Genomic DNA, 114844 nt, shown 5'->3' with positions numbered 1-114844 from the left:
TCAGACCGCGCCTTGCCCCTCGGCCAGGAAGAACCAGGTTTCCAGCACGGAGTCCGGGTTCAGCGAAACGCTTTCGATGCCCTGCTCCATCAGCCACTTGGCCAGGTCCGGGTGGTCCGAAGGGCCCTGGCCGCAGATGCCGATGTATTTGCCGGCCTTGTTGCAGGCGGCGATGGCGTTGGCCAGCAGCTTCTTGACCGCCGGGTTCCGCTCGTCGAACAGGTGCGCGATGATCCCCGAGTCGCGGTCCAGGCCCAGGGTCAGCTGGGTCAGGTCATTGGAGCCGATGGAGAAGCCGTCGAAGAACTCGAGGAATTCTTCGGCCAGGATGGCGTTGGACGGCAGTTCGCACATCATGATCACGCGCAGGCCGTTTTCGCCACGGGCCAGGCCGTTTTCCGCCAGCAGGTCGACGACCTGGCTCGCTTCGCCCAGGGTACGCACGAACGGCACCATGATCTCCACGTTGGTCAGGCCCATGTCGTTGCGCACACGCTTGAGGGCGCGGCACTCGAGCTCGAAGCAATCACGGAACGACTCGCTGATGTAACGCGAGGCGCCGCGGAAGCCCAGCATCGGGTTCTCTTCTTCCGGTTCGTAGAGTTTGCCGCCGATCAGGTTGGCGTATTCGTTGGACTTGAAGTCCGACAGACGCACGATGACCTTTTTCGGCCAGAAGGCCGCTGCCAGGGTGCTGATGCCCTCCACCAGCTTCTCGACATAGAAGCCGACCGGATCGTCGTAGCCGGCGATGCGCTTGTCGACGCTGTCCTTGATCTCGGATGGCAGGCCGTCGTAGTTCAGCAGTGCCTTGGGGTGCACGCCGATCATGCGGTTGATGATGAACTCCAGGCGGGCCAGGCCCACGCCGGCGTTGGGCAACTGCGCGAAGTCGAAGGCGCGGTCCGGGTTGCCGACGTTCATCATGATCTTGAACGGCAGCTCCGGCATGGCGTCCACGGAGTTCTTCTTGATGTCGAAGCCCAGCTCGCCTTCGAAGATGTAGCCGGTATCGCCTTCGGCGCAGGAAACGGTCACACCCTGCCCGTCCTTGAGCAGCTCGGTGGCGTTGCCGCAACCCACCACGGCCGGGATGCCCAGTTCACGGGCGATGATCGCCGCGTGGCAGGTACGGCCGCCGCGGTTGGTGACGATGGCGCTGGCGCGCTTCATCACCGGCTCCCAGTCCGGGTCGGTCATGTCGGAAACCAGCACGTCGCCGGCCTGGACCTTGTCCATCTCCGAGACGTCCTTGATGATCCGTACCTTGCCGGCGCCGATGCGCTGGCCGATGGCGCGACCTTCCACCAGCACGGTGCCGGTTTCCTTGAGCAGGTAGCGCTCCATGACGTTGGCCTGGGTACGGCTCTTCACGGTTTCCGGGCGGGCCTGGACGATGTACAGCTTGCCGTCGTCACCGTCCTTGGCCCATTCGATGTCCATCGGGCACTTGTAGTGTTGCTCGATGATCATCGCCTGCTTGGCCAGTTCGCTGACTTCGGCGTCGGTCAGGCAGAAACGGGCGCGGTCGGCCTTGTCCACATCGACGGTCTTCACCGAGCGACCGGCCTTGGCTTCGTCGCCGTAGATCATCTTGATGGCCTTGCTGCCCAGGTTGCGGCGCAGGATCGCCGGGCGACCGGCCTGCAAGGTGCTCTTGTGGACGTAGAACTCGTCCGGGTTCACCGCGCCCTGGACGACGGTTTCACCCAGGCCATAGGCGCCGGTGATGAATACCACGTCACGGAAGCCCGATTCGGTGTCCAGGGTGAACATCACACCGGCGGTGCCGGTTTCGGAACGGACCATGCGCTGCACACCCGCCGACAGGGCCACCAGCTTGTGATCGAAGCCCTGGTGCACGCGGTAGGAAATGGCACGGTCGTTGAAAAGGGAGGCGAAGACTTCCTTGGCCGCGCGAATGACGTTCTCCACGCCGCGGATGTTCAGGAAGGTCTCCTGTTGGCCGGCGAAGGACGCGTCCGGCAGGTCTTCGGCGGTAGCCGAGGAACGCACGGCGACAGCGATGTCGGGGTTGCCCTCGGACAGCTTGGCGAAGGCGGTGCGGATCTCGGTGTTCAGTTGCTCGGGGAACTCGGCTTCCATGATCCACTGGCGGATCTGGGCACCGGTCTTGGCCAGGGCATTGACGTCATCGACGTCCAGGGCATCGAGCGCGTCGTGGATCTGCTTGTTCAGGCCGCTCAGTTCCAGGAAATCACGATAAGCCTGAGCCGTCGTGGCAAAGCCACCTGGCACCGAAACGCCGGCGCCGGCGAGGTTGCTGATCATCTCGCCCAGGGATGCGTTCTTGCCCCCCACATGCTCCACATCATGGACGCCGAGCTTATCGAGGGAAACTACGTACTCTACCAAGGTGATCTCTCCACTAACTGTGTTGGAAAAGCTCAAGGCACCGGTGGCTCCGGGGGAGCGAGTGCCGGCGATATGGCCTGGACCTGGAAAATAAGTGAGAATGCGGGCCACTGGCGGCCGGCAAATCGCGCCTATCATATCCAAGAATCGTCATCAGCTTAAGGCCCAGGGCACAAATGAAACGATCTGCTTTCTTTATTTCCGATGGCACCGGCATCACGGCCGAGACCCTGGGCCAAAGCCTGTTGGCGCAGTTCGAAAACATTACCTTCACCAAGCTGACACGTCCGTACATCGATAGCGTCGACAAGGCGCGGGCCATGGTACAGCAAATCAATAAAGCCGCCGAAACCGACGGTTTCCGCCCGATCATCTTCGACACCATCGTCAATCAGGACATCCGTGAGATTCTCGCAACGTCCAATGGTTTCATGATCGACATTTTTTCCACCTTCCTGGCGCCTCTGGAACAGGAACTGAGCGAGCATTCCTCCTATTCGGTCGGCAAGTCCCACTCCATTGGCCATAACTCCAACTACATGGAGCGGATCGAGGCGGTCAACTTCGCCCTGGACAACGATGACGGTGCCCGCACGCATTATTACGACAAGGCCGATCTGATCCTAGTGGGTGTGTCGCGGTGTGGTAAGACGCCGACGTGCCTGTACATGGCGATGCAGTTCGGCATCCGCGCGGCCAACTATCCGCTGACCGAGGAAGACATGGAGCGCCTGCAGCTGCCCAGCGCCCTGCGCGCCCACCAGCACAAGCTGTTCGGGTTGACCATCGACCCGGATCGCCTCACCGCGATCCGCAACGAGCGCAAGCCCAACAGCCGCTATTCGAGCTATGCCCAGTGCGAATTCGAGGTGCGCGAGGTGGAAAACCTGTTCCGCCGGGAGAACATTCCCCATATCAACTCCACGCATTTTTCAGTGGAAGAGATTTCGGCGAAGATCCTGGTGGAGAAAGGGGTGGAGCGGCGGTTCAAGTGAACCCGCAACAACACAAAACCCCGTGGGAGCGAGCAAGCTCGCTCCCACGGGGTTTGTAGTACTGCAGGCTACTGCGCCAGACGCTTGACCAACGCCTGCCCCACCGTCAGCGCCGAGGCCGGATTCTGGCCGGTGATCAATTCCCGATCCTCCACCACGTGGGCAGTCCACGGTGTGGTGTTGCTGCTGTACTGCCCGCCAGCCTGCTGCAACGCGGTCTGCGGGTAGAATTTCATGCTCCCACCGTCCAGCAGCCCCTTGGCCAACTCTTCTTCCTGATTGCTGATTACCGTCATCCTGTACCCGGCATAGATCCAGTCGGCCTTGGCCGATACCTGGCCTTTAGTCAACTGGCCAACAAAGCCCTTGGCATCAGGCAGGGTCGACAGCAACGCGATCGGCCCGTGGCAGACCAGCGCAGTGGTCTTGCCCTTGCCATGGAAATGGGTCAACACCCGCCCCAGTGAGGCACTGGTGAGCAGATCCTGCATCGGCGCATGACCGCCGGGGATATACAGCGCATCGAACCGGTCCAGGCCCATCTGCTCGACACGAGCCAGGCTGACCACTGGCGATTGCGCGACCGAGGTGATCTTCAGTTGCGCCAGCAGTGCCTCGTAGTGCTTGAGTTCCGCCGCGTCATTGTTGAAGTACATCTTGTCTACCGAAGAGCGATCCAGGGTGGGGGCCTTGCCTTGCGGCGTGGCGAATGTCACCTGGTGGCCCGCGTCCAGCAACAGCTTGACCGGCTGCAGCAGTTCGTTGAGATAGAACCCGGTGGAGAAGACCTTGCCGTCACGCAGGTCCAGGTGATCGGCATCCGACAGGACCACCAGCACGTTATCCGCCTGGGCGGCGATACTGGTGACCGCCAGTGCGGCGGACAAGGCCAGGGTAGTGAGCTTTTTCATGATGACTCCGCAAGATTGGGTTGGGATGCGCTCACTGTATTGATGCCGCTATCGGCGATAAACTCGCCACACAGAACATCACCTGGCCCCTGGAGGCAACAATGCCCCGTCGATTCGATTATCTGGCTGATGTCGAAGCCTTCGTCACGGTCGTGGAGAAAGGTACGCTCAGTGCCGCAGCGGTGGCGCTGGGCACCACGCCTTCGGTTCTCAGCCGCGCCATCTCGCGGCTCGAAACCCGGCTCGGGGTGCAATTGCTGCGGCGCACTACCCGGCGGTTGAACCTGACCGACGCAGGCCTCCTGTACCTGGAACAGTCACGCTCGGCCTTTGCCATGATCGACGACGCCGAGCGGCGGATCCAGGGCCAGGACGGGCCCCTCACCGGCCGGGTGCGTCTGAGCGTGCCCACCACTTACGGCCATTACCGCCTGCCGCAATTGCTGGCGCGCTTCGCCGAGGCTTGCCCGCAGGTTCGGATCGAGCTGAGCATCACCAATCGCAACGTCGACCTGGTCGCCGAAGGCTACGACCTGGCGATCCGTCTGGGCCAGTTGCCGGACAGCGGACTGGTCGGGCGTAAGCTCGAGGATGCCCGCCTTTGCCTGGTGGCCGCGCCACAGTACCTGGAACGCGCCGGAACGCCCCGCCACATCGACGAGTTGACGGCCCACGCCTGCCTGCCCTTCGTGATGCCCAGCAGCGGGCGTATCGCGCCGTGGCTGTTTCGGGAAAACGGCGAAGATCGGGAATGGGTGCCGACGGGCAAGGTGCAGGTGTCTGACGACGTACTGGGTATCGTGTCCCTGGCCCAGGCAGGGATGGGCATCTGCCAGACCTATGACTTCATCGTCCGTGAGCGAGTAGAGCGTGGGGAGCTGCGGGTACTGCTGGATGACTTTGGCGGACGCAGTCGACCGTTTTCAGTCATCTACCCGCCCCATCGACAATTGCCGGCAGCGGCGCGGGCGTTGATTGATTTTCTGATCGAGCAATAGCTGGCAACGCCGGCCGACCTCCGTGGGAGCGAGCTTGCTCGCGATTGAGGAGTGCCAGCCGGCATTAATGTCGCCGATCCACCGCTATCGCGAGCAAGCTCGCTCCCACGGTGGCTGATGTGACTGCAAGGTTTGTATGGTCCCGCAGCCTTCCTGTGGAACCCTTTCTTGCTGCCACAGGCTCTACGTTCAGTGGGCCGCAGCCGCCTGCTCGTCCATTTTCTTGCGCAGGCTCAGCGGGCGCATATCGGTCCAGACTTCTTCGATGTAGGCCAGGCACTCCTTCTTGAAACCGCTTTTGCCAACGGTACGCCAGCCCTCTGGAACGGCCTTGTAGTCCGGCCAGATCGAATATTGCTCTTCGTGGTTGACCACGACCTGAAAGAGGATGTCCTCGCGGTCGAATACTGAAGTCATGTGTGTTTCTCCATCGTTGCTCGAGGTTCGCTGCAGCACATGCGCAGCCGGGGTATATAAGGAACGTCCGGGATCTGGGGAAAATTAGGTATCCGCCACGGCAGCCTTCAAGGCCCGTCCGAAGATTTCGGCGACCCGGTCGACTTCCGCCGCCGAGATGATCAGTGGCGGCAGGAAACGCACCACCGCACCCTGGCGCCCACCCAGCTCCAGGATCAGCCCGCGCTTGAGGCATTCACGTTGCAGCCCGGGAGCCAGGCGGGCATGGGCCGGCGGATGTCCCAAGGCATCCGGGGCGCCAGCCGGGTCCACCAGTTCGACGCCGAGCATCAGCCCACGGCCGCGTATGTCGCCCATCTGCGGAAAATCCCGTTGCAGGCTGTGCAGGTGATCGCTCAGGCGCCGGCCCATGGCGGCGGCATGAGCCGGCAGGTCGTGTTCCACCAGATAGCGCATCACCGCCGAACCGGCCGCCATGGCCATCTGATTGCCGCGAAACGTCCCGGCATGGGCGCCCGGCAGCCAGGTGTCGAGCCAGTCGCGATAAACCAGCACCGCCAGCGGCAGGCTGCCACCGATGGCCTTGGACAGTACCACCGCGTCCGGAATGATTCCGGCATGCTCGAAGGCGAACATCTTGCCGGTACGACCGAAACCGCTCTGGATTTCATCGACGATCAGGGCCACGCCGGCCTGCTCGGTGATCCGCCGCAGGCCGCGCAACCAGTCGACATCGGCCGGTATCACCCCGCCCTCGCCCTGCACCACCTCGACAATCACCGCCGCCGGCAACTGCACACCGGCCTCCGGATCGTTCAGCAGATTCTCCAGGTAGTGCAGATTGGCCTTCACCCCCTCGGCGCCGCCCAACCCGAACGGGCAGCGGTAGTCGTAGGGGTATGGCATGAACTGCACGCCGTTGGCGAGCAAGGCCCCCAGGGGTTTCTTCGGCCCCAGGCTGCCCATCAGGCTCAGCGCCCCCTGGCTCATGCCGTGATAACCACCCTGGAACGACAGGACCGTGCTGCGTCCGGTGGCGGTGCGCACCAGCTTGAGCGCTGCTTCCACCGCGTCGGTGCCGGTGGGTCCGCAGAACTGGATCTTCGCTTCGGCGGCAAACGCCGTTGGCAACAGGCCGAACAGGTCCTGGACGAAGCGGTCCTTGACCGGGGTGGTCAGGTCCAGGGTATGCAGGGGCAACTCGTCGGCCAGCACTTGCTGGATCGCCGCGATCACCACCGGATGGTTATGCCCCAGTGCCAGGGTGCCGGCACCGGCCAGGCAGTCGATGAAGGTCCGGCCCTCGACGTCCTCGACGTACAGCCCCCTGGCACGCTTGAGGGCCAGGGGTATCCGTCGCGGATAACTGCGGGCGTTGGATTCCTGCCGGCTCTGGCGGGCCAGCAGCGGCGATTCGTTGAACTGATAGAGCATCTCGGCCGGCACGGGGCTGACCCGCGCCGGTTCTGCTTCGATAAGGCTGTTGGCGACTGACATTTCTCGACCCCGCAATACACTCAAGTAGTGACCCAAACGGCATACCGCACAGATGCGCATCCGGTCGGGCGCATAGGCAGGTTTTCCTGTCATGGGAAACGCATCAGCACGGTGCGGATTTACCCTTCAGGCAAAGTTGATTGCACCGCCCCCGTCAGTGGCTTGTGCATGGCAATGGCCGCGATTCCGCCGATGGCAAAGGCCTCGGCACTCTGCTCGAAGCCCAGGTGCCGATAGAATCCCTGACTGGTGCGCGTGCTGTTGAGCCGCACCCGGGCGACACCGAGGTCCCCCAGCCACGCCTCGATGTCCCGCACCAGCGCCCGGCCGGCGCCGCGGCGAAACCATTCCGGTTGCACATAGCAGAATGCGATCCGGCCATTGACCGAAGCCATCGCGGTTCCTACCGGACGCCCCTGCAACCGCGCCAGGGTCAGGCGCAACCGCGGATCGGCCAGCCAGGGCTGTATGCGCGCGAGGGTGCTGTTGCGGGTCCAGGCCGCCACGAGGCGCGGGTCGTTACGGTGTTCGGCGGCACAACCGATGCGGATGCAGCGCTCGGCGATCCGGCTGATGATGCCGGCATCGCTGGGCGTGGCTGTGCTGATTTCGATGGGAGCTTGCATAGGCGCGGTCTTCCTCAGTCCTTGAGTCGAGCTGAAAAAAACATAGCCCCGCATGACCCGGGGGCGCCAATGGCAGGTCGTTACCGCAGATGTACGCTCGATGTTCGTAGGGACACAATCGATCCGCTCAACCGGGCAATGCCTGCACCGGCATCGTCAATTCAACCCGCAGCCCATCCGGACGACTGTCGAAATGCAGGCCACAGCCACAACGCTGGACAATGGCCTGGACGATCGCCAGGCCCAGTCCGCAGCCGGTGCTCTGGCCGCTGCGCCAGAAGCGCTGGGTCAGGTGCTGGAGATCGTCGGCGGCAATGCCGGGGCCGTGATCGCGGACCTTGAAGCGTACCCGCTGGCCGATCATTTCCAGGCTCAGTTCCACGTCGGTATCGTCCGGGGTGTGGCGCAGGGCGTTATCCAGCAGGTTGCGCAACGCGGCGATGGACAGTACCGCCGGCATCTGCACCGGCGCATCGGACAGGCCCGGGGCTACGTGCAAGCGAATTCGCCGGGAAGCGCCACCGCCCGCGTCCTGGATCGCCAGTCGCGCGACCTGCTCGGCGCTGCACTGCACGCCATCGTCGAACGACAGGCTGCCTTCGACTCGGGCCAGCAGCAGCAATTGTTCGAGCGTGCGGTGCAGGCGGTCGGCGCCCTCCTCGGCCCGGGCCAGGGATTGATCGCGGGCAGCGCCGTCGGTCATGCGCGCCACTTGCAGGTGCGTCTTGATGGCCGTCAACGGGCTGCGCAGTTCATGGGCGGCGTCGCCGGTCAGCCGGCGTTCCCGCTCGATGGTCTTGCCGATGCGCTGGAACAGCTGGTTCTGGGTTTCCAGCAACGGTCGCAGCTCGCTGGGCAGCGGATGAATCTGCAAGGGTTCCAGGGAGTCGGCACTGCGCCGCATCAACGCATCGCGCATGCGATTGAGCGGTGCAAGGCCCTGGCCGATCCCCAGCCACAGCAGACACAGGCACCCCAGCAGCGCCACGCCTACCGGCACCGAGGCGGCCAGCAGCACAGACATGTTCAAGGCTTCGCGCTCGATCTGGCGGTCGGCGGTGGTGATACGCACATCGCCTCGGGCCAGGGTGAAGCTGCGCCACGGCGCACCGTCGATCATCTGGTCGTGGAACCCCATTCTCTCGGCTTCCAGGGCCTGTTCCGGGGTGCTGTGGCTACGGGCCAGGATCTCACCGCGCAGGGAGCTGACCTGGCAGGCCATGCCCCCCGGGATGTTCAACTGTTCCGCGCTGAAATGTGTGCCCTCGCCCTTGCTAGGCATGGGCGGCAGCTGCTCCAGCAGCCCGGCCACCATCCGCGCCGACGCCACCAGGCGCTGGTCAAGGGAAAACATCATCTGGTTGCGCAGGTCGCTGAGCATCCATGCAGCAGCCAGGGCCCAGATCAGGATGAACGCGGCGCCAAGGGTCAGGCTCAGGCGCAATCGCAGGCTCATCATTTGGAAGTCTTCCCGTCGCCGGCCGGCCCCAGCCGATACCCCAGGCCACGTACCGTCTCGACAATCCCGTTGCCCAGCTTGCGCCGCAGGTGATGGATATGCACGTTCAGGGCATTGCTTTCCAGTTCGTCGCTGAAGCCGTAGACGCTGTCCTTGAGCTGTTCGGCGGACAGCACCCGGCCGCGGTTATGCAGCAAGGCCTGCAACAGCGACTGCTCCCGGCGGGACAGGTCTACCGGCTGGCCCGCCAGCATCGTTTCGCGGCTACTGGGGTCGTAGGTCAGGCTGCCATGCTCGATCAGGTTGACGCTGCGCCCCGCCACCCGCCGCAACAGCGTGTGCAGGCGAGCGGCCAGTTCCCGCAGGTCGAAAGGCTTGAGCAGATAGTCGTCGGCGCCGGCCTGCAGCCCGTCGACCCGATCGGTCACCGAATCGCGCGCCGTGAGGATCAGCACCGGAATCTCCAGGCCTTGCTGGCGCAATTGCCGCAGCAGCTTGAGACCGTCTTCGTCGGGCAACCCCAGGTCCAGCACCATGACGTCGAATTCGGCCACCGCGAGGATCGCCCGCGCCGCCGATGCCGTTGCCACGTGTTCGACGACCAGGCCCTGGGCCGTCAGGCCGGCGACGATGCCACTGGCGATCAACTCATCGTCTTCGCAGACCAGTACGTGCATGGTAAGCCTCGTGGAAAAAGGTACATTAGGCCGCCGGCCGATTAAGCCGACATTATGCGACGAGTACCGCCCCATGGGCGATCATTGCTGTTGACCCGTCGTCGCCGGGTTAATCGACGGTTAATCGCCGGTCGCCATTGTGCCCTCACTCGCTTCGTTCTAAGGCTTCTCTACATGCGTCGATTGTTTTTGCTGTGGCTGCTCCTGATCTCGGGCCTGGCCCAGGCCGCCAATCCCTTCGAGACAAAACCCGACTTCCTGCCGGTGGAAAAGGCCTTCGTGTTTACCGCCGAGCGCCTCGATTCCGGTGAGACCCAGCTGTTCTGGCAGATCGCCGACGGGTATTACCTGTATCAGCAACGGCTCAGGTTCGACGGCCTGGCCGAGGCGCAGAAACCGACGTTGCCCGAAGGCGAGGCCCACAGCGATGAGTTCTTCGGCGATCAACAGGTCTATCGCCAGGCGCTGGAACTGAAGATCCCGGCGGGCGCCACCGGCAAGATCAAGGTGGGTTTCCAGGGCTGCGCCGACGCAGGCCTGTGCTACCCACCCCAGACCCAGGTAGTCGACCTGGGCGGCGACGCTCCCGCGGCGGCCAATGGCGAAGCGGCGGACCAGGCCCTGGCCAGTGGCCTGCAGCAGCGGGCCCTGGGCTGGAGCCTGCTGGTGTTCTTCGGCCTGGGGCTACTGCTGGCATTCACGCCGTGCTCCCTGCCGATGCTGCCGATCCTTGCCGGGCTGGTGGTGGGCAGCGGCGCGGGTCCCCGGCGGGGCCTGGCCCTGGCCGGCAGTTATGTGATCAGCATGGCCCTGGTGTATGCCGCCATGGGCGTGCTCGCCGCGCTGCTGGGAGCCAATCTGCAGGCGCTGTTGCAGCAACCGTGGCTGCTGGGCGCCTTTGCGACGGTGTTCGTGCTGCTGGCTTTGCCGATGTTCGGTTTCTTCGAACTGCAATTGCCGGCCGCCCTGCGGGACCGACTGGAAAATGCCGGCCGCCAGCGGCGTGGCGGCAGCCTGCTGGGCGCCGGCGTCCTCGGCGCACTGTCCGGCCTGTTGGTAGGTCCTTGCATGACCGCGCCACTGGCCGGCGCACTGCTGTATATAGCCCAGAGCGGCAATGCACTGCACGGCGGGCTGATCCTGTTCGCCATGGGCATCGGCATGGGCCTGCCGCTGTTGCTGCTGGTGACCGTGGGCAATCGCTTCCTGCCCAAGCCCGGGGCCTGGATGAACGTGCTCAAGGGCGTGTTCGGCTTCCTGTTCCTGGGCACTGCGCTGCTGATGATTCGTCCGGTCATCGATGATTCGCTGTGGATCGGATTGTGGGGCGTGCTGTTGCTGATCGCCGCCTACAGCGCCTGGCGCCAGACCGAAGGTTTCGGTCGTACCGCCTACGTGTGCGGTAGCGCGTCGCTGTTGCTGGGGCTCTGGGGCAGCCTGCTGGTCATCGGTGCGGCAGGCGGCAGCGACGATTTCTTCCAGCCCTTGAAAGTCTACAGCGGCGGCCAGGGCGGCGCGGTGGTCGATGCCCGGGATGCCTTCGTCACGGTCAGCGAACCCGCGGCCCTGCAGCGGGAGCTCGACGCCGCCCAGGCCCAGGGCCAGTGGGTGCTGCTCGACTACTACGCGGACTGGTGCGTGTCCTGCAAGATCATGGAAAAACAGGTGTTCGGCCGTCCCGAAGTGCTGGACGCCCTCAAAGGCGTACGCCTGCTGCGCCTTGACGTGACTGCCGATACGCAGGCCAGCCGTGAGCTGCTGGGGCGCTATCAAGTGCCAGGGCCACCGAGCCTGCTGTGGATCGGTAGCGATGGCCAGGAGCGTCGCAACCAGCGGATCACCGGGGAAATCGATGCCAAGGGTTTCCTGGCACGCTGGAACGCCACCCGGGATGCTCGCTGATGCTGACGTTAACCCTGGGGACCTTCGCCATTGCCCTGAATCACCTGCTGTTGATCAGCGCCCTGGCATTGGCGACATTCGTTGGCTGGCGAGTGGCCCGGCGCGGTGGCGAGAACCCCGAATCGGTGCTGTTCGTGCTGTTCCTGCTCGGGCTCCTGGCGGCGCGGGTCGGCTTTGTCGTGGCTTATTGGGGCCATTACCGGGACGACCTGTGGCAGATCGTCGACCTGCGCGATGGCGGTTTCCTGGCCTGGCCCGGCATCGTCGCGCTGCTGATCGGCACAACGCTGTGGGCCCTACGTCGTCCGCCCCTGCGCCGGCCACTGGGCTTTGGCGTCGGCAGCGGCCTGTTGTTCTGGCTGGTGGCCACGATGTCCCTGACCCTCTATGAGCAGGGTACCCGCCTGCCGGACATCAGCCTGCGAAACGCCGAAGGCGAGACGGTAAAGCTCACCGATTACCAGGGCGGCCCCTTGGTCATCAACCTCTGGGCCACCTGGTGCCCGCCCTGCCGGCGTGAGATGCCGGTACTGGAAGAGGCGCAACAGCAGCGTCCCGACCTGACGTTCCTGTTCGTCAATCAGGCCGAAAGCATGCAAAGCGTCAGCACCTTCCTCGAAACCCAGGGCCTGAGCCTGGACAACGTTCTGTTCGATGGCAGTGGCCGACTCGGCCAGGCCGTCGGCTCCATGGCCCTGCCGACAACCTTGTTCTATGGCGCCGACGGCCGCCTGCTGGACAGCCACCTCGGTGAACTCTCGGAAGCGAGCCTGGCCCGCGCCCTGGAAAACTTCGAAACGCCGGGCTCGACCGCGGCGCCCCACCCCGTCACAAGGAAATCGCCATGCCCCGCCTCCGCCCTCTGCTGACACTGGCCTTCGCCACAGCGCTGTCCCAAGCCCCCCTGCTCCAGGCCGAGGAGTTGCCGGCAGCCATCAAGAAGATCGAAGCCAAGGGCGCGAAAATCGTCGGCACGTTCCAGGCACCGGACGGACTTCGCGGTTACGCCGCGCAATACCAGAACCGTGGCATGGCGCTTTACCTGACGCCCGACGGCCAGCATGTACTGCTGGGCAACCTGTACGACGCCGACGGCAAGGACCTGAGCGCCGAGCCGCTGCAGAAGCTGGTCTATGCCCCGATGGCCAAGCAGATCTGGAGCAAGATGCAAGCGAGCCACTGGATCGCCGACGGCAAACCGGATGCACCACGCACCGTCTACCTGTTCAGTGATCCCAACTGCCCGTACTGCAACATGTTCTGGGAACAGGCACGGCCATGGGTCAACGCCGGCAAGGTGCAGCTGCGCCACATCATGGTGGGCATCATCCGTGAGGACAGCCCGGCAAAATCCGCCGCGTTGCTGGCCGCCAAGGATCCTGAAAAAGCCCTGGAGAACCATGAGAAGGCCGGCAAGGGCAGCCCCCTCAAACCGCTCAAGGACATACCGCCGGCCATCCAGGCCAAGCTGGATGCCAACTTGCAGCTCATGGACGAACTGGAACTGTCCGCCACCCCGGCGATTTTCTATCTGGATGAAAAAGGCGACCTGCAGCAACAGCAAGGCGCGCCATCACCGGACAAGCTGGTGAAGATACTCGGGCCGAAGTAACTGGCGGCCACCGAAACCGCGCAGGAGCGGCAAGCCCGCTCCCACAGGTTTTTATCGTCGTCCACGACATCGGTTTTCGCCCCCCTCCACGGGTCGCGATGGCGGGGTCAGCGGCGTAGAAACTCCAGCAGCGCGGCGGTCACGAACTCCGCGTTCTCCAGGTTGGAGATATGCCCCGCTTGCGGGATCAACCGACAGGGGCAACCGATCAGCCCGGCCATCTCCTGGGCCTCGGACGGCGGCCGTGGCTTGTCCTGGTCGCCACACATCACCAGGGTCCGGCCGGCGTCCAGCTCCGGCAGGCGCGACAGAATGTTGTCCCGACCGAAGATGATCCGTCCCAGCGGCACGATGCTGTCGCGCAGACGGTCGGCCGGCAAGGCGGCCAGCGTGGCGCGGAACTGCTGGTACAGCGGCGACTGCGGCTCGATGCCCGGCCGGAAGAAAATCGGCACGATGATATCCAGCAAAGGTTCGGCAATGGCCCCGTTCGCCTCGATCTTGTCGAACAACGAGAAATAATACTGGCGGGTCGGCTCCGGCTCGACGCCCACATAAGTGTCCATCAGCACCAGTGCCTGCAGCCGCTGGGGCGCCGCCAGCGCCAACCGGGTGCCCCACATGCCGCCCACCGAAAGCCCCACCAGGCTGAAGTCATCAACGTCCAGTTGGTCCATCAGCCCCAGCACCTGGCGAGCCAGGTCGTCCAGGGAGGTCATGTCCTGCGGCAGACGCCCGGATTGGCCGTGGCCCCACAGGTCCGGGGCGATCACCCGGTAATGCCGGGACAAGGCCTCGATCTGCGGCGCCCACATGCCGTGGTCCCACAAATAACTGCTGCCCAACACCACCACCGGGCCCTGGCCCTGGTCGAGGTAGTGAAGCGATTGTCCATCAAGGGTTGCAAAGGGCATCGAGGACCTCCTTGTGAATATGGAAAGTTTGAATGCGCAAAAACCTCGGCAGCCTGCCGTGGCGTGCAGCGATCCGTCAATGCAAGGGATGATCCCGTCCGTAGGGTACCTGTCAGCTATGACAGTAGTTTTGCCCGGCCACCGGCGATAGGGTGAGGACTCGATCAACCATCACCGGATGGAGAACCGCCATGACCAAAGCCGAGCTTCAGGCGTTCGCCCAGGCACAAGTGGATCTTTTGAAGCCCAAAGCCGCCGATACCCAGAAAGCTTCCGGACAGCGGGCCAAAGGAAAACTGATGTTCTACGAGGCACTGCTGGCCGTTTACGGCAACACCCAGACCCCGGAACAATTCGGTTTGCTGGATGCCGTCAACGATACCTTCCAGGAAATCGGCGCATTCGCCTCCGGCGTCACCTTCTTCAGCGAACCGGAAGAATGCTGCCGCACCCCATGACGCGCCCACAGGGATTTAAGATCGCTGGATACCTCGCGACGAGAGGCGCAGGCCCCGCTCACACAGGGGCCTGCACAGAGATCATGCCATTTACAGCCCCTCCAGCTCGGCCATCAAGTCATTCAGCCGGTCCACCTTCTCCTCGGTGATTTCGCTGGCAGCCAATCCTTCGATGTAGTCGGCCAGTTCCTGGACCGTGCTGCATTCGAACATGGCCCGCAGCGGTACGTTGCGTTGCAGGGCCTTCTGTACCCGAGAGGCGATTTGCGTCGCCAGCAACGAATGGCCGCCCAGTTCGAAGAAGTTATCCCGTACGCCCACTCGCTCGACGTTCAGCACCTGCGCCCAGATATCCGCCAGGGTCTGTTCCAGCGCGGTGCCCGGTGCCTGGTAATCCTGGCTTTGCAACTGGCCGATCTCCAGGGCCGGCAAGGCGTTGCGGTCGAGCTTGCCATTGGCGTTCAGGGGCAGCCGGTCCAGCCATAGCCAATGCAGCGGCACCATGTATTCCGGCAGCTCGGCCCGCAGGCGTTGCTTGATGCGCTCCAGGCGTTCGGTCGCCGGCAGCGTCGAATCAGAAGCGACCAGGTAGCCCACCAGATGCTTGCCGTTGATCCCCTCCTGCACGCCCACCGCGGCATCGCGCAACTCCGGCTGCTCATGCAGCCGCGCCTCGATTTCACCCAGCTCGATACGATAGCCACGAATCTTCACCTGATGATCGATGCGGCCGACGTACTCCAGCACGCCATCGCTGCGCCGCCGCGCCAGGTCGCCAGTGCGGTACAACCGCTCCCCCGGCGCGCCGAACGGATTGGGCACGAATACCGGGGCAGTACGCAGCGGATCGCCGACATAACCACGTCCCACCCCGGTGCCCGCCACGCACAGCTCACCCACGGCACCCAGCGGCACCAGCTCCAGCGCGCCGTCGAGCAGGTACAAACGGTTGTTGTCGGTGGGCGTGCCAATGGGCAGGTAAGTGCCACGGGTCGACGCCATGTCGACACGGAAGAACGCCACGTCATCGGAGCATTCCGCCGGGCCGTAGGCGTTGACCAGGCCGATGGCCGGGTATCGCAACAGCCACTGATGGGCCAGCTCCGGGGGCATCGCTTCGCCAGTGGGCAACATCCAGCGCAGTCCGTCCAGGCTGACACGATCCTGGGCAAGCATGCCCTGGATCAGGGACGGCACGCTTTCCAGCACCGTGATGCCCTGGCGCTGCACATGTTCCAGCAACCCTTGCGGATCATGGGCGATGGTATTCGGCACGATGTCGACCCTGGCCCCGAACAACGGCGCGGCGAGGAACTGCCACACCGAGATGTCGAAACTCTGGGACGCCGTCTGGGCGATCACATCGGCCTCGCCCAGCGCCAGGTACGGCACCTTGCTCAGCTGATTGTTGAGCATGCCCCGCTGCTGCACCATCACGCCCTTGGGCTGCCCGGTGGAACCGGACGTATAGATCACATACGCCAGGTTGTCCGGCCCGCTATGGACTCCGGGGTTTTCCTGCGACGCATCGCTGGCCTGGATGTCTTCCCACACCAGCAGCTTCGGCCGCGCCGAACAGGCATGCTCATCCAGCAGCGCCAGCGCCTGGGCATGGCAGGCCTGGGTGCAGACCAGCAGCGGCGTGCGGCTCAGTTCCAGGATACGCCCCAGGCGCTGGCTCGGCAGGCCCGGGTCCAGCGGCAGGTACCCGGCGCCGGCCTTGAAGCTGCCGATGATCATTGCCAGCAGGTCCAGCCCCCGTTCGGCCAGCAGCGCCACCGGCTGATCGAGGCCTACGCCGCAGGCGATCAGTGCATGGCCCAGGCGGTTGCTGTGGGCGTTCAACCCGGCGTAGGTGTATCGGTTGTCCAGGCAGCTGGCCGCGATCCGTTGCGGATGGGCCGCAACCCGGGCCTCGAACAATTCCACATAGCTCTGGGCCAAGGGATAGTCGCGCCCACTCTGGTTGCAGCCATGGACCAGGAAGTCCTGCTCCTGCGCCGCCATCAGCGGCAGCTCGGCCATGTCACCGTGCAAGCCCTCCATCAGGGCCAGCAGCAATCGCTTGAACTCACCCAGCAGCCCCTCGACGGTGGACGCTTCGAAGTAGCGTCGGTCGTAAGACAGATGCAGCCCCAGGTCGTCCCCGGGATAGCAGACCGCCGTCAACGGGAAGTTGGTGTGGGTGCGACCCGAATCCGACGTGGCGTTGAGGCTGCGGGCGCGGTCCAGCACCGAGACTTGCACCGGAGCGTTCTCGAACACGAACAGGCTGTCGAACAGCGGCTGGCCCTTGGGCAGTTCGCTGACTTCCTGGATGCTCACCAGCGGCAGGTACTCGTATTCGCGCAGTTGCATGTTGCTGTCCAGCAACTGGCCCAGCCACTGGCGCACCGTACAGCGCTGCTGGTCCTCGGGCATCCGCACCCGCAACGCGACACTGTTGATGAACAGCCCCACCGTGCGCTGCATCTGCGGCAATTCCACCGGGCGGCCGGCCACGGTGACACCGAACAGCACGTCCCGGTCGCCGCTCACTCGCCGCAGCACCAGCGCCCACGCTGCCTGGGCGAAGGTGTTGACCGTCAGTTGGTGAGCCTGGGCCAGTTCGCGCAGCCGTGCGCCGTCCTTTGCCTCGAGGCGGGTGTAGCAGTCGCCGACGATCATGCCTGCGCTGTCACCGGCGTGTTCACGCAGGAACGGGCGGTCGGCGGGGATTGGCGTGGTCCGTTCGAACCCTTCCAGGTTGTGCTTCCACCACTGGCGGGCCTCGGCCAGGCTCCGATGCTGCAGCCAGCCGATGTAGTCGCGATAGCGGGGTGGAACGGCCAGCCGGGGCTCGCGGTTTTCGCCAAGGGCGGTATAGATCTCGAAGAAATCGTCCATCAGCAACGAGCGGCACCAGGCATCGATCAGGATGTGGTGATTGCTCATCATGAACCAGTAGCGCGCCTCGCCCACGCGGATCAGTCGCAGGTGGAACGGTGCCTGGTTCAACAGATCGAAGCCGGCCTCGCGCTCGCGCTTGAGCAGCGCCTGGAGCCGGTCTTCCTGCTGGTCCCCGGGTACCTCGCGCCAGTCGAGATAATCCACTGGCGTGTTGCCGGGCTTGTGGATGATCTGCAGCATCTCCTCGCCGACGTTCCAGCAGAACGAGGCGCGCAAGGCTTCGTGACGGCTCACCACCGCCTCCCAGGCTTGGGCGAAACGATGCGGGTCCAGTTCGCTGTCGATGCGGTAGCGGTCCTGCATGTAGTACAGACCGGTGCCCGGTTCCAGCAAGGTGTGCAGCAGCATGCCTTCCTGCATCGGCGTCAGTGGATAGACATCCTCGATCTGCGCAGCCGGCACGGGCAAGTGGTCGAGCTGCTCCTGGGACAGTTTCGCCAGCGGGAAATCCGACGGCGTCGGGCCGCCCGCCTCGTCCGTCAGGCAGTGCTCGACCAGGCGCTGCAACTCATCGAGGTACGCCGCGGCCAAGGTGACGATCGTCTGCCTGTCATGGCGTTCGCCACTGTAGGTCCAGCGCAGCACCAGCTCACCACCACTGACCTGGCTGTCGACACTCAGCTCATTGGGCAGTGGCGCATCGGGGTCGTGGATCGCCCCCAGCGCTGCGTCCAGTGGCCGGAACAGGGCGTCATGCCCCAGGGTCTGGTCAAGCTGGCCCAGGTAGTTGAAGGTGATCGACGCCTGCGGCAGGTCAGCCATCGCCTGGCGAGTGGCGTCGTCGGCCAGGTAGCGCAGCACGCCATAGCCCAGCCCCTTGTGCGGTACGGCGCGCAACTGCTCCTTGATGGCCTTGATCGATGCGCCGATATCTTCGGCCGACGGGCTCAGGCGCACAGGGTAGACACTGGTGAACCAACCCACGGTGCGGGTCAGGTCCAGATCGTCGAACAGCATCTCGCGGCCGTGCCCCTCGAGCTGGACCAGGGCCGACTCATGACCGCTCCAGCGGCACAGGACCCGGGCCAGTGCCGTGAGCAACAGGTCGTTGACCTGGGTGCGGTAGGCACTCGGCGCCTGTTGCAACAGCTGCCGGGTGCGCCCGGCATCCAGGCGCACACTGACCGTCTGCCCATGACGCTCCTGGAGAGCACCGTCAGGATGCGCGCAAGGCAACGCCACAGCCGGGCCGCTCAACCGGCGTTGCCAGTCGGCCAGTTCTTCGCGCAGGGACTCGCTGCCGGCATAGGCCTGCAAGCGCGCCGCCCAATCGCGCAATGGGCTGGTCTTGGCCGGCAGCCCGATCGCTTGCCCGGCCGTGATCTGGCGGTAGACGGTTTGCAGATCGTCCATCAGTACCCGCCACGACACCGCGTCCACCACCAGGTGATGGATGACGATCAGCAGGCGCTGCCCACCGTCGGGCAACCGGGCCAGCACTGCCCTGAGCAACGGACCGCCAGACAGATCGAGGCTGCGCTGGGTCTGCTCGAACAAGGCCTGGCAATGCTCCACGGAGTCGACGGACAGCGACTGCACCAGCGCGACGTCCGACAGCGGCCGATGCTCGGCGCGCCAGTGTCCGGCGGTCTGTGCAAAGCCCAGGCGCAGGGCGTCGTGCTGCTGCAGGACAGCCTGCAGCGCCTGTTCCAGATGTCCCGGGTCCAGGGTCATGGCCGGCTCCAGCAACAACGCCTGGTTCCAGTGGTGTCGATTGGGGATCGGGCACTCGAAGAACCAGTGCTGGATCGGTGTCAGCCCCGACTCGCCGCTCAGCAAGCCCTGCTCGGCGCTCAGCTGTTCGCTGCGGGTGGCGACAGCGGCCAGGGTCTGCACGGTCTGGTGCTGGAACAGGTCGCGGGGCGTGAAGTGGATGCCCTGCTGCCGGGCCCGACTGACCACCTGGATAGACAGGATCGAATCGCCGCCCAGCTCGAAGAAATTATCGTTGAGGCCGACCTGTTCCACGTTCAGCACCTCGCACCAGATGGCCGCCAGGGTCTGCTCCAGGGCATTGCTCGGCGCCACATAATGTTGCCGGTTGAGCTCAAGATCCGGCATCGGCAAGGCGCGACGGTCGAGCTTGCCGTTGGCGGTCAGCGGCATGCTCGCCAGCAGGATCAGGTGCGTGGGCACCATGTAGTCCGGCAGCTGTGCCTTGAGATGATGCTTCAAGGCTTCGCGCAGGACGCCTTGTCGTTCGGCGTCCTGGGTGGCGACGTCGGTCACCAGGTAGCCTGCCAATTGCTTGCCGCCCGGCATATCGAGGGCCAGTACCACGGCCTCGCGCACCGCGTCGTGTTCCAACAGGCGGGTTTCGATTTCCCCCAGTTCGATACGGAAGCCACGGATCTTGACCTGATGGTCGACCCGACCCAGGTATTCCACCAGGCCATCGGCACGCTGGCGCACCAGGTCGCCGGTGCGATAGAGCCGCCCACCTTCGGTGCAGAACGGATCGGCGACGAACCGCTCGGCCGTCATGCCCGGCCGCTGGTGGTACCCCTGGGCCAGGCCCGCGCCGCCGACGTACAACTCGCCTGTCGCGCCTTGCGGCACCAGGGCCAGGTCGGCATCGAGGATATAAGCCACCCGCTCACCGACCACACTGCCGATGGGCACGCTGGTCACGCCCTCCTCCAATTGCTCGGGTGCCAGGCACGCCAATGGCATGACCACGGTTTCCGTCGGGCCATAGGCGTTGAAAAACCGTGCCGGGCTGAACGCCGCGCGGATGCGCTGCAGATGCTCCCCGGTCAGGGCCTCGCCCCCCGTGATGCACATGCGCACGGGCAGGATCTGCCCCTGGGTCGCCAGCCATTGCGCCAGTTGGCTGCCATAGCTGGGCGTGAAACCGAGGACGTTGACGCCATGCGCGCGGATCAATCCGCAGATTTCCTCGGCGTCCCATTGCCCCTGGGCCCGCAGCACCACATGGGCGCCGCTGAGCAGCGGCACCAGCAGGCGCTCGGTGGCGGCGTCAAAGTTGATGGAATAGAAATGCAGCTCGCAGTCGTCCGGGCGCATGCCGAAACGCTGGATCACCGCCTGGCAGTGCATGGCGATTTCGCCGTGGGACACCACCACCCCCTTGGGCTTGCCGGTGGAGCCCGAGGTGTAGATCAGGTAGGCCTGGTGCTGCGGCAGGTTGATCGACGGCAATGGATGATCAGGATATTGCACCAATGCCGGACCATCCTCCTCCAGGCTCCAGCGTCCGACGCCGTCTGGCAGCGCACCGAGAGACTCGAACATTGCCCGGTCGCTGAGCAACCACGCGATGCCGCTGTCTTCGATCATGTAGTGCAAGCGGTCCAGCGGGTATTCGGGGTCCAGCGGCACGTAGGCACCGCCGGCCTTGAGAATCGCCAGCAGGCCGATGACCATTTCCAGGGAACGCTCCAGGGCCAGGCCCACCCGGACCTGTGGCCCGACGCCGCGCTCGCGCAGCATCCAGGCCAGTCGATTGGCGCGGCGTTCGAGTTCACCGTAGGTCAGGGTCTGTCCGGCAAAGGTCAAGGCCGGGGCATCGGGACGGGCCTGGGCCTGCTCGCTGAACAGCGGGTGCAGGCAGTGGTCCAGGCGATGCTCGCCGGGCTCGACACCCAGGTTGTCGAGCAACTGTTGCCGCTCGCCAGCGTCCAGCAGCGGCAGCTCGCTCAAGCGTCGGCCCGGATCGCTCAGCAGCGCCTCCAGCAGGTTGCGCCAATGCCCGGCCATGCGGGCGATGCGGGGTTCATCGAACAGGTCGGTGCTGTAGGTCAGGCAGCAACCCAGGCGATGATCCAGGTCGGTGACCTCCAGGTTGAGGTCGAACTTGGTGGCCCGGGCATCGTTCACCAGGTACTGCACGGTCATGCCGGCCAATGTGCGGCTCTGCTGGAATTCCCAGCGCTGGACGTTGCACATCACCTGGAACAGCGGATTGTAGGCGGCGCTGCGCGGCGGTTGCAGGGCTTCGACCAGATGATCGAACGGCAGGTCCTGGTGGGACTGGCCTTCGATGACTGTATGGCGCACCTGCTCGAACAGCTCGCCCACCGACATCTGCCCGTCGAGCTGGCAACGCAGCACCTGGGTGTTGAGGAACGCACCGATCAGCCCTTCGCTTTCCGGTCGGATCCGGTTGGCCACCGGCGCGCCGATGCGAAGGTCGGTCTGGCCGCTGTAGCGATAGAGCAGCACGGCCAAGGCGGCGGTCATGGTCATGAACAGGGTCAAGCCGTGTTGCGCGTTGAAGGCACGCACCCTGGCGGCCAGGTCATCGCTGAGGTCGAAGCGGAACAACTCGCCGCGATGGCTTTGCACCGTTGGCCGCGGACGGTCGGACGGTAGCTCCAGCAATGGGTGTTCACGGCCCAGTTGCGCGGTCCAGTAGTCCAGTTGCCGTTGGCGCTCGCCGGACTCCAGCCACTGGCGCTGCCAGACGCTGTAGTCCAGGTATTGCACCGGCAAAGGCTCCAGCGGCGATTGGCGGTCATCGACGAAGGCTTCGTACAACGCGCTCAGCTCCCGGGCGAAGATGTCCATCGCCCAGCCTTCGGTGACGATGTGATGCAGGGTCAGCACCAGGTAATGCTCCTGCTCCGCGGTCTTGACCAGGCAGGCCCGCAGCAACGGCCCGGTTTCCAGGTCGAAAGGCTTGTGGGCCTCGCTGTCGGCCAGCGCCTGCACCCGTTGTTCACGGACATCGGCGGCCAGCGCCGAGAAATCCTTCCAGTCCATCCGCAGGCCCACGTCATCGTGCACCTGCTGCCAGGCCACGCCGTCGGCACTGGGGAACGTGGTGCGCAGGGTTTCGTGTCGCAAGACCAATGCCTGCAAGGCCGCCTCGAAGCGCCCGACATCCAGCACCCCGCGCAAACGCGCCATGCCGCCGACGTTATAGGCCGGGCTGTCCGGCTCCATCTGCCAGAGGAACCACATGCGCTGCTGGGAATAGGACAGCGGCACCGGTTGGCTGCGATCGACCTTTTCGATCGGTGGCTGCCGGTTGGTCTGGCCACTGGCCTGGATCAAGCGTACCTGTTCGGCAAACGCCCCCAGTTCACTGTTCTCGAACAAGGCTCGCAGCGGCAACTCGACGTCGCAGGCCTGGCGGGTGCGGGAAATGATCTGGGTCGCCAGCAGCGAGTGGCCGCCGAGGGCAAAGAAATCATCCCGCAGGCCAATCCGGGACAGCCCCAGCACGTCGCGCCAGATATCGGCGAGCTGGCATTCGAGGGCGCTGACCGGCTCCACGTGGTCACGCCCCTGCCACTGCGGTTCGGGCAAGGCGTGGCGGTCGAGCTTGCCGCTGGGGCTCAGCGGCATGGCATCCAGGCGCAACACCTGCGCGGGCACCATGTAGTCCGGCAATTCGGCGGCCAGGGCGGCGAGGAGCCGCTGGTCCAGGTCGTCCCCGGTAAGATCTGGCGCGGTGTAGTAGCCGATCAATTGCGGACCGGCGGCGGTGTCGCGCACCAGCACGGCCGCCTGGGCGATGCCCTCCTGGGCCAGCAGCCGCGCTTCGATTTCCTGCGGTTCGATACGGAAACCGCGCAGTTTGACCTGCTGATCGAGGCGGCCGAGGTATTCGATCACCCCACCGGCGGTCCAGCGCGCCCGGTCGCCGGTGCGATACAGGCGCGCGCCCGTGGCGGCCAGCGGATCCGGTACAAACCGCTCGGCGCTCAGGCCCGGCCGGCCGAGGTAACCCCGGGCCAGGCCCAGGCCGCCGATGCACAGTTCGCCCGACACTCCGGACGGTACCGGGTTGAGCTCACTGTCGAGCACGCGACACAGCACGTTGCCCAGCGGACGGCCGATCGGCGAGCGCTCGCCATCGGCATCGCTGCAATGCCAGTGCGTGACGTTGATGGCGGTTTCGGTCGGACCGTAGCGATTGTGCAGTTGCGCCGTCGGCAGTTGCGCCAGCACTCGGCTGCGTAATTCGGCCGGCAAGGCTTCACCCCCGGAGAACACCCGGCGCAGGCAGGTGCAACCGGCGCTCAAGGGTTCGTCGACGAACAGGCTGAGCAGCGGTGGCACGAAGTGCAGCGTGGTCACGCCAAACTGTTGGACCAACTGGGCGATGCGGTGCGGGTCGCGATGTTCGCCGGGGCCGGCCAGGACCAGCGGGCAACCTGTGATCAAGGGCCAGAAGCATTCCCACACCGACACGTCGAAGCTGATCGGCGCCTTTTGCATCAGCACATCGGTTTCGTCCAGGCCATAGGTGGCCTGCATCCATTGCAAGCGTTCGGCCAGGGCCGCGTGGGTGTTGCCGACCCCCTTGGGCTGGCCGGTGGAACCGGAGGTGTAGATCACGTAGGCCAAATGATCGCCGTGCAGATGCAGGCCTGGCGGATTGCCCGGCCATTGCTCCAGATGCAAGGCATCCAGGGCAATCACGCTGATGCCTTCGCAGACCGGCAAGCGTTCGAGCAACGCGGTCTGCGTCAGCAGCAGATCGACGCCGCTGTCCTGGAGCATATAGGCCAGGCGTTCGGCCGGGTAATCCGCATCCAGCGGTACATAGGCGCCACCGGCCTTGATGATCGCCAGCACGCCGATGAGCAACTGCGGCGAACGCTCGGCGGCGATTGCCACGCACACATCGGGGCCAACGCCTTTGTCCCGCAGGTAGTGGGCCAGGCGATTGGCCTGGGTGTGCAGTTCGGCGTAGTCCAGGCGACCGCCCTCCCACAGCAGCGCGGCGCGTTGCGGCGTACGCCGGGCCTGCTCGTTCAGCAGCTCCGGCAACCATCGTGCCGCCGGTTCGCAAGGGGCCACACTCCATTGCTGCTGTTGCGCCTGCTCATCGGCGGACAGCAAAGGCACGTCGCCGATGGCCTGCTGCGGATCGGCGCAGACTGCCCGCAGCAGGTTGCAGAAATGCCCGGCCAGGCGCGCGATGGTCGCCGCCTCGAACAGCTCGTCGGCGTAGTCGAACGACAGCGTCAACCGCCCGTTGCGGTCTTCCTCGCTGTGCAGTTGCAGATCGAACTTGGCTTCGCGGCTGTGCCATGGCAGCTCATCGGCCAGCAATCCCGGCAAGCGTCGCAAGGCGCCCAGGTCGCGTTGCTGATGGTTGAACATCACCTGGAACAGCCCTTGTTCGCGAGCCTGCGGGAAGGCTTCGAGCAGTTGTTCGTAGGGAAGGTCCTGGTACGCCTGGGCGCCCAGCGTGGCCTCCCGGGCCTGGGCCAGGAGCGCGGCGAAGGACTGGCGCGAATCGACCTGCCCGCGCAGCACCTGGGTATTGATGAAGAAGCCGATCAGGCCTTGGGTTTCCAGGCGTGGACGGTTGGCATTGGGCACGCCGATGCGCAGGTCGGACTGGCCGGTATAGCGTTGCAACAAGGCCTGGAATGCCGCCAGCAGACACATGAACGGTGTCGCGTCGTGGGCCTGGGCGAGCTGGCGCAAGGCATCGCCGAGGCTCTTGTCCAGGCGCAGGCTATGACGCGCGGCGCTGCGAAGACGCTGGGCGCTGCGAGGATGATCGGTGCTCAGCGCCAGGACGGGATGTTCGTCTCCCAGTGTCTGTTTCCAATAGGCCAGTTGCCGCTCGGCTTCTCCCTGGGCGAGCCACTGGCGCTGCCAGCGGCCGTAGTCGGCGTACTGCAACGGCAGCGGCGCCAGCGCGGCGACCTGCCCCTGGGTCGCGGCGGCATACAGCCGCGAGAATTCGTCCACCAGCACATTCATCGACCAACCGTCGGCAATGATGTGGTGCATCGTCACCAGCAACTGGTGATCGTCCTCATCCAGGCGCACCAGCGTGACCCGCAGCAGCGGCCCCTTTTCCAGGTCGAACGGCGTAGTCGCTTCGGTTTCCCGGATCTGCCGGGCGCGGGCCTGGCGCTGATCGTTGGGCAAGTCCGCCAGATCGATTGAGCGCAGGTCGAATCCCGCAGCCGGATCGATCTGCTGCATGGCCACGCCATCGCGCTCCAGGAAACGCGTGCGCAGGGATTCATGGCGTTCGATCAGTTGCTGAAAACTGGCGCGCAGTGCGTTTCCGTCCAATTCGCCACGCAGGTGCAAGCCGCCGGGAATGTTATAGGCGCAGCTTGCAGGGTCCAGTTGCCAGGTGATCCACAAGCGGTTCTGGGCCAGGGACTGCGGCAATGCCTCATGGCGCGGCAACAGGCTGATCGTGTCCTGTGACGGGTTGCCGTCCTGTTGGCTGGCGGCCACTGCGGCCGTGAAAGCGCTGAGGGTCGGGGCTTCGAACAGCAGGCGCAGCTCCAATGTCACGCCCAGGGTTTCGCGCAGCCGCGCAACCACCTGGGTGGCGATGATGGAGTTGCCCCCCAGCAGGAAGAAATGATCGTCTCCCTGCACTTCGTCAACCTGCAACAGCTCGCGCCAGAGCTGGGCAATCTGCGCCTGCAACGGCGAGGTCGACGCCTGCGCACGGACACTTGCGACCTCGGTCGACGGGAACTGCGCATAGCTGTCGAGGCTGCCGTCGGCCAGGCGAGTGCGGCACGCCGAGCGTTGCAACTTGCCGCTGGACGTCTTGGGCAAGGCACCGGGATTGAGTAGCACCACCACGCTCGGCGCTTGCTGGCAGGCGTCGGCCACCACCTGGCGAAGGGTCTTGATCAGCGCCTCGGGCGGCAGGATTTTCTGCACGCTGCGGCTGATTTCCGCCGCAATGCCGATGCCTTCCTCGGTGCCATCGTTGACTGCGAAGGCCGCCACCCGGCCTTTGCGCACCACTTCCACCTCACGCTCGATAGTCTGCTCGATGTCCTGGGGATAAAGGTTGTGCCCGCGCACGATCAGCATGTCTTTCAAGCGACCGGTGATGAACAGCTCGCCGCCATGGACGAAGCCCAGGTCGCCGGTGCGCAGCCAGGTACGACCGTCATGCTGGACGAAGGTCTTGGCCGTGGCCTCGGGATTGCGCCAGTAACCATGGGCGATGCTCGGCCCGGTGGCCCAGACTTCGCCCACCTGCTGGTCGGCCAGCGGCTGGAGCGTATTGGGTTCGACGACCAGCACCCCGTGTCCGGGCTGGCCGAAACCGCAGCTCATCACCGCGCTGCCTTGCCCCGGCTCGGCGCGGTTCTGCGCCAGCGCCGCGTCGTCTATGCGCAATGAAGCAATGCCATGGCTGCGGGGCGTGCCGGCGACGAACAGGGTGGCTTCCGCCAGGCCGTAGGACGCCATGAAGTTTTCAGAGGTGAAACCGCACGCCGCGAACTTCTCGGCGAAACGTTCCAGGGTGTCGAGGCGGATCGGCTCGGAGCCCGAATAGGCCACCCGCCAGCCGCTCAGGTCGAGGCGCTGCAAGGCCGAGTCGCTGATCCGCTCGCTGCACAACCGATAGGCGAAATCCGGGCCGCCGCTGATGGTGCCACCGTACTCGCTGATGGCTTCCAGCCAACGCAACGGCCGGGCCAGGAAATACCCCGGCGACATCAGCACGCATGGCACGCCACTGAAGACCGGTTGCAGCAGGCCGCCGATCAAGCCCATGTCGTGATACAGCGGCAGCCAGCTGACGATGACGTCGTCGGGATTCAGGTCGATGCCGAAGCCATGGCGGATCAACAGCTCGTTGGCCACCAGGTTGCCATGGCTGACCTGCACCCCCTTGGGCAATGCAGTGGAGCCGGAGGTGTATTGCAAAAAGGCAATGTCATCGTCCTGCAAGGTCGGCGCGACCCATTGTCCGGCACGTGCCGGGTCGAGGCTGTCGACGCATAGCAACGGTGGTGCGGACTCGATGGCCTGCAAGGCTTCGCGCAGATCGCTGCTGGTGAGCAAAAGGCGCGGCTCGGCGTCGGCGATGATCGACAGCAGACGTTCCTGGTGATGACGACGGGCCGACTCCGGTGGATAGGCCGGCACGGCGATCACACCGGCGTACAGGCAACCGAAAAACGCCGCGACATAATCGGGGCCGCTGGGAAACAGCAGCACCGCGCGATCGCCGACTGTCGCCTCGGCCTGCAAGGCGGCGGCAATGGTGCGGGCGCGCAGGTCCAGATCGCGATAACTCAGCACCACGCTCTGCTCCGGCGTGTCGGCAAGGAAGCGCAAGGCCACGCGATCCGGCGTCGAGGCGGCGCGGCGCTGGAGGGCATGGGCCAGGGTGCTGGGAAGTTCGAACGCGTCGGTCATGAGGTTTCCTGCCTGAAATTCGGCTTGCAAGTGATATCCAGTCTTCTTCCATCGCACGCCATCGACGGCATGCGGGACGCGGTCATAGCCGACCGCGCGAGGCAATGGAAATGCGTTGCGGCATCCGGGCTGCCGCCCGAAACCGTCACCCATGAGAACGGATCACGCCGGCAAATAATTAGTCAGCGAGCAGGCCCACCGAGCCATTGGCAAGCGATCGCCCTGCGGCAATGGGTCGCGGCGGCCCATGTTGAACAATTGCCATCAATAATTCTTCTTCTCAATTGACAATCATTATCATTCAGCCTAATTTGGCGCTCGATGCGCAGGACGCCGCCAGTTAACCGCTTGTCCTGCTAACTTTTTGCAGCAAGGTGAATTCCATGACGGAACAAGTATCCACAAGCAGGTGCGACTCACCGTTACTTCAGGCGTTCGTCGATAACCGGATGATCCTGGTCAAGATCGCGGCGCGCATCACCGGTTGCCGGTCTCGCGCCGAAGATGTGGTGCAGGATGCGTTTTTCCGGCTGCAATCGGCGCCCCAGATCACCTCTTCCTTCAAGGCTCAGCTCAGTTACCTGTTCCAGATCGTGCGCAACCTGGCGATCGATCACTACCGCAAGCAGGCGCTGGAACAGAAATACTCGGGGCCGGAAGAGGAAGGACTGAACGTGGTGATCCAGGGTGCTTCGCCGGAAACGTCTCACATCAACTTTTCCACGCTGGAGCACATTGCCGATGCGTTGACCGAGTTGCCCAGCCGCACCCGCTACGCCTTCGAAATGTATCGCCTGCATGGCGTTCCACAGAAGGACATCGCCAAGGAACTGGGGGTCTCGCCCACCCTGGTGAACTTCATGATCCGTGACGCCCTGGTGCATTGCCGCAAGGCGTCGGGCGTGCGCGCAGACACCTTCGCCCGGCGGTAACACACGCCATTTTCTCCGGCCTTGCCGCAAACAGGCTCGCTTTCACCAGGTCCACCGACCTGGTGAAAGCGAGCCTGTTCATGATGACGGCCTGATGACCGCCACCTGGTCCATGCCAAACCTCACATCAACGCGCACCGGTCGAAGAACCGCTCGCGCCCCAGGATCATCAGCGCCGCACGCTTGTGAGGGAAATCGAATTCCTTCTCGCAGTGGAAACACTGGTTGTGCAGGTATCCGATCATCCTTGCATTGTCGGCCCGGGGCTCGGCCACCACGCGCTGGGTGCGCGGGTCGTCCAGGAACAGGTAGTGCACCAGCGCCGATAGCCAGCTCGCCACCTTGTGGGGCCCCCGATGCTGCTCCTCGCCCACCAGCATGTGGATGCCACGATCGTAGTTCTCGGCGTCATAGAACGGCGCGATCCGATCCTCCTTGGCCCAATAGGCTTCGAAGTAGGCAAACGGCTGATCGTCGAAACAACCGATCAGGGTCAGGACCCGTGGGTCGCGCTGCAGCGTGTCCAGGTATTGGCGGTGCTGTTCGAGGCTGCCTTGCTCCTGCCAGAAACTCGCCACCCGGGGGCTGTTCTGCCAGCGATTGAAACGCGCCAGGTCGTGCTCGATCTCCAGGGTGCGCAAGGACACCCAGGCCCCCAGCCGCGCATCGAAACGCCGATACACTTCGCCGCGAGGCTTTATCGGCCGACGCGGATGGCGCTTGCCGTCCGTGATGATCATCTGCTGCGGATAACTGCCATTGAACGACTCGCCTAGCCAGGGTTGCGGCAGTTGCCAGAACTGCGTGCGCTCGCAGGCATATTCGTCAGCCTCCCCGGTGGCCGTCAGCAGGCCGCTGAGCAAGGCGTCGCCGGGACGCTCAGCAAGGTGCCAGACCAGGCGCTGGCACTGCGGCTCCCGGGCAAACAGCCAATAGCAGGCGGCCCAGAGGGCCGGCCCAACTGGCCGGTCGTTGATTTCCTGCAGATGCACCCGCAATTCGGGGCCACGCTCCAGGCGCAGCCGGATCAGCGGTGCGCCTTCCAGCATCAGGCTCAGATGACGTTCGGTTTCATCGGCGCCCAGACGGCGCCCTCCGGGCAAGGGCAGCATCGTCGGGTGGTTGAGGTCGGGCATGGCAGAGGCTCGCGTATTCGTCGGTAGTCAACGTGGGACGTGAGCCAGGGCGGGAAATTTAGGGCCGGTCAATGACTGTGGGTCGGCACCAGGGCAATCTGGTAAGGCGTGAAAATGGCCAGCAATTGACCGTTGTCCCGAAGCGTTTGCAATAACCGGGCGAAGGTTTCGCTGGTGATCGGCGCCTGGGGCCGGATCAACGCATAGTGGTGATAGACCTGGTCGATACGCTCGGACACCAGCAACTGGGGGCCGACCTGAGGATTGCGCAGGACATAGTCGTTGAGGTACGAACGCGTCACCAGCGCGATGTCCGCACGACCGCGCAGCACCATCAACAGGTTGCTGTCATGGGAATACGTCAGCGTGGCGTTGTATTGGCCGATGAGAAACTTGGGATCGGCGTTGAATTCGGCAAAGGCATAGTGGTAACCGCTGAACAGGGCCAGGCGCTTGCCCCTGAGGTCGGCGAAGTAGCTCTGCTGGCGATCCGGCTGGCGCTGGGCGACAAAGATCTCCGCATCCTCCAGGCCCATGTCCACCACGGTATGCGGCACGTCCTTCCATCCCCAGTCGGGGTTCTCGAAGATCGCCATATCGACCCGGCCCTGCTTGAAATCATTGAAGCGACGCGGGATCGATGTAGGCACCAGCACGAACTGGTAGTCGGTCTGGGAGCGATTCAGGGCCTCGACCAATTGCGGCAGCAGGCCGGTGTCGGCGCCATTTTCGGGGCGCACCGTATAGGGTGGGAAATGCGCGGCCCCGATACGGACCAGTTGCGCCGCCGAAGCTGGCAAGGCCAGGAAAATGGCCAGCACGGCCAGCAGAACACGCGAAGTCATCCCCATCGGCGAACACTTCAAGGTCACCCACTCCCCCATAAGTCATACATTCAAGCTAGGCGGTTTCAGCCCGATTAGCCAACCACGCGGCAACCGGAGGAAAACGGCCCGATTATTGTTTTTCTTCAAGCACCAGGATCAATGCCTGTTCGGCCAGGTCATCGAGACTCAGGCTGCCTTCGGCGCGAAACCAGGTGGTGGTCCAGGACAATGCGCCTGTGAGGAAACGCCGGGTAATGAACACGTCCCCGCGAATATACCCGGCATCCTTGGCCTGGCCCAGCACCTCCAGCCACAAGTCCTCGTAAATATCGCGCAAGGCCAGCACCTGCTCCTGCCCTTGCTCGGATAACGAGCGCCATTCGTAGACCAGCACCGCCATCGCCTCGCCCGTACCGCCCATGATCGACTGCAGTTCGCAGCGGATCAGCGCCAGTACCCGCTCACGAACATTGCCCGCCTCGGCCAGGGCCGCGCGCATCAGGGCGGTGTTGTAGCGGATGGTTTCTTCCATCACCGCCCGCAGGATCTCGTCCTTGCTCTTGAAGTGATGAAAGATGCTGCCGGACTGAATGCCCACGGCGCTCGCCAGGTCGCGCACCGTGGTGCGCTCGAAGCCTTTGTTGCGAAACAGGTGGGCGGCCGTCTGCAGCAACTTGCCGCGGGCGCTGTCCGGGTCGGTCAGTTGACCGAGCTCCACCAGCTCTTGCATGACCCTCAAGGCTTTTTGCTCGTCCACCCTTTCTCTCCTACAGTCGTTCGACGTGGCGCCGGCAATTTAAGCCCAGCGGGACAACCAAGCAAGCGCTCGGGCAGAAGAACCAGCGGTCGTTTACAAACCAAGCGCTTGCTTGGTAGTCTCGAATCCCGTTTACCGGAGGGCCCTCCATGCCAAGAGCGATCCGTATCGGTTGCGCCAGCGCCTTCTGGGGCGACACCCCTACCGCCGCGGCCCAGTTGGTGGACGGCGGGAACCTGGATTACCTGGTGTTCGATTACCTGGCCGAGATCACCCTCTCGATCATGGCCGCTGCGCGCATGAAGGATCCCCAGGCCGGTTATGCCACCGACTTTGTCGAAGTGCTGGCCCCCCTGCTCCAGCGTCTGCATGAAGGCGCCATCCGCGTCATCAGCAATGCCGGCGGGGTCAATCCCCAAGCCTGTGCCGCCGCCCTTCGAACAGCTTGCGACGAGGCCGGCGTGCCGTTGAAGATCGCCGTACTGCTGGGCGATGACCTGCAAACTCAATGCCAAGGACTTGCCCAGCAGGGCATCCGCGAGATGTCCAGCGGCGAGCCCTTGCCCTCTACGTGCCTCTCCATCAACGCCTACCTGGGCGCACCAGGCATCGTCGAAGCCCTGCGCCTGGGAGCCGATATCGTGATCACCGGTCGCGTGGTGGACAGTGCGGTGGTCAGCGCCGCCCTGGTGCACGAATTCGGCTGGGCCTGGCACGACTACGACAAACTGGCCCAGGCTGCACTGGCCGGACATCTCATCGAGTGCGGGGCCCAATGCACGGGCGGTAATTTCACGGACTGGCAAGACGTGCCGGATTACGAGCACATCGGTTTTCCCATCGTCGAAGCCAGCGCCGACGGCCAGTTCATTGTCACCAAGGTGCAAGGCACTGGCGGGCTGGTCACACCGCTGACCGTCGGCGAACAGCTGTTGTACGAAATCGGCGACCCGCAGGGGTACCTGCTACCGGACGTGATCTGCGATTTCAGCCAGGTCAGGTTGATCCAGCAAGGCAGGCATGCCGTGCGAGTCCAGGGCGCCAGGGGCCTGCCCCCCACCGATCGGTACAAAGTGTGCGCCACCTGGCCGGACGGCTTTCGCTGCACCGCCCTGTGCCTGATCGCCGGCATCGATGCGGTGGCCAAGGCCGAACGGGTCAGTCAGGCGATCATTGCCAGGACCTCGCAGATGTTCAGCGAGCGAGGCTGGGCTCCCTACAGCGAAGTGAACATCGAGCTGTTGGGCAGCGAAGCCACCTACGGTCACCACGGCCAACGCCGGGACAGCCGCGAAGTGTTGATCAAGCTGGCGGTCCGGCACCCGGACCGACAAGCGCTGGCGCTGTTTGCCCGGGAGATCGCCCCGGCCGCCACCGGCATGGCACCTGGACTGACCGGCCTGCTGGGCGGCCGACCGACGGTGCAGCCGCTGATACGTCTCTTCTCGTTCCTGATCGACAAAAGTGCCTGCCGGCTCGACATACAACTGGACGGCCAGCTCCACGCCTGCGTCCTGCCTGACGTCAAACCGCTGGACACCAGCGACCTGCCCACCGCCCCGGAACTGCCCAGGCCCCAGGGTCGGGCCGATGCCAGCGTCCCCCTGATCAAGCTGGCCGTGGCCCGCTCCGGTGACAAGGGCAATCACAGCAACATCGGTGTGATCGCCCGCGAGCCCGAGTACCTGCCGTGGATCGCCGAAGCGCTGACGCCGCAAGTGATGGTCGACTGGATGAGCCATGTACTCGATCCCGTGCGCGGACGCGTCGAGCGTTGGTACCTGCCCGGTACCCAGAGCCTGAATTTCCTGTTGGAGAACGCCCTCGGCGGCGGTGGCGTCGCCAGCCTGCGCATCGACCCCCAGGGCAAGGCATTCGCCCAGCAACTGCTGGAAATCCAGATCCCGGTGCCCCAGGACATCGCCGACCGGGTCAACTGAAGGACGCTCGTTGGAAAGGAACAGTCGCCATGCCAGTCATCGAATCGCAGCTCGATCCGCACAACGCCGACTTCGCCCGCAATCGCGCGGCGATGCTGGCCAGCGTCGGACAACTTCGGCAGATCGAACAGGCCATGCTGGAGAAGGCCGCCCAGGCCCAGGCGAAATTCGACATGCGGGGTCAACTGCTGCCACGCCAGCGCCTGAACCTGCTGCTGGACCCCGGCGCGCCGTTCCTCGAACTGGCGAGCCTGGCCGGCTACAAGCTCCATGACGACAAGGACGGCAGCGAGGCCGGCGGTGGCCTGATCGCTGGCATCGGCCATGTCAGTGGCGCGCGGGTGCTGGTGGTGGCCAACAACAGTGCGATCAGGGGCGGAACCATTTCCCCCAGCGGCCTTGACAAGACCCTGCGCCTGCAACAGATCGCCATGGAAAACAGGCTGCCGGTGATCACCCTCGCCGAAAGCGGCGGGGCCAACCTCAATTACGCCGCGCAGATTTTCGTCGAAGGCGCGCGCAGCTTCGCCAACCAGGCCCGGATGTCGGCCATGGGGCTGCCACAGATTACCGTGGTGCACGGCTCGGCCACCGCTGGCGGCGCTTATCAGCCGGGGCTGTCGGACTATGTGGTGGTGGTACGTGACAAGGCCCGGCTGTTCCTTGCCGGCCCGCCACTGCTCAAGGCCGCTACCGGCGAAATGGCCACCGAGGAGGAACTGGGTGGCGCGCAGATGCACGCGCAAGTAGCGGGCACCGCCGAATACCTGGCCGAGAACGACGCCGACGGTATCCGCCTGGCCCGGGAAATCGTCAGCCTGCTGCCCTGGAACGCACGACGACCGCCACGCCCCGATCACACCTGGCCGGAACCGCTCTACCCCATCGACGAATTGTACGGACTGGTGCCCGACGATCCCAAAAAGCCCTATGACGTGCGGGAAATCATCGCCCGCATCGCCGACGGCTCCAGCTTCCTCGACTTCAAGAACGAATTCGACCCACTGACGGTGTGCGGCCACCTTCGGATTCACGGCCATGCCTGCGGCCTGATCGGCAACAACGGTCCGATCACACCGAAGGGCGCGAGCAAGGCGGCGCAGTTCATCCAGCTTTGCGACCAGAGCCGCACACCGCTGTTGTTCCTGCACAACACCACCGGGTTCATGGTGGGCACCGAAGCCGAACAGCAAGGTGTGATCAAGCACGGCGCCAAGATGATCCAGGCGGTGGCCAACGCCCGGGTGGCGAAGCTGACAATCGTGGTGGGCGGTTCCTACGGTGCCGGCCATTACGCCATGTGCGGTCGCGGACTGGATCCGCGTTTCATCTTCGCCTGGCCCAACAGCCACACTGCGGTGATGGGAGGCGCCCAGGCCGGCAAGGTCCTGCGCCTGGTCACCGAGGCCACGCAGGCCAGGAACGGCGTCACTGCCGATCCACAGATGCTCGACCAGCTGGAACGCAGCACCGCGCAGAAACTCGACAGCCAGTCCACCGCCCTCTACGGCAGCGCCAACCTGTGGGACGACGGCCTCATCGACCCACGGGATACCCGCACCCTGCTGGGCTACCTGCTGGACATCTGCCATGAAGCCGAAGGCCGGTCGCTGCAACCCAACAGTTTCGGAGTGGCCCGCTTCTGATCCGGCGAGTGCCTCGATCGCCGTTCAAAGGAGAACACTGAAAATGATCTTCACCCAGGAACACGAAGCACTGCGGCGCACTGTTCGCCAGTTTGTCGACCACGACATCAACCCTTACGTCGACGAATGGGAAAAGGCCGGGCGGTTTCCCATCCACGAAGTCTTTCGCAAGGCGGGCGAGCTGGGGTTGCTGGGAATCTCCAAGCCAGAACGTTTCGGCGGCATGGGCCTGGACTACAGCTATTCGATCGTCGCGGCCGAGGAATTCGGCACCATCCACTGTGGCGGCGTGCCCATGTCCATCGGCGTCCAGACCGACATGTGCACTCCGGCCCTGGCGCGTTTCGGTTCCGACGCACTGCGCGAAGAATTCCTGCGCCCGGCCATCCGCGGCGAACAGGTGGGCTGCATCGGCGTCTCGGAAACCGCTGCCGGCTCCGACGTGGCCGGCCTCAAGACCACGGCGCGCAAGGACGGCGACGACTACGTCATCAACGGCAGCAAGATGTGGATCACCAATTCACCGAGCGCCGATTTCATCTGCCTTCTGGCCAACACTTCGGACGACAAGCCGCACCTCAACAAATCCCTGATCGTGGTACCGATGCACACGCCCGGCATCAGCCTCGGCGCGCACCTGGACAAGCTCGGCATGCGCAGCTCGGAAACCGCCCAGGTGTTCTTCGATGATGTGCGGGTGCCGCAACGCAATCGCATCGGCCAGGAGGGCGCCGGGTTCATGATGCAGATGCTGCAGTTCCAGGAAGAACGGCTGTTCGGCGCGGCGAACATGATCAAGGGGCTGGAGCGCTGCGTCGACAGCACCATCGAATATTGCCGTGAACGCAAGACCTTCGGTACAGCGCTGATCGACAATCAGGTGATCCACTTTCGCCTGGCGGAACTGGCCAGCGAGATCGAATGCCTGCGAGCGCTGGTCTATCAGGCCACCGAGCAGTACATCAACGGCCAGGATGTCACGCGCCTGGCGTCCATGGCCAAGCTCAAGGCCGGGCGCCTGAGCCGTGAGGTCACCGACAGTTGCCTGCAATACTGGGGCGGCATGGGGTTCATGTGGGACAACCCGGTGTCGCGGGCCTACCGCGATGTACGGCTGGTGTCCATCGGCGCCGGTGCGGACGAGATCATGCTGGGGATCATCTGCAAGCTCATGGGCACGTTGCCGGGAAAGAAAAAATGAGCAGCTACCCGCCCGCCATGTCCGCCTTCAGCAAGATCCTCGTCGCCAACCGCGGTGAAATCGCCTGCCGGATCCAGCGCACCGCGCAGGCCCTGGGCTACCGCACGGTCGCTGTGTTCAGCGAGGCCGATGCCGACGCGTTGCATGTCCGCATGGCCGATGAAGCCGTTTCGATCGGACCGGCGGCGGTGCAACAGTCCTACCTCAACCCATCGGCCATTCTCGAGGCGGCCCGCAGAAGCGGCGCCGATGCGATTCACCCCGGCTACGGTTTCCTCTCCGAGAACGCCGACTTCGCCCGGGCCTGCGAAAAAGCCGGGCTCGTTTTCATCGGACCCAGCCCCGACGCCATCGAACTGATGGGCAGCAAACGGCGTTCGAAGATCGCCATGCTTGCCGCGGGTGTGCCCTGTATAGCCGGCTACCAGGACGCGGCCCAGGACGACGACACTCTTTGCCGCGAAGCCGAACGCATCGGTTTCCCGCTGATGATCAAGGCCAGCGCAGGCGGTGGCGGCCGGGGCATGCGCCTGGTCCAGCGGGCCGACGACCTGCTGGAGCAACTGCACGGTGCACGCTCCGAGGCACTGCATGGCTTTGGCAGTGACGAGTTGATCCTGGAACAGGCGCTGATCGATCCACGGCATGTCGAGGTGCAGATTTTTGGCGATCGCCATGGTCACTTGATCCACCTCGGCGAACGGGACTGCTCGATCCAGCGCCGTCACCAGAAGATCATCGAGGAGGCACCCTGCCCGGTCATGACCGCCGCGCTGCGCCACGCCATGGGCGAGGCAGCGCTCAAGGCCGGTCGCGCGGTGAACTACGTCGGTGCCGGCACGGTGGAGTTCCTGTTGGCCGCCGATGACCGGTTCTACTTCCTGGAAATGAATACCCGGCTGCAGGTGGAGCACCCGGTGACCGAACAGATCACTGGCCAGGACCTGGTGGCCTGGCAGCTGGACATCGCCGCTGGCCTGCCCTTGCCCCTGCGCCAGGATCAGTTGCAGCTCAGCGGCCATGCCATGGAAGTGCGGCTGTATGCCGAAGATCCAGGCGAGCATTTCCTGCCCCAGACCGGACGCCTGACCGGCTGGGAACCGCCGACCCGGGGCGAGGTACGCATCGACCACGGTTTGCTGGAAGGCCAGGCCATCACACCGTTCTATGATCCGATGCTGGGCAAGCTCATCAGCCACGGCGCCACTCGCGAAGAGGCCCGGCGCAAGCTGTTGCGCGCCGTGGAGGATTGCGTGTTGCTGGGGGTTCGGAGCAATCAGCGAATGCTGGCGGGTCTGCTGGCGCATCCGCAATTCATCGCGGGCGATTTCGGCACCGACTTCATCGCCCGGCATTTCGCCGACCACATTGCCCTCCAGCCTCATATCCCCTCGACTGAACAGCTGGCCATCGCCACCGCCCTGTTCTACTGGGCGGCAGGCGCACCCCACTCCGGCCTGGCGGGCTGGCACAACAACACAGGCGCGGCGCTGCACTACCGGATCGGTGCGGCCGAACGCGACTGGACACTGAGCCTGAACGCCGAAGCGGACGGCACGCTGCGGGTTCTAACCGCCGGCCAGGTGTTCGAACTGATACGGCTCGATACCGACCAGCGCGGCACAAGCCTGGTCATCAATGGCATCCGGCAACGCTACACCTGGCGCCTCCACGGCACCGACCTCTGGCTGTTCGCCCGCCCCGGCAGCCTGCACCTGCAGGACCGGACCCACGCTGCTGTCATACCAGACTGCGTGGTGGGTGATGGCATGCTCAGGGCGCCAATGGATGGGGCTATCGTGCAATTGCGGGTCAGGGAAGGCAGCGTGGTTTGCCAGGGGCAACTGCTGGTAGTGCTCGAGGCGATGAAAATGGAACACTCGCTCAAGGCCGACAGGGACGGCGTGGTGCGGGCGTTGCAGATCAGGCAAGGCGACCAGGTGAGGAACCGGCAGGTTTTGTTGCAGGTGACCACAGACGACCCGGCTCTGTACGAAAAGTCTTGAGACGAAGGTCAGGCAAGGCGAAAACAGCCGATCAAGCGGAATGTACTTGAGTACACGAGCATTGCGAGGCATTTTTCAACGCAGCATGAACGAGTATCAAGGCTTTTCGTACAGAGCCTAGGCGGATGCGCCGGGTTTGACTACGCTCAACCCCATCTGCATGCCGCTACCCGGGAACCCGCGATGCCTAACTGGCTGGTGATTGATCTGGAGGCCACCACCGATGAAGGAGGCTGGCCGGTAACCGAAATGGAAATTATCGAAATCGGCGCCACGCTGGTGAATCGTGACGCTCACGAGGTGGATCATTTCCAGCGTTTCGTCCGCCCCTTGAGACGCCCCCTGCTCACATCGTTCTGCCGCGAGCTGACGCACATCACCCAGGCCAATATCGACAGCGCGGCCACCTTGTCCGAAGTCTGGCCGGCATTCGAACGCTGGCTGACGCCCTACCAGGCGAACCTGGGCGGCTGGGTCAGCTGGGGCGATTACGACCGCAAGCAGTTGCTTCAGGAGTGGCAGCATCAACGGCTGCAAAGCTTTCTCAGCCAGGTGCCCCACATGAACCTCAAGCAGCGCTTCGCCAAGGCCCGACGGCTGGAGCGGCCACTGGGGCTCAATGGAGCCCTGCAACTGGCCGGCCTGCAGTTCAACGGTCAACAGCACCGGGCCCTGGAGGATGCGCGCAACACCGCGCGATTGCTGCCCCTGGTGCTGGCCGACTGAGCAACCCGCCCCCGTTTCGCAGATGACGTGTGTCGAAGCCTTGTGCATACTGGCCGGCCTTTTTCAGCCCTTTTACGAGGAATCGCCCATGTTCAAAGTCAACGAGTACTTCGACGGCACCGTCAAGTCCATCGCCTTCGGCACTGCCGAAGGTCCTGCGACCATCGGCGTCATGGCACCGGGCGAATACGAGTTCGGAACGGCCCAGCGGGAGATCATGCACGTGGTCTCCGGCGCCCTGACCGTGAAACTGCCCGACAGCGCCGAATGGGAAACCTTCGCTGCCGGCAGCCAGTTCAATGTCCCGGCCAACAGCAAGTTCCAGCTCAAGGTGGCCGTCGACACTGCCTACCTGTGCGAATACCGCGGCTGAACCTGCTGCATCAAAAAAAATGCCCGTGTCCAGCGACACGGGCATTTTTCATTGCGGACGCGGTGTTTATTCGAGCACCTCGACCGGCATGCCGACTTCGAGCCGACCGTTGCCGTCGTTGACCAGGTTCTGGCCGAACATCGCCCCGTCCGGCGTCGATCGATACTGCTGCAACGTGGCGAAAGGCTCGCGGTTCGGATCGCGTTCACCGGTTTGCGGGTCGACCGTGGTCATGATGCAGCGCGAGCACGGCTTGACCACCCGAAATTCCACATCGCCGATACGAATACGTTTCCAGCCATCCTCGGCGAACGCGTCGCTGCCCTCGATCACCAGATTGGGCCGGAAACGCAGCATCTCCAGGGAGCGACCGACCCGATTCGACAGATCCTGCAGGGAGGCCTGGCCGATCAGCAGCAATGGAAAACCGTCCGCGAAGGCGACCTTATCGTCGTCCTTGCCGTAACCGGCCGCCGTGGTACGCGCCAGCTCCACCGGTACATGCACAAGCCGGGTGGCATTGCCAATGAACTCGCTGACCCAGTTGCCCGCCTCATCGCCAGCATCCGGTACACGCAGGGTGTCACGCCAGATAGTCACTCCCCGGCGTTGCTCTTCGGCGGTCGAAGGCAGCGGCACCTCGATACTGCCATGGCCCGGCGCACTGAGCGTCAGGCCTCCGGCATCGTTCCACAATGCCGAGAGCTGGCTCATCTTTGCCACGGCCCGCTGAGTCAGGAATCGCCCGCTGGCCTCATCCACCAGCATCCAGCGCCGGTCACCGTCCAACCCCAGTTTGTCCAGGCCAATCCCTGGCAGGGACTGGCCTTTGCCGGACTTCAACGGATAACGGTACAGCGCGCTCAGCCGCAACATGGTCAGCTCCCTGATGGCGAAAAAATGCCACCTTATACGAGCCGGCCATCGATGCAAACCATGATCGGCCTCAGCCAAGCATCAGTCGCTGGCGCACCACATCGACCAGTTTGTCGGGCTGGAATTTGGAGAGGAAATTGTCGCAGCCGACCTTCTTCACCATCGAGTCGTTGAAGCTGCCGGACAGCGAGGTATGCAGGACCACGTAGAGCCCACGCAAGCGCGGGTCGTTACGGATCTCGGTGGTCAGGCGATAGCCGTCCATTTCCGGCATTTCCGCGTCGGTGAAGATCATCAGCAATTTGTCGGTCATCACCTCACCGGTATCGGCCCAGGCCTTGAGCATGTTGAGGGCTTTCAGGCCGTCGCTGGCGATGTGCATCTTCACCCCCAACTGACCCAGGGTGTCGCGCAGTTGCGAGAGCGCGACATTGGAGTCGTCCACCAGCAATACTTCGCGTCCGCGAGCCTTCTCCAGCACCGGGTCTTCGAGCTTGTCCCGGGAGACCTTGGCGTTGTAGGGCACGATTTCGGCGAGGACTTTCTCCACGTCGATGATTTCCACCAACTGGTCGTCCACCTTGCTGATCGCGGTCAGGTAGTGTTCCCGGCCGGCGCTGGTCGGCGGCGGCAGGATCGCTTCCCAGTTCATGTTGACGATGCGGTCCACGCCACCCACCAGGAACGCCTGGACCGACCGGTTGTACTCGGTGACGATGATGGTGCTGTTGGCTCCCGGCACCAGTGGACGCATGCCGATGGCCTGGGACAGGTCGATCACCGGCAGCGTCTGGCCCCGCAGGTTGACCACGCCGCACACGAATGGGTGGCGTTGCGGCATCAAGGTCAGCTTGGGCAGTTGCAGAACTTCCTGGACCTTGAACACGTTGATGGCGAACAATTGCCGCCCCGCCAGGCGAAACATGAGAATTTCCAGGCGATTCTCACCCACCAGCTGGGTTCGTTGGTCTACTGTGTCGAGAATGCCGGCCATTGATGACTCCTGGGATTGTTCGGATGAATCCAATAAAGCAACTATCGGCCGTGGACGCCGGATCTTGACCCCCTGATGAAATACACTTGCGGGGCATTGATATCACATTAACATCATGCTTTACTGGCTTCACCCTTCAGATCCGACCACTTTCCCCGCTGCGCGACCATGTTTTGCGCACAAGGTTCCCCTGCCTAAGGGATTCCCCTAGCAACAATCAGGTCCAACCTGATATTCCCAATATCCAATAGCCATTAATGTGACGCCATTCTCATTGCTGAACGGAGTCAGGCCTTTGTGCGCGACAGCAGGACATCGGACTTCCAGCCTTTCGGCCGATCCCACCCGAGCAACTTTCCGTCTGCCTGTCCCTGGCACGCGGCAAGGGTGTGCCGACGCACTTTCGTTCGTAGCCGGCCGTGAGGCCCAACCGTTTGCCACTCGCGATTTTCTTTCGTCTGACATGATGTTGTGGAGATAAGCATGCCGAACGATCGTAAGAACTGGTCTCAGCGCCTACCCGAATTCCTGACCGAGGCCGAGACACTGCTGGCCAAGTCGGAGGAATGCCTGAGCCATCTGCAGCTGATCAACAATGACAAGGATGCAATCGATTGCATGCTCAGTACCTTGTTGAAGCTGGCAAACAAGGCCGATGCCCTGGCACTGGAAGCCGTATCGGAATTCTCCCTGCATATCCATGGCCTGCTCAGCCATGCGCAGAACAACATGGATCTGCACGACCAGGCCCTTGAGGCCTTGAAGGATTGCTTCACCCTGATGGCCTGGCAGCTGGAACTGGTCGATCCCACCACCGGCCAGCTCAGCCTGGACAACAGCGAACAGACCTCATTGATCGAGGCATTCGCCTTCCAGGTGGGCCAAAGCCCTTGCGACGCACTCCACGCAGCACACCGGCTGGCCCTGGTGCCCTTCTCCCAGAAGCAGGCCTGACACCTCACGGCCGACCTCCGATGCACGGCGCTTCAGGGCACCATGCCAGGCGCGACCAACGCTGGATGAAGTGGTACTATGTCTCGCGTCAGTCGCTTCGAAAGCAGGGTGTGGAAAGCCTGCCACCGAAGCCACCCTCGACCTGAAACGTTTACCCGACCCGGCCTGTCAGATGCGCTGACCGGCCAGCCCGCAGCGAACCTTCATTGGCTCCATCCGCTATGTACGCCAGCCTCAAGTCATCCCTCACCTGGCCACCCTCCCGAGAAAACGCCCGCCGGTTCACCCTGTTCCTGTGCATTTGCTCGACCCTCGGCAGCGTGCTGGTGTACCTGTCCGGCCAGGTCGTGCCGGTGAGCCTGCTGGTGTTGGACATCGCAGCCTTGACCTGCGTCTGGATCCACTATCGGCTGTCGCGAAAGTCCATCAAGTTCCAGCCACAGGAACTGGCCGACCGGTTGCTCGAAGTCCAGGAAAACGAACGTCACCGACTCAGCCGTGAGCTGCACGACGATATCGGCCAGTTGCTGACCGCGGCCAAATTGCAAAGCGAATGGCTCAAGCGCCGGCTCCCCGAGGACTTGCAGGGCCAATGTTCGGTCCTCTGCGAAACGCTGGACGAAACCCTGCACAAGGTCCGCGATGTGTCGGCAATCCTCAACCCGCGCCAATTGACCAGCCTTGGACTCGAAGCCAGCCTGCGCGCGCACCTGCTCAAGACACTGGCCAATACCCCGGTGAAATGGAGCCTCGATTGCCAGCAGCGCATGGCGGGGATTCCCGAGGAGATGACTGTCGCTGCCTTCCGGATCACCCAGGAAGCCGTCACCAATATTTTGCGCCACGCCCAGGCCCAGAACCTGCTGGTGCGCCTGCAACGCCTGCCTGAAGGGCTGTTCCTGCTGATCAGCGACGACGGCCAGGGGTTCGTCCCGGCAGACCACCCCGCCCGTGAAGGGCAACGGGGCATGGCCGGCATGGCGGAACGGGTCGAACAACTGGGCGGCACCCTCAAGGTCATCAGTGAAGCCGGCAAGGGCACGCATATCGAAGCTCGTTTTCCCTGGGCCCCTCGTACCCTGGCGCGGGCCAGTAAGAATAAGGTTCTCCATTGACTTGTAATTTGCTTCTCGTAGATGACCATTCGCTGATCCGCGCCGGCGTGCGCGCTCTGGTCACGGATCTGCCCGGTTATGCCGTCATCGGCGAAGCCAGTGATGGCACGCAGTTGCTGGAACTCGTGGAACGGCTGGTCCCCGATATCGTGCTGCTGGACATCACCATGAAAAACACCAGCGGCCTGGATGCCTTGCAGCAGCTCAAGCAGGTGCGCCCCCACAGCAAGGTGCTGATCCTGTCGATGCACACCGATCCGGCGCTGATCATGCAGGCCCTTGAGTCCGGCGCACACGGCTACCTGCTCAAGGACACCACGGCCACCGAGCTGGAGCACGCCCTGGACGCGCTGCGCAACAACGAACGCTACCTGAGCCCGGCCATCGCCCACACGGTGATCAACCAGGCGCTGACGCGCGTCCAGAAGCATCAGCCCGATCCCGTCCAGACCCACAACCTGACGGCACGCCAGCTGGAGATTTTGCGGCTGATCGTGCGCGGCAAGTCGACCCGGGAAATCGCCAACGGCCTGAGCCTGAGCATCAAGACCGTGGAGACTCACCGGGCGCAGATCATGAAGCGCCTGCAGATCCATGACGTGGCCGGACTGGTGCTTTTCGCGGTACGCGAGCAGATCATCAGCCTGGACGATTGAGTACCGCGGAAGCCGTCAGCAAAGGCGAGTCGAGCGGCAGGTGTACGCGTATCGCCTTCTCGCGCACCGTGAACCTCAGGTTGTCGACCTGCAGCGGCTCGCCGTCGAGATTGATGTCCAGGCCCTGGGCCACCTTGATCTCCACCCAGGGCAGGCGTGCGCGCACGAACATGTTGTCGATGCCCAGGCCACCGGCCAGCAGATCCCTGAGCGTGCTGACCACTTCCTGGGGGGCCGGCAGGATGCTGATGTCCAGCAATCCATCATCCACCAGCGCCTGCGGACTCAACTGATGGCCTCCCCCGGCCTGACGGCCATTGCCGATGCCCAGCGCCAGCAGATCGCCCTGCCAACTGAAACCGGGCCCCTGCAACTCACCATAGGCCGCGCTCAGCTCACTGAACCGCGTCAGGCCGGTGAATAGATACGCGGCCCCGCCCAGCACCTTTTTCAGATCCTCGGAGGTGTTTGCCGTGACCTGGCTGCCGAAACCGCCGGTGGCCATGTTCAGAAAGATCCGTCCGCCGACTTCGCCCAGGTCGATTGCCCGGGGCTCCACCTCCAACAGTTCCAGGGCCTGGTCCGGTTCCAGCGGGACTCCCGCCGCCCGGGCAAAATCATTGGCGGTGCCCAATGGCAACAGCACGAGGCTGGCATCGCTGGATTGGAGGGCAAGCGCTTCGGCAATGTCCCGCAACGTACCGTCACCGCCACCGGCGATCAGTCGCGTGTAACCAGCCTCCAACGCCTCGTCTACACAACGCTGGGCATCGCCGGCCTCCCAGGTCAGCCGTACCGCCAGGTCCCAGCCCTGCTTGCGCTTGAGCATCACTGCCGCGCGAACCTCTTCGTTGAGCGCTTGCTTGCCATGTAGAATCAACAGCGCCTTGCCTTTGCTCATCGTCGTCTCCGTCATTGGAAGGTTCCAGGAAATGGGACCGCTCATTCGGCCGAAAAAGCCCTCCGCCTATCAATTTCGCTCAAAAGCCCGCTGTCCTCCGTGAAAAGGCTGGGGTACCCGGCTCCCGGACAGATACTTCTTCACTCGAAGAGTTTTCTTACAAGAACTGGCGAATCCACTCAATTGACCCTCCAGCTGTATTGAGACACCTTGGCATTCTGTTGTCTGGACCATCAAAAACACTCATTACACAAGGATGTGCAACCCCATGGATGGATATGTCACGGCCCGCAGGCGCCGTATCAGTGGTTCGAACCGTTGTGGCCGAAGGGACGAAACATCCCATGCATAGCCACGAGTACAAGCTGTCACCCCGGCATCTCGCGTCCATTGGAAGCGAGCGAACCGAAAATCAGAACGAATGCAAAAGTTGCAGCAATCCCGTTGGAGGAATCGATTTGGAACCGCGCGTCGTTGAACTGGAAACCCACCTCAAGTACATCCGTAGGGATATGGATGAAATCCGTACCGACGTAAAGGTCATCCGCCACCGGCTCGCCTATTCGGCCGGCGCGGCAGCGGTGATCCTCGGCCTGCTGGGCTGGCTCGCGAACAGTCGCTTCGACCAGTTGGTCATGCTGCTCTCGCGATAACGACGGGGACGCAGGCAGGCCCAGGCACCTGGCTCGGGCCGGAGCACACCCCCGCTGTCACGGCTTCAGTCCAGGACCTCGCTCAAAGGGATGAAGCCCACTTCATCACCCTCGACATGGGTCTGCCCTTCGAGCACTTCGACCAGCCCATCGGCCCAGGCCGCGCTACGCAGGACCCCGGAGCTTTGGTTCCGATAAAGGATGGCCCTGCCGCTCTCAAGGCGCCCTCGCAGATATTCCCGCCGGTTGCCGGCCTTCCCCCAGACAAAACCGGCCGGCACCTTGAACTTCAACGGCATCACCGATTGGACACCCTGGCGTCGCAGCAGGTAAGGCCGGGCCAGCAGCGCAAAAGTCACCAGTGTCGAGGCAGGGTTTCCTGGCAACCCTATCACCGGCACGCCACGGAAGTGCCCGACCGTCAGGGGTTTCCCTGGCTTGATGGCGAGTTTCCAGAGCGTCAGTTCGCCCTCCTCGCGCAATGCGGTCCCCAGGAAGTCAGCCTCACCTACCGATACGCCACCAGTGGACAGGATCAGGTCGACATCCGACAACTGGGCCAGGCGCGCACGGGTAGCGGGCAAATCGTCAGGCAGGATGCCCGCATCGACCACATGGCAGCCCAGCCGCCGCAGCCAGCCGCAGAGCACCACACGGTTACTGTTGTAGATCTGGCCAGGGCCCAGTGGCTGGCCAGGTTCGACCAGTTCGTCGCCAGTGGACAGGACGGCAACACTGACCTTGCGCACCACTTCCAGCGTCGCGCATCCCAGGGATGCCGCCAGTCCCAACTCGATCGGTCCCAGGCGAGTCCCCGCCGAAAGAATCTTTTCGCCAACGGTGGTTTCCTGCCCCTGTGGGCGGATGTTCTGGCCGCTCACCAGGGGTTCGGTGAACCGGACCCGCTGATCGTCTTCCACCACGGCGTTTTCCTGCATTTCGACGCAGTCGGCACCGGCAGGCACTGGCGCTCCCGTAAAGATCCGCGCGCAGGTTCCCGCAGCCAACGGTTGCGGGGCCTGCCCGGCAAAGATGCGCTGGCTGACCGTCAGCGGCTCGCCGTGCCAATCGGCCAGCCGCAAGGCATAGCCATCCATCGCACTGTTGGGCCATGGCGGCAAGTCCAGGGTCGACACCAGATCTTCAGCCAGCACCCGCCCTTGCGCCTCGCCCAGGGGCAGCCGTTCACGCTGGGTGATCGGAGCGGCGGCGGCCATTTCGAGCAGGCGCTCCAATGCAACCTCGACGGCCATCAAGGCGCCGGCCTTGCCCGGTTTACCCACGGGATTCACAAGGAGCTGCCTGTTTCAGGTGAGGCACGAAGTTGCAGGGGCGATGGCGCGCATCCAGTTGCTCGGCCAGGATAGCGTCCCAACCGGTACGCACTGCATTGGTGGAACCTGGCAGGCAGCACACCAGCGTGCCATTGGCCAGGCCTGCCAGTGCCCGGGACTGGATGGTGGAGGTGCCGATGTCTGCCACGGAAATCTGGCGGAACAGTTCACCGAAACCATCGACCTGCTTGTCCAGCAGGCAGGCAACCGCTTCCGGCGTGCTGTCGCGACCGGTAAAACCGGTACCGCCGGTGATCAGCACCACCTGCACCACCTCGTCGGCGATCCAGGCCGCCACTTGCGCCCGAATCTTGTACAGATCATCTTTGAGCAGAACCCGCGCAGCCAGGTTATGACCCGCCGCCATGAGCCGGTCGACAAAGACCTGGCCGGAGGTATCGGTCTCCAGGGTACGGGTATCACTGACTGTCAGCACCGCGATATTGAGCGGCACGAAAGGTACATCAGCCTTGGCTTTCATAGGCTCGTCCAGTTGTGGGAGAAACAGCCCGGTGTTATATCACAGCGCTTCATTTTTCCGCCTGTGGGGAGACACACCATGACCTCGAATATTTCCCGGCCACCGTGCTCCATCCTGCTGCTGGCCGGTGGACGCGGACAACGCATGGGCGGGCAGGACAAGGGCCTGGTGGAATGGCGGGGTGAACCGCTGATTGCCCATCTCCACCGCCAGACCCGTGCTCTGAGCGATGACCTGATCATCTCTTGCAACCGTAACCTGGAACGTTATGCGTTGTATGCCGATCAATTGGTGCACGACGATGAAGGGGATTTCCCCGGGCCGCTGGCGGGTATCCGGGCAGGCCTCAGGGCGGCGAGGCATCGGTTCTTGCTGGTGTTGCCGTGCGACGTGCCGAACATCGACTCGAACCTGCTAGAGAGCATGCTTGAAACCGCCAGCCAGCACCCCGACAGGCCGCTGATGGTGCGCCATGGCGAACACTGGGAACCGTTGTTGTGCGTCATTCCCCTGGCGCTGGCCGCCGCCTTCGAACAGGCCTGGGGCGAAGGCGAACGCAGCCCGGGCCGGATCATGCGTACCTTGCACGCGGTTGCCCTGCAATGCCCGGCCGACGATCCACGGCTGGCGAATCTGAATACGCCCGAACTGCTGAACCGACACACAGGACATTGACGCAGGGCATTCAAATTAACCGTACAGGCCCCTAGCCAGGAACTTGCGCACGTTGTATACGTCTGAAGGTCAGTAACTTGAAGAATTCCATTTCGGAGAAACACCATGACTCAACGGACCCTCGCCACTTTCATGCTCGCACTGGGCCTCGCCACTCTTGCCGGGTGCGCGTCGCCAACAGTGATCACCTTGAATGACGGTCGCGAAATCCAGGCCGTCGACACACCCAAGTACGACGAAGACACCGGTTTCTATGAGTTCGAACAACTGGACGGCAAGCAGACCCGCGTGAACAAGGACCAGGTCCGCACCGTCAAGGACCTCTAAGCCTCAGCGCCGCACCCGATACACAAAAGCCCGCAAAATTGCGGGCTTTTTCATGCCGGTCGGAAAGCCGAAGCGATTACCACTGGAGCTCGATAGCGCTCTCGAAAATACGTTCCTGAGCTGTGACCGGATCGATGAAGCTCAGCCCCTGGGCCAGCAATTTGAGCGGGTTGGCATAATCGTCCGGCGCATCGCGCAGCACATCGGGATAAAACGGATCATTGCAGATAGCAGCCCCGAGGGCATTCATATGCACCCGCAACTGATGCTTCTTGCCGGTGACCGGATACAGACCGTAGCGCCACAACTCGCCATTTTTTTCCAGTACCTCGATGGCTGTTTCGGTATTGGGTTCGCCCGGCCCTTCCTGCATCCGGAAAAACGGCTCGCCATCGACCATCCGGCTTTTGTGCACCCGAGGAAACGTCAGACCAGGCAACGCTGGGGCAATGGCCTGGTAGCGTTTTTCGATCTGCCGCGCAGGAAACAGCGATTGGTAAGCCGATCGGCTGAGGGGGTTGGCTGAAAACAGCACCAGCCCGGCGGTATGCCGGTCGATACGGTGCAGGGGCACCAGATGAGGATTGTCCAGCCGCCGGATCAGTCGTCGCAACAAGGTCTGCTCGACATATTCACCCGCGGGGGTGACTGGCAGGAAATGCGGTTTGTCGGCCACCACCAGATGCTCGTCGGCATACAGGATCGTCTCGACGACCGGGATCGGTTTCTCGTCGGGCACTTCGCGGAAATAGTGGATGCGCAATCCCTCACGGTACGGCAAGTCGACCTCGATCGCCTTGCCCTCCCCATCCAGCACACGACCTCGGGCAATCCGGTCCAGCCATTGCTCGCGACTGATGGCGCTGAAATGCTCGCACAGGCATTCCAGCACTGTCTGCCATTGGCCGGGCGGCAGATACAAGGTGCTGGCCTGGTGGTGCGCGGCGGAAAACGATGAACCAGACATTGAAAACTCTTGGGCAATGTTTACAAGCCGGCATTATCCGACAGTCGCGCAAGCCCGCCCAGCCATGATTGCCTCATACCGTGACCGGGGCGGAACCTGCCGTCGCTTCGGTGAATTCCTTCAGCCAGCGCAGCACCTCCACTGCCTCCCAGCGGCCCGGGTCGTACAAGGCGTACAACAATCCCTGGTAACCCACGACATCCAGCTGCTTGTGATAACCGGCACGCTGGAACAGTGCCTCGATCTCAGCGAAACAGGTGTTGAAATGCAGCTTGTTGAAGGGTGTCTTGCCTTCGGTAACCAACCCGTCCAGGCGCAACTCCAGGACGGCCTCGCGCACGACATCCACGGACATCCTGTTCACGCTGTTCTTCAATTGTTCGACATTGAGCAAGGTGCGGCACTCCAGATAGCTGTATGGACATACAGTAACCGAAGACATCCATTTTCGCCAACGCCAATGCTCGGACAACGCCGGCCTTAAAGCGCTCAACGCAGGAACGAGGCCACCCGGTCGGGATTATCGAAAGGCCAGTCCAGCTCCTCACCGGTATCGTTCCTGCGCAATACCGGGATGCGCAATCCATAGGTTTCCGACAGTTGCTCGTCTTCGGCGATGTCCACCAGCTCCACCAGCAACCCGTGTTCAACGAAATGCATCAATACCCCTTCGGCCACCTCACACAGGTGACAACCCAGGGTACCGAACAGCTGGCATTCAGGAAGCGCGCTTTCAGGAGGCATGGCAGGTAGACCCACAAAAGATAGACGGTCATTCTAGGCTCGCTCCGGAAAACCGTCGAGCCGGGTGCCGTATCAGGCCATATTGGCAAAACGCTGATGCAAATCACTGACCGGACTCGCTTTCCGATGCTTGCTTGTCTTCTACGCTATGTGCCACAAGCCATGAAACGGAGTTTCCCTTGTTTGCCAACCTGCTGATCATTCTCGCCTCCTCCCTGGTGGTCATTGCCCTGTTCAGGCGACTGCGGCTGCCACCGGTGCTGGGCTACCTGTGTGTCGGGCTGGCGGTCGGGCCCACTGCGCTGGGCTGGGTAAACGACAGCGAGGAACTGCCGGACCTGGCTGAACTCGGGGTGGTCTTCCTGCTGTTTTCCCTGGGACTGGAGTTCTCCTTGTCCAAGATGCTTGAGCTGCGCCGTGTCGTATTCGGCCTCGGCAGCCTGCAGGTAGTGTGCTCGGGGGCGCTCCTGGGTGGCGTACTGGTGGCGTTCGGCGCTCCGGTGCTGGCCGCGATGCTGCTGGGCGCGGGATTGGCCCTGTCATCCACCGCCATCGTCAGCAAGGAACTCACCAGCCTGGGGGAAATCTTCAGCAGCCACGGCCAGAATGCCATCGGTGTGCTGCTGTTCCAGGACATCGTCGCGGTATTGCTGCTGACCCTGGTGCCGGTGTTCGCGGGTAGCAGTACCCAGGCATGGTACTGGGCGCTGCCCCTGACGCTGGGCAAGACGCTGCTGCTGTTCGGCGGGCTGCTGCTGGCCAGTCGCCTGCTGCTGCCACGGTTGTTCCATGAAGTGGCCGCATCCCACTCCGCCGAACTGTTCGTGCTGCTGGCCCTGGTCATCGTCTTGCTGACGGCATGGCTGACCCACCTGATGGGGCTCTCGCCGGCCCTTGGCGCGTTCCTGGCGGGCATGTTGCTCGGAGAGAGCCATTACCGACACCAGATCGAGGCCGATATACGTCCGTTCCGCGACATCCTGCTGGGACTGTTTTTCGTCAGCATCGGCATGCTGATCGACCTGCGGTTGTTCGTGGATGACGGCTGGTTGATCCTTGGCCTGACCCTGGGGCTGATGCTCATCAAGAGCTGCGTGGTCGCCCTGCTGGTGAAATGGCGCGGCAGCGACGGCGAAACCGCCTGGCGCAGCGGCCTGGCCCTGGCCCAGGGTGGAGAATTCTGTTTCGCCCTGATGGCATTGATGCAGCAGAACCGCCTCATGCCGGCCGAACTCGTCAGCCTGCTGCTGGCCGCGACGTTCTGTTCGATGCTACTGACGCCCTTGTTGCTGCGCGCCGCGCCGGGCATCGCTGCCCGCCTGCACCGCAAGCCTAACGAAGCGGCCCAGCTGGACCAGATCAGCGCACTCAATGCCGGCCTGTCGGGCCATGTGATCATTTGCGGATACGGTCGCGTCGGCCAATCCATCGGGCGCTTCCTGCGTCGTGAAAACCAGGCCTTCGTTGCCTTGGACGACGATCCCGTGATCATCCAGGAAGCCACCGTTGGGGAGAAATGCGTGTACTACGGTGATTCACGTCGAGGGGACCTGCTGGCCGCCGTGGGCCTGGGCCGCGCCCGCTTGCTGGTGATCGCCGTCGACAAGACCGACATCGCCATCGACGTGCTCAAGGAGGCCCGGCGGCTCAATCCCCAGGTCCCGATCCTCGTACGCACCCGCGACGACAGCCAGCTGGCGGAGTTGCAGGCCGCCGGGGCCAGCGAGGTGGTCCCGGAACTGTTGGAGTCGAGCCTGATGCTGGCTTCCCACGCCCTGATCATGCTCGGGCTGGCGGAGCAGCAAGTCCGCCAGCATGTGGATCAGGTGCGCCATGACCGCTATCGCCTGCTGCACGGTTTTTATCCTGGCAACCAGGACAAGGAGCCTTGATGCCTCGCTCAATCCTGGCTGACGGCGCCAATCTTGTGGATGGACAAGTCCGCGCCGTAGTACTCCTCTTCCTGGGTCAGCCGAAGCCCCAGCACGGCCTTGATCAGGCCATAGACCGCGAAACCACCGGCCAGCGCAATGGCCACGCCCATCGCGGTACCGATCAGTTGGCTGACCAGGCTGACCCCACCCAGGCCGCCCAAGGCGCCCTGACCGAAAATGCCGCAGGCAATGCCCCCCCAGACGCCGCACAGGCCATGCAATGGCCAGACACCCAGCACATCGTCGATCTTCCATTTGCCCTGGGCCGCGGTGAAACACCAGACAAACAGGACTCCGGCAATGGCACCCGTGGCCAGCGCCCCAACCGGATGCATCAGGTCGGAACCTGCACATACCGCCACCAGCCCGGCCAGTGGGCCGTTATGCAGGAAGCCCGGGTCGTTGCGACCGACAACCAGTGCCGCCACGGTTCCGCCGACCATGGCCATCAACGAATTGACCGCCACCAATCCACTCACCCCAGGCAGCGTCTGGGCGCTCATGACGTTGAAACCGAACCAGCCGACAATCAGGATCCAGGAACCCAGGGCCAGAAACGGAATGCTCGATGGCGCGAACGCCACCAGTCGACCGTCCCGGTAACGGCCGTTACGCGCACCGAGCAGGAGCACGGCGGCCAGCGCCAGCCAGCCGCCCATGGCATGCACCACCACGGAGCCGGCAAAGTCGTGGAAACTGGCACCGAATCGGGCCTGCAACCAGGCTTGCAGGCCAAGATTGCCATTCCATACCAGGCCCTCGAAGAAGGGATATACGAATGCCACGATCAACACCGTGGCGCACAACTGCGGGGCGAATCGGGCGCGTTCGGCAATACCGCCGGAAATGATGGCAGGGATCGCAGCGGCGAATGTCAGCAGAAAAAAGAATTTCACCAGGCTGTAGCCATGATCGGCACTCAGCACCGCTGCAGGCTGCAGGAACGTCACGCCGTAGGAAACCCAGTAGCCCACGAAGAAATACGCCAGGGTCGAGACCGCGAAATCGCTGAGGATCTTCGACAGCGCGTTGACCTGGTTTTTCTGTCGGACGGTGCCTACTTCCAGGAACGCAAAACCGGCATGCATGGCCAGGACCATGACCGCACCGAGCAGAATGAACAGCGTGTTGGAGCTATGGACCAGACTGTCCACAGCGCTTTGCATATTTTCCATGGTATTGGCAGACCTGAAAAAGTTTTAAGAGCATCGACGCGACTGGCGCCGCCCCAGCGCACCAAGTTGAATCAATCCGACTACCGATCGAAGGCAGGCGAACCGCTTTGGTGCACCAGGAGGAGCAAGACGCAGTGATGTTTCGCGAGTTCTGATTATTTGGGTTAAGGTTCCGCCAGCCTGCGCCCGACTTCAGCGCATCGACACGCCCGACGCACCAGTACATGGCAAAACCTTGAGCCAATGCCGAGCAAAAGTTGTACCAGCCACTTTCACTGAACCTTCCGGCAAGGCTTACACTCGAACGCTTCAGACGTCATTTACGGAGATCCATCCATGGCCAGACCCCAGGCAAAGACTGCTCAAGAAATCCTGAAGGAAGACTTTCAGACGCTGGTCAGCGACACCGAACGCCTGCTGGAGCACACCGCGACGCTGGCGGGCGACCAGGCCGATGAACTGCGCAGCCAGATCCATGAGACCCTCCTGCGCGCCCGCGACACCCTCAAGCTGACCGAGGACTCCATGCGCGAACGCGGCCAGGCTGCGGTGACCGCCACGGAGGAATATGTACAAGCCAACCCTTGGCAATCGGTCGGCATCGCCGCAGGGGTGGGCTTCCTGATCGGCCTGCTGGCGACACGACGCTGATGATGGACATGAACGAACCGGGCTCGTCCGAAGCGGGCACAAAATCTTCGGCACGCCGATTGGGAGCTGCGTTTCTCGGGTTGCTGCACAGCCACGTCGAGTTGTTCGGCATGGAGCTCCAGGAACAGAAGGCCCGTACCGTCAGCCTGCTGCTGTTCGCCGGCCTGGCACTGGTGTTTGCGCTGTTGCTGTTGGTAGGCCTGTCGACACTGGTACTGATCCTGGTATGGGATACCTATCGCATGGCGGGGATTATCGGCCTGTGCCTGTTCTATCTGCTGGCGGCGCTGTTCTGCGGTCTTCGGCTCAAGGCGGCGATCTACGATGAATCCTCCCCCTTCCATGCCACCCTGGAAGAATTGTCTAATGACCGGGAGCGCCTGTTGCCATGAGCCTGCCCGATATCCCTCAAGCCCGTACACGGCAGGAAATGCGCAAGGCGCTGGTTCGCTTGCGCATGGAGATGCATCGCCAGGAAATCCGTCAGGAAACACGCCAACTGCTGCAACCGTTGCAGCGGGTGCGTGGCTTTAGCCAGAACTGGCATGAAGGCTTTGGCATAAAACACGCGCCCCTGTGGGGTATGGCGGCAGTGACCCTGCTGGGCTTCATCACCGGCAAGCGGACCCGCAGTGGACGCAGCGGTGGCCTGGCACGCCTGGTCCGACTGGCTACAACGCTGCTGCCGCTGATCAAACTGGCCAAGAGCGCACGCAAGCCTTGATGGGCTTGCGGGACGCTGCCCGAACAGGGAAGCTAGTGTCGAATACTCAACGGAGCAACCGGCCTTGGACTGGCACACCCTGCTGACTCGCGAACGCCTCGGGAAACCGCTGCACAGCCCGCAAGAGCTGGGCCGAAGCCCTTTCCATAAAGACCATGACCGCATCATCTTTTCCGGTGCCTTCCGACGCCTGGGCCGCAAGACCCAAGTGCATCCGGTGTCCAGCAACGACCACATCCATACGCGACTGACCCATTCCCTGGAAGTCAGTTGCGTCGGACGCTCACTGGGCATGCGGGTGGGAGAAACCATCCGCGGCGCCCTGCCCGACTGGTGCGAGCCAAGCGACCTGGGCATGGTGGTGCAATCGGCCTGCCTGGCCCACGACATCGGCAACCCACCCTTCGGCCATTCCGGCGAGGACGCCATCCGCTACTGGTTCCAACAGGCGGCAGGCCGTGGCTGGCTTGACGCCATGAGCGAGGCCGAACGCAACGACTTTCTCAATTTCGAAGGCAACGCCCAGGGGTTCCGGGTCCTCACGCAACTTGAATATCACCAGTTCGACGGCGGCACCCGCCTGACCTATGCCACCCTCGGCACTTACCTGAAATACCCCTGGACGGCTCGTCACGCCGACTCCCTGGGCTACAAGAAACACAAGTTCGGCTGCTACCAGAGCGAACTGCCCCTGCTTGAACAGATTGCCCACAAGCTGGGCCTGCCGCAGATCGAAGACCAGCGCTGGGCGCGGCATCCGCTGGTGTACCTGATGGAAGCCGCCGATGACATCTGCTACGCCCTGATCGACCTGGAAGATGGCGTGGAGATGGATCTACTGGCGTACTCAGAGGTGGAGTCGCTGCTCCTGGACCTGGTGGGTGACGATCTCCCGGAAACCTACCGTCAGCTCGGGCCGCTGGATTCGCGCCGACGCAAACTGGCCATCCTGCGGGGCAAGGCCATCGAGCACCTGACCAATGCCGCTGCCCGGGCATTCGTGGAACAGCAACAGGCGTTGCTGGCCGGCACGCTGTCGGGCGATCTCGTGGAACATATGCATGGTCCGGCCAAACGTTGCGTATTGAATGCCAAGGACATGGCACGCAAGAAGATCTTCCAGGACAAGCGCAAGACACTCAATGAAATCGGTGCCTACACCACCCTGGAAATCCTGCTCAACGGGTTCTGTGGCGCTGCGCTGGAACAGCATGGAGGCCGCACCCCTTCATTCAAGAATCGCCGCATCCTCGACCTGCTGGGAAACAACGCGCCCGACCCCAATGGGTCCCTGCATGCAGCATTCCTGCGGATGATCGATTTCATCGCCGGCATGACCGACAGTTACGCCAGCGAGATGGCCCAGGAGATGACGGGCCGCATCCGTCAATAGATCCTCTTGCGCGCGCCATCATCTTTCAGCCACGGCCTGTAAAGGGGCTTTTGCTGAGTTTTTTCCATAATAAACCTTGGAGCTGTTTGTCATTAAACCCATGACAAACAGCTCTGAATATGACGTCCACAAATAAAACCCACACAACTTCGCGCCTATTACCTACTAAAAACCTAATTACCTCGTAGTATCCAACCTCTTTTTTTGTAGGAAACTTCTGAAACTAAGGATGAATGCCTGTCTCCTCGTACGGCACGGCCTTTAACTGGGCTAAGGTGCGCGCTTTATTTATGCTCGCATGGGACTTTTATTCATGAACTCCGTTTTCATTGTCGACGATCATCCGGTCATCCGCCTCGCTGTTCGCATGCTACTGGAGCATGAGGGCTACAAAGTGGTAGGGGAAACCGACAATGGCGTCGATGCGATGCAAATGGTGCGCGAATGCATGCCGGACCTGGTGATCCTGGACATCAGCATTCCCAAACTTGACGGGCTGGAAATCCTCTCGCGCTTCAATGCCATGACCACGCCGCTCAAGACCCTCGTGCTCACGGCGCAGTCACCCACGCTGTTCGGTATCCGCTGCATGCAATCCGGTGCCTCCGGTTACGTCTGCAAGCAAGAGGACCTCAGTGAACTTGTCAGTGCAATCAAGGCTGTGTTGTCGGGCTACAACTATTTTCCGAGCCAGGCGCTCAACCCGGTGCGCCCCGATGATCCGCGAAGTGTGGAACTGGACCTGTTCAAGAACGTCAACGATCGAGAGTTGATGGTATTGCAACTCTTTGCCCAGGGGCGCACTAACAAGGAAATTGCCAAGGGCATGTTCCTGAGCAACAAGACTGTCAGCACTTACAAGAAACGCTTGATGCAGAAACTCAAGGTCAAGTCCCTTGTGGAACTTATAGAAATGGCGAAGCGCAACGCACTGGTGTGAGAAAACAGGATGTCCACAGGCATGAAAGGATTTCTCCTGCTATTGATCGCAGGGCTATGTGCAGGATTTCTCGCGGCAGCGACTGCCGCTCCCGAGCCATACACACTTCTGGGTCGCTCGGGCGCGCCCCCTGTCGAGGTCGGCCTGGATCAGGCCCAGCGTGCCTGGCTGCGTGAACGGCAGGAACTGAGACTGGGCACTTCCGCACCGGATTATCCGCCCTTCGATCTTTCCACCAGCGGACGCGACTATGAAGGCATGACTGCCGACTACGCCGCGATTATCGCCCAGGCGACCGGGCTGCCCGTGAAAGTCCTGCGCTTCGGCTCCCGCGGCGAGGCCATCGCTGCGCTCAAGCAAGGCCGTATCGATCTGTTGGGAAGCGCCAACGGTTTCGAAGCCCGCGATCCCGAACTCGCCCTTTCGACACCCTATGCCGTGGATCAGCCCGTCCTTGTCACCCGAACCAATGAAAGCCGCTCCCTGAGCGAGGATCTCGAGGGGCTGCGTCTCAGCATGGTCTATCACTACCTGCCCGAGCAGGACGTCGAAAGGCTGTACCCTAAGGCGCGTATCACCACCTACCCCTCCTACCAGAACGCCATAAATGCCGTCGCTTTCGGCCAGGCCGATGTCTTTCTCGGCGATACCATTTCCACCCACTACATGATCAACAAGGGCTACCTGAACAACATCCGCATGGCCAGCTTCGGCAAGCATGAGTCCCATGGCTTCGGTTTCGCGGTACGGCGCCCTGACACCCGCTTGCTGGAAATCATCAATGCCACGCTCAACCGGATCCCGATCAGCGAACAGGTGGCGATCTCCAAACGCTGGAGCGCGGGCAGCGACCTCTATCTCACCGAGCATCGAATACAACTGACCGACAGGGAGCAACGCTGGCTGGCCAGCCATCCGGTGATCCGGGTGGCCGTGAACGAAACGTTCGCCCCGTTCACCTTCTTCGATTCGGACGGCGATTTTCGCGGAATAGGCGCCGACTTGCTGGAACTGATCCGGCTGCGCACCGGCTTGCGCCTGGATATCCAACGCCATCGGGACGACAGCGAAACGATTGCAGCCATCGCGAACGATCGGGCCGATATGATTGCCGCGCTCCTGCCCAGCAGCGAACGGCAACAGCAGCTTAAATTCAGCCGCCCTTACGTCGACAGTTCCTTCGTGCTGCTGAGTCCCAAGCATTCCGCTGCGCCGACGGTGCTCGACCAGTTCGGCGAAAGAAGCCTGGCGATCGCCAAAGGCAATCCGATCATCGAGTGGCTACACCGCCAGTACCCGCGCATCAGGATCATCGAAACCACCGACTCCGCCCATGCCGTTGAAATGCTTGCCCAAGGCAAGGTCGACGGCAGCGTGCACTCCCTGGTCATGGCCAACTATTTCCTTTCGTCCCACGCGTTCCGGGACACGTTGCAGATCAGCAGCACCGTGGGCACCGAGCAGGCCATGTTCTCCCTGGCCACGGCCAGAAACGCCACCGAACTGAACGCCATCCTCGACAAGGCCCTGACCAGCATCGACCCCGACGAACTGGGGGTCATCAACAACCGGTGGCGGGGCTACGTCCCGGCATCGGAGCACACCTGGCGCACCTATAACCGCCTGTTCTTCCAGATCGTCGCGGGGGTCGGCCTGCTACTGCTGCTGTCCCTGGCCTGGAACGCCTACATGCGGCGGCAGATCCGCCAGCGCCAGCGAGCGGAACTGGCGCTCAACGACCAGCTGGAGTTCATGCGTTCGCTGGTCAACGGCACGCCACATCCCATTTACGTCAGAGACCGCGACGGCGTCCTGCAGAGCTGTAACGACAGCTATCTGGAGGCCTTCGATGCACGGCGCGAAGACGTCATTGGCAAGAACGTGATGTCCGGCTCCATGAGCAATGCCTTCGAGGCCAGGGAGTACCAGGCGGACTACCAGCGGGTCATGGAGGAAGGCACCCCATTGATCGTCGACAGGCCGCTGCACATCGGCGACAGGCAACTGACGATCTATCACTGGATCCTTCCCTACCGCAACGCCGCCGCCCAGGTACAAGGCATCATCGGCGGCTGGATCGACATCAGTGAACGACGGCAGCTTTTCGATGAACTGCGGGCCGCCAAGGAGCGGGCCGATGATGCGAACCGGGCCAAGAGCACCTTCCTGGCGACCATGAGCCACGAAATCCGCACCCCCATGAACGCGGTGATCGGCATGCTTGAACTGGCCCTCAAGCATGCCGACAAGGGCCAGGTGGACCGGGCCGCCATCGCCGTCGCCTACGAATCGGCCTCCGGCATGCTGGAACTGATCGGCGATATCCTGGACATCGCTCGCATCGAGTCGGGCCACCTGAGCCTGGCTCCCGAACGGGTCAATCTCAGGGCCTTGCTGCAATCGGTCATCCGAGTGTTCGAAGGTGTGGCCCGACAGAAGAACCTGGCGCTGACACTGCAGCTCGACCCGGCAGACGACAACCCGGACGTACTGATAGACCCCTTGCGATTCAAGCAGGTGATTTCGAACCTGATCAGCAACGCCCTCAAGTTCACCGAGCAGGGCTGGGTAAGGGTTGATGTCCAGCTGTCTCGAACCGAGCGTGACGATCTCCTGCAAATGCGCCTGGATGTCAGCGACAGCGGCATCGGCATCAGCCCCAGCGACCTGAACCGACTGTTCGAGCCTTTTGCCCAGGCCGACAATACCAGCCGCATGGCCCGCAAGGGCGCCGGGCTGGGACTGGTGATCAGTCGCAACCTGTGTCGCATGATGGGGGGCAGCCTGCATATGAACAGCCAACCGGGAGCCGGTACCCAGGTCCGAGTCTGCCTGCAATTGAGCGTACTGCCTACGGTGACGGCCTGCGCTGTGCCTGAGCCGGTGATCGAAACGGCGGCGGCCGCCCTGAATGTGCTGGTGGTGGACGACCATCCGGCCAATCGCCTGTTGATGTCACAGCAACTGGAATACCTCGGTCATCGCTACCAGGTCGCCGACGATGGCGCACAAGGGCTCACCGCCTGGCAGCATGGGGATTTCGACCTGGTCATCGTCGACTGCAACATGCCGGTCATGAGCGGCTACGAGCTGGCCCGGTCAATCCGCAGGTACGAGTCCGGACAGAACCTGCCGCCCTGTACCCTCCTGGGATTTACCGCCAATGCACAACCCGAAGAAAAACAGCGCTGCCTGGACGCCGGGATGGACGACTGCCTGTTCAAACCCATCAGCCTGAATGTCCTGAGCCAATGGATGAAAGGCGTCAGGTCCGTGAGCCGTCCACAGACCTTCACTGTACACAACCTGCGGGCACTGACCGGCGGCGATCCTTCATCCACCCGGCGGCTGTTGGCGGAGCTGCTGCGCAGCAACCGCTCGGACCGCCAGGAATTGCTCGCTGTCGCCCGGGATGGGAACCGGCAGGCGCTGACCGAAACGGCACACAAGATAAAGGGCGTAGCCCGGATCGTGCAGGCGACCGATTTGACCCAGCGATGCGAGGCATTGGAAAACGCTTGCCTTCAAGCCCAGGCACCCGAGCGGATCCAGGCATGCGCCACGGCCCTCGAACGTGCCATGGCGGAGCTGGAGCAGGTGCTGGAAAACGAGGTCGCCAAGGCAAAATAGCCCGGTATTTACTATGATGTCCGCTCAGCAGTGCGTACCCACACTCGGAGTGATTGCAATGCCCAGCGCACCGCGTCCGGAACAACGCCGGTTCCCCCTCCACGTACACATCAGTGTGATGTTCACCCTGCTCCTGCTGCTCACCGGCGTGGTGCTGGGCCTCTTCAACTACCGACAGACCACGCGGATCATCCTCTCCAGCAGCGAACAACTGTTCAACCGCATTGAACGGGACGTGCGCCTGGACCTGTACGACACCTACGAGCCGATCCGCCATGTGCTGAGCCTGCTGGCCGACTACCCGGCAACGCGGGCCTCCGGCCTGGACCAACGCCTGGCCCTGCTTACCCCTTTCAGCCAGGCACTGCGGGACAACCCCAACCTGGCATCGTTGTACCTGGGCGACCGCCAGGGCAATTTCCTGATGGTCCGGCCACTGCGCACCCAAGCACTGAAAACCGCGGTGAGCGCGCCAGACGAAGCGGCTTATCAGGTCTGGACCCTCGAACGAACAGGCCTTTCGGGCCAGGTGCGCTCCCAGTCACTGTTCTACGATCAGGCGCTGGCATTCATCAGCGCCCGGGACAATGCCGATGGCACCTTCGATCCACGCACGCGTGACTGGTTTCGCAGTGCACTGGACACTGCCGGGCAGATCACGACCGATCCCTATGTCTTCTTTTCCACCCGCAACATCGGCACGACCCTCGCCCGGCGAAGCGGCGAGGAAGCGGTCATCGGTGCCGACCTGACCCTCGCGGCCCTGTCCCAGACGCTCGCCAAGCACAAAGTGACCGCCGGCACTGAAATCGTGCTGGTCGATCCCCAGGGCAACGCGGTGGGCTATCCCGACAGCGACCGGTTGCTCGCTGATACCGGATCGGCCCAACTGATCAAGGCCCGCGACCTCAGCCCGTCCATCGCCGTCGCTCTCGACGCCAGTGGCGACGCAACGCGCCTGGAGGCAGCCGGACGCCAATGGATCGTGTCCCGCAGTCACATGCAGGAAGGCGGGCCCCGGGGCCTGGAGCTGGCGTTGCTGGTGCCCGAGGATGAACTGCTGGCCGATGCCTATCGCATGCGCTGGCAAGGCGCCCTGATTACCCTGGCCACGCTGCTGCTGTGCCTGCCCCTGGGCTGGCTGACTTCCAGGCTGCTGGTCAAGCCCCTGAGCGCGTTGGTCCGGGAAGCGGATGCGATTCGCAGCTTCGACTTCGACTACCCGGTGTCGCGCCACTCCCTCGTACTGGAAGTGGATCAATTGAGCCTCTCGATGGCCCGGATGAAAGAGACGCTGGCCAGCTTCTTTGAAATCACCGCCAGCCTGCGCGCCGAAACCCGCTTCGCCCCACTGTTGGAACGAGTGCTGTTCGAGACCGTGAAAATCGGCCAGGCCCAGGCCGGGCTGATCTACCTGCGCGAAAATGACACCGACCAGGTCAAGCCGTATGGGCTGGTCATCCATGGCACGCCACAGCCACTGGAAGCGTTCGAACTGCAAAGCCATGCCCTGGCCAGTGGCGACAGCCCGCCCTGGCTCCAGCAACTGGCGCTCTCGGACAATCTCGTCACCTCCCTGGGATACGAGCAGGCCGCCGACCTGCAGCGTGTCCTGCAGGCACTGGACGCTCCGCGCGTGCACCTGATCGGTATCCGCCTGCGCAACCGTCATCAGGAAACCGTCGGCATGCTGGTGCTGTTGATCAGCGATACCGGCACCGAAGCCGATCTGGAAAAACTGCAGCCGGACCGCATCGCTTTTTTGCAAGCCGTCTCCGGCACCGCCACCGTGAGCATCGAAAGCCAGCGCCTGCAGGCCCGGCAGAAGCAATTGCTGGACTCGTTCATCCAGCTGCTGGCCGGCGCCATCGACGCCAAGAGCCCGTACACCGGCGGTCACTGCCAGCGGGTACCGGCCCTGACCCTGCTACTCGCCCAGGCCGCCGCCGCGAGCAACGCGCCGGCCTTCGAAGCCTACCGGCCTACCGAAGACGAGTGGGAAGCGCTGCACATCGCCGCCTGGCTGCACGATTGCGGCAAGGTCACCACGCCGGAGTACGTGGTGGACAAGGCCACCAAGCTGGAGACCCTGAACGACCGGATCCACGAAATCCGCACGCGCTTCGAGGTGCTCAAGCGCGACGCCTGGGTCGACTACTGGCAGGCCATGGCAACCGGGGGCGAAGCCGCCGCCCTGGCGCGCAAGCGTGATGAGACGCTGGCCAGCCTCGATGACGACTTCGCCTTTGTCGCGCGTTGCAACCTGGGCACCGAAGCCATGGCCGACGCCGACCTGCTACGTTTGCGGGAAATTGCCCAGCGTCCCTGGACCCGGACGCTGGACGATCGCCTGGGCGTATCGTGGGAAGAGAACCGGCGCCAGGCACGGACTCCCGAGCCGACGCTCCCCGTGGTCGAAACCCTGTTGGCCGACAAGCCCGAACACCTGGTGGAGCGGCACGAGGCCGAACTGATCCCGGCGGACAACCCATGGGGCTTCCAGCTCGATGTGCCAACCTGGAAATACAACCGTGGCGAACTCTACAACCTCAGCATCCCACGGGGCACGCTGACCCGGGAGGAACGCTATGTCATCAATCACCATATGGTGCAGACGATCCTGATGCTCAGCCAGCTGCCCTTCCCCAGCCACCTGGAGAACGTTGCGGAGATCGCTGGCGGCCATCATGAAAAGATGGATGGCACCGGATACCCCAAGCGGCTCAGGCGCGCGCAGATGAGCCTGCCGGCACGCATGATGGCGATCGCGGATATCTTCGAAGCATTGACGGCGGCCGACCGGCCCTACAAGAAAGCCAAGAAACTGAGCGAGGCCCTGGGCATCATGGCGACGATGTGCCGTAACGCCCATATCGACCCGGAACTGTTCAAGCTTTTCATCGATGAACGGATCTACCTGAGCTACGCCAACCAGTTTCTCGACCCGCACCAGATCGATGACGTCGATGCGGACAGCCTCCTGGACCAGGCGGGCGTCTAGACATGGGCGCCGTCGCTACCGATCCAGGCGTGTGGTCGGGCACCGAGACTGCCCGCCACAGGTCCGCAGGCTTTGCCAGCGCCCGCGCGAAGGGCTCAGCAGTCGGTCAAGCGCAGGAAAATCTCGCTCAGGCGCTCGATACCAGCCTGGTCATGCTCGCTGAAGCGCGCCAGTTTCGGGCTGTCCAAATCGAGCACTCCGATCAGGCGTCCGTCCTTGAGCAGCGGCACCACCAGTTCGCTGTTCGACGCACTGTCACAGGCGATGTGCCCCGGGAAGGCATGCACGTCCTCGACACGCTGGGTCTGGCCGGTCGCCGCTGCCGTACCGCAGACACCCCGGCCGAAGGGAATCCGCACGCAGGCGATCTGGCCCTGGAACGGGCCCAGCACCAGTTCTTCATTGCGATTGAGATAGAACCCGGCCCAGTTCAGGTCGTCCAGCTGACTGAACAGGAATGCCGAGAACTGCGCGGCGTTGGCGATGAAATCGCGTTCATCGGCCAGCAGGGATTGCAACTGTGCCGATAACAGGTCGTAGCCGTCGAGGCCTTGGCCGGTGTTCTTCAGATCGATCATGCCTTGTGCTCCAGCAGTTTGAGGCCAACCCAATAACGGGCAAATTGATAGGCGCAACGGCCGTTGCGGTTGCCCCGCCCGGTGGCCCAGCGGACCGCTTCTATATCCAGCGCTTCATCACGCTGCCAGGCCAGCCCGGCCTTGGCCGCCAGCTCACCGATCCAGTGCTCCACCACATTGAGAAAATGCTCCTGGGTGAAGGGATAGAACGACAGCCACAGGCCGAAACGGTCCGACAGCGCGATCTTGTCCTCCACGGCTTCGCTGGGATGCAGCTCGCCATCGACCCGCTTCCAGTTCTCGTTGTCGCTTTCCTTTTCCGGCACCAGGTGACGGCGGTTGGACGTGGCATACAGCAACACGTTATCCGGCGCCTGTTCCAGGGAGCCATCCAGCACGCTCTTGAGTACCCGGTAATCACCCTCACCGGATTCGAACGACAGGTCATCGCAGAACAGCACGAAGCGCTGGGGCAGCTTGGCGACCTGCTCCACCACCCGCGGCAGGTCGGCCAGATGATCGCGTTCGATCTCGATCAGCCGCAAGCCCTCCTGGGCATGCTCGGCCAACAGGGCGCGCACCAGGGACGATTTGCCCGTACCACGCGAGCCCCAGAGCAATGCATGGTTGGCCGGCATGCCGTCGATGAACTGACGGGTGTTGCGGCCCAGTTGCCCGACCTGGCGCTCGACGCCGATCAGGTCCGACAGGCGCATGTCGAGGCTGACCTGCAACGGCAACAGATAACCGCTGCGTCCGTCGCGCTGCCAGCGGGCAGCCAGGGTTGCGGTCCAGTCGATGTCGGGCCGGGGCGCGGGCAGCAACGGCTCGATACGGGCCAGCACCGCATCGGCGCGCTCAAGAAAAGCATTCAATCGCGAGTCCACGTCTTCTCCTCGGGCAGGTTCACAGTAATGATGACGCTACGGCGACGAAACGCCGTATTCAATGGCGGGTCTATCCCACACAACATAAACCGGCCAGGCCGGTATCCAGAGATGATCAGCTATGCTTGAGCGGCGAAGGGAAACGTAAGTGGTTCACCATTCCATGGACATCAGATTCACCCAACGGCTGTCTTACAAGCAGGCCCGACTGACCGTTCTGGTGGGTTTCGTGCTGGGCACATTGCTCAGCCTGATGCAGATCGGCATCGATTATGCCAGCGAAGACGCCTCGATCAACCGCGAGATCCTGTCGCTGATGGAAATCAGCCACAACCCGGCCTCGCGCATCGCCTACAACATCGACGCCGAACTGGCCCAGGAGCTGTCCCTGGGCCTGCTGCGTTCACCGGCCATCATCGGCGCCGAACTGATCGACAACAACAATACCGTGTTGGCCAGCGTCAAACGCCCCGAACTCCAGAGCAACTACCGGTTCATCAGCGACTTCCTGTTCGGCGCCCAGCGCCAGTTCGAAGATCGGCTTTACCTGGACCATTTGCCCGGCGAATCCCTCGGAGTGCTGCGCCTGGAGGTCGATACGTACGCTTTTGGCAGCCGCTTCCTGCGCAGGGCCGAGGTCACGCTGCTCAACGGGTTCGCCCGCAGCCTGATCCTGACCGGGCTGTTGCTGGCGCTGTTCTACGTCATGCTGACCAAGCCCTTGGTACGGGTCATCCGCGAGCTGGCCGGCCGCGACCCCAGCAGCAGCGAACAGAGCCGGCTGGAATGCCCTTCCGGCCACCAGTACGACGAGATCGGCGTACTGGTCTCGGTCGCCAACCAGCAGTTCGAAAACATCTCCACCGAAATCCAGCAGCGGCGCACCGCCGAAAATCGCCTCACCGAATACCTGGCGCAACTGGAAAACATCGTCTCGGCACGCACCGCCGAACTCAAGGCCATCAATGCCCGCCTCAGCCAGTCCAACGAAGAGCTGGAAGTGGCCAGGCGTACCGCCCTGGACATGGCCGACGCCCGTTCCGCCTTCCTGGCCAACATGAGCCATGAAATCCGCACGCCCCTCAATGGCCTGCTGGGGATGATCGCCTTGTCTTTGGACGGCCCTCTCACCGCCGAGCAGCAGCAGCAATTGTCGATTGCCCATGACTCGGGCAAGGTGCTGGTCGAACTGCTCAACGATATTCTCGACCTGTCCAAGTTCGATGCCGGCCAGCTGGAGCTCGAACGTATCCCGTTCGACCTGGCTTCCCAGATCGAAGACACCGCCAACCTGCTCTCCCAGAATGCCGCCCCCAGTGTCGAACTGGCCTGCCTGATCGATCCTCGTTTCCCGGCCCAGGTGCTGGGCGATCCGACCCGCGTGCGCCAGATCGTCAGCAACCTGTTGTCCAACGCACTCAAGTTCACCCGCTTCGGCCGTGTCGATGTGCGGCTGAGCGCCTACGAAGGCGGCGTGCGCATCGAAGTTTGCGACACCGGCATCGGCATCCCCCAGGATGCCCAGGCGCGGATCTTCCAGCCGTTCACCCAGGCCGGCGCCGGGATCACCCGTCAGTTTGGCGGCACCGGGCTGGGCCTGGCCTTGACCCACAACCTCTGCGAAGCCATGCAAGGCCGCCTGACGATCAGTTCCGAAGCCGGTTTCGGCAGCCAGTTCTGCGCCGACCTGCCCTTGCCCTGCCATACGCCGGCGGCGGTGGTCGAACCGTTGCGAGGCAATGTCGTAGCCATCACCGCCGCCAGCAGCGGACTGGCCGAATTGCTGCACATGCTGCTGCCCGTCTGGGGCCTGGATTACCAGCGACGCTCCGTCGATGACTCCCTGCTGGGCCTCAAACCGGATGTGCTGATAACCGACTGCCCCGAATGCCTGTTCAACCTGCGACCGACCTTCAGCGCCCCCATCCTGCTGGTGACCGCCTACGGCAGTTTCATGCCCAGCGAAGAAGCCACTACCCTCGCCCCCCTGTTGCAGCAGGCCCGCCCGCTGGCGCGCCATGCGCTGTACCAGATCCTGCGTCGTGCCCTGCAAAGCGAGGCGGCCGCCATCGACGACAAGCAGATCGAGGCACAGCCGCCCTCCAGGCGCGCGCGGGTGTTGCTGGTGGAGGACAACCCGGTCAACCAACTGGTGGCCAAGGGCATGCTGGTGAAACTGGGGTGCGAGGTCATCGTCGCGGCCCATGGTGCCGAAGCACTGGATCAGCTCGAACAGCGGGATTTCGACCTGGTGCTGATGGATTGCAACATGCCAGTGATGGACGGTTACGAAGCCAGTCGGCAGATTCGTCGCAGCGGGCGCTGGCCGAACCTGCCGATCGTGGCATTGACCGCCAATGCCATGCCCGAGGAGCGCGAACGCTGCCGGACCGCCGGCATGACCGACTACCTGTCCAAGCCGTTTCGCCGCGAAGAACTGGCGACGGTTCTGGACCAGTGGGTGCCTACGACGTCAGCGCCCTGATCTGGCCCAGCAACTGGTCGAGCCCGGCGCGCAACGCTCCCAGGCCATCCAGGTCGATGCCACTGTCGCACAACAGGCGGGCCTTGAGCGGCGCCACTTGTTCTCGCAAGACCCGCCCGGTGTCCGTCAGGCTCAGGTGGACCTCTCGCTCGTCCCGGGCCGAACGCTGGCGCTGGACCAGGTCCAGTTGCTCCAGACGCTTGAGCAAGGGTGTCAGCGTTCCCGAGTCCAGCAGCAGCCGCTCCCCCAGTGCCTTGACCGTGGGCTGCTCGGGCGCGGTGTCCTGCCACTCCCAGAGCACCAGCATCGCCAGGTACTGCGGATAGGTCAGGCCGAGCTGATCGAGCATCGGCTTGTAGCCACGGATCACTGCCCGCGACGCAGCATACAGCTTGAAGCACAGCTGGCTGTCGAGCGTGAGCGCTTCGATGGGTTCGTCCTTCATTTGAGCAGGGCTTCGATCTCGGCGGTCAGGTCCTCGGGCTTGGTGGTCGGGGCGAAACGCTTGACCACCTGACCGTCCTTGCCGATCAGGAACTTGGTGAAGTTCCACTTGATGCCCTTGGAACCCAGCACGCCGGGGGCGCGTTGCTTGAGCTGGACGAACAGTGGATGTGCGTTGGCACCGTTGACCTCGACTTTCTTGAACAACGGGAAGCTCACGCCGAAATTCAGCTCGCAGAACTCGGAAATCGCCCCTTCGTTACCCGGCTCCTGCTTGCCGAACTGATTGCAGGGAAAGCCCAGTACCACCAGGCCGCGGTCCTTGTAGGACTGCCAAAGGGTCTCCAGGCCCTTGTACTGTGGTGTGAAACCGCACTGGCTGGCGGTGTTGACCACCAGCACGGCCTTGCCGGCGAAATCGGCGAGGGTCTTTTGCTCACCCTTGATGGTGATGCAGGGAATGCTCAGCAGGTTGTCGCTCATGGCACGGCTCCAGCGGGAAGGAAGGAGCCGAAGATAGCGAGCAATTAAATTGTGTGCAATTTAATTCGAACCAAGACAACCTTCGGCGAGGGGATTCCCCTCGCCAGGCTTTCATCACTGGCGATCAACCAGGTCCAGGCACACCGAATTGATACAGTAACGCAACCCCGTGGGCGGCGGGCCGTCAGGAAACACATGACCCAGGTGAGCATCGCATTTGGCGCAGACCACTTCGGTGCGGATCATGCCGTGGCTGACATCGCGCACTTCCACCACGGCACTGCCCTCGATCGGCGCGTAGAAGCTCGGCCAGCCACAGCCGGAATCGAACTTGGTCCGCGAATCGAACAACGGTTCGTTGCAACAGATGCAGTGGTACACACCGTCGGTCTTGGTGGTGTTGTATTTACCGGAAAACGGGCGCTCGGTGCCCTTCAACCGGCAGACGTTGTACTGCTCCGGGTCGAGCATGGCACGCCATTCTTCAAGGGTTCTTTCCAACTTTTCCATCGTCTTGCCTCGGCAATTGAAAAAGCCCGATCCGACGCTTTTCCGCGGGTCGGGCGGCACGTATGATTGCGCCTCGTCAGACGCCAGTCTGGCAGTCACTCCATGCGTATTCAAACGGATTGTGACGCCTGTGCCATGTCCGGGCACGGGTACAGACGCAGGATCACCAGAACGGTCGTCGAGACGCCCGCCTGGATCGTTCATTTTCGGGAACACATCGCCATGCAGGTTAGCAAATCGAACAAGCTCGCCAACGTCTGCTACGACATTCGCGGCCCAGTGCTCAAGCACGCCAAACGCCTGGAAGAGGAAGGCCATCGCATCCTCAAGCTGAACATCGGCAACCCGGCCCCCTTTGGTTTCGAAGCGCCCGATGAAATCCTCCAGGACGTGATCCGCAACCTGCCCACCGCCCAGGGCTACAGCGACTCCAAGGGCCTGTTCAGCGCCCGCAAGGCGGTGATGCAGTACTACCAGCAGAAGCAGGTCGAAGGCGTCGGCATCGAGGACATCTACCTGGGCAACGGCGTATCCGAGCTGATCGTGATGTCGATGCAGGCGCTGCTCAACAACGGCGACGAAGTGCTGGTGCCGGCCCCCGACTATCCCCTGTGGACAGCCGCAGTCAGCCTGTCCGGAGGCAACCCGGTACATTACCTGTGCGACGAACAGGCCAACTGGTTCCCGGACCTGGCGGACATCAAGGCCAAGATCACGCCCAACACCAAGGCACTGGTGATCATCAACCCGAACAACCCGACCGGCGCGGTGTACTCCAGGGAAGTGTTGCTGGGCATGCTGGAGCTGGCTCGCCAGCACAACCTGGTGGTGTTTTCCGACGAGATCTACGACAAGATCCTGTACGACGACGCCGTCCACATCTGCACCGCCTCCCTGGCTCCGGACCTGTTGTGCCTGACCTTCAACGGCCTGTCCAAATCCTACCGGGTGGCGGGTTTCCGCTCCGGCTGGATTGCCATCTCCGGCCCCAAGCATCATGCCCAGAGCTATATCGAAGGCATCGACATGCTGGCCAACATGCGCCTGTGTGCCAACGTCCCGAGCCAGCATGCCATCCAGACGGCGCTGGGCGGCTACCAGAGCATCAACGACCTGGTCCTGCCCCCGGGCCGGCTGCTGGAACAGCGCAACCGTACCTGGGAACTGCTCAACGACATCCCCGGCGTCAGTTGCGTCAAGCCGATGGGGGCGCTGTATGCCTTCCCACGGATCGACCCCAAGGTCTGCCCGATCCACAACGACGAGAAGTTCGTACTTGACCTGCTGCTGTCCGAAAAGCTGCTGATCGTCCAGGGCACCGCGTTCAACTGGCCATGGCCGGATCATTTCCGCGTCGTCACGCTGCCACGGGTCGACGACCTGGAACAGGCCATTGGGCGGATCGGCAACTTCCTCAAGTCCTATCGCCAATAAGCCGGACAAGCGCGCGAGGTACCTCGCCTCGCGCGCTGTCTGATTCAGCAACATATCCGTTCCACCGATTTTGACGCCCCTTCTACACTGACTGCTCGGCAACTGATGGGCAGCAGGCCTAACATTCAAGGGGCCAGAGAGGCATATTTCATTTCTCTGGTACTTTCAGAAAAGTCCTTCAATCATTTGGGAAGCCTGTAGGACACAGTTTGAAATAGTCGGTGAGTTGAATAGCCTGCGGCAGCACCTTATATACCCCGCATAACGCTACATCTTTAGCATGAGGAGTTTGCTACCACCATGATGCGCATCCTGCTGTTCTTGGCCACTAACCTGGCGGTCGTGCTGATTGCCAGCATCACCCTGAGCCTTTTCGGCTTCAACGGGTTCATGGCGGCCAATGGGGTTGATCTCAACCTCAATCAGCTGCTGATCTTCTGTGCGGTGTTCGGTTTCGCTGGCTCCCTGTTCTCGCTGTTCATCTCAAAGTGGATGGCGAAGATGAGTACCGGCACCCAGATCATCAGCCAGCCGCGCACTCGCCATGAACAATGGCTGCTGCAGACCGTCGAGCAGCTGTCCCGCGAAGCCGGCATCAAGATGCCGGAGGTCGGGATCTTCCCGGCCTACGAGGCCAACGCCTTCGCCACCGGCTGGAACAAGAACGACGCCCTGGTCGCGGTGAGCCAGGGTCTGCTCGAGCGGTTCTCGCCCGATGAAGTCAAGGCCGTGCTGGCCCACGAGATCGGCCACGTCGCCAACGGCGACATGGTGACCCTGGCGCTGATCCAGGGCGTGGTGAACACCTTCGTGATGTTCTTTGCCCGCATCATCGGCAACTTCGTCGACAAGGTGATCTTCAAGAACGAAGAAGGCCAGGGCATCGCCTACTACGTGGCGACCATCTTCGCCGAGCTGGTACTGGGCATCCTCGCCAGCGCCATCGTCATGTGGTTCTCGCGCAAGCGCGAATTCCGCGCCGACGACGCCGGCGCCCGCCTGGCCGGCACCAGTGCGATGATCGGTGCCCTGCAGCGCCTGCGTGCCGAACAGGGCCTGCCGGTGCACATGCCCGACACCCTGACTGCCTTCGGCATCAACGGCGGCATCAAGCAGGGCCTGGCTCGCCTGTTCATGAGCCACCCGCCACTGGAAGAGCGTATCGACGCACTGCGTCGTCGCGGCTAAGGTAGATCTCGATAAAAAGCCCGCGCAATGCGGGCTTTTTATTTACACGTGGGCAACCACGATGTCCCTTGGTTCAGCGTGCGGAAATCCGATAGACCCGCTCATCCAGTCGCTTTACCCCCGCCTGGAGAAACTTCCAACTTTCCCCCAACACGTCCTGCTCCTGCAGCACGTCCAGCCGCCAGGCCTTGCCCAGCCACCGCTGCACCTCTTCGTCGCCAACCGAAAACGGCGGCCCCGGCATCTCTTCCTGGTTGTAATCCAGGGTAATCAGCAATCCGGCCCCCTCCGGCAAGAGCGCCTGCAAATGGCCTGCGTAACGTTCGCGCATGGGCGCCGGCAAGGCGATCAGCGCGGCCCGGTCGTACAGCGCGGCACAATCGGCGACATCACCCGGCTTCAAGGCAAAGAAATCGCCGCAACGGATTTCCATGTCACCGGCGCGAAATACCTTGAAGTCCCCCTCCTCGCTCACGCTCGGCTCCAACTGATGCTCCTGGAAAAAATCGGTGATGGCCTTTTCCGACAACTCCACCCCCAGCACCGGATACCCTTGATGAGCAAGCCACACCAGATCCAGGGTCTTGCCGCACAACGGCACCAGCACCCGACTGCCTCGCTCCAGTCCCAACAGCGGCCAGAATCCTTGCAGATAAGGGTTCACTTGCGGCAAGTGAAAACCGATCTGATCCGTCGACCATCGCTTGTGCCAAAACTCAGGCTCCATGACTCGCTCCAAAAATTCGATCAAAACGGGTTAAAACTTATATTAGATTCCGATCATAGACCTGACGGAAGATGGCGGCATCTTAACGCTCAGGAGCCCGTTCATGCTGCCCAGCCTGTTTATTTCCCATGGCTCTCCGATGCTCGCCCTGGAGCCTGGCGACAGCGGCCCGGCACTGGCGCGCATCGCCGCGCAATTGCCCAGGCCACATGCCATCGTCATTGTTTCCGCTCATTGGGAAAGCGATGAGTTGGTGGTCAGCGCCAATCCGCAGCCTCGCACCTGGCACGATTTCGGAGGCTTTCCGCCCGCCCTGTACAACGTGCAGTATCCCGCCCGGGGCAATCCCGGCCTGGCGGCAGAAGTCGCAGAATTGCTCGACACCGCGCATCTGCCGGCGCGCCTCGACAGCCAACGCCCCTCCGATCACGGCGTCTGGGTACCGTTGTCCCTGATGTACCCCGAAGCGGACATCCCGGTGGTTCAAGTATCCCTGCCCAGCCACCAGGGGCCAGCGTTGCAGACCAGGGTGGGCCGGGCGCTCGCGCCGCTGCGCCAGCGCGACATCCTGCTGATCGGTTCCGGCAGCATTACCCATAACCTGCGGGACCTGGACTGGAGCGCCGGACCTGAAAGCATCGAGTCCTGGGCAAAGGCATTTCGTGACTGGATGGTGGAAAAACTCGAGGCCGACGACGAAGCCACCTTGCATGATTACCGCCACCAGGCACCGAACGCCGTGCGCAGCCATCCCAGCGACGAGCATCTGCTGCCGCTGTATTTTGCCCGGGGTGCCGGCGGGAAGTTCAGTGTTGCCCATCAAGGCTTCGCAATGGGGACGCTGGGGATGGACATCTATCGGTTCGGTTGACAGGCGGACCGAGCCTGCTCGCGATTGCCTTCACAACGACTGTCCTTGAGGAAACACCCAGCCACAGGCAAAAAAAATCCCCGAACCAGTCGGGGATTTTTTATGTTCGATCAGTCGACCCTGGGGCCGATCAATCTTCGCGATAGCGACGCAGCTTGAGTTGCTTGCCGGCCACGCGAGTGTCCTTCAGCTTAGTCAGCAACTTCTCCAGGCCATCTTCCGGCAGCTCTACCAGGCTGAAGCTGTCCCGCACCTGAATGCGACCGATGGCTTCACGAGCCAGGCCACCTTCATTGAGGATGGCGCCCAGCAGGTTCTTGGCGGCAATGCCGTCACGAGCACCCAGTGCGGTACGGCAACGGGCACGACCTTCGGCCAGCGGGATCGGAGCACGACGCTCACGGTCGCCACGGTCAGGGCGGTCACCGCTACGCTCAGGACGATCGCCACGAGGCGCGCTGTTCGGCACCAGTGGACGCTCTTTCTCGATCGCAGCCAGGTCCAGTGCCTGTCCATTGGTCGCCTTGCGCAGCAGGGCGGCAGCCAGGGCACGTGGGGAGCAACCGATGTCGGCGGTCAGGCGATCGAGCAGATCACCGTGGGTCGACTCAGCGTCAGCCACCAGCGGCGACAGGCTATTGGTCAGTTTCTTGATGCGGGCATCGAGAACGGCCTGGGCATCCGGCAGACGCACTTCAGCCACTTTCTGGCCGGTCACACGCTCGATCACCTGCAGCATGCGGCGCTCACGAGGCGTCACCAGCAGCAGTGCGCGACCTTCGCGGCCCGCACGACCGGTACGACCGATACGGTGAACGTAGGACTCAGGGTCGTACGGCATGTCCACGTTGAATACGTGGGTGATGCGCGGAACGTCCAGGCCACGGGCAGCAACGTCAGTCGCCACGACGATGTCCAGGCGACCATCCTTGAGGGAGTCGATGACGCGCTCACGCTGGTTCTGGGCAATGTCCCCGTTCAGCGCAGCGGCCTTGTAGCCTTTGGCTTCCAGGGCGCTGGCCAGATCCAGGGTCGCTTGCTTGGTGCGAACGAACATGATCAGGGCGTCGAAATCCTCGACTTCCAGCAGGCTCAGGACGGCAGAGGTCTTCTGGTCGGCGTGGACCAGCAGGTGGGCCTGCTCGATCGCGGTGACGGTCTGGGTCTTGCTCTGGATCTTGACGTGTTTCGGGTCCTTGAGGTGACGCTCGGCGATCGCACGGATCGACTGCGGCAAGGTGGCCGAGAACAGTACGGTCTGGCGGGTTTCCGGCATGGCCTTGAAGATCACTTCCAGGTCATCCATGAAGCCCAGCTTGAGCATTTCGTCCGCCTCGTCGAGAACCAGGTGGTTCACGGTGGCCAGGACTTTTTCGTCGCGACGCAGGTGGTCGCACAGACGGCCCGGGGTGGCGACAACGATCTGTGCGCCATTACGGATTGCTTTCAGTTGTGGGCCCATCGGCGCGCCGCCGTAGACAGCCACAACAGTCACGCCCGGCATCTGCTTGGCGTAGGTTTCGAAAGCGGTTGCAACTTGCAGCGCCAACTCACGGGTTGGGGCCAGGATCAGAGCTTGCGGCTCGCGCTTGGACGGATCAATGCGGTGCAGGATAGGCAGGGCGAACGCGGCGGTCTTGCCCGTACCGGTTTGCGCCTGGCCAATCATGTCGTGACCGGCGAGAATGATCGGGATCGACTGCTGCTGAATGGCCGAAGGCTCTTCATAGCCGGTAGCGACTACTGCAGCGACAATATTGGGATGAAGTTCAAGAGCGGCGAAGCCGCCGATTTCCTGGGTCATGGGTCTGCCTCTAAGTGCATCCGCAAAGACCCATGCTCCAAAGCTGCGCATGCCGTGTTGAGACTCAAGAGTCGCCCTGGCAGCTTTGTCGGCGGGGATTTGCGAAAACGAATGAATGAAAAAAGAACGTCGAGAGAGCATCCGTCGTGCGGACATGCAACCGAAGCTGGCTTCAGAAAATTGCGCTACCTTGACGCGACCCGGCTAAAGGCCGGCGCGCACTATACCGGAATTTGCCCAAAAAGGGAGCTTTTTTTATCGCTGCGCCGCAGTACGGGCTTGCCATACACCCAATGCGGCGAGGGGATTTATCCCGTTGGGCTGCCAGGCAGCCCCGATGTATCCGACGCATTCCCGACAGGATGAGCACTGGAGGGGCGCGCTGCGCGCACCAGCCAGATGAATCCCCTCGCCACAGGGATTCCTGGCCCTTGATCAGGTCGCGGGCCGGATCGCCTTGATCAATGACTGCAACGAATAGCCCAGTCGTGGCGCCAGCCCTTCGGCCCGGGCAATCAGGCCTTCCATATCCAGTGTCTGCTCCAGGTCCGCCGGCACGATCAGGATCACATTGCCCTCCTTCACTGGCAATTCCCAGTAGTGGCGGTGGTACAAACCGCGCAGCAACGCCGCACCCAACGGCTTGCCGTCATCGGTGGCCCATTGGTTGATCACCAGCCAGCCGCCCGGATTGAGACGCTTCTGGCAGTTTTCCAGGAACCCCCAGGCCAGATGCCCGACGCCCGGACCGACGTCGGTATAGAGGTCGACGAAAATCAGGTCCGCGGGTTCGGCGGTTTCCAGCAGCTGCAGGGCGTCGCCGACCCGGATATACAGGCGGGGATCGTCATCCAGCCCCAGGTATTCGATGGCCAGGCGCGGCACATCGGGGCGCAATTCGATAGCCTCGACATCTTCCAGCGGCAGGAACTTGAGACAGGCCTGGGTCAGCGTTCCGGCGCCCAGCCCCAGGAACAGCGCGCTTTCCGGTTGCTCATGGCACAACGCACCGATCAGCATGGCCCGGGTGTAATCGTATTCGAGCCAGCTGGGATCTGCCGTGAACACACAGCTTTGTTCGATGGCATCGCCGAATTCGAGGAACCGGTAATCGGCCACCTCGAACACGCGGATCATACCGAACTCATCGTGCACTTCGGCGAGCAGATGCTCGACACGCTCCTCTGTCATTTCAACTCCCGATAGCAACCAGGCCGCGCATGACCGGTTGGGCCGGTGCCTGGGCAAAAGCGCGATTGTCGACCAGGCGACGGCAGCAGGTCACGCACTAATTTGCTGGTAACATGGGCGTCCGAGCGTAATCCATTAGAGACCATGATGAGCCAACCCTGGAGCCCTGACAGCTGGCGCGCCTTGCCGATCCAGCAACAACCTCGTTACCCCGACGCGGCGCACCTGCTGCAGGTCGAGCAGACCCTGGCCAGCTATCCGCCGCTGGTGTTTGCCGGAGAGGCCCGGGAACTGCGCCGTCAGTTCGCCGAGGTGACCCAGGGCCGGGCCTTCCTGCTCCAGGGTGGCGATTGCGCCGAAAGCTTTGCGGAGTTCTCGGCGGCGAAGATCCGCGACACCTTCAAGGTGCTGTTGCAGATGGCCATTGTCATGACCTTCGCCGCCGGCTGCCCGGTGGTCAAGGTCGGCCGCATGGCCGGGCAATTCGCCAAGCCGCGTTCGGCCAACGATGAAACCATCGACGGCATGACCTTGCCGGCCTACCGGGGCGACATCGTCAACGGCATCGGCTTCGACCAGCAGAGCCGCGTGCCGGATCCGGATCGACTGTTGCAGGCCTACCATCAGTCCACCGCTACCTTGAACCTGCTGCGGGCGTTCGCCCAGGGCGGTTTTGCCGATCTGCACCAGGTGCATAAGTGGAACCTGGACTTCATCGCCAACTCGGCCCTGGCGGAAAAATACAGCCACCTGGCCGACCGCATCGACGAAACCCTGGCGTTCATGCGCGCCTGCGGCATGGACAGCTCGCCACAATTGCGTGAAACCAGCTTCTTCACCGCACATGAAGCACTGCTGCTGAACTATGAAGAAGCCTTCGTGCGCCGGGACAGCCTGACCAATGACTATTACGACTGCTCGGCACACATGCTCTGGATCGGTGACCGTACCCGTCAACTGGACGGAGCCCATGTCGAATTCCTGCGGGGCGTGAACAACCCGATCGGGGTCAAGGTCGGCCCGAGCATGAAGCCCGATGACCTGATCCGCCTGATCGACGTGCTCAACCCCGACAACGATCCGGGTCGCCTGAACCTGATCGCACGGATGGGCGCGAATCAGGTTGGCGATCATCTTCCACAGCTGTTGCGTGCCGTGCAGCGTGAAGGCAAGCAGGTGCTGTGGAGCTCAGACCCTATGCATGGCAATACCATCAAGGCCAGCAGCGGCTACAAGACGCGGGACTTCGCGCAGATCCTCGGGGAGGTGAAACAGTTCTTCCAGGTCCATGAGGCGGAAGGTACCTATGCGGGCGGAATCCACATCGAGATGACCGGACAGAACGTCACCGAGTGCATCGGCGGCGCCAGGCCGATCACCGAGGATGGCCTGTCGGACCGCTACCACACCCACTGCGACCCGCGGATGAATGCTGATCAGTCGCTGGAGCTGGCGTTCCTGATTGCCGAAACGTTGAAGCAGGTTCGGCGCTGAATCATTCAGCTTGTCGCGACTGAACGACATCTTCGCGGGCAAGCCCGCCCCCACGGTAGGCCGGCGATGAACATGATTCTTGTGTTCGACCCGGCCCGATGTGGAAGCAGGCTTGCCCGCGAAGGGACCGACTCAGCCAGCACCGATTCCGGCCAACGCCACCGCCAAGCGTACCCCACCCATTCGCCGGCAATTGAGCTGAACCCGTTCCAACCCCAACCAATCGGCCATGCGCCGCAGGCTCATCGCCAACGCCAGCATGCCCTCCTCGTCCAGCCCTGGCTCTTCCTCGTGCACCGCATGCACCGCCAACCGGCCCTGGGCGCGTTCCGCCCGTAGATCGATCCGGGCGGCGATACGTTCGTCGTGCAGGAACGGCAGGACGTAATAGCCGTACACGCGCTTGTGGGCCGGGGTGTAGATTTCCAGTCGATAACGAAAATCGAACAACCGCTCGGTACGACTGCGTTCCCATACCAGCGAATCGAACGGCGACAACAGGGCACTGGCCGCTACCTTGCGAACAATCTTCACATCAGGTCGGCACCAGGCGGGCTGCTTCCAGCCTTGCACCTGGCAACGCAGCAACTGCCCGCCCTCTTCCAGCTCCGCCAACCGTGCGCGGCTGTCAGCCGGGTCGAGACGGAAGTAATCTCGCAGATCCTTTTCGGTCCCCACTCCCAGCGCTTCGGCTGCGTGCAGCAATAATGCGCGCTGGGCCTGGGCCTCGTCCGGCAGCGGCTGTTGCAGGACCGAGGCCGGGAACACCCGCTCCGGCAGGTCGTAGAGCCGCTCGAAACCGCGGCGCCCCGCCACCGTGACCTCCCCGGCCGCGAACAGCCACTCAAGGGCATGCTTCTCGGCGCTCCAGTCCCACCACGGACCGGCCTTATCCTGGCGAGTGGACAAGCTGCCCGCCCCCAGGGCTCCCCGCTCCCGGACCGACGCGAGGACGCGGCGAATGACCTCCTGGCGCTCCCGGCCGAAACGCGCCAACTGTTGATAGATGCCTTCGCCGCGAGACGCGCGGATCATGCGCCAGCGCATCAGCGGGTACATCGACATGGGCAGCAGGGACGCTTCGTGCCCCCAGTACTCGAACAATGTCCGGCGTCGCCCCTGGCTCCAGGCCGCCTGATCGAGCAAATCGAGATTGTAATGGCCGAGACGGGAGAACAGCGGAAGGTAATGCGAGCGCACCAATGCGTTGACGGAATCGATCTGCAGCACGCCGAGGCGTTCGATCAGACGGTTGAGACGCGAGGACTGCACCGAAGCCGGCGCCAGCCGCCCATTGAATCCCTGGGCGGCCAACGCCAGGCGCCGGGCCTGTTTGAGGGTAAAGGATACAGTCGCGGGCATGGAGATCTCCTTGTCTGCTCGCAACCTACCTCACCGGGAATCGATTTGTGTAGGGAGGGATGGCTCATTTGTGCAATGGATCATCCCAGAATGGCCGAACCACTTCCTTTTCGACATCCGCTCGACTGACACCGATGTCCTTGAGCGCCTCGTCGCTCAATCCGGCGAGCAATTCACGCTCATGGTGCAATTCATACCAGCGGCTAAACTTGTGCAACAGATCGCTGAGGGAAAACCGATGGAATGAGTGCTTATCTATCGATACGTATCCTTTCTGACCTTTCATCGTGATGTCCTCCGTTGGGGGTGGCTCAAGTCTCGCGCCGCCGCTAAGATCAATCCAACGAATGTTTCTTATGCAATACATCTCGGAGATTGATCCATTGTCGAGTTACCCGAGCATCGATACGGAAGTGCTGCGTACCTTCGTCGCCATCGCCGACCAGGGGGGATTCACCCGCGCCGGTGAACTGGTCAACCGCACCCAGTCCGCCGTCAGCATGCAGATGAAGCGCCTGGAAGAAGATGTGCTGCAGCGGCGCCTGTTCGAGCGTGACGGGCGCCAGGTCAAGCTCACCGCCGAAGGCCAGGTGCTATTGGGGTACGCCCGCAGGATCCTCAAGCTGCACAGCGAGGTGTTCAATACCCTGCGCGAACCGCACATGGTCGGTACCGTGCGCATCGGCACACCGGACGATTACGTGATGCGATTCCTGCCGGGTATCCTGCAGCGCTTCGCCCAGTTCTATCCGCTGATCGAAATCGAAGTGCATTGCGAATCGTCCAAGCAGCTGTTGCTGCGCCAGGACCTGGACCTGTCCATCGTCACCCGTAAACCCGGGGATGAAATCGGCCAGCTATTGCGCAAGGAACGCTTCGTCTGGGCCGAAGCGGCGTGCTTCAACGCCCATGAAAAAACACCACTGCCCCTGGCGATGTTCAACAGTGACTGTTTCTGCCGACAGTGGGCCTGTAATGCGCTGGATGCCATGGGCCGCGAGTATCGCGTGGCCTACAACAGTTCCAGCCTGTCGGCGCTCATGGCCGTGGTGGGCGCGGGCCTGGCGATCACCGCGCAACTGGAAAGCCTGCTCACGCCGGACATGCGGGTACTGGGCGAGGCCGAGAACCTGCCGGAACTGCCCGAGGCCAGCATCATGCTGATCCGCAACCTGCACAATCCGTCGCCGATCACCGAATGCCTGGCCGAGCACATCGTCGAAGGCTTCAAGCTTTAAAGGCGAGCAGGACCGCGCAAACCACCAGGAAGCCGCAGAACAAGGCGCGCAACAGGCGCTCCGGCATGGCATGGGCGACTTTCACGCCCCAGCTGATGCTCAGCAAGCCGCCGGCGGCCAAGGGCACGCCGATGCTCCAGTCCACCTGGTGGTGGAACGCATAGGTAGCCAGGGTCACGCCGGTGCTGGGCAAGGCCAGCGACAGCGACAACCCCTGGGCCACCACCTGGGTGGTGCCAAACAGGCTGGTCAGGATAGGCGTCGCGACAACAGCCCCGCCGACACCGAACAGACCTCCCATGGCCCCGGACACCGCCCCCAGCACGCCGAGCCACGGCCAGCCATAGCGCATCTGTGCCGAGGCCGGCGCGCTGGTGGCGAACATACGGATCAGGTTATAGGCCGCCAATACGATCAAGAACGCCACGAAACCGATGCGCATGCTCTGGGCATCGATGCCGACGGCCCAGATCGAGCCAAGCCAGGCAAAGCAGAACCCCATGGTCGCCAACGGCAGGACATGGCGCAGCTCGATGCGATTACGCTGGTGGTAACGCCACAGGGCCAGCATCACATTGGGAACCACCATCACCAGCGCCGTCCCCTGGGCGATCTGCTGGTCCAGACCGAACCAGACCCCCAGAACCGGAATCGCGATCAATCCGCCGCCAATCCCGAACAATCCCCCCAGGGTGCCCAACGCAGCCCCGACCACCAGATACAGAAAACTCTCGATCACAGACGATTCTCCCCTCATCAAGGGCGCATATCCTACGCAGTCGACGCCTTCGGCGAAACGTGACATCGGTGCAACACGTCAGAATTGTCTGGCGCACGAAAGATTTGCCCGCTAGATTTATCCCAATCATTGATTGAAGGTTTTGCCATGAGTACTCAGCACGCCACCCCCGACCCTTGCGAAGCCCTGTTGCTCGACAACCAGGTTTGCTTTGCCCTGCACTCTACGTCGCTGATGATGACCAAGGTCTACAAGCCACTGCTGCAAGCCCTGGGCCTGACATACCCCCAATACCTGGCGATGATGGTGCTGTGGGAAACCGACGGTTTGACCGTAGGGGAGATCAGCAGTCGCCTGCTTACCGACCCGGGCTCGTTGACCCCGCTGCTCAAGCGCCTTGAGGCCGAAGGCCTGCTGAGCCGCACCCGCAGCCGAGAAGACGAACGCGTGGTGGTTGTGGAACTCACCGAGAAAGGCCGCGCCTTGCAGAAAAAAGCCCTCGATATTCCCCAATGCATCCTCGCCGCCAGCGGCCAGACCCTGGAGCAGTTGAAAAAACTGCAACAGGACCTGCAGGCACTGCGCAGCCATCTGCAAGACAGCCTCTGATTCCACCTCCTCAAAGCCTGGCGATCCCGCGATGGCGGTATGTCGTCATACCGCCAGGGACTGCCACCGCGCCATCGTGAGCAAGCGCGGCCCCACACACGCTCCCCCGCCCTCAGCCTTCGCACCCCGCATATTCCTGCCTGCGCCCCCCATTTCATCCTTACCCGACTTCCTTATGTAGGCCAGGTCTGTTCACAAAGGCCTACTCGAAGCCGGCGTATCAAATTTTTTTAACCGCTTGAAACGCTCTATATCAAGGGCTCAAGGCCTTCCGACCTAAAAAAATCCATCCGCCTCGAAAATTTAGCTTGCGCGCAATATATTTGCGCTATAAATTCTCTTCACACCTACTTAGCGCACAAACATTTAGTGCAAACATCAACCAGAAACGAGGCTCCCATCATGAAAACTCTCTACACCGCAATCGCAACTTCCACCGGCGGCCGTGATGGTCGTGCGATCTCCAGCGACAACATCCTCGACGTCAAGCTCGCCACGCCCAAGGAACTCGGCGGCGCTGGTGGCGCGGCAACCAACCCGGAACAACTGTTCGCTGCCGGTTACTCGGCCTGCTTCATCGGCGCCCTGAAATTCGTCGCCAGCCAGAGCAAGCGCAAGATCCCGGATGATGCCTCGATTACCGCCCATGTCGGCATCGGCCAGATCCCCGGTGGTTTCGGCCTCGACATCGACCTGCACATCAGCCTGCCAGGCCTGGATCAGGACGAAGCGCAAAGCCTGGTGGACGCGGCTCACCAGGTCTGCCCCTACTCCAACGCAACTCGCGGCAACGTCGATGTCCGCCTGCACGTAACCATCTGATCACCGACCCTACTGACCTCAAGGAGACGAACATGAACACATTCAGCAAAGCCCTGACCGGCACCCTTCTCGCACTCAGCGTCAGCAGCGCCTTCGCCAACGGCATTGTCGAGCACAACACCCAGGCGTTCCTCGATGCACTGAACGCCGGCACTGGCAAGCCGCTGGAACAGCTTTCCCCCAAGGATGCCCGTGCTGTACTGGTTGGCGCCCAGGCGGGGGTTAAACTGACCCTGCCCAAGGCCGATGTCAGCGAGAAAACCATCCAGGTGGATGGCCAGTCGATCAGCCTGACCATCGTTCGTCCGGCCGGGGTCAAGGGGGAATTGCCCGTGTTCATGTTCTTCCATGGCGGCGGCTGGGTGTTGGGGGATTTCCCGACCCACGAACGACTGGTTCGTGACCTGGTGGCGGGATCGGGAGCCGCGGCAGTGTTCGTCAACTACACGCCGTCCCCCGAAGCGCATTACCCGGTGGCGATCAACCAGGCCTACGCCGCCACGAAATGGGTGGCCGAGCATGGCAAGCAGATCAATGTCGACGGCAAGCGCCTGGCAGTGGTGGGTAACAGCGTTGGCGGCAACATGGCAGCCGTCGTGGCATTGATGGCCAAGGACAAGGGTACCCCGGCGATCCGGTTCCAGGCGCTGTTATGGCCGGTGACCGACGCCAGCTTCGAAACTGCGTCCTACAACCAATTCGCCGAGGGACACTTCCTCAGCAAGAACATGATGAAGTGGTTCTGGGACAACTACACCACCGATGCCGGACAGCGCAGCGAGATCTATGCTTCGCCGCTGCGGGCGACCACCGCGCAACTCAAGGGGCTGCCGCCAGCACTGGTGCAGACCGCCGAGGCCGATGTATTGCGCGACGAAGGCGAAGCCTATGCTCGCAAACTGGACGCCGCCGGTGTGCCGGTCACCGCAGTGCGCTACAACGGCATGATCCACGACTATGGCCTGCTCAACGTCGTGAGCCAGGTGCCGGCAGTGCGTTCGGCGATGTTGCAGGTGTCCGAGGAGCTCAAGCAACACCTTAAGTGAATGGGCTGCGCAGCCCTGATGGCGAGGGAGCCTGCTCCCTTCGCCACCAGGAATTGCTGTATGTTGAAATGAAAAAGCCCGACTCAATGGTCGGGCTTTTTCATGCACAAGGCGTCGCTTACTTGGCGCGGCCCTTGTAGGAACCGCCATCGCGGGTATCGATCTCGATCATGTCGCCGATTTCGATGAAGTCAGCAACCGACAGCTCGGTACCGTTCTTCAGTTTGGCAGGCTTCATGACCTTGCCGGAAGTGTCGCCGCGAGCGGAACCTTCGGTGTAGTCAACCTGACGCACGATGGTGGTCGGCAGTTCCACGGAAACCAGACGGCCTTCGAAGAATACGGCTTCGCAGACGTCGGTCATGCCTTCTTCAACGAATGGCAGGACGCTTTCGATGTCTTCGGCGTTCAGCTCGTACATGGTGTAGTCAGTGGTGTCCATGAACGTGTAGGAGTCACCGCTGATGAAGGACAGGGTGGCTTCCTTGCGGTCGAGGATCACGTCGTCCAGCTTGTCGTCGGCGCCGTAGACGGTTTCGGTCTTGTAGCCGGTCAACAGGTTCTTCAGCTTGGTCTTCATGATCGCGCTGTTACGACCCGACTTGGTGAATTCAGCTTTCTGAACCAACCAAGGATCGTTGTCGATACGAATCACGGTACCGGGTTTGAGTTCTTTACCAGTTTTCATTGCGAATATCCGAATTTGGATGGGATTTACAAAAATCTAGGCCGCGTATCATAGCCAATTTCCATAAAACTTCACCAGCGCCGTGGCAAGATCGGGTCGCGAAGCCTGTTCCAGGCACCACGCCTGGGCATGTTCGGCCAGTTCCTGCTGCCGCTCGCAGACGGTTTTCCAGTGTTCGGCCATGTCCTGGCCGGCATTCCACGCCCGCCAGAGACCGCTCATCGCTTTTTGCGCCGGCTCTGCAAGTCCTTGGGTGTAGAGCGTGAGGAAAGCCTCGAGTTTGTCCAGGTGTACGTCCTCTTCCTGCTGATAGATGTGCCAGAGCAGTGGCCGGCCGGCCCACTGGGCACGCACGAAAGAATCCTCGCCGCGCACGGCGTTGAAATCGCAGCACCACAGCAGCAGATCGTATTGATCCTGCCGGACGAATGGCAGCACCTGCACCGTCAGGGCGCCACGCCGATGCACCGCGCCGACCTCCAACGGGCCTACCGCGAACCAACGTTCGACGTCCCCCAGTATCCGCCCTTCCGGCACCAGCACGTGGGACGCCCGGGCGTCGTGCGCCATGGCATCGAACCAACTCGCCAGCCCGGCGTTTTCATAGGCGAACAGGGAGATCAGGCGCGCATCCGGCGCCCGCTCGACCCCCAGGCCCTGGAGGAACATGCGCTGCGCCTCGGCATCCTGCTGGAATTGCCGGCGCCGCTCCAACAGACCCGCTTCACGCAGCAAGCCTCCCGTCCCTTCACGGAAACCAGGGAAGAAGAAATATTTCTGCACGTGGCGGTACTTGACCGACGGTAGCCCGTGGCATCCGATGACCCAGTCCTCGGCGCTCAGGTAGTCGAGATTCATCCATAACGGCGTCTTCTGGCGCTCGGCCATCGCATCCATATAGGCACTGGGCAACTGGCAGGCGAACGCGGCGATTACCACATCGGCCGCTTCGGTGGCGGGCCAGTCCTGGGCCCAGTGACGCACCTCAACCCCTTGCTGCCACTGCTGCGCGAGGGTGGTATCGATGCCTGGGCACAACCGCTCGAAAGCACGCAAGTCGTCGACCCATAGCCGGACGGCACACCGATGCTCGGCCACCAGTTGCCGGGCCAGGCGCCAGGTGACGCCGATGTCGCCAAAATTATCGACAACGGTGCAAAAGATATCCCAACGCCCGGTCATTCCCGACTCCCTGTGACAAAGGTGCGATTGTCCCGAATAAACCGATGATGCAGAAGGGCCGACGGCGATTAATCTTCATGCGACAATCACCGCCCTACGAGCCCTGCCAGGAAGCAGCCATGCCTGATCATCCGCCCGCCCAGCGCCTCGGCGCCCTGCAATTGACCCTCAGCATTGCCCTGGGATTATGGCTTGGGTTTCTCGCCATCGTCCTGACCAGCTGGTTGCTGTCGAAATTCATCTTCGACGAACAACTGGCCCCGGTGGTCGGCGCCGTGCATCAACTGGCGCAACCGCCAGCCGTGCAGCCGCCTCCCGAGCCGCCCACGCCCATGTTCGAGCAGTATCAGCAGAACCTGCAAAGGAACGAGCAGCGCCAGGCCCTGGATCAGGCCCGCAGCGATCCGCGTAACCTGTCCAATCCCAAATGCCAGTTCTGGCTGCAGCAGGACCAGAACGCCCCCAGCGAAAAAAGCCGTGCCAACGTTCTACAGTTCTGCAATTGATCATGGATAAACAGACCGTCCACCGACTGATTCTCGACAAGCTCAAGGTCGATCTCGAGATCGCCGAACGCGCCGCGCAAACCGCCTACGAAGCCGCGACCCATGAAGAGAACATCGCCGAGAACAAGTACGACACCCTGGGCCTCGAAGCGTCCTACCTCGCCGCCGGACAAGCCCGACGCGTCGAGGAAATCCGCCAGGCCCTGGCGCTCTGCCAGAACCTGGCGCTCAGGCCATACGACGAACAACGCGGGATCCAGGTAGGTACACTGATCGGCCTGGAAGATGAGGAAGGTCGCGAGCAGTGGCTGTTTCTCGGGCCGGATGCAGCGGGACTGAAGGTGTCGCTGGTGGGCCAGCCGATCACGGTCATCACCCCTCGCTCCCCCCTGGGCCGAGGCCTGCTGGGCAAGTTCGAAGGCGATGAGGTGGAGATCGTGGTGGCGGGTACCCGGCAACAGTTCGCTGTCACCGAGGTGATCTAGGGCGTACGAAAAGGTACACGACACCTTTTCGTACGCTCTCTGGTATCAATGTACCGGTAGTTCGACGCCGTCGAACAGTTCCTCGAGTTCCTGCTTGTTATGGCACTGGATGGCCTTGGCCATGACTTCCCGGGTCAGGTGTGGCGCGAATTTCTCGATGAAATCGCACATGAATCCCCGCAGGAAAGTGCCGCGGCGGAATCCGATCTTGGTCACGCTCGATTCGAACAGCTCACTGGCGTCCAGCACGACCAGGTCGCTGTCGAGCTTGGTGTCGACGGCCATTTTCGCCACGATACCCACGCCCAGGCCGAGACGTACATAAGTCTTGATCACGTCGGCATCGGCGGCGGTGAACACCACTTTCGGGGTCAGCCCACGGTGGCTGAAGGCTTCGTCGAGTTTCGACCGGCCGGTGAACCCGAACACATACGTCACGATGGGGTATTCGGCCAGCGCTTCGAGCGTCAGCTTTGGCAGCTTGGTCAACGGATGGCCCTGGGGCACGGCCACACAACGGTTCCAGCGATAGCACGGCATCATCACCAGGTCGCCGAACAACTCCAGGGCCTCGGTGGCGATGGCGAAATCCACCGTGCCGTCGGCGGCCATCTCGGCGATCTGCATGGGCGACCCCTGGTGCATGTGCAGGGCCACGTCCGGGTATTGCTTGATGAAATTGCTGATCACCGGCGGCAGCGCGTAGCGGGCCTGGGTGTGAGTGGTGGCGATCGACAGGGTGCCTTTTTTCTCGTTGGAGAACTCCTGGGCGATCTGCTTGATGCTCTCGACCTTGCGCAGGATCTCGCCGGCCGTGGTGATGATGCGCTCACCGGCCGGGGTCACGCGGGTCAGGTGCTTGCCACTGCGGGCGAAGACTTCCACTCCCAGCTCGTCTTCCAACAGTCGGATCTGCTTGCTGATGCCGGGTTGCGACGTATAGAGGCTTTGTGCGGTAGCGGAAACGTTGAGGTCGTGGTGCGCCACTTCCCAGATGTAGCGCAGTTGTTGAAGCTTCATATGTATCCCTCAAAGCAGTTGGACGCCACGGGCATCAGCGACGGTATATAACTATATGAATGGTCACGACAATAAATCTAGAACTTTTTATGAAAAGCCATCATTTAGCCTCAAGCTTCTCCCTGACGCCGACGCTGCACCAGCGGCACCAGGTACACCGGCACCCGGGATAACTGCAATACCCGCGCAGCGGTCCTGCCCAAGGGCGTCTCACCACTTGCCCCTTGGCAATGACTGCCTACGATCAGCAAATCGACAGAGAGTTTCGCTGCCTGTTCGAGAATGACCTGGGAAGGATCGCCCTGATACACCCTGACCGATTTGATCAGCTTCAAGTCCTGCTGCCCCTCCCCCAATTCTTCGCGAAAACTGTCGAGCACCCGCTGTTCGATATTGGCCATCACGGTATTCAGACCCTGTCGATGAAATTCGTTCAGCGCCTGCTCGTCGAGATAGCTTTGCAACACCGATTCGGCGAACAGCCCCATCGGCTCTACCGCATGCACCACATACAACTCGGCTTCAAACGTCCGTGCCAACGCCAAGGCATGCTGCATCACATAGGGGGCATACAGCCCCAGGTCTGTGGCATACAGCATCGAACGAATCATGTGACCTCCTCGCGTGCCAGAATGGCGGAGATTGATTCAGCTTAGCAGTGCCTCGGGGACTACGACGTGTGGCTTGACGTCCCGGACGACGGCTCGTCAGGGCTTGACTTCGTTACTGATGCCGTGGGGTACGTGACCTGTGGCGACCACTTCGCGAGCCAGTTCGCAGTGGCCGGTCTGGTCGTCGAAAAACACGTCGGCGGCAAAGGCTTCGAGGAATGCCGACTTGGTCAGGCCGCCGAGAAACAGTGACTCGTCCAGACGGATGTCCCATTCGCGCAAGGTGCGGATGACCCGCTCATGGGCGGGAGCCGAACGGGCGGTGACCAAGGCAGTGCGAATCGGGCAGGCGTCCTCGGGAAACTCGCGCTGCAGCGCATTGAGCGCCGCCAGGAACCCTTTGAACGGCCCGCCTCGCAGCGGCTCGCGGGCGGCCTGTCGCTCGCTGGCCTGGAAAGCCTCCAGCCCGCCGCTCTGGTAGATGCGCTCCGACTCATCGGAAAACAGCACCGCATCGCCATCGAAGGCAATGCGCAACTCTTCGCTGGCGGCACGGCTGGCACCGCCCGACAGGATGGTCGCCGCGGCGAATCCGGCGTCCAGGGCGCTGCGTACGTCTTCGGCATGGGTGGAGAGGAACAGATCGCAGCCGAACGCCTTGAGGTAAGGGTACGGGCTGCGACCACCGACGAAGGCCGCGCGCGAGATCGCCAGGCCGTAATGATGGATCGAGTTGAACACCCGAAGCCCCGTGTCGGCACTGTTGCGCGACACCAGGATTACCTCGACCCGGGCACGCCCCAGATGCTCGTTGAGGCTGAGCAGCTTTTGCACGAGGGCGAACGCATCGCCAGGTTCGAGGACCTCGTCTTCGTGCTCGATCTGGTACTGCCGATAGGCTTCGACGCCACTCGACAGATACACCTTGTGGCTTTCCCTCAGGTCGAACAGCGCCCGTGAAGAGATCGCCAGCACCAGCCTGTCATCGATGTTGTTTGCCATGCCTCCCCCTTCCGCCCGATCAGCGGTTGCGTCCGTCGATGAACGCCAGCGCCTGGTACAAGGCTTCGATTTTCGGTAATTCACAACCTGCCGCTTTCGCCGCCGCCAATGGCCGGCAGTAGATCGCATCCAGTTCCAGCGCACGCTTGTGGGAAAAGTCGTGATACATGCTTGGCCAGTAATCGGGCATCTTGTCGGTCATCGTAAACAGATACTCGGCGTAGCCTGGCGCGACGTGATGACCGCAGGCCTGGGCACCACGCACCACCTCCTCCATCAACGCCCGGATCAGCTCGCGGCTGCGGTCGTCAGCCATCAACGGGGTGGTGCTGGCCCCCAGCAGGACGGACAGGCCGTTGTACGGCACGTTCCACACCAGCTTCTGCCAGCGGGCCTGTCGCAGGTCAGGCATCGCCTGGGAGTCGACGCCGGCGGCACGAAACAGCGTCGCGGCCTCCTCGACGACCGCCATGCGCCCGGCCTGGTCAGCGCATGAACCGCTGTGATAACCGATATTCACCGAGCCAAGGGCCTGATGCGCGATGACGCCCGGGCCGACACGGTTCACACAGATCAGGCACAGGCCGCCCAGCAGATGCAACGATTCGGGCAACAGGGGCCGGAGTTCGTCTTCGACATCGAGACCGTTCTGCAGCAGCAGGACCTTCGCGCCATCGGCCGCCGCCTGGACGATGGCCGGGGCCAAGTCGGCATTGCTGGTGGTCTTGGCGCCGACCAGCAGCCAGTCGCAGGGCGGCATGTCGGCTGCGGATCGATATGCCTGGACCGGGTTGAGTGTCAGTGGTCCTTGGACCGCGCTATCGATCCGCAAGCCGTGTTCAGCGACCGCGCCGAATTCACTGCGCAGCAGGAAGTGCACATCATGGCCGGCACGCGCCAGCATCACGCCGTAGAACCCACCGATCGCCCCGGTGCCGATCACCCCGATCCGCGGTTTGAAGCCTGCCTGCATCATCGTCACTCCTCTGCTTGAAGGCCGAGCACATCATTACACAGGTGCCCTTCCCCGTGGCGAGGAGCCTTGCGTCCATCGGGCCGATCCTCGCCCTGGCGCAGGCGCTTTTCGCCAATGCCACGCCTTCAGGTCGGATCAAGCGCTCCCAGCACCATTAAACCGGCCCTTGCCCATTGTCGAGCAGCCTCGTAACGCGATAAGGTTCGGCTCCCCGACGCGCTTAAATCCGCTGTGCACCGCCGCGCGGGGATCGCTGGCGGCCGGCACCCGTGACCTGACGAGTAACACGATGGCTGATTTACCGATCAATGACCTTAACGTCGCCTCCAACGAGACCCTCATCACGCCTGACCAGCTCAAGCGCGATATTCCCCTGAGCGACGCTGCCCTGCGCACCGTGACCAAGGGGCGGGAAGTCATCCGCAATATCCTCGACGGCACCGACCATCGCCTGTTCGTCGTCATCGGGCCCTGCTCGATCCATGACATCAAGGCCGCCCACGAATATGCCGAGCGCCTGAAGGTCCTGGCAGCGGAAGTCTCCGATACGCTGTACCTGGTCATGCGGGTGTATTTCGAGAAACCCCGGACCACCGTCGGCTGGAAAGGCCTGATCAACGATCCTTATCTGGACGACTCGTTCAAGATCCAGGATGGCCTGCACATCGGTCGTCAGTTGCTGCTGGACCTGGCGGAAATGGGCCTGCCCACCGCCACCGAGGCCCTGGACCCGATCTCCCCGCAATATCTGCAGGACCTGATCAGTTGGTCGGCCATCGGCGCGCGAACCACCGAATCCCAGACACACCGCGAAATGGCCTCGGGCCTGTCCTCGGCCGTGGGCTTCAAGAACGGCACCGACGGCGGCCTGACCGTGGCGATCAACGCATTGCAGTCGGTCTCCAATCCTCACCGGTTCCTGGGTATCAACCAGGAAGGCGGCGTGTCCATCGTCACCACCAAGGGCAACGCCTACGGTCATGTGGTACTGCGCGGTGGCAACGGCAAGCCGAACTACGATTCGGTCAGCGTCGCGCTGTGCGAGCAAGCGCTGAACAAGGCGAAGATCAAGCCGAACATCATGGTCGACTGCAGCCATGCCAACTCCAACAAGGACCCGGCGCTGCAACCCCTGGTCATGGAGAACGTGGCCAACCAGATCCTGGAAGGCAACCAGTCGATCATCGGCCTGATGGTCGAAAGCCACCTCAACTGGGGCTGCCAGGCGATTCCCAAGGACCTCGCCGACTTGCAGTACGGCGTCTCCATCACCGATGCCTGCATCGACTGGGGTACCACGGAAAAAACCCTGCGCAGCATGCACGCCAAGCTCAAGGATGTGCTGCCCAAGCGTCAGCGCGCTTGATCGCTACTTTCTTCTAGCGCATGAAAAACGCCGGGCTTTGGACCCGGCGTTTTTCATTGGAAATCGTTGGTGTCAGAGCTTCGCCGCGTGTCGCTGGTGACGCTCCATGTAGCGTTCCACATAGGAACAGGACGGGATCACCGTGTAGCCCATCTCTTCCGCGTATTGCAGCGCCTTTTCAGTCAGCGCCGCCGCAATGCCCCGACCGCGCAAGGCATTGGGCACGAACGTGCGATAGATATCCAGGGTCTGCTTGCCCAGATCCATGTAAGTCAGATAGGCACGATGACCGTCCACAGTGGTCTCGAACTGATGACCAGCCTGGTCATGGTGGATGGACAACGCCTCGCTCATCACTACTCCTCGCGGGTCTGAATGCTGACCCCTACCTTACCGATGTTTTTCCGGCGAAGGAACATCTACGCCACCCCGTGCCTGTCCGGTCACCGAGCGCTAAAAAAGCCAACCGCTCAAACCCGAGCACGTCATGAATAGTAGGCACCAATGACGCAAATGCTCAAGGCACGCCTGTCATTGAAGGGAAAACCCGCCAGGTCGAGGGATTTGAACGCCAGCGTCACGCTGAAGTCAGCGAAGGTGCAATAGCTGAACATCGCCAGTTGTTGAGTCTTGAGACGAACGCCCGTAGTTAAAGTCACCGGCAATACCAATAAAGATGCCTGGGGCCTGCACAAAAAATGAACAAAAGTGTAGGCGAATCAATAAGCAGCGACTTTAGCGGTCGCCCCGGAGTTCCTCTCGCAAGCGGAACTTTTCTACCCTTGCACACTCCATTCAAGGGCTTGGCGCTGTGTATTTTTTAAACAACCGCAAGAAAAGTTGCTCGAAAAAGAATCACCGCCTACAATTTTTTTGCTTCTTGCGCTACGTCAGTTTACTTACTACAAGTAATGGGTAGTATGTACGCCGGCTAACTCCTCAGTCTGGGGAGACAGTCACTAATAGAAAGTCCTTGAAGGGGAACACGATGAACAACGTTCTGAAATTCTCTGCTCTGGCCCTGGCCGCAGTTCTGGCTACCGGTTGCAGCAGCGCATCGAAAGAAACCGAAGCACGTCTGACTGCTACCGAAGACGCAGCAGCTCGCGCCCAAGCTCGTGCAGACGAAGCTTACCGTAAAGCTGATGAAGCTCTGGCTGCTGCTCAAAAAGCACAACAGACTGCTGACGAAGCCAACGAGCGCGCTCTGCGCATGCTGGAAAAAGCCAGCCGCAAGTAATAGTCCTTCGGGATTGTTATCGAGCCGACCCATTCTTGGGTCGGCTTTTTTATGCCCGGGTGTTTTTCCAGGCGATAAAAAACCCGCCGACGTCGCGAAACGTCGGCGGGTCCTGAAGAGCGTTCTTACTGTTGCATGTCGATCGGTGCACTCGAGACCATGGGCGCCGACGCGTTCGGCACGGCGACCTCCACCGGCAGGCCATCTTCGGCGGCCACCACATCACGCACCATATCCCAGTTCATGCGCAGGTTGCTGGTGATGTCCTCACGCTTGAGCATCGCATTGATCACCGCGGTGTGCTTGTCCACCACCGACGGGTTGCCCTTGTCGTCCACCGGGGTATGGGCTTCCAGGTAAACCTTGCCACCACTCAGGCCCAGCTTGTAAGGGTCGTTGATGATACGCACCGGCGTTCCCACCGGCACCATGCTGGCCATTTCCAGGACGTTGTTGTTGAACATGCGGAAACAGCCGTGGCTGGTGCGCATGCCGATGCCGAACTTCTTGTTCGAACCATGGATGAGGTACCCCGGGGTACCCAGGGTGAACTTGAACGGCCCCAGCGGGTTGTCGGGACCGGCCGGTACCACGCTCGGCAGGATGTCGCCATCGGCGGCATGTTCGGCCCTGATCGAAGCCGGCGGCGTCCAGGTCGGGTTCGGCGTCTTGGCGATGATGCTGGTCCGGGCGATGGGCGACCCCCAGCCTTCACGACCGATCCCCAACGGGAAGGTGTAAACCACGTTCCGGCCCTTGGGGTAGTAGTAGAGGCGATACTCGGCGAGGTTGATCACGATGCCTTCGCGCGGGCCCGGCGGCAGGATGAAACGGGTCGGCAGCACGATCTCGGTGCCGGCGCCCGGCAGCCAGGGATCGACACCCGGGTTGGCGGCGACCATTTCGGTATAGCCCAGGTCATAGGTCGTGCCCAGGTCGGCGAAAGTGTCCTCGTACTTGGCCTTGATCACTTGCACCTGGCCGACAATGTCTTCGCCGGGTGGTGGCAGGGGCAATTCCAGGGCAGCAACGGGCCCGGCCATACACAGGGCGGCAAGAGACAGGCAGCGGGCGACGGCAGGCAAGCGCGGCAACATCCGGGGAATCCTTCGCAGATCGAACAGAGGGTATGAAGATCGCGATTGTACACCGTCCCCCGTTATTTCGGGGAGGGCAGGATGATCACAACTCGAACCGCAGTTCCGGCCAGATCGGCGAGGTGCCGCGCTTCTGGGACTCCAGGATCGCCCGGCATAACGAACACAGGCGATGGTCCTGGAAGATCTTGCGATCCACGCTCGACCAGCGAGGCTGGGCCGGCAGCAGGCTGCCGCAGAGCGTCCGGTCGGCCGAGCCGCCGAGCTCCAGCTGCCGGGTCACCAGGTGTACCCGCACTTCCTGGCAGGCGAACAGGTCCAGCTGTTCGTCAGGCTCGATCAGTTGGTAGGCAAACAGGGACCAGGCGGGACGCGGCATCGGGGGCTCCAAATCGGGGGCGCCACATTAGCCGAAAGACCGCCTGTAGAAAAGCGTCAAAGCAACGGTTTCAGGGTCGGCCAGACATTTTCCAGCAACTTGCCCTGGGCCGCGACGGACGGGTGCAATCCGTCGTCCTGCATCATCCCCGGTACCCCACCGACGCCCTGGAGGAAAAACGGCACCAGCGGTACTTTTTTCTCATCGGCCAGGGTGCTGTAGACCCTGGCGAAGGCATCGGTGTAGCGTCGCCCGTAATTGGGCGGCAGTTGCATGCCGAGCAGCAACACCTTGGCACCGCTGTCACGGGCGCTGTCGATCATCGCTGCAAGGTTTTGTTGCAATTGTGTTGGCGGTTGTCCACGCAGGCCGTCATTGCCCCCCAGCTCGAGGATCACGAGGTCCGGTTTATGGGCTGCAAGCAGCGCCGGCAGCCGCGCCTGGCCGCCCGCGCTGGTGTCGCCACTGATGGAAGCATTGACCACTTTATCGTCAAAACCCTCGGCCTTGAGCCGCTGTTCGAGCAATGACACCCAGCCTTGCCGGGTATCCAGGCCGAAAGCCGCGCTGATACTATCGCCAACGATCAGGACTGTACCCGCCGCTGCGTTCTGGACCATGCACATCAAGGCCAGGCCGGCACTCAAAAACCACACACGCATCGGATTCTCCATGGGCTCAAGCATTCTCACCGCGAAGGACCTTAGCAAAGTGGTTCCCAGCGCGGAAGGTGTACTGACCATCCTGCACGAACTCAGCCTGGAACTGAACAAGGGCGACAGCCTGGCCATCGTCGGCGCCTCCGGTTCCGGAAAATCCACGCTCCTGGGCCTCTTGGCCGGCCTCGACCTGCCCAGCAGCGGTGAAGTGACACTGGCCGGCCAGGCCCTCAGTGCGCTGGACGAGGACCAGCGGGCCCGGATTCGCGCCGAGCATGTCGGTTTCGTCTTCCAGTCGTTCCAGTTGCTCGACAGCCTCAACGCCCTGGAAAACGTCATGCTGCCGCTGGAGCTTGACGGTCACAAGGACGCCCGGGAGCGGGCCACGGAATTGCTGCAGCGGGTCGGCCTCGGGCAACGCCTGACGCACTCGCCCCGCCAGCTTTCCGGCGGCGAGCAGCAACGTGTGGCGATTGCCCGTGCCTTCGCCGCCGAACCCGACGTACTGTTTGCCGACGAACCCACCGGTAACCTCGACAGTCACACCGGGGAGCGCATCAGTGATCTTCTGTTCGAATTGAACAAGGAAAGCGGCACCACCCTGGTGCTGGTCACCCACGATGAACGCCTGGCCCATCGCTGCCGGCGCCTGATCCGACTTGAAGCCGGCCAGATGGTCGCCCCCCTGGAGCCTTGATGGCACGCCTGCCGCTGTTGCGCCTGTTCAGTCTCGCCGTTCGCCAACTGCTACGCGACGCCCGCGCCGGCGAGTTGCGCGTGCTGTTCTTCGCCCTGCTGGTGGCGGTGGCGGCGAGCACCGCCATCGGTTATTTCGGTGCCCGCCTCAACGGCGCGATGATGATGCGCGCCACTGAATTTCTCGGTGCCGACCTGCTGCTCGAAGGCAGCTCGCCCGCCCGCCCCGAACAGATCCGCAGCGGCACCGACCTGGGCCTGGAACATGCCCAGGTGGTGGAGTTCTCCAGCGTGGTCGCCACGGACAACGGCATCCAGCTGTCCAGCGTCAAGGCAGTCGACGAGCTGTATCCCTTGCGCGGGCAGTTGAAAAGCGCACCGACTCCGTTCGCCCCGGAAGAAGCCGGCGGGCGACCGAAACCGGGCGAGGCCTGGGTCGAAGCACGCCTGTTGACGGCACTGGACCTGAAAATCGGCGACAGCATCGATGTCGGCAACAAGACCCTGCGCCTGAGCCGGGTACTGACCTACGAACCGGATCGCGCCGGCAATTTCTACAGCCTCACCCCCCGGGTCATGATCAACCTGGAGGACCTGGAAGCCACTGGCGTGGTCCAGCCCGGCAGCCGTGTCAGTTATCGCGAACTGTGGCGAGGCCCGGCACCGGCCTTGCAGACTTACCGCGACCTGGTCAATCCCGGCCTCGAAGCCAACCAGCGCCTGCAGGACGCCCGCGACGGCAACCGGCAGATCGGTGGCGCACTCGGCAAGGCCGAGCGCTACCTGAACATGGCCAGCCTGGTGGCGGTGCTGTTGTCCGGCGTCGCCGTCGCGCTCTGCGCCAATCGTTTTGCCACCCGCCGCTTCGATGCCAGTGCCCTGTTGCGCTGCCTCGGCCTGTCACGCCGGGAAACCATGTTGCTGTTCAGCCTTCAACTGGCGGTACTGGGCCTGCTGGCCAGCATCAGTGGCGCCCTGCTCGGCTGGCTCGCGCAATTGGGACTCTTCGCCCTGCTGCACGACCTGCTGCCTGCCACCGTGCCGCCGGGCGGTCTGCTGCCCGCGATTGCCGGCACCGGCACCGGGCTGGTGGCCCTGGTCGGATTCGCCCTGCCGCCACTGGCGGCGCTGGGGCGAGTGCCGCCGTTGCGGGTGTTGCGCCGGGACATGTTGCCGATTCCCTCCAGCACCTGGGTGGTCTACGGTGCCGCGCTGGGTGCCTTGGGCTTGATCATGTGGCGCCTGAGCCTGGACCTGGTGCTGACCTTCGCCCTGCTCGGTGGCGGCGTCGTCGCCGCCCTGGTACTGGGCGGCCTGCTGTTGCTGCTGCTTCAAAGCCTGCGCCGGATGCTGGCGCGTGCCTCGTTGCCGTGGCGACTGGGGCTCGGCCAGTTACTGCGTCATCCGTTGGCGGCAGCCGGGCAGTCATTGGCGTTCGGCCTGATCCTGCTGTCCATGGCCTTGATTGCGCTCTTGCGCGGCGAGTTGCTGGACACCTGGCAGAACCAACTGCCGAAAAATGCCCCGAACTACTTCGCCCTGAACATCCTGCCCAATGACAAGCAGGCCTTCACCGACAAGCTGCTGCAGTTGTCGGCACAATCGGCTCCCCTCTACCCTGTCGTACCGGGACGGCTGATCAGCATCAACGGCGAGCCGGCCAAGGAGTTCGTCACCAAGGATTCGGCAGGGGACCGCGCGCTGCAACGTGACCTGAGCCTGACCTGGGCCGCGGACCTGCCGGCGGGCAACGTCGTCACGGCCGGGACCTGGTGGCCACAGCAACCGCCGGATGACATGCCGGGGGTCTCGGTGGAGGGCAAGGTAGCCGAGAACCTCAAGATCAAGCTCGGCGATCGATTGCTGTTCAGTGTGGGCGGCGTCAACCGCGAAGCGAAGGTCACCAGCCTGCGGGAAATCAACTGGGACAACTTCCAGCCGAACTTCTTCATGATCTTCCAGCCCGGCACCTTGAAGGACCTGCCGGCCACCTACCTCACCAGTTTCTATCTGGCCGCCGGTCACGATCAGCAGATCGTCGAGCTGTCCCGGGCGTTCCCGGCGGTCACGATCCTGCAGGTCGAAGCCTTGCTCGAACAATTGCGCAGCATCCTGGCCCAGGTGACCCTGGCCGTGGAATACGTGCTGCTGTTCGTACTCGCGGCGGGCATGGCCGTGCTGTTCTCCGGCCTGCAGGCCACGCTCGATGAACGCATCCGCCAAGGCGCATTGTTGCGCGCCCTGGGCGCCGGACGACCGCTGCTGGTCAAGGCACGGCGCATCGAGTTCGGCCTGCTGGGCGCGGTCAGCGGCTTGCTGGCGGCCTTGGGTTCGGAAGTCGTGAGCCTGGTGCTCTACCGCTACGCCTTCGACCTGCCCTGGCATCCACATCCATGGCTGCTGGTATTGCCGCTGGTGGGAGCATTGCTCATTGGTTACGCCGGGGTGTTCGGTACCCGTCGGGCACTCAACGCCAGCCCGCTGACAGTTTTGCGCGAGGGTTGATAGACTTCGGTCTCATCGTCAAAAGAAGCCGCCATGAGTCGTTATCGCCCTCCCCGCACCGCCGGCACCGCCCTGATCACTCCCGAGGGCGAAGCGCGGATGCGTGCCGAATTCCATGAGTTGTGGCATGTGCGTCGCCCTCAGGTCACGCAGGCCGTCAGCGAGGCCGCGGCTCAGGGCGATCGCTCGGAAAATGCAGAGTACACCTACGGCAAGAAAATGCTGCGGGAAATCGACAGCCGTGTGCGTTTCCTCACCAAGCGCCTCGAAGCGCTCAAGGTGGTAACGGAAAAACCCAGCGACCCGAACAAGGTCTACTTCGGCGCCTGGGTCACGGTCGAAGATGAGGACGGCAAAGAGTCGCGCTATCGCATCGTCGGGCCCGACGAACTGGATTTGAAACAGAACCTGATCAGCATCGATTCGCCCTTGGCGCGGGCGTTGATTGGCAGGGCCCTGGACGCCGAAGTCAGGGTCCAGACTCCTACAGGTGAAAAGCTGGTCTACATCGTGGACATCGCCTATCCATGACCCGTGCCTGCCCTAGGGCACGCGGGCGCGGAAACATCCCACCAAACTTGAAACTTTGACACGGCGGCTGTCCTGCGCAGAATGACTGGCGCAGGCTGTGTCACGTCACGCCTTTTGCTCAAAAAAATTATTCAAGGATGAATAATCATGCAGATTACCCACCATGGACTGGATTGCTGGATGTACAACACCCCCGAGTTATACAAACTGCGCATCGACGAACTTATCTTGCCCGGCACGCATGACTCCGGAGCCGATAAAAAAGCCCCCAACCTTACGCTGCCTCAAGAGAAGACCCAGGACGTGCCGATCATCGAACAGATCCTGGCGGGCTTTCGCGTGCTGGACCTGCGCGTGGTGTGTTCTGGCAACGCTCCCCCCGGCAGCGACGGGCGCTTTCAATTGTTCCACCTCACCTCATCCGGGCGCACCGTGGGCGGCGATGTCCTGGATCAATTGAACAATTTCTACGACGACCTCGACCACAAGGCAACGCGGGCGAAGGAAATCATCATTCTAAATTTTCACAAGTTCAAAAACTTCACCCGCGCGACCCATCGGGAACTGCATGAGTTGATCCATACGAAAATCGGGCAACGGCTCATTCCCAGGAACTGGCGCAAGGCAACGGTGGAAGATATCTGGACGCATCGGCCGGGGCGCACGGTGGTCATCTCCTACAACCACCGCGTCAGGGCCAAATACTGGAAAGGCGTGGAACACCAATGGAGCGGCAAGAACCTGAATACCACCAGCGCCTTGAAGACGTTCATGGACGAACAATCCGCCCGGAAGAAACCCGACTTCGTCCTACGCTCGATACAATGCGCCAAGTATGTGCTGCCCCTGCATATTCCGGATGATTTCAGCGACAAGATCGATCTGTGGTTCGAGTCCAGGAACAGCGACAGCTATATACAACGCTTCCACATCATCAATACCGACTGGTCGACCCGCAGCCAGATCGTCTTCAACTGCATGCATGCCAATCGGCTTCGGGCAAAGGCAAAGAGCGCCTCCCTCACCGCCGCGTGATCAACCCTTGCCGCGCCACGCGGGTCAATTGCCGGATCATCTCCGGAGCATCCGCCGCACTGGGCGCCTGGATGACGGCCAGGTCGAAACTGTCGTTGGCAAAACGTGCCAGCGACTCGCCGTCTTCGACGAATTGAATCAGGAATGCCGCGGGGCCGTGGCTGCGTCGAGGCCAGCCATCGAGATAGCGCAACAATGTAGGCTGGTGGGTACCGCCCAGGAGGATTTTCGGATTACGCTGCAGAAGACTTGCCGTAATAGGCGCCAGACGGGCCAGGGAGTTGGGTGCGTTCATCGTGTCGTGTCTCTGCCTCGAAAGTCTGCATGGCAGGTGAGAGGCAACACCGAACCAGCGCTTTAGCGGTATTTCGAAGCCGTGTCTCTGGCTTCTGACGGCAACTCCCTGAGTCACCTGGCGCCCCGCAAGTAGCTGTTTAAATCGGCGCATGCGCAGCATCCTAGAGAAGCCGACCGGCCAGTGTCAAGAATCAGCGCCCACAAAAAAGGCCCGTAGCAGACGGGCCTCTTGCAATCCGCGAAAGCGATCAGCGAGCGACGGCACCGTCGACCGACAACTTGCCCGCACCTTCGATCAGTATCGCGATGCTACCGGCCAGCAAGGCCAAGGCAAACTCATAACCGTTGTTGGCCATGAACAGACCGTTGCCGATGTGCACCGAGAAAATCGCCACCAGCGACAGGAACGCCAGGCCCAATGCCGCCGGGCGGGCCAGCAAGCCAATGACCAGGGCCAGGCCGGCGAAGAACTCCGTACCGCCCGCCAATGTGGCCATCAGGTAACCTGGCGTCAGGCCGATGCTTTCCATCCATTGGGCCGTCCCCGCCAGACCGTAGCCACCGAACAGGCCGAACAGCTTCTGCGCGCCATGGGCGGCGAAAATGATGCCTACAGCAATGCGCAGAACAGTCAGACCATAACCGGCACGAGTGGACAGGACTTTGTTGATGACAGTGCTCATAGGGTGCATTCCTTGGTGTGTGCGTTGTGTGGTCGCCATATTAATCGATTAAACTCATGACAAAAGCGGAAAAAATCCGCTATACCATTCGAATTATTAGATCATTTCCGCAGAGCGACCTTTTGCTCCCTGGGCTCCAGCGACTCTCGCTCTCGATCAAACGCCAGATAGTACTTGTTCACACTATTAACGTAGCTGACGGCGCCCATTCCCACCTGCTCCATGGCAATGCGCTCGACCTGAAAGAACCACTGGTTGGGGTTCAGGCCCCGTCGCCGGGCCTCGGCACGCATGCCCTGCACCCGTTCCGGTCCCATGTTGTAGGCAGCCAGCACGAAGGCCATGCGTTCACGTTCGTTGAGTTTGGGGCTGGAGAAAAACTTGCGACGGATCAGGGCCAGGTATTTGGCGCTGGCCTGCACATTCGCATCCAGGTTCTGGATATTGCCCACACCCACCCGCTGGGCCGCCGAAGGCGTGATCTGCATCAGTCCCGTGGGACCGCTGCCGCTGCGGGCACTGGGTTGCAGGGCAGACTCCTTGAACGCCAGGGCCGCCAGGTTCAGCCAGTCCATGTTCTGGGCCTCGGCGTGCTTCTGCAGCACCGGACGCAGCGTCTCCAGACGCTGGCGATTGGCCCGGGCCAAGGGATTGTGGACCTGGTACAAACGACGATAGATACGCAGGAACGCCGCGTCCTGGTTGGACGGAACCTTGTAGGTGGTCAGGAAGCCATTGATGCTCGCACGCAGCATCGCGGCGTCGCGGCGGACAAACCAGTGCTCGCTCTGCGGCTCGCCAATGGGCACCTGTCGATCGAAACGCAGCTTGGGCAGGATCTTGCCCCAGCGCTCGGCAATGGGTTGTTCGACGATCGTCAGGTGAAAGATCCCGCCCTGGACCATCTCCAGTACATCTTCAACCGCCAGGCTGGGATCGACCCATTCGATCTTCACCGCAGGCAACTTGAGCAGCGCCAGTTTCTGGTTGATCTGGTTCACCGCGTCCCCCGCGGCACTGCCGTTGGGCAGGGCCAGGGTCTTGCCGGAGAGCTGCTCTACGCGGGTGTAACGTTTCTCGCCCTTGATGCCCACCAGCAGCAATGGCACATCGGACCGGATCGGATCGCTGGCGCTGACCGCCTGGCCTGCCTGGGGTTCGAGCAGTTCGCCCGGCGCCACGAGGTCGCCTTCGCCACGGTGCAAGGCGCCGAGCAACTGATCCTTGGCCGTGGGGATGATCTTGAGAGTGATTTGCTGGCCATCGCGGGCATGGCCGTTGAGGTACTGCTCGAAGGCTCGCAGCCGGTGATATTCGACACCGATGGATTGCCCCTGGACTTCACCGGAACTGTTACGACTCTGATTGACCAGCACCTTGAGCACGCGACTGCTGCGGATCTGCGCCAGATCACGCACGGTACCCGGCGCCACAGCTTGTACTGGCCCGGGCAGCCGTGCTTCGGCCGGCATCGGCAAAAGCAGCGAACAACACAGCAGTAACAACACCTGAGGACGTACCATCCACACTCCGGAAGGATACCGACGCTCGCCTTCCTCAGAATCGAGGCTTGAGCCGACGGAAACAGAGCGCCTGGGGCGCTGAAAAGTGCGCAAGACTGGCACAGCGCTGGCATTTATACCAACCCGACCTGTCTCGTGGCCTCAACAGACAGCCTCAACTCGTTGTAGTTCTTGGCTTTTCTTATAAATCTACAGCTCTGGTATGCTTTCGGGCCCTTGGGCCGAGGTAGCACCATGCAACTCATCGATATCGGCGTCAACCTGACCAACCCCAGTTTCGTCGACAAACACCAGGCGGTGCTCGAGCGCGCCTATGAAGCCGGGGTTTGCCAACTGATCCTGACCGGCACCAGCATCGACAGCAGCGAACAGGCGATCGAGCTGTGCCAGCGCCTCGATGAAACCGGCGAGCGGCTGTTTTCCACTGCCGGCATTCACCCGCACAGCGCCAGCGAATGGACCGACGACAGCGCCCGGCGTCTCAAGGATCTGCTCAAGCAAGGCCGCGCCCGGGCAGTAGGCGAATGCGGGCTGGATTTCAATCGGGACTTCTCCCCTCGCCCACAACAGGAGAAGGTCCTGGAGGAGCACCTCGCCCTGGCGACGGAACTGCAGCTTCCGGTCTTCCTCCACGAACGCGACGCCGACCAGCGCCTGCTGGAAATTCTCCGGGACTTCCGCGACCGCTTGCCCGCCGCCGTGGTGCATTGTTTCACCGGTGAAAAAAAAGCACTGTACAGCTACCTCGACCTGGACTTGCACATCGGCATCACCGGCTGGATCTGTGACGAGCGCCGCGGCACGCACCTGCACCCGTTGGTGCGCGACATCCCTCGCGGCCGACTGATGCTTGAAAGCGATGCGCCGTACCTGTTGCCGCGCACGCTGCGCCCCAAGCCCAAGAACGGTCGCAACGAACCGGCCTATCTGACAGAGGTCTTGCGCGAAGTCGCCTTGCACCGAGGCGAATCCCGGGAAGAGCTGGCGGTCCACAGTACCGCGTGCGCCAGGGCCTTTTTTGGTTTGCCTGTGATTTGCGGCTAGCCCTATCCAACGGCACACGGCATCCGTTGACCCATATCAAAATGCGCCGCGCTGAATAGCATCAGAATAATGGCACCTTGCCAAAACTGTTTCCGCTATCAGAGAAGACCTTCCATGGGTGCCTGGCTTAGCAATATCTCACTGAAATACAAATTCTGGGCGGTCAATGCGGTGGCCTTCGTGACCACCCTGCTGCTCGTCCTTTACGCGGTGCATCTGGAGCAACAGGCCCGCAACCACGCGGCCCTGGCGAATGCCCAGGCCCAGGCCCGGCTGCTCGATCGCTGGCCTGCCGGACAGGCCCTGCCCAAGACCGATTACCTGCTGAGCTTCCCCCGAGGCCAGGTGCCCGTTTTCGAGGACCAGCCATTACCGGCGTTGGAGGGGGCCGCAGGCCGGGTCGAATTCGACGCCAGTCCCTTGTTCGGTGAGCGGCCGCTGCTGGGCGCCGAAGTGATCCAGCGAAGCGACGGCCAGCAGCTCGCCGTACTGGTCCCTGGCGCAAGCCTGAGCCAGGTATTCAGAGAACGCTTCAGCCAATACGCGGTGGCGGTATTCGTACTGATGCTGGCGATGCTGGGGGCGTCGCAGTTGTTGATCCGCTTCCTGCTCAGCCAACTCAACACCCTGAAGGACGTGATGCTGCACGTCGAACGGACCGGCGACCTGTCCGCTCGTGTGCCTCTGGCCTGCCGGGATGAAGTGGGCCAGATGGCCGCGGCATTCAATGCCATGCAGGCCGGTTATCAACGCGTGGTCGATACCGTGGCCAGCACCGCACGCCAATTGGACAGTGGAGCGGCACGCCTGGCATCGAGCATGAACGATGTGCGCCACGGCATGCTCGGCCAGCAGAGCGAAACCGATCAGGCGGCGACGGCGATCAACGAAATGTCCGCCACGGTGTACCACATCGCTCAACATGCCGGCGCCACCCGCGACCTGTCGAAAACCGCCGATACTCTGGCGGGCAATGGCCGAGAGGTGGTTGGCCGTGTGCAGCAATCGATCACCGGGCTTTCCTCCGGTGTGCAGCAGACCGCCGAAATGATCCAGCGCCTGGCCGAAGACAGCCAGAAGATCAACGGCGTGGTCAGCGTCATCCACAGCATCGCCGAACAGACCAACCTGCTGGCCCTCAACGCGGCGATCGAGGCAGCGCGAGCCGGGGAAATGGGCCGAGGCTTCGCCGTGGTGGCCGATGAGGTGCGCAACCTCGCCAAGCGCGTGCAAACCTCGACGGACGAGATCACCGGCATGATAGCGGCCCTGCAGGCAGGCACCCGGGATGCCGTGGATTTCATGCAGGAAAGCTCCTACAAGGCTGACGATTGCGTACAACAGGCCCGCGAGGCAGGCGAGGCGTTGGAACAGATCACCGGGGCGGTGGCACAGATGCGCGAGAGCAATACCCAGATCGCCGTCGCCGCCGAGCAGCAGAGCCAGGTCGCCGAAGAAATGAACCGGGCGGTGGTCAGCATTCGCGACGTCACCGAAAACACCGTGCGCCAGACAGTGGACTCGGCCACCACCAGCCATGACCTGGCGACCCTGGCCGGCGAACTGAACAAGGCGATCGGGCAACTCAAGCTCTGAGCCCGCGATTCAGCACCAGCCCTCTCCCGCACTGGGGGTCATGCTGTTCATTTAGCGAATTCGAAGGGCGGACGGCTTTACGCACTGGGGCGGGCTTTCTTGATTTTCAAGCGAGCCCAACAGTCAATCCCGCCATTGCCTTTTGATTCTATCGCCCCGATAAGCAACCTCGATTCGCCGGTCCAACGGTCGACGCCTATTCTTCACCCATATGTGTAGACGAATCGAGGAACAGCATCATGGGCAAACGTCACCCCAACCTTGCCGCCTGGCAATGGCGTGCCTACCCTGACAATCACCGTCACCCGACCAACCTGGTGCTGCACCTGATTGCCGTGCCGCTGTTCATCGTTGCATTCCTGCTGATCGTGTCGGGGGTGTTCGGCCTGAACCTGGCGAATATCGCCATCGGTGTGATCGGCGTGATCGCCGCGCTGGGCTTGCAGCGCCACGGCCATGGTCTGGAGGCACAGGCCTCCGAACCGTTCAGCGACCGCAAAGACGCGGTATCGCGGCTGCTGGTGGAACAGTTCCTGACCTTTCCCAGGTTCCTGTTCAGCGGTGGCTGGTGGCGCGCCTGGCGGGACCGCCACCGGCGCTGAGTCGCGAGCTCCCTTCAGCCGAAGATGGTCACTGTCTGCCGGCTCATGGCGATGAGGCGCCCATCGGCGCTCCAGAATTTCGCGGCGACATGACCGTAGCCGTCCTGGGCGTGCTCGATCTCGGCCAGGTACTGGCACCAGTCCAGCGTCGTGAGTTCCAGCACCGGCTGGACGAATTCGATGGTCCAGGTGAGTGTGCTGCCCGGAGCCATTTGCGTCAGGTGGGGCAACAATGCCGGAGGCCAGGCGTCCACCAACGCCAGGATGTGGGCCTCGTTGAGCGGCTCTTCCTTCACATCCCCCCGTAACCGTACCCAGCCGCCCATGCTCCGGGATTTGTTGCCCGTGAACGGCAGGCCGCCGACGCTCCAGCGCATTGCCAGATGCCGCATGAATTCCGGGGTGGCGCCCTTGACGTAGGGCAACTCCTGGCACTGCTCCACATTCGTGAAGGACGGCGCGGGGTCGGCCTGTACCGCCACCACGGAAGCACGAGAGGCGCCGAAACTGCCCTGGACCAGGGTGACCACCTGGCCCTTCTGCACCGCTCGCCCCACCACCTGGCTGACCGCCTTGCCTTCGCGCAACACCTCGACTTCGAAACTGACAGGTACGTCCGGCTCGACCGGACCGACGAAAGTGATCGCCAGCGAACGCACCGGACGATCCGCCGGGACCCGCGCACGCATCGCCTCATACTGCAACGCCGCCACCAACCCACCAAAACTGGCGCGCCCCTGGCCCCATTCGGGCGCGATGGTCACTGCATCTGGCTGGCGACGCACGGCATCGATCAAATCGGAAAAGCGCATGACAACCTCGAAAGTGGGGAAGAACGATGAACGGATCTTAACCAGCCCGTGCGAGCGGCACAGCGCTCATTCCGGCCAAAGAAACGGACAGATAGGCCGCAGCTTTTCAAATCCACCCTTGATCGACCGCGGGAGCGAGTGTGCCCGCGAACCCGTCATCCGTGACAAGAGGAATACGGGAGACAGCGCTCCCGTGGGGAAAATATGCAGCCAGGATTCAGGACTTGTCGAAGCAGTCCGCTATCAGCTTGTCGAGCACCTTGTCGGACTTGGCCTCGGCCTTTTCCATGGTGATCCGCCAGCTCGGCACGCAGGATTGCAGGTCGTGTTCCTGCTCGGCCCTGGCCAGCCATTGCCAGCAATCGTGCCAGTCCCCCAACGCGGCCTGGGCCGACTTGAGCCGAGGCATGGCCGCCTCGGGCAGGCGATCGAGTTCGGGATAGGCTTCGATGGCGTAGCGCACGCGTTTGATCAACAAACGCAAGCGATGACGGTCGTGAGCCGGATCGTCCAAGGCTTCACCGAGTTTCTTCCATTGCTTGTCCAGGCGCTTTTCGATGCGCTTGCGCAATCCCTTGAGCAACCCCTGGCGCTGGGCGGCACGAATGAAGCGTGGGAAGGCATCGAGGATCATCAGCAAGTGCCCCAGCTCGGGGCTCGCGGCGACGGCGCGATAGGCTTGGGCCATCTGCAGCTGACGGTGCTGAGCGGCTTGCGGCTTGCCGTGCGCCTCCAGGTAGGCCGCCAGTACTTCCCGGTCCCGCAATGGCGTGGTCAGGGTGCCGACCGCCGAGGCGGCCGCTTCGAGTTGTTCGACCCCGGGTAACCCGCGCAACGGGCGAAGCAGGCTGCGCAGACGGCGGACCGTGGTGCGCAGGTCATGCAACGCTTCGCTGTCGGTATGGGCATTCAGGCGGGCCTGGCAGGCCAGCAGGCGGACTTCCAGGCCCAGTATCCGGGCCACCAGCCGATCGATCATGGGCTTACTCCGTTAGCAGCGCCAGGCTGCAAGCCTCACAGGCACAACGCCTCTCTTGAGGCTTGCAGCTTACAACGTGTCGCTGCTTTTATCGCCCCGCGCGGGACTCACGAATGTAGAAACGCGCTTTCTCGGCTTTCTTGGTGCAGCCTTCAAAGGCTTCGAATTGTTGCTGGGTCTTGGCGCCTGTCAGCAACGACAGGGCCTTGGAATAGCTGACGGTACCGGCAAAGCCTTCGGCCTTGGCCAGGTCGAGTTCACGCCAGGCACTGTCGAGCTGGCTGCCGCAACTGTCTCGGTACGCGGTCTTGCCGGCGCAACCGGCCAGGGCCAGAACCATCAGGGATGCCACCAGGGGCAGGCAGATCCGGGCTTTCATTGATAACACCTCAAGGTCAACAGTCGTGCTGGTAAGACGATCCCGCCGGCAAAAAGTGCCAAGGCCCGACCGCGTTAATTCAAGTGTGGGCGAGCATACAAAAATGCCACACCGGTGTGTCAAAAAACGACGCTCGCGCCACAACGATTGAGCCGGGCCGTCGATGAGTGCATTGTTGAAGCCTGTTCGACAAGAGGCCAGGTCATGACAAAACGTGTCGCATTGGTATTGGGCTCGGGTGGTGCACGGGGCTACGCCCATATCGGGGTGATCGAGGAGATCGAACGGCGTGGCTACGACATCGCCTGCATTGCCGGTTGTTCCATGGGGGCCGTCGTAGGCGGGATCTATGCCGCGGGCAAGCTCGACGACTATCGCAACTGGATCGAGAGCCTCGACTACCTGGACGTGTTGCGGCTGGTGGATGTCAGCTTTCGCCTGGGGGCGATTCGCGGGGAAAAAGTCTTCGGGCAGATCCGCAAGATCGTCGGCGAACTCAATATCGAAGACCTGCGCATTCCCTATACCGCGGTGGCCACCGACCTGACCAACCAACAGGAAATCTGGTTCCAGGAAGGTTGCCTGCACCAGGCGATGCGGGCCTCGGCGGCCATCCCCAGCCTGTTCACGCCGGTGATGCAAGGCAATCGCATGCTGGTGGATGGCGGCCTGCTCAATCCGTTGCCGATCGTGCCGGTGGTGTCCAGCCACTGCGACCTGATCATCGCGGTCAACCTCAATGCCACGAACCAGAGGCAATACCGCCTGCCCGTCATCCCGCGACCCGCAGCATTCAGGCGTCGCTTCGACACCCTGGTCAGTTCCCTGGGCTCGCGCCTGCCGTTTCGCCGCAAACAGGCCGAACAACTGCTGTTACTGGAGCAGGAAGCGCTGAGAGCCGAGGCCGCCGACATCAACCCCTGGCTAGAATCGGCCGAACCCGAGGGCCAGCAACCGGCCGCGGCGCCGGAATCCGAAGGCGCCCCGAAATCCGCCACCGGCTCGTTCATCATCGATAACGTCGGCCCGGCCTCGCTGCTGGACCTGATCAACCAGAGCTTCGAGGTCATGCAGACCTCCCTGGCCCAATACAAGATCGCCGGCTATCCGCCGGATGTGCTGATCAACGTGCCCAAGCGCGTGTGCCGTTTTTTTGAATTCTACAAGGCGCCGGAACTGATCGCGCTGGGCAGGGAAATCGCCAGTGACACCCTGGATCGGTATGAAAGTGAACAGAGCTGAAGCAACAATTGAGGCAAGGCTTGGCTGAAGACCGAGGGGTTAAAAACCACCCTCTCCCAACAACCGATACCCCACCCCCGCCTCGGTCACGATGAATCGGGGACGGGTCGGATCATCGACGAGCTTTTGCCGCAGGTGGCCGACCACGATCCGCAGGTAATGGCTGTCCTCGATATGGGTCGGCCCCCAGATGTCCTTGAGCAACTGCTGTTGGGTGATGACTCGCCCCGGATGGCGCGCCAACTGCGCCAGCACTGCATATTCCTTGCGGGTCAGGGCCACTTCGGCGCCGTCCAGCAGCACGCGGCGATAAGCCAGGTCCACAGTCAGCGGTCCGATGGTCAGCGCCGCTTCCCGTGCTTCCCCCGTCGGGACCTGGCGCAGCAGGGCACGGATCCGGGCCAGGAATTCCTGGATCCCGAACGGCTTGGTCACGTAGTCGTTGGCTCCGTTGTCCAGCGCCTCGACCTTCTGCGCTTCGCTGGCGCGCACGGATAGCACCAGCACCGGAACCGTCGACCATTGGCGGAACTCACGCAGTACCTGCTGGCCGTCCATGTCCGGCAGGCCCAGGTCGAGCACCAGCAGGTCCGGCTTGTTCAACGCCGCCTGGGCCAGGCCGTCGCTGCCCGTGGCGGCCTCCAGCACTTTGTAGCCCTGGGAAGCCAGGCTGATGCGCAGGAACTTGCGGATCTGCGGTTCATCGTCGATGACCAAAAGTGTGGCGGTCTGGTTCATGGGGTCCGTTCGGTATAAATAGATGGCAGGAGAATATCCCAGTCCGGCTCAGGCTTCATCGTCCATGCCCGGTTGTGCCTGCAAGGGCAGGTGCAAGGTGATGCAGGTTCCACGCCCGTCGAGCCCGTCATCCACACTGATTCGCCCACCGTGGGCGCCGACCATGCCCTGACAGATCGCCAACCCGAGCCCGGTGCCCTGCCCGCCTCGATCGCCGCGCGCAGCGGTGTAGAACATGTCGAAGATTTTCTCGCGCTCTTCAGCCGGAATGCCCGGCCCCTCATCGGCCACGGCAAAGAACACTTCGCGGTCCGTCGCTCCGGCGCTCAGCAACAGACGCCCCTGGGCCGGCGAAAATCGCGCGGCGTTCTCCAGCACATTCACCAGGGCCTGCTCGATCAGGGCCGCATGGATATGCAGCAGCGGCAGTTCGGCAGGTACCTCGACGCTGACCGCCAGGGGCGCCAGTACCGCCCGAAGTCGATTGAGCGCACTGCCCACGATATCGGCCGGCGCCACCCAGTCCCGCGCCAGCTTCAAGGCGCCATGGCCCAGGCGGGTCATGTCCAGCAGGTTCTGGATATAGCGATCCAGCCGCTCGGCTTCATCCCGGGTGCCCTCGAGCAATTCGCGACGATCCGCCAGCGGGATCGCCTCCCCCAGCGCCAACAGGCTGTCGATGCTGCCGCGCATCGCAGTCAGCGGCGTACGCAGGTCGTGGGACACCGAAGCCAGCAAGGCGCTACGCAATTGCTCGGTCTCGCCATGCAGGCGCGCCGCTTCCAGATCCTGGGCCAGCTGGGCCCGCGCCAATGCCTGGGCCAGCGGCTGGCTGAGGGCAGCCAGCAAACGACGCCGCTGGCCATTCAACGGCTTGCCGTCCTTGGGGCATGCCCCTAGCAACGCCAAGGGCCCTCCTTCCACCGACAGTGGCCACCACCACCAGCGTCCGGATGGCAGCGTCCCGGTGCCGGCGCCCGCTGGCTGGTCATGCTGCCAGGCCCAGTCGGCGGCAGCGCGCTCGGCCTCGGTAAAGGTCAGCGGCTCGCCGGTCTCGACTTTCCAGCCAGCCTGGCCATCCCGGTTGAGCAGACACAGTTGCAAATCGTGCCAACCGTCGAAGTGCTGCACGGCGGCACTGATCACCGCCTGCCTGTCTGTGGCGGCGGTGAGTTTGCGGGACAGGTCGAGCAATACCCCGGTTTCCTGCTGGGTGTCGCGCAGGGCCTGCAACTGGCGACGCTGGCGGGCGGCGAGATTGCCGGTCAGGGCCGCCATCAGCAGGAAGAACACCAACGTCAGCACATCTTCTTCGCGCTGGATGGTGAAGGAAAAATTCGGCGGGATGAACAGAAAGTCATAGGCCAGGAACGACAGCGCCGCGCAGGCCAGCGCCGGGCCAAGGCTGCTGCGCACCGCCACCAGCAATACCGCCATCAGAAACACCAGGGAGATGTTGGGCAATGCCAACAACCCGGAGACACCCCAGGCCAGCGCACTGGCCGCCATGGTTGCAATCAGCGCCAGCGCGTAGTCGAATCCGCTGCGCGCGGCGTCCGAGCGCACATGGGCGGGACGCGGCTGTTCATCGCTGTCCAGCACGTTGATCTCCAGCCCCCTGGCGTCTCGCAGCAACCGCGACGCCAGGCCGCCGCCGAACAGTCGCCTGCGCAGACGCGGTCTGGACTGTCCCACCAACACCAGCGTGGCACGACGCTCGGCGGCATGCTGGATCAGGGTCCTGGCCACTTCGCCGGCCCGCAGCAACACCACCTCTCCTCCCAGGCGTTCGGCCAGTTGCTGGGCCGTTTGCAGGCGCTGGCGCGAGGGTTCGTCCCGGGCGCTGCCGTTGTCCACGTGCACCAGGCTCCATGGCAAATGCCGACGTTGGGCGACACGGCTGGCATGGCGCACCAGGCGTTCGGCCTGGGCGTCGCCATCCACGCCCACCAGCAGCCGGCCCCGCACCGCCGGAGCGGCCTGGCCCATCTGTCGGTAGCCCTGGGTCAGGTCCTTGTCCACCTGGGCCGCGGCGGTCTGCATCGCCAGTTCGCGCAAGGCGGTAAGGTTGGTCTGGCTGAAGAAGGCATCGATGGCTGCCCTGGCCTGCTCCGGCACGTAGACCTTGCCATCGCGCAGCCGTTCCAGCAGCTCACGAGGAGGCAGGTCGATCAGCAGCAGCTCGTCGGCCTCTTGCAGGACCCAATCGGGCAAGGTCTCGCGAACCTGCACGCCGGTGATGCCACGCACCTGGTCGTTGAGACTTTCCAGGTGCTGGACGTTCACGGTGGTATAGACATCGATGCCGGCGGTGAGCAGCTCCTGGATATCCTGCCAACGCTTGGCATGGCGACTGCCAGGCGCATTGGTGTGGGCCAGTTCGTCTACCAGCACCAGGGTCGGCCGCGCGGCGAGCAGACCGTCGAGGTCCATTTCTTCGAGCATCACACCGCGGTATTCCGAGCGCACCAACGGTTGCTGCGCCAGGCCACCGAGCAACGCCTCGGTTTCAGTCCGACCGTGCGTCTCCACCACACCGGCGATCACCTTCACGCCCTGGCGCAGTTGGGTGTGGGCCGCTTGCAGCATGGCGTAGGTCTTGCCGACTCCGGGGGCCGCGCCAAGAAAGACCTTGAGTCGACCACGATCATGACGGGGCAGATTGGCTAACAGTGCGTCGGCACGATCGGAGTCGCTCATAGCAAAGGGATCTCTTGTCTCTGGATAGTGATGCAGTGAATTCTCCCGGCGCCTTCGCAGGCAGGCCCGCTTCGACAGGTTCAGCACAATCCCCTGTGGGAGCGGGCCTGCCCGCGAAGGCGGCCTGGCCGGCTAGAGCTTTTCCAGCGCCAGGTTCAATGCCAGGACATTGACCACCGGCGGCCCCACCAGGGGCTGCTCGATGTGTGCCTCCAGCAATTGCTGCACTGCGGAAACCGGCAGGCTGCGCGCTGCGGCGACACGCGCCAGTTGATAGGCAATCGCAGCCGGTGGCAAGTGCGGATCGAGGCCACTGCCGGAAGTGGTGAGCAGCGCCAGCGGGACCGGCCCCTGGCCGGTCACCTGGAGCTTGCGAGCCTCGTCGGTGACACGCGCCGCCAGGGCCGGGTTGCTCGGGGAAAGGTTGCTGGCGCCACTGGCGACCGTGGCGAAAGCGCCGGCCGATGGCCGTGGATGGAACCAGGCATCGCCCTGGAAATCCTGGGCGATCAACATCGAACCGCGCACCTTGCCATCAGCATCCCGGACCAGGCTGCCATTGGCCTGGGCGGGAAAGGCCACTTGCGCGACTCCCGTCACCACCAGCGGATAAGCGACACCTGTGATCAGGGTCATCAGCAATAACAGGCTCAAGGCCGGGCGTATCAGTGTGGACATCTCAGAATCCTCGAATTGGGACAACAACCTCTAGCGGCGTGCAGACCGGTTGGCCGGCATCAGGCTCAAACCAGGTTCAACGCCGTCAGCAACATGTCGATTGCCTTGATGCCTACGAAGGGCACCACGATCCCACCCAGGCCGTAGATCAACAGGTTGCGCCGCAGCAGCGCCGCGGCACTGGCCGCCTGCACCCGCACGCCTCGCAGCGCCAGGGGAATCAGCACCACGATGATCAGCGCGTTGAAGACAATGGCCGAGACAATCGCGCTTTGCGGACTGTTCAGGTGCATCACGTTCAGCACACCCAGCTGTGGATAAATCGAAGCGAACAACGCCGGCAGGATCGCGAAATACTTGGCGATGTCATTGGCAATGGAAAAGGTGGTCAGCGCTCCGCGGGTCACCAGCAATTCCTTGCCGATCTGCACCACATCCAGCAACTTGGTCGGGTCACTGTCGAGGTCGACCATGTTGGCCGCTTCCCGCGCCGCCTGGGTGCCGTCATTCATCGCCATGCCGACATCGGCCTGGGCCAGGGCCGGCGCATCGTTGGCGCCGTCGCCGCACATGGCGACCAATCGACCGTCGTTCTGCTCGTGACGGATACGCGCCAGCTTCTTCTCCGGGGTGGCTTCGGCCAGCACGTCATCGACACCGGCCTCGGCGGCGATCGCAGCGGCCGTCAGCGGGTTGTCGCCGGTGACCATCACGGTACGGATACCCAGCTTGCGCAGCTCGGCAAAGCGTTCGCGAATGCCAGGCTTGACCACATCCTTGAGGTGGATGGCCCCCAGCAGCCGCCCATCGACACACACCAACAACGGGGTGCCGCCACTCTGGGCGATCTTGTCGATCTCCCGGGCCAGCACCGTGGGCAATTCGCTGCGTGGCAGGCCGACGAATTCCAGCAGGGAATCGACGGCCCCCTTGCGATACTTGCGCCCTTGATAATCGACACCGGACAAGCGGGTCTCAGCGCTGAAGGGGACGGCTGTCAGCAGTTCGACGGCGGGCTCGGGCTGTGGATGCAGGCCGCGCAGGTACTCGACGATAGACTTGCCCTCGGCGGTTTCGTCGGCCAGCGAGGCAAACAGCGCGCCTTCGGCCAGCTCCTTGGCGCTGACGCCCGGAGTGGCATATACCGCGGCACAACGACGATTGCCGAACGTGATGGTGCCGGTCTTGTCCAGCATCAGCACATGGACGTCCCCTGCCGCTTCCACCGCGCGACCGGACTTGGCGATCACGTTCAGGCGCACCAGCCGGTCCATGCCGGCGATGCCAATGGCCGACAGCAATCCGCCGATGGTGGTGGGAATCAGCGTGACCAACAGCGCCACCAGGAACACCAGCGGCAGGCTGCCGTTGGCGAAATGAGCGAACGGCTGCAACGTCACGACCACCAGCAGGAAGATCAGGGTCAGGCCGATCAGCAAGATATCCAACGCCACTTCGTTGGGCGTCTTCTGGCGTTTGGCGCCCTCCACCAGGGCGATCATGCGGTCCAGGGTGGATTCACCGGGGTTGCTGGTGATTCGCACCAGCAACCAGTCGGAAACCAGGCGAGTGTTGCCCGTGACGGCCGAGCGGTCCCCACCGGATTCACGAATGACCGGTGCCGACTCCCCCGTGATGGCGGCCTCGTTGACCGCGGCGATCCCTTCGATCACCTCGCCATCGCCCGGAATCATCTCGCCCGTCTCGACGCGCACCACATCGCCCTTGCGCAAGCCACTGGCGGGAATCACTTCAAAGCCAGCGGCAACCTGACGACGAGCACTCAGGCCCTCGCTACCGGCCTTGAGGCTGTCGGCCCGGGCCTTGCCACGTCCTTCGGCCAAGGCTTCGGCGAAGTTGGCGAACAGCACGGTGAACCACAGCCAGAGCGCGATCTGCGCCGCCACGAAGACCGGCACGACACTGTCGGGAATGAAGCACAGCACGGTGGTGAAGACCGCGGTCAGCTCCACCACCAGCATGACCGGGGCCCGATACAATTGCCGCGGGTCGAGCTTGACGAAGGCTTGCTTCAGCGCAGGCCGCCACAGTGTAGCGACCGAAGTCTTCGGTGATTGGGTGGCCTTGGTGGCGACCGT

The 114844-nt window shown here is 62.7% G+C and carries 100 protein-coding genes and 1 pseudogene (1 of these 101 only partly in view); 48 read left to right on the top strand and 53 right to left on the bottom strand.

Annotated features, from left to right (window positions below; all coding sequences use genetic code 11):
• The gene (ppsA, locus tag BLP99_RS01260; protein WP_072389125.1) at positions 1 to 2376 is read right to left on the bottom strand and encodes a phosphoenolpyruvate synthase; all 2376 of its coding nucleotides are present in this window, start codon (positions 2374 to 2376) and stop codon (positions 1 to 3) included.
• A 176-nt stretch (positions 2377 to 2552) separates the two neighbouring features.
• Between ppsA and ppsR the strand changes: the two genes are divergently transcribed.
• On the top strand, positions 2553 to 3371 hold the full coding sequence (gene ppsR / locus BLP99_RS01255; RefSeq protein WP_042732259.1) for a posphoenolpyruvate synthetase regulatory kinase/phosphorylase PpsR: 819 nt from the start codon (positions 2553 to 2555) through the stop codon (positions 3369 to 3371).
• A gap of 68 nt (positions 3372 to 3439) precedes the next feature.
• On the opposite strand, the gene BLP99_RS01250 is transcribed toward ppsR, so the two are convergent.
• The gene (locus BLP99_RS01250) at positions 3440 to 4282 is read right to left on the bottom strand and encodes a type 1 glutamine amidotransferase domain-containing protein (RefSeq protein ID WP_072389127.1); all 843 of its coding nucleotides are present in this window, start codon (positions 4280 to 4282) and stop codon (positions 3440 to 3442) included.
• Between the two features lie 101 nt (positions 4283 to 4383).
• Here BLP99_RS01250 and BLP99_RS01245 point away from each other — a divergent pair, with 101 nt between their 5' ends.
• Positions 4384 to 5280 carry a LysR family transcriptional regulator gene (locus BLP99_RS01245; protein WP_072389129.1) on the top strand — a complete coding sequence of 299 codons (897 nt, stop codon included), beginning with the start codon at positions 4384 to 4386 and terminating at the stop codon, positions 5278 to 5280.
• A 189-nt stretch (positions 5281 to 5469) separates the two neighbouring features.
• Here BLP99_RS01245 and BLP99_RS01240 read toward each other — a convergent pair whose 3' ends face one another.
• The 5 genes from BLP99_RS01240 to BLP99_RS01220 form a co-directional block, all read right to left on the bottom strand.
• Complete coding sequence (locus BLP99_RS01240; RefSeq protein ID WP_072430330.1) at positions 5470 to 5697, bottom strand: MbtH family protein; 228 nt, start codon at positions 5695 to 5697, stop codon at positions 5470 to 5472.
• Between the two features lie 84 nt (positions 5698 to 5781).
• Entirely contained in the window at positions 5782 to 7194 is a 1413-nt protein-coding gene (locus BLP99_RS01235) for an aspartate aminotransferase family protein (RefSeq protein ID WP_072389133.1), read from the bottom strand.
• A 119-nt stretch (positions 7195 to 7313) separates the two neighbouring features.
• Positions 7314 to 7820, bottom strand: coding sequence for a GNAT family N-acetyltransferase (locus BLP99_RS01230; protein WP_072389135.1), 507 nt, complete (start codon positions 7818 to 7820; stop codon positions 7314 to 7316).
• A 127-nt stretch (positions 7821 to 7947) separates the two neighbouring features.
• Positions 7948 to 9279, bottom strand: a complete 1332-nt coding sequence (locus BLP99_RS01225) for a sensor histidine kinase (RefSeq protein ID WP_092179540.1) — start codon at positions 9277 to 9279, stop codon at positions 7948 to 7950.
• A complete protein-coding gene (locus BLP99_RS01220; RefSeq protein ID WP_072389140.1) occupies positions 9276 to 9956 on the bottom strand; it encodes a response regulator in 681 nt (226 codons plus the stop codon). The genes BLP99_RS01225 and BLP99_RS01220 overlap by 4 nt, the downstream gene beginning before the upstream one ends.
• Positions 9957 to 10130: 174 nt before the next feature.
• Here BLP99_RS01220 and dsbD point away from each other — a divergent pair, with 174 nt between their 5' ends.
• Genes dsbD through dsbG form a run of 3 tightly spaced genes read left to right on the top strand, consistent with a single transcriptional unit; the run spans position 10131 to position 13470 of the window.
• Complete coding sequence (gene dsbD, locus BLP99_RS01215; protein WP_072430329.1) at positions 10131 to 11858, top strand: protein-disulfide reductase DsbD; 1728 nt, start codon at positions 10131 to 10133, stop codon at positions 11856 to 11858.
• Positions 11858 to 12727 (top strand): TlpA family protein disulfide reductase, encoded by an 870-nt coding sequence (locus tag BLP99_RS01210; RefSeq protein WP_072389144.1) that lies wholly within the window; start codon positions 11858 to 11860, stop codon positions 12725 to 12727. The genes dsbD and BLP99_RS01210 overlap by 1 nt, the downstream gene beginning before the upstream one ends.
• Positions 12703 to 13470 (top strand): thiol:disulfide interchange protein DsbG, encoded by a 768-nt coding sequence (dsbG, locus tag BLP99_RS01205; protein ID WP_072389146.1) that lies wholly within the window; start codon positions 12703 to 12705, stop codon positions 13468 to 13470. The genes BLP99_RS01210 and dsbG overlap by 25 nt, the downstream gene beginning before the upstream one ends.
• A 107-nt stretch (positions 13471 to 13577) precedes the next feature.
• Here the strand turns inward: dsbG and BLP99_RS01200 are convergent, their stop codons facing one another.
• Positions 13578 to 14384: an alpha/beta fold hydrolase gene (locus BLP99_RS01200; protein ID WP_092179538.1), complete on the bottom strand. Its 807-nt coding sequence runs from the start codon at positions 14382 to 14384 to the stop codon at positions 13578 to 13580.
• Between the two features lie 191 nt (positions 14385 to 14575).
• On the opposite strand from BLP99_RS01200, the gene BLP99_RS01195 reads away from it, so the two are divergent.
• Entirely contained in the window at positions 14576 to 14842 is a 267-nt protein-coding gene (locus BLP99_RS01195; protein ID WP_092179536.1) for a hypothetical protein, read from the top strand.
• 90 nt (positions 14843 to 14932) lie between these two features.
• On the opposite strand, the gene BLP99_RS01190 is transcribed toward BLP99_RS01195, so the two are convergent.
• Positions 14933 to 27913 carry a non-ribosomal peptide synthetase gene (locus BLP99_RS01190; protein WP_092179534.1) on the bottom strand — a complete coding sequence of 4327 codons (12981 nt, stop codon included), beginning with the start codon at positions 27911 to 27913 and terminating at the stop codon, positions 14933 to 14935.
• A 383-nt stretch (positions 27914 to 28296) separates the two neighbouring features.
• Between BLP99_RS01190 and BLP99_RS01185 the strand changes: the two genes are divergently transcribed.
• On the top strand, positions 28297 to 28845 hold the full coding sequence (locus BLP99_RS01185) for an RNA polymerase factor sigma-70 (protein WP_072389154.1): 549 nt from the start codon (positions 28297 to 28299) through the stop codon (positions 28843 to 28845).
• Between the two features lie 122 nt (positions 28846 to 28967).
• Here BLP99_RS01185 and BLP99_RS01180 read toward each other — a convergent pair whose 3' ends face one another.
• The 3 genes from BLP99_RS01180 to BLP99_RS01170 all read right to left on the bottom strand — a co-directional run bounded on the left by BLP99_RS01180 (position 28968) and on the right by BLP99_RS01170 (position 31565).
• Entirely contained in the window at positions 28968 to 29981 is a 1014-nt protein-coding gene (locus BLP99_RS01180; protein ID WP_072458083.1) for a GNAT family N-acetyltransferase, read from the bottom strand.
• Between the two features lie 68 nt (positions 29982 to 30049).
• Positions 30050 to 30826, bottom strand: a complete 777-nt coding sequence (locus BLP99_RS01175; RefSeq protein ID WP_072389600.1) for a substrate-binding periplasmic protein — start codon at positions 30824 to 30826, stop codon at positions 30050 to 30052.
• A 112-nt stretch (positions 30827 to 30938) separates the two neighbouring features.
• Positions 30939 to 31565 (bottom strand): TetR/AcrR family transcriptional regulator, encoded by a 627-nt coding sequence (locus BLP99_RS01170; RefSeq protein ID WP_076407245.1) that lies wholly within the window; start codon positions 31563 to 31565, stop codon positions 30939 to 30941.
• 149 nt (positions 31566 to 31714) lie between these two features.
• On the opposite strand from BLP99_RS01170, the gene BLP99_RS01165 reads away from it, so the two are divergent.
• The 6 genes from BLP99_RS01165 (at position 31715) to ppnP (ending at position 39457) form a co-directional block, all read left to right on the top strand.
• The gene (locus BLP99_RS01165; protein WP_092179531.1) at positions 31715 to 33505 is read left to right on the top strand and encodes an acyclic terpene utilization AtuA family protein; all 1791 of its coding nucleotides are present in this window, start codon (positions 31715 to 31717) and stop codon (positions 33503 to 33505) included.
• 29 nt (positions 33506 to 33534) lie between these two features.
• Positions 33535 to 35151: an acyl-CoA carboxylase subunit beta gene (locus tag BLP99_RS01160; protein ID WP_092179529.1), complete on the top strand. Its 1617-nt coding sequence runs from the start codon at positions 33535 to 33537 to the stop codon at positions 35149 to 35151.
• 43 nt (positions 35152 to 35194) lie between these two features.
• Positions 35195 to 36352 carry a citronellyl-CoA dehydrogenase gene (gene atuD, locus BLP99_RS01155; RefSeq protein WP_072389165.1) on the top strand — a complete coding sequence of 386 codons (1158 nt, stop codon included), beginning with the start codon at positions 35195 to 35197 and terminating at the stop codon, positions 36350 to 36352.
• Positions 36353 to 36369: 17 nt separating this feature from the next.
• Positions 36370 to 38358: an acetyl/propionyl/methylcrotonyl-CoA carboxylase subunit alpha gene (locus tag BLP99_RS01150; protein ID WP_092179774.1), complete on the top strand. Its 1989-nt coding sequence runs from the start codon at positions 36370 to 36372 to the stop codon at positions 38356 to 38358.
• Positions 38359 to 38541: 183 nt separating this feature from the next.
• The gene (locus BLP99_RS01145) at positions 38542 to 39084 is read left to right on the top strand and encodes a 3'-5' exonuclease (RefSeq protein ID WP_072458086.1); all 543 of its coding nucleotides are present in this window, start codon (positions 38542 to 38544) and stop codon (positions 39082 to 39084) included.
• 88 nt (positions 39085 to 39172) lie between these two features.
• Entirely contained in the window at positions 39173 to 39457 is a 285-nt protein-coding gene (gene ppnP, locus BLP99_RS01140) for a pyrimidine/purine nucleoside phosphorylase (RefSeq protein ID WP_072389169.1), read from the top strand.
• Positions 39458 to 39523: 66 nt separating this feature from the next.
• Here ppnP and BLP99_RS01135 read toward each other — a convergent pair whose 3' ends face one another.
• Both BLP99_RS01135 and BLP99_RS01130 read right to left on the bottom strand, forming a co-directional pair.
• A complete protein-coding gene (locus BLP99_RS01135) occupies positions 39524 to 40333 on the bottom strand; it encodes an MOSC domain-containing protein (RefSeq protein WP_072389171.1) in 810 nt (269 codons plus the stop codon).
• A 70-nt stretch (positions 40334 to 40403) separates the two neighbouring features.
• Entirely contained in the window at positions 40404 to 41327 is a 924-nt protein-coding gene (locus tag BLP99_RS01130; RefSeq protein WP_072389173.1) for a chemotaxis protein CheV, read from the bottom strand.
• A 483-nt stretch (positions 41328 to 41810) separates the two neighbouring features.
• On the opposite strand from BLP99_RS01130, the gene BLP99_RS01125 reads away from it, so the two are divergent.
• The 3 genes from BLP99_RS01125 to BLP99_RS01115 all read left to right on the top strand — a co-directional run bounded on the left by BLP99_RS01125 (position 41811) and on the right by BLP99_RS01115 (position 44052).
• Positions 41811 to 42281 carry a hypothetical protein gene (locus tag BLP99_RS01125; protein WP_072389175.1) on the top strand — a complete coding sequence of 157 codons (471 nt, stop codon included), beginning with the start codon at positions 41811 to 41813 and terminating at the stop codon, positions 42279 to 42281.
• Positions 42282 to 42502: 221 nt separating this feature from the next.
• Positions 42503 to 43396, top strand: a complete 894-nt coding sequence (locus BLP99_RS01120) for a sensor histidine kinase (RefSeq protein ID WP_072389177.1) — start codon at positions 42503 to 42505, stop codon at positions 43394 to 43396.
• Positions 43393 to 44052, top strand: coding sequence for a response regulator (locus BLP99_RS01115; protein WP_072389179.1), 660 nt, complete (start codon positions 43393 to 43395; stop codon positions 44050 to 44052). The genes BLP99_RS01120 and BLP99_RS01115 overlap by 4 nt, the downstream gene beginning before the upstream one ends.
• On the opposite strand, the gene yegS is transcribed toward BLP99_RS01115, so the two are convergent.
• Positions 44036 to 44953: a lipid kinase YegS gene (gene yegS, locus BLP99_RS01110; protein WP_072389181.1), complete on the bottom strand. Its 918-nt coding sequence runs from the start codon at positions 44951 to 44953 to the stop codon at positions 44036 to 44038. The genes BLP99_RS01115 and yegS overlap by 17 nt on opposite strands.
• Positions 44954 to 45297: 344 nt before the next feature.
• Between yegS and BLP99_RS26545 the strand changes: the two genes are divergently transcribed.
• Entirely contained in the window at positions 45298 to 45606 is a 309-nt protein-coding gene (locus BLP99_RS26545) for a hypothetical protein (protein WP_231991093.1), read from the top strand.
• Between the two features lie 65 nt (positions 45607 to 45671).
• Here the strand turns inward: BLP99_RS26545 and BLP99_RS01100 are convergent, their stop codons facing one another.
• Both BLP99_RS01100 and moaB read right to left on the bottom strand, forming a co-directional pair.
• A complete protein-coding gene (locus BLP99_RS01100; protein WP_165887905.1) occupies positions 45672 to 46859 on the bottom strand; it encodes a molybdopterin molybdotransferase MoeA in 1188 nt (395 codons plus the stop codon).
• A gap of 22 nt (positions 46860 to 46881) precedes the next feature.
• Entirely contained in the window at positions 46882 to 47421 is a 540-nt protein-coding gene (gene moaB, locus BLP99_RS01095) for a molybdenum cofactor biosynthesis protein B (protein WP_072389187.1), read from the bottom strand.
• Between the two features lie 78 nt (positions 47422 to 47499).
• On the opposite strand from moaB, the gene mobA reads away from it, so the two are divergent.
• Both mobA and BLP99_RS01085 read left to right on the top strand, forming a co-directional pair.
• Positions 47500 to 48096, top strand: a complete 597-nt coding sequence (gene mobA, locus BLP99_RS01090; RefSeq protein WP_072389189.1) for a molybdenum cofactor guanylyltransferase MobA — start codon at positions 47500 to 47502, stop codon at positions 48094 to 48096.
• A 105-nt stretch (positions 48097 to 48201) separates the two neighbouring features.
• Entirely contained in the window at positions 48202 to 48423 is a 222-nt protein-coding gene (locus tag BLP99_RS01085; RefSeq protein WP_072389191.1) for a YgdI/YgdR family lipoprotein, read from the top strand.
• Between the two features lie 76 nt (positions 48424 to 48499).
• On the opposite strand, the gene BLP99_RS01080 is transcribed toward BLP99_RS01085, so the two are convergent.
• The 3 genes from BLP99_RS01080 to BLP99_RS01070 all read right to left on the bottom strand — a co-directional run bounded on the left by BLP99_RS01080 (position 48500) and on the right by BLP99_RS01070 (position 50134).
• Positions 48500 to 49390 (bottom strand): pseudouridine synthase, encoded by an 891-nt coding sequence (locus BLP99_RS01080; protein WP_072389193.1) that lies wholly within the window; start codon positions 49388 to 49390, stop codon positions 48500 to 48502.
• A 73-nt stretch (positions 49391 to 49463) separates the two neighbouring features.
• On the bottom strand, positions 49464 to 49784 hold the full coding sequence (locus BLP99_RS01075; protein ID WP_072389195.1) for a transcriptional regulator: 321 nt from the start codon (positions 49782 to 49784) through the stop codon (positions 49464 to 49466).
• Between the two features lie 95 nt (positions 49785 to 49879).
• Positions 49880 to 50134, bottom strand: a complete 255-nt coding sequence (locus tag BLP99_RS01070; protein WP_072389197.1) for a glutaredoxin family protein — start codon at positions 50132 to 50134, stop codon at positions 49880 to 49882.
• 179 nt (positions 50135 to 50313) lie between these two features.
• Between BLP99_RS01070 and BLP99_RS01065 the strand changes: the two genes are divergently transcribed.
• Positions 50314 to 52026, top strand: coding sequence for a cation:proton antiporter (locus BLP99_RS01065; RefSeq protein WP_072458088.1), 1713 nt, complete (start codon positions 50314 to 50316; stop codon positions 52024 to 52026).
• A gap of 8 nt (positions 52027 to 52034) precedes the next feature.
• On the opposite strand, the gene BLP99_RS01060 is transcribed toward BLP99_RS01065, so the two are convergent.
• The gene (locus BLP99_RS01060; RefSeq protein WP_072389201.1) at positions 52035 to 53243 is read right to left on the bottom strand and encodes an ammonium transporter; all 1209 of its coding nucleotides are present in this window, start codon (positions 53241 to 53243) and stop codon (positions 52035 to 52037) included.
• Positions 53244 to 53579: 336 nt separating this feature from the next.
• Here BLP99_RS01060 and BLP99_RS01055 point away from each other — a divergent pair, with 336 nt between their 5' ends.
• The 7 genes from BLP99_RS01055 to BLP99_RS01025 all read left to right on the top strand — a co-directional run bounded on the left by BLP99_RS01055 (position 53580) and on the right by BLP99_RS01025 (position 63582).
• On the top strand, positions 53580 to 53894 hold the full coding sequence (locus BLP99_RS01055; RefSeq protein WP_072389203.1) for an ElaB/YgaM/YqjD family protein: 315 nt from the start codon (positions 53580 to 53582) through the stop codon (positions 53892 to 53894).
• Positions 53895 to 53896: 2 nt separating this feature from the next.
• The gene (locus BLP99_RS01050; protein ID WP_072389205.1) at positions 53897 to 54286 is read left to right on the top strand and encodes a phage holin family protein; all 390 of its coding nucleotides are present in this window, start codon (positions 53897 to 53899) and stop codon (positions 54284 to 54286) included.
• Positions 54283 to 54618 (top strand): hypothetical protein, encoded by a 336-nt coding sequence (locus BLP99_RS01045; RefSeq protein ID WP_072389207.1) that lies wholly within the window; start codon positions 54283 to 54285, stop codon positions 54616 to 54618. The genes BLP99_RS01050 and BLP99_RS01045 overlap by 4 nt, the downstream gene beginning before the upstream one ends.
• 64 nt (positions 54619 to 54682) lie before the next feature.
• Entirely contained in the window at positions 54683 to 56011 is a 1329-nt protein-coding gene (locus BLP99_RS01040; RefSeq protein ID WP_092179527.1) for a deoxyguanosinetriphosphate triphosphohydrolase, read from the top strand.
• 313 nt (positions 56012 to 56324) lie between these two features.
• A complete protein-coding gene (locus tag BLP99_RS01035) occupies positions 56325 to 56951 on the top strand; it encodes a response regulator transcription factor (RefSeq protein ID WP_072389211.1) in 627 nt (208 codons plus the stop codon).
• Positions 56952 to 56960: 9 nt separating this feature from the next.
• Positions 56961 to 60581, top strand: coding sequence for a transporter substrate-binding domain-containing protein (locus BLP99_RS01030; RefSeq protein ID WP_092179525.1), 3621 nt, complete (start codon positions 56961 to 56963; stop codon positions 60579 to 60581).
• A 58-nt stretch (positions 60582 to 60639) separates the two neighbouring features.
• On the top strand, positions 60640 to 63582 hold the full coding sequence (locus BLP99_RS01025; protein WP_072389215.1) for an HD domain-containing phosphohydrolase: 2943 nt from the start codon (positions 60640 to 60642) through the stop codon (positions 63580 to 63582).
• A 95-nt stretch (positions 63583 to 63677) separates the two neighbouring features.
• Here the strand turns inward: BLP99_RS01025 and BLP99_RS01020 are convergent, their stop codons facing one another.
• Both BLP99_RS01020 and BLP99_RS01015 read right to left on the bottom strand, forming a co-directional pair.
• Positions 63678 to 64160: a GAF domain-containing protein gene (locus tag BLP99_RS01020; protein ID WP_072389218.1), complete on the bottom strand. Its 483-nt coding sequence runs from the start codon at positions 64158 to 64160 to the stop codon at positions 63678 to 63680.
• A complete protein-coding gene (locus BLP99_RS01015; protein WP_072389220.1) occupies positions 64157 to 65047 on the bottom strand; it encodes an ATP-binding protein in 891 nt (296 codons plus the stop codon). The genes BLP99_RS01020 and BLP99_RS01015 overlap by 4 nt, the downstream gene beginning before the upstream one ends.
• A gap of 163 nt (positions 65048 to 65210) precedes the next feature.
• Between BLP99_RS01015 and BLP99_RS01010 the strand changes: the two genes are divergently transcribed.
• Complete coding sequence (locus BLP99_RS01010) at positions 65211 to 67532, top strand: hybrid sensor histidine kinase/response regulator (protein WP_076407254.1); 2322 nt, start codon at positions 65211 to 65213, stop codon at positions 67530 to 67532.
• Here the strand turns inward: BLP99_RS01010 and BLP99_RS01005 are convergent.
• The 3 genes from BLP99_RS01005 to msrB form a co-directional block, all read right to left on the bottom strand.
• Complete coding sequence (locus BLP99_RS01005) at positions 67513 to 67977, bottom strand: MarR family winged helix-turn-helix transcriptional regulator (RefSeq protein ID WP_092179523.1); 465 nt, start codon at positions 67975 to 67977, stop codon at positions 67513 to 67515. The genes BLP99_RS01010 and BLP99_RS01005 overlap by 20 nt on opposite strands.
• Positions 67974 to 68459: a glutathione peroxidase gene (locus BLP99_RS01000; RefSeq protein ID WP_092179521.1), complete on the bottom strand. Its 486-nt coding sequence runs from the start codon at positions 68457 to 68459 to the stop codon at positions 67974 to 67976. The genes BLP99_RS01005 and BLP99_RS01000 overlap by 4 nt, the downstream gene beginning before the upstream one ends.
• Positions 68460 to 68573: 114 nt before the next feature.
• Positions 68574 to 68969 (bottom strand): peptide-methionine (R)-S-oxide reductase MsrB, encoded by a 396-nt coding sequence (gene msrB / locus BLP99_RS00995; protein ID WP_072389229.1) that lies wholly within the window; start codon positions 68967 to 68969, stop codon positions 68574 to 68576.
• A 222-nt stretch (positions 68970 to 69191) separates the two neighbouring features.
• On the opposite strand from msrB, the gene BLP99_RS00990 reads away from it, so the two are divergent.
• Positions 69192 to 70403 (top strand): pyridoxal phosphate-dependent aminotransferase, encoded by a 1212-nt coding sequence (locus BLP99_RS00990; protein ID WP_053155200.1) that lies wholly within the window; start codon positions 69192 to 69194, stop codon positions 70401 to 70403.
• Positions 70404 to 70703: 300 nt separating this feature from the next.
• Positions 70704 to 71591 (top strand): protease HtpX, encoded by an 888-nt coding sequence (gene htpX, locus BLP99_RS00985; RefSeq protein ID WP_072389231.1) that lies wholly within the window; start codon positions 70704 to 70706, stop codon positions 71589 to 71591.
• A 73-nt stretch (positions 71592 to 71664) separates the two neighbouring features.
• Here htpX and BLP99_RS00980 read toward each other — a convergent pair whose 3' ends face one another.
• Positions 71665 to 72318: a thiopurine S-methyltransferase gene (locus BLP99_RS00980; protein WP_092179519.1), complete on the bottom strand. Its 654-nt coding sequence runs from the start codon at positions 72316 to 72318 to the stop codon at positions 71665 to 71667.
• A gap of 103 nt (positions 72319 to 72421) precedes the next feature.
• Here BLP99_RS00980 and BLP99_RS00975 point away from each other — a divergent pair, with 103 nt between their 5' ends.
• Positions 72422 to 73189, top strand: a complete 768-nt coding sequence (locus tag BLP99_RS00975) for a DODA-type extradiol aromatic ring-opening family dioxygenase (protein WP_072389235.1) — start codon at positions 72422 to 72424, stop codon at positions 73187 to 73189.
• A 130-nt stretch (positions 73190 to 73319) separates the two neighbouring features.
• Here BLP99_RS00975 and BLP99_RS00970 read toward each other — a convergent pair.
• Both BLP99_RS00970 and BLP99_RS00960 read right to left on the bottom strand, forming a co-directional pair.
• Positions 73320 to 75027: pseudogene (locus tag BLP99_RS00970) on the bottom strand (DEAD/DEAH box helicase).
• Between the two features lie 401 nt (positions 75028 to 75428).
• Entirely contained in the window at positions 75429 to 76184 is a 756-nt protein-coding gene (locus BLP99_RS00960) for a spermidine synthase (RefSeq protein WP_072389239.1), read from the bottom strand.
• A 147-nt stretch (positions 76185 to 76331) separates the two neighbouring features.
• Between BLP99_RS00960 and BLP99_RS00955 the strand changes: the two genes are divergently transcribed.
• Positions 76332 to 77678 (top strand): class II 3-deoxy-7-phosphoheptulonate synthase, encoded by a 1347-nt coding sequence (locus BLP99_RS00955; RefSeq protein ID WP_072430309.1) that lies wholly within the window; start codon positions 76332 to 76334, stop codon positions 77676 to 77678.
• 132 nt (positions 77679 to 77810) lie between these two features.
• Here the strand turns inward: BLP99_RS00955 and BLP99_RS00950 are convergent, their stop codons facing one another.
• Positions 77811 to 79040: a winged helix-turn-helix domain-containing protein gene (locus tag BLP99_RS00950; RefSeq protein WP_072389243.1), complete on the bottom strand. Its 1230-nt coding sequence runs from the start codon at positions 79038 to 79040 to the stop codon at positions 77811 to 77813.
• A gap of 64 nt (positions 79041 to 79104) precedes the next feature.
• The gene (locus BLP99_RS00945; protein ID WP_072389245.1) at positions 79105 to 79326 is read right to left on the bottom strand and encodes a DUF1127 domain-containing protein; all 222 of its coding nucleotides are present in this window, start codon (positions 79324 to 79326) and stop codon (positions 79105 to 79107) included.
• A 97-nt stretch (positions 79327 to 79423) separates the two neighbouring features.
• Between BLP99_RS00945 and BLP99_RS00940 the strand changes: the two genes are divergently transcribed.
• Entirely contained in the window at positions 79424 to 80278 is an 855-nt protein-coding gene (locus BLP99_RS00940) for a LysR substrate-binding domain-containing protein (RefSeq protein ID WP_172834667.1), read from the top strand.
• On the opposite strand, the gene BLP99_RS00935 is transcribed toward BLP99_RS00940, so the two are convergent.
• A complete protein-coding gene (locus BLP99_RS00935) occupies positions 80268 to 81035 on the bottom strand; it encodes a sulfite exporter TauE/SafE family protein (protein WP_371128578.1) in 768 nt (255 codons plus the stop codon). The two genes, BLP99_RS00940 and BLP99_RS00935, sit on opposite strands and share 11 nt — an antisense overlap.
• Before the next feature lie 129 nt (positions 81036 to 81164).
• Between BLP99_RS00935 and BLP99_RS00930 the strand changes: the two genes are divergently transcribed.
• From BLP99_RS00930 to BLP99_RS00920, 3 genes are all read left to right on the top strand, one after another.
• Positions 81165 to 81626 (top strand): MarR family winged helix-turn-helix transcriptional regulator, encoded by a 462-nt coding sequence (locus tag BLP99_RS00930; protein WP_072389251.1) that lies wholly within the window; start codon positions 81165 to 81167, stop codon positions 81624 to 81626.
• Between the two features lie 402 nt (positions 81627 to 82028).
• Positions 82029 to 82448 carry an organic hydroperoxide resistance protein gene (locus tag BLP99_RS00925; RefSeq protein ID WP_072389253.1) on the top strand — a complete coding sequence of 140 codons (420 nt, stop codon included), beginning with the start codon at positions 82029 to 82031 and terminating at the stop codon, positions 82446 to 82448.
• A 32-nt stretch (positions 82449 to 82480) separates the two neighbouring features.
• Positions 82481 to 83494 carry an alpha/beta hydrolase gene (locus BLP99_RS00920; RefSeq protein ID WP_092179515.1) on the top strand — a complete coding sequence of 338 codons (1014 nt, stop codon included), beginning with the start codon at positions 82481 to 82483 and terminating at the stop codon, positions 83492 to 83494.
• Positions 83495 to 83612: 118 nt separating this feature from the next.
• On the opposite strand, the gene BLP99_RS00915 is transcribed toward BLP99_RS00920, so the two are convergent.
• Positions 83613 to 84182, bottom strand: coding sequence for an elongation factor P (locus tag BLP99_RS00915; protein WP_053155174.1), 570 nt, complete (start codon positions 84180 to 84182; stop codon positions 83613 to 83615).
• Between the two features lie 48 nt (positions 84183 to 84230).
• Positions 84231 to 85364 carry an elongation factor P maturation arginine rhamnosyltransferase EarP gene (earP, locus tag BLP99_RS00910; RefSeq protein ID WP_072389257.1) on the bottom strand — a complete coding sequence of 378 codons (1134 nt, stop codon included), beginning with the start codon at positions 85362 to 85364 and terminating at the stop codon, positions 84231 to 84233.
• 119 nt (positions 85365 to 85483) lie between these two features.
• On the opposite strand from earP, the gene BLP99_RS00905 reads away from it, so the two are divergent.
• Both BLP99_RS00905 and BLP99_RS00900 read left to right on the top strand, forming a co-directional pair.
• Positions 85484 to 85870, top strand: a complete 387-nt coding sequence (locus BLP99_RS00905) for a hypothetical protein (RefSeq protein ID WP_072430308.1) — start codon at positions 85484 to 85486, stop codon at positions 85868 to 85870.
• A 2-nt stretch (positions 85871 to 85872) separates the two neighbouring features.
• Positions 85873 to 86355, top strand: coding sequence for a GreA/GreB family elongation factor (locus tag BLP99_RS00900; protein ID WP_072389261.1), 483 nt, complete (start codon positions 85873 to 85875; stop codon positions 86353 to 86355).
• A gap of 45 nt (positions 86356 to 86400) precedes the next feature.
• Here the strand turns inward: BLP99_RS00900 and cysB are convergent, their stop codons facing one another.
• The 4 genes from cysB to BLP99_RS00880 form a co-directional block, all read right to left on the bottom strand.
• Positions 86401 to 87375, bottom strand: coding sequence for an HTH-type transcriptional regulator CysB (cysB, locus tag BLP99_RS00895; RefSeq protein WP_072389263.1), 975 nt, complete (start codon positions 87373 to 87375; stop codon positions 86401 to 86403).
• Positions 87376 to 87485: 110 nt separating this feature from the next.
• Entirely contained in the window at positions 87486 to 87986 is a 501-nt protein-coding gene (locus BLP99_RS00890) for a universal stress protein (protein WP_014337270.1), read from the bottom strand.
• Between the two features lie 96 nt (positions 87987 to 88082).
• A complete protein-coding gene (locus BLP99_RS00885) occupies positions 88083 to 88988 on the bottom strand; it encodes a 5'-nucleotidase (protein ID WP_072430307.1) in 906 nt (301 codons plus the stop codon).
• Between the two features lie 19 nt (positions 88989 to 89007).
• Positions 89008 to 89961, bottom strand: coding sequence for a putative 2-dehydropantoate 2-reductase (locus BLP99_RS00880; protein WP_092179772.1), 954 nt, complete (start codon positions 89959 to 89961; stop codon positions 89008 to 89010).
• A gap of 292 nt (positions 89962 to 90253) precedes the next feature.
• Here BLP99_RS00880 and BLP99_RS00875 point away from each other — a divergent pair, with 292 nt between their 5' ends.
• Positions 90254 to 91330, top strand: coding sequence for a 3-deoxy-7-phosphoheptulonate synthase (locus BLP99_RS00875; protein ID WP_072389267.1), 1077 nt, complete (start codon positions 90254 to 90256; stop codon positions 91328 to 91330).
• Between the two features lie 72 nt (positions 91331 to 91402).
• Here the strand turns inward: BLP99_RS00875 and BLP99_RS00870 are convergent, their stop codons facing one another.
• Positions 91403 to 91684: a GNAT family N-acetyltransferase gene (locus BLP99_RS00870; protein ID WP_042728324.1), complete on the bottom strand. Its 282-nt coding sequence runs from the start codon at positions 91682 to 91684 to the stop codon at positions 91403 to 91405.
• 131 nt (positions 91685 to 91815) lie between these two features.
• Positions 91816 to 91989: a hypothetical protein gene (locus tag BLP99_RS26355; protein WP_156682188.1), complete on the bottom strand. Its 174-nt coding sequence runs from the start codon at positions 91987 to 91989 to the stop codon at positions 91816 to 91818.
• A 329-nt stretch (positions 91990 to 92318) separates the two neighbouring features.
• Here BLP99_RS26355 and oprI point away from each other — a divergent pair, with 329 nt between their 5' ends.
• On the top strand, positions 92319 to 92570 hold the full coding sequence (gene oprI / locus BLP99_RS00865) for an outer membrane lipoprotei OprI (protein ID WP_011335311.1): 252 nt from the start codon (positions 92319 to 92321) through the stop codon (positions 92568 to 92570).
• 125 nt (positions 92571 to 92695) lie between these two features.
• On the opposite strand, the gene BLP99_RS00860 is transcribed toward oprI, so the two are convergent.
• The 3 genes from BLP99_RS00860 to BLP99_RS00850 form a co-directional block, all read right to left on the bottom strand.
• Entirely contained in the window at positions 92696 to 93667 is a 972-nt protein-coding gene (locus tag BLP99_RS00860) for a L,D-transpeptidase family protein (RefSeq protein WP_072389269.1), read from the bottom strand.
• 85 nt (positions 93668 to 93752) lie between these two features.
• Positions 93753 to 94046: a hypothetical protein gene (locus BLP99_RS00855; protein WP_003199347.1), complete on the bottom strand. Its 294-nt coding sequence runs from the start codon at positions 94044 to 94046 to the stop codon at positions 93753 to 93755.
• Between the two features lie 56 nt (positions 94047 to 94102).
• The gene (locus BLP99_RS00850) at positions 94103 to 94708 is read right to left on the bottom strand and encodes an arylesterase (protein ID WP_072389271.1); all 606 of its coding nucleotides are present in this window, start codon (positions 94706 to 94708) and stop codon (positions 94103 to 94105) included.
• A 10-nt stretch (positions 94709 to 94718) separates the two neighbouring features.
• Here BLP99_RS00850 and BLP99_RS00845 point away from each other — a divergent pair, with 10 nt between their 5' ends.
• The 4 genes from BLP99_RS00845 to BLP99_RS00830 all read left to right on the top strand — a co-directional run bounded on the left by BLP99_RS00845 (position 94719) and on the right by BLP99_RS00830 (position 99472).
• Positions 94719 to 95402: an ABC transporter ATP-binding protein gene (locus BLP99_RS00845; protein WP_092179513.1), complete on the top strand. Its 684-nt coding sequence runs from the start codon at positions 94719 to 94721 to the stop codon at positions 95400 to 95402.
• Positions 95402 to 97906 carry an ABC transporter permease gene (locus BLP99_RS00840; protein ID WP_092179511.1) on the top strand — a complete coding sequence of 835 codons (2505 nt, stop codon included), beginning with the start codon at positions 95402 to 95404 and terminating at the stop codon, positions 97904 to 97906. Before BLP99_RS00845 ends, BLP99_RS00840 begins: the two co-directional genes overlap by 1 nt.
• A gap of 33 nt (positions 97907 to 97939) precedes the next feature.
• A complete protein-coding gene (gene greB / locus BLP99_RS00835; protein WP_092179509.1) occupies positions 97940 to 98437 on the top strand; it encodes a transcription elongation factor GreB in 498 nt (165 codons plus the stop codon).
• 180 nt (positions 98438 to 98617) lie between these two features.
• Positions 98618 to 99472 carry a PI-PLC domain-containing protein gene (locus BLP99_RS00830; protein WP_243750410.1) on the top strand — a complete coding sequence of 285 codons (855 nt, stop codon included), beginning with the start codon at positions 98618 to 98620 and terminating at the stop codon, positions 99470 to 99472.
• Here BLP99_RS00830 and BLP99_RS00825 read toward each other — a convergent pair.
• The 3 genes from BLP99_RS00825 to BLP99_RS00815 all read right to left on the bottom strand — a co-directional run bounded on the left by BLP99_RS00825 (position 99459) and on the right by BLP99_RS00815 (position 101975).
• A complete protein-coding gene (locus tag BLP99_RS00825; RefSeq protein WP_072389282.1) occupies positions 99459 to 99767 on the bottom strand; it encodes a hypothetical protein in 309 nt (102 codons plus the stop codon). The two genes, BLP99_RS00830 and BLP99_RS00825, sit on opposite strands and share 14 nt — an antisense overlap.
• Before the next feature lie 250 nt (positions 99768 to 100017).
• A complete protein-coding gene (locus BLP99_RS00820) occupies positions 100018 to 100452 on the bottom strand; it encodes a DoxX family protein (protein ID WP_072389285.1) in 435 nt (144 codons plus the stop codon).
• A 101-nt stretch (positions 100453 to 100553) separates the two neighbouring features.
• Positions 100554 to 101975: an MltF family protein gene (locus tag BLP99_RS00815; RefSeq protein WP_072458099.1), complete on the bottom strand. Its 1422-nt coding sequence runs from the start codon at positions 101973 to 101975 to the stop codon at positions 100554 to 100556.
• A 234-nt stretch (positions 101976 to 102209) separates the two neighbouring features.
• Here BLP99_RS00815 and BLP99_RS00810 point away from each other — a divergent pair, with 234 nt between their 5' ends.
• The 3 genes from BLP99_RS00810 to BLP99_RS00800 all read left to right on the top strand — a co-directional run bounded on the left by BLP99_RS00810 (position 102210) and on the right by BLP99_RS00800 (position 105217).
• The gene (locus tag BLP99_RS00810) at positions 102210 to 103019 is read left to right on the top strand and encodes a TatD family hydrolase (RefSeq protein ID WP_072389289.1); all 810 of its coding nucleotides are present in this window, start codon (positions 102210 to 102212) and stop codon (positions 103017 to 103019) included.
• Between the two features lie 114 nt (positions 103020 to 103133).
• On the top strand, positions 103134 to 104615 hold the full coding sequence (locus BLP99_RS00805) for a methyl-accepting chemotaxis protein (RefSeq protein ID WP_072389291.1): 1482 nt from the start codon (positions 103134 to 103136) through the stop codon (positions 104613 to 104615).
• A 239-nt stretch (positions 104616 to 104854) separates the two neighbouring features.
• On the top strand, positions 104855 to 105217 hold the full coding sequence (locus tag BLP99_RS00800) for an Mpo1-like protein (protein ID WP_072389293.1): 363 nt from the start codon (positions 104855 to 104857) through the stop codon (positions 105215 to 105217).
• Between the two features lie 14 nt (positions 105218 to 105231).
• Here the strand turns inward: BLP99_RS00800 and BLP99_RS00795 are convergent, their stop codons facing one another.
• The 3 genes from BLP99_RS00795 to BLP99_RS00785 all read right to left on the bottom strand — a co-directional run bounded on the left by BLP99_RS00795 (position 105232) and on the right by BLP99_RS00785 (position 107387).
• A complete protein-coding gene (locus tag BLP99_RS00795) occupies positions 105232 to 106029 on the bottom strand; it encodes an acyl-CoA thioesterase (RefSeq protein WP_072389295.1) in 798 nt (265 codons plus the stop codon).
• Between the two features lie 217 nt (positions 106030 to 106246).
• Positions 106247 to 107008: a CHAD domain-containing protein gene (locus BLP99_RS00790; RefSeq protein ID WP_092179507.1), complete on the bottom strand. Its 762-nt coding sequence runs from the start codon at positions 107006 to 107008 to the stop codon at positions 106247 to 106249.
• Positions 107009 to 107096: 88 nt separating this feature from the next.
• Positions 107097 to 107387: a hypothetical protein gene (locus tag BLP99_RS00785; RefSeq protein WP_039588883.1), complete on the bottom strand. Its 291-nt coding sequence runs from the start codon at positions 107385 to 107387 to the stop codon at positions 107097 to 107099.
• Positions 107388 to 107591: 204 nt separating this feature from the next.
• Between BLP99_RS00785 and BLP99_RS00780 the strand changes: the two genes are divergently transcribed.
• Positions 107592 to 108629, top strand: a complete 1038-nt coding sequence (locus BLP99_RS00780; protein WP_072389299.1) for a patatin-like phospholipase family protein — start codon at positions 107592 to 107594, stop codon at positions 108627 to 108629.
• Positions 108630 to 108668: 39 nt separating this feature from the next.
• Here BLP99_RS00780 and BLP99_RS00775 read toward each other — a convergent pair whose 3' ends face one another.
• The 4 genes from BLP99_RS00775 to kdpB form a co-directional block, all read right to left on the bottom strand.
• Entirely contained in the window at positions 108669 to 109367 is a 699-nt protein-coding gene (locus tag BLP99_RS00775) for a response regulator (RefSeq protein WP_072389301.1), read from the bottom strand.
• A gap of 48 nt (positions 109368 to 109415) precedes the next feature.
• Positions 109416 to 112067 (bottom strand): sensor histidine kinase, encoded by a 2652-nt coding sequence (locus BLP99_RS00770; protein ID WP_092179505.1) that lies wholly within the window; start codon positions 112065 to 112067, stop codon positions 109416 to 109418.
• Between the two features lie 132 nt (positions 112068 to 112199).
• The gene (kdpC, locus tag BLP99_RS00765; RefSeq protein WP_072389305.1) at positions 112200 to 112745 is read right to left on the bottom strand and encodes a potassium-transporting ATPase subunit KdpC; all 546 of its coding nucleotides are present in this window, start codon (positions 112743 to 112745) and stop codon (positions 112200 to 112202) included.
• Between the two features lie 65 nt (positions 112746 to 112810).
• On the bottom strand, positions 112811 to 114844 hold the 3' portion of the coding sequence (gene kdpB, locus BLP99_RS00760; protein ID WP_092179503.1) for a potassium-transporting ATPase subunit KdpB. 21 nt of this gene lie beyond the right edge of the window; the window shows 2034 of its 2055 coding nt (coding positions 22–2055); its start codon lies beyond the right edge, outside the window; its stop codon occupies positions 112811 to 112813.

Source organism: Pseudomonas sp. NFACC32-1, assembly GCF_900101215.1.
In the GTDB taxonomy this organism is placed as follows: Bacteria; Pseudomonadota; Gammaproteobacteria; order Pseudomonadales; family Pseudomonadaceae; genus Aquipseudomonas.
The sequence above is the reverse complement of the archived record's forward strand: the minus strand, read 5'-3'. Positions and strand labels throughout refer to the sequence as shown.

Coding starts and splice junctions, on each gene's coding strand:
- BLP99_RS01250 (WP_072389127.1), bottom strand. CDS start 4,282: ATGAAAAAGCTCACTACCCTGGCCTTGTCCGCCGCACTGGCGGTCACC.
- BLP99_RS26545 (WP_231991093.1), top strand. CDS start 45,298: ATGCATAGCCACGAGTACAAGCTGTCACCCCGGCATCTCGCGTCCATT.
- yegS (WP_072389181.1), bottom strand. CDS start 44,953: ATGAGCAAAGGCAAGGCGCTGTTGATTCTACATGGCAAGCAAGCGCTC.
- BLP99_RS01245 (WP_072389129.1), top strand. CDS start 4,384: ATGCCCCGTCGATTCGATTATCTGGCTGATGTCGAAGCCTTCGTCACG.
- BLP99_RS00795 (WP_072389295.1), bottom strand. CDS start 106,029: ATGCGCTTTTCCGATTTGATCGATGCCGTGCGTCGCCAGCCAGATGCA.
- atuD (WP_072389165.1), top strand. CDS start 35,195: ATGATCTTCACCCAGGAACACGAAGCACTGCGGCGCACTGTTCGCCAG.
- BLP99_RS01235 (WP_072389133.1), bottom strand. CDS start 7,194: ATGTCAGTCGCCAACAGCCTTATCGAAGCAGAACCGGCGCGGGTCAGC.
- cysB (WP_072389263.1), bottom strand. CDS start 87,375: ATGAAGCTTCAACAACTGCGCTACATCTGGGAAGTGGCGCACCACGAC.
- BLP99_RS01050 (WP_072389205.1), top strand. CDS start 53,897: ATGGACATGAACGAACCGGGCTCGTCCGAAGCGGGCACAAAATCTTCG.
- BLP99_RS00830 (WP_243750410.1), top strand. CDS start 98,618: ATGTACAACACCCCCGAGTTATACAAACTGCGCATCGACGAACTTATC.
- BLP99_RS00955 (WP_072430309.1), top strand. CDS start 76,332: ATGAGCCAACCCTGGAGCCCTGACAGCTGGCGCGCCTTGCCGATCCAG.
- BLP99_RS00960 (WP_072389239.1), bottom strand. CDS start 76,184: ATGACAGAGGAGCGTGTCGAGCATCTGCTCGCCGAAGTGCACGATGAG.
- BLP99_RS00975 (WP_072389235.1), top strand. CDS start 72,422: ATGCTGCCCAGCCTGTTTATTTCCCATGGCTCTCCGATGCTCGCCCTG.
- BLP99_RS00810 (WP_072389289.1), top strand. CDS start 102,210: ATGCAACTCATCGATATCGGCGTCAACCTGACCAACCCCAGTTTCGTC.
- BLP99_RS00870 (WP_042728324.1), bottom strand. CDS start 91,684: ATGAGCGAGGCGTTGTCCATCCACCATGACCAGGCTGGTCATCAGTTC.
- BLP99_RS00775 (WP_072389301.1), bottom strand. CDS start 109,367: ATGAACCAGACCGCCACACTTTTGGTCATCGACGATGAACCGCAGATC.
- BLP99_RS01045 (WP_072389207.1), top strand. CDS start 54,283: ATGAGCCTGCCCGATATCCCTCAAGCCCGTACACGGCAGGAAATGCGC.
- BLP99_RS00925 (WP_072389253.1), top strand. CDS start 82,029: ATGAAAACTCTCTACACCGCAATCGCAACTTCCACCGGCGGCCGTGAT.
- oprI (WP_011335311.1), top strand. CDS start 92,319: ATGAACAACGTTCTGAAATTCTCTGCTCTGGCCCTGGCCGCAGTTCTG.
- BLP99_RS00875 (WP_072389267.1), top strand. CDS start 90,254: ATGGCTGATTTACCGATCAATGACCTTAACGTCGCCTCCAACGAGACC.
- BLP99_RS00770 (WP_092179505.1), bottom strand. CDS start 112,067: ATGAGCGACTCCGATCGTGCCGACGCACTGTTAGCCAATCTGCCCCGT.
- BLP99_RS01225 (WP_092179540.1), bottom strand. CDS start 9,279: ATGATGAGCCTGCGATTGCGCCTGAGCCTGACCCTTGGCGCCGCGTTC.
- BLP99_RS00860 (WP_072389269.1), bottom strand. CDS start 93,667: ATGTTGCCGCGCTTGCCTGCCGTCGCCCGCTGCCTGTCTCTTGCCGCC.
- BLP99_RS01010 (WP_076407254.1), top strand. CDS start 65,211: ATGGACATCAGATTCACCCAACGGCTGTCTTACAAGCAGGCCCGACTG.
- ppnP (WP_072389169.1), top strand. CDS start 39,173: ATGTTCAAAGTCAACGAGTACTTCGACGGCACCGTCAAGTCCATCGCC.
- BLP99_RS01130 (WP_072389173.1), bottom strand. CDS start 41,327: ATGGCCGGCATTCTCGACACAGTAGACCAACGAACCCAGCTGGTGGGT.
- BLP99_RS00980 (WP_092179519.1), bottom strand. CDS start 72,318: ATGGAGCCTGAGTTTTGGCACAAGCGATGGTCGACGGATCAGATCGGT.
- BLP99_RS00820 (WP_072389285.1), bottom strand. CDS start 100,452: ATGAGCACTGTCATCAACAAAGTCCTGTCCACTCGTGCCGGTTATGGT.
- BLP99_RS00880 (WP_092179772.1), bottom strand. CDS start 89,961: ATGCAGGCAGGCTTCAAACCGCGGATCGGGGTGATCGGCACCGGGGCG.
- BLP99_RS01025 (WP_072389215.1), top strand. CDS start 60,640: ATGCCCAGCGCACCGCGTCCGGAACAACGCCGGTTCCCCCTCCACGTA.
- BLP99_RS00935 (WP_371128578.1), bottom strand. CDS start 81,035: ATGAGGGGAGAATCGTCTGTGATCGAGAGTTTTCTGTATCTGGTGGTC.
- BLP99_RS00950 (WP_072389243.1), bottom strand. CDS start 79,040: ATGCCCGCGACTGTATCCTTTACCCTCAAACAGGCCCGGCGCCTGGCG.
- BLP99_RS00785 (WP_039588883.1), bottom strand. CDS start 107,387: ATGAAAGCCCGGATCTGCCTGCCCCTGGTGGCATCCCTGATGGTTCTG.
- BLP99_RS01080 (WP_072389193.1), bottom strand. CDS start 49,390: ATGTCTGGTTCATCGTTTTCCGCCGCGCACCACCAGGCCAGCACCTTG.
- BLP99_RS01030 (WP_092179525.1), top strand. CDS start 56,961: ATGTCCACAGGCATGAAAGGATTTCTCCTGCTATTGATCGCAGGGCTA.
- dsbG (WP_072389146.1), top strand. CDS start 12,703: ATGCCCCGCCTCCGCCCTCTGCTGACACTGGCCTTCGCCACAGCGCTG.
- BLP99_RS00885 (WP_072430307.1), bottom strand. CDS start 88,988: ATGGCAAACAACATCGATGACAGGCTGGTGCTGGCGATCTCTTCACGG.
- BLP99_RS00990 (WP_053155200.1), top strand. CDS start 69,192: ATGCAGGTTAGCAAATCGAACAAGCTCGCCAACGTCTGCTACGACATT.
- BLP99_RS01230 (WP_072389135.1), bottom strand. CDS start 7,820: ATGCAAGCTCCCATCGAAATCAGCACAGCCACGCCCAGCGATGCCGGC.
- BLP99_RS00890 (WP_014337270.1), bottom strand. CDS start 87,986: ATGATTCGTTCGATGCTGTATGCCACAGACCTGGGGCTGTATGCCCCC.
- BLP99_RS01100 (WP_165887905.1), bottom strand. CDS start 46,859: ATGGCCGTCGAGGTTGCATTGGAGCGCCTGCTCGAAATGGCCGCCGCC.
- earP (WP_072389257.1), bottom strand. CDS start 85,364: ATGACCGGGCGTTGGGATATCTTTTGCACCGTTGTCGATAATTTTGGC.
- BLP99_RS01240 (WP_072430330.1), bottom strand. CDS start 5,697: ATGACTTCAGTATTCGACCGCGAGGACATCCTCTTTCAGGTCGTGGTC.
- msrB (WP_072389229.1), bottom strand. CDS start 68,969: ATGGAAAAGTTGGAAAGAACCCTTGAAGAATGGCGTGCCATGCTCGAC.
- BLP99_RS00905 (WP_072430308.1), top strand. CDS start 85,484: ATGCCTGATCATCCGCCCGCCCAGCGCCTCGGCGCCCTGCAATTGACC.
- BLP99_RS00945 (WP_072389245.1), bottom strand. CDS start 79,326: ATGAAAGGTCAGAAAGGATACGTATCGATAGATAAGCACTCATTCCAT.
- BLP99_RS00855 (WP_003199347.1), bottom strand. CDS start 94,046: ATGCCGCGTCCCGCCTGGTCCCTGTTTGCCTACCAACTGATCGAGCCT.
- BLP99_RS01000 (WP_092179521.1), bottom strand. CDS start 68,459: ATGAGCGACAACCTGCTGAGCATTCCCTGCATCACCATCAAGGGTGAG.
- BLP99_RS00915 (WP_053155174.1), bottom strand. CDS start 84,182: ATGAAAACTGGTAAAGAACTCAAACCCGGTACCGTGATTCGTATCGAC.
- BLP99_RS01005 (WP_092179523.1), bottom strand. CDS start 67,977: ATGAAGGACGAACCCATCGAAGCGCTCACGCTCGACAGCCAGCTGTGC.
- mobA (WP_072389189.1), top strand. CDS start 47,500: ATGACCTCGAATATTTCCCGGCCACCGTGCTCCATCCTGCTGCTGGCC.
- ppsR (WP_042732259.1), top strand. CDS start 2,553: ATGAAACGATCTGCTTTCTTTATTTCCGATGGCACCGGCATCACGGCC.
- BLP99_RS01195 (WP_092179536.1), top strand. CDS start 14,576: ATGACCAAAGCCGAGCTTCAGGCGTTCGCCCAGGCACAAGTGGATCTT.
- BLP99_RS00825 (WP_072389282.1), bottom strand. CDS start 99,767: ATGAACGCACCCAACTCCCTGGCCCGTCTGGCGCCTATTACGGCAAGT.
- BLP99_RS01125 (WP_072389175.1), top strand. CDS start 41,811: ATGCCGAACGATCGTAAGAACTGGTCTCAGCGCCTACCCGAATTCCTG.
- BLP99_RS00840 (WP_092179511.1), top strand. CDS start 95,402: ATGGCACGCCTGCCGCTGTTGCGCCTGTTCAGTCTCGCCGTTCGCCAA.
- BLP99_RS00930 (WP_072389251.1), top strand. CDS start 81,165: ATGAGTACTCAGCACGCCACCCCCGACCCTTGCGAAGCCCTGTTGCTC.
- BLP99_RS01210 (WP_072389144.1), top strand. CDS start 11,858: ATGCTGACGTTAACCCTGGGGACCTTCGCCATTGCCCTGAATCACCTG.
- BLP99_RS00815 (WP_072458099.1), bottom strand. CDS start 101,975: ATGGTACGTCCTCAGGTGTTGTTACTGCTGTGTTGTTCGCTGCTTTTG.
- BLP99_RS01055 (WP_072389203.1), top strand. CDS start 53,580: ATGGCCAGACCCCAGGCAAAGACTGCTCAAGAAATCCTGAAGGAAGAC.
- BLP99_RS01135 (WP_072389171.1), bottom strand. CDS start 40,333: ATGTTGCGGCTGAGCGCGCTGTACCGTTATCCGTTGAAGTCCGGCAAA.
- BLP99_RS00900 (WP_072389261.1), top strand. CDS start 85,873: ATGGATAAACAGACCGTCCACCGACTGATTCTCGACAAGCTCAAGGTC.
- BLP99_RS00780 (WP_072389299.1), top strand. CDS start 107,592: ATGACAAAACGTGTCGCATTGGTATTGGGCTCGGGTGGTGCACGGGGC.
- BLP99_RS01035 (WP_072389211.1), top strand. CDS start 56,325: ATGAACTCCGTTTTCATTGTCGACGATCATCCGGTCATCCGCCTCGCT.
- moaB (WP_072389187.1), bottom strand. CDS start 47,421: ATGAAAGCCAAGGCTGATGTACCTTTCGTGCCGCTCAATATCGCGGTG.
- BLP99_RS00790 (WP_092179507.1), bottom strand. CDS start 107,008: ATGATCGATCGGCTGGTGGCCCGGATACTGGGCCTGGAAGTCCGCCTG.
- BLP99_RS01165 (WP_092179531.1), top strand. CDS start 31,715: ATGCCAAGAGCGATCCGTATCGGTTGCGCCAGCGCCTTCTGGGGCGAC.
- BLP99_RS01185 (WP_072389154.1), top strand. CDS start 28,297: ATGACGGAACAAGTATCCACAAGCAGGTGCGACTCACCGTTACTTCAG.
- BLP99_RS01175 (WP_072389600.1), bottom strand. CDS start 30,826: ATGACTTCGCGTGTTCTGCTGGCCGTGCTGGCCATTTTCCTGGCCTTG.
- htpX (WP_072389231.1), top strand. CDS start 70,704: ATGATGCGCATCCTGCTGTTCTTGGCCACTAACCTGGCGGTCGTGCTG.
- BLP99_RS01200 (WP_092179538.1), bottom strand. CDS start 14,384: ATGCCCTTTGCAACCCTTGATGGACAATCGCTTCACTACCTCGACCAG.
- BLP99_RS01060 (WP_072389201.1), bottom strand. CDS start 53,243: ATGGAAAATATGCAAAGCGCTGTGGACAGTCTGGTCCATAGCTCCAAC.
- BLP99_RS01070 (WP_072389197.1), bottom strand. CDS start 50,134: ATGCCTCCTGAAAGCGCGCTTCCTGAATGCCAGCTGTTCGGTACCCTG.
- dsbD (WP_072430329.1), top strand. CDS start 10,131: ATGCGTCGATTGTTTTTGCTGTGGCTGCTCCTGATCTCGGGCCTGGCC.
- BLP99_RS00920 (WP_092179515.1), top strand. CDS start 82,481: ATGAACACATTCAGCAAAGCCCTGACCGGCACCCTTCTCGCACTCAGC.
- BLP99_RS01180 (WP_072458083.1), bottom strand. CDS start 29,981: ATGCCCGACCTCAACCACCCGACGATGCTGCCCTTGCCCGGAGGGCGC.
- greB (WP_092179509.1), top strand. CDS start 97,940: ATGAGTCGTTATCGCCCTCCCCGCACCGCCGGCACCGCCCTGATCACT.
- BLP99_RS01190 (WP_092179534.1), bottom strand. CDS start 27,913: ATGACCGACGCGTTCGAACTTCCCAGCACCCTGGCCCATGCCCTCCAG.
- BLP99_RS01150 (WP_092179774.1), top strand. CDS start 36,370: ATGTCCGCCTTCAGCAAGATCCTCGTCGCCAACCGCGGTGAAATCGCC.
- BLP99_RS01020 (WP_072389218.1), bottom strand. CDS start 64,160: ATGATCGATCTGAAGAACACCGGCCAAGGCCTCGACGGCTACGACCTG.
- BLP99_RS00850 (WP_072389271.1), bottom strand. CDS start 94,708: ATGCGTGTGTGGTTTTTGAGTGCCGGCCTGGCCTTGATGTGCATGGTC.
- BLP99_RS00800 (WP_072389293.1), top strand. CDS start 104,855: ATGGGCAAACGTCACCCCAACCTTGCCGCCTGGCAATGGCGTGCCTAC.
- BLP99_RS01085 (WP_072389191.1), top strand. CDS start 48,202: ATGACTCAACGGACCCTCGCCACTTTCATGCTCGCACTGGGCCTCGCC.
- BLP99_RS00805 (WP_072389291.1), top strand. CDS start 103,134: ATGGGTGCCTGGCTTAGCAATATCTCACTGAAATACAAATTCTGGGCG.
- BLP99_RS01120 (WP_072389177.1), top strand. CDS start 42,503: ATGTACGCCAGCCTCAAGTCATCCCTCACCTGGCCACCCTCCCGAGAA.
- BLP99_RS00845 (WP_092179513.1), top strand. CDS start 94,719: ATGGGCTCAAGCATTCTCACCGCGAAGGACCTTAGCAAAGTGGTTCCC.
- BLP99_RS01145 (WP_072458086.1), top strand. CDS start 38,542: ATGCCTAACTGGCTGGTGATTGATCTGGAGGCCACCACCGATGAAGGA.
- BLP99_RS01220 (WP_072389140.1), bottom strand. CDS start 9,956: ATGCACGTACTGGTCTGCGAAGACGATGAGTTGATCGCCAGTGGCATC.
- kdpC (WP_072389305.1), bottom strand. CDS start 112,745: ATGTCCACACTGATACGCCCGGCCTTGAGCCTGTTATTGCTGATGACC.
- BLP99_RS01160 (WP_092179529.1), top strand. CDS start 33,535: ATGCCAGTCATCGAATCGCAGCTCGATCCGCACAACGCCGACTTCGCC.